Consider the following 115,343-nt stretch of genomic DNA (forward strand, 5'->3'; position numbering starts at 1 on the left):
GATGAAACCGCGGGGAGGTGTCTGTCACCCGCTGAAAATTACGAATGATAATATAAAGAATAAAAGGATTCAGTTCACCAGAACACCTAAGTTATTCCTAATCATTCCTAGAAATACATGGTCAAAACTGCCGTGCAATTATATACCTTGCGCGATTTCGACGTGTCGGACCCCAAGAAGATACAAATAGCCGCAGAAACTGACGTTGATGGAGTCGAAATCGAGTTCAACGGACCGCCGTCGGAAGCGACGCTAGAGGCACTCGAAGAGACCGGTCTCGAGGTTGCTGGCTTGACCACCGGCCTTGATGTCCTTCGAGAGAAGATGACCGAAGTCGTGGAGGCATGCGAGATCCTCGATACCAAGACGGTCATCCTCGGCCATCTAAATGAAACTTATTTCGAGTCCACGGATGCGACCCGACAGACGGCCACTCTCCTCTCCACGTTAGCGGAACAGTATCAGAACCACGGCCTTCGTTTCCTCTATCACACCCACCGTCACGAGTTCGCCACCGACGAGCAGACGGCTTTCGATCTCCTGTTTGATAATACGGACGACGCAGTCGAGTTCGAACTCGATTGCGGGTGGATCGGCGTCACCGGGAAAGACCCCAATACCGTCATCGAGAAGGTCGGAAACCGCACGGCTTCCGTCCATCTCAAAGATATGGATTTCGACGACGAGGAGTTCACCAATCTCGGTGAGGGGGACCTCGACGTTGAGCGGGCGGCTCGAACAGCAGTCGAAACGGACGTTGATTGGCTCGTCTACGAACACGAAAACCCCGCTGACCCGGTCGAGTCGGTCGTCACTGGCGCATCTAAACTGCGGCAGTTCAAACAAATGGACTAAACGTATTAACGAGAGGCTATTCTATCGACCGGGCTGTTCGATATCGAAAGCGACGACTTTCTAGCCGTGGTTCCGGCCAGCGCCTATTTATCCTCTAGAATCCGATGGAAATTTGCCTGTATTCGGCGATACTGTGCGTTTTCGGTTATCCTTGTAGGAAAGTCACGTGGTAACGAGCGCGCTTCCGACGATAGTGGATAGGTAAATGTTGATGACTTGAAACGAGTACTCCGGGTATGGTAAACACATACCGGGGGAGAGCGACAATTCGGACGAACACGTTTCTTATGTCCTTCACGATACTTTTCACCATCGTCGGAAGCCCCGCGAATGTGGATTCCTGCTAAACGGGCAGTTTCAGAAAATTGAGTACTGGAGGTGCGAGGCTAGTTCCGATGAAGAAAGTTTATATCAGTTGAGTTCCATCCGCTTGACTATGCCAAACGGAGAAGGGATAAAAGCAGTTCAGACCACCTTCCGCATACTGCACGCCGTCCGAGACACGGACGGGAGTGCTGGTGTCTCTGAGCTTGCGAACCATCTCGACCTCCCTGTCAGTACGGTTCACAGCCATTTGAGTACACTCCACGATTGTAAATACCTCGTGAAGCGGGGGGAAGAGTACGACCTCAGTCATCGATTTCTCGAGGACGGTGGTTTTCACCGGGATCAGACTCGCCTCTACCAGTTCGCAAAGCCCAAGATCGACCAACTCGCCGAAGAACTCGGTGACAAAGTCAACTTGGTCGTCCCTGACCACGGGCTCGCGGCTCACATCTATATCTCAAAGGGAGCTGAAGCTATCGAGACGGACACCCACATCGGGATTCGCCTCCACATCCATTCGACGGCCGGTGGCAAGGCCATCCTCGCACATATGCCCGAGGAACGTGTTCACGAAATTATCGACAATCGCGGCCTCCCCCAACATGGGCCGAACACCATCACGTCGCGTGACGAATTTATGGCGGAACTCGAGCGGGTTCGTCAGGAGGGAATCGCGTTTGACCGACAAGAACGCGTCGAAGGACTCCGCTGTGTTGCAGCACCGCTTCCTCGCGACGGAGAGAAACCGGACGCAGCCATCAGCGTTTCGGGCCCGGTTGGCCGAATGAACGGCGAACGCTTCGAGGAGACGATTCCCGAACGCATTCGGAATATTACTGAGACTGTTCGAATCAAACTTCGGTATGCGTAACGCCGGAACCCGTACCACCGCACGAATACCGTAACATTAGTACCATTGTGAAGGGTGGCTGAGTCACCGTTCTCCTAGCTGACCCCGAATCTTGAACTTTGCCACCACCGTTGCAATTGTGAATAGAATATTATCATCGTCCGATTACCCCGTCGAAATTGTTTTACCAACTGGCTCCGAAGGTGGGGGCAACATGAGGCAGTCGAAAGTGGAAAAAGCTCTAGAGGAGTACGACCTGTCGGGTGTTGGCGACCAGCTCGAAGACTACTGGCTTGGAACGGGAAACGAACAATATAGCCTCAGGGAACTCGAATCATGGTTTAACGAACAGATCCTTCGTGCGGCACTTGAAGAGGCGAGCACGAATCCTCTGGACGGCGAGGTTGAGAACATTTATCGTTTGCTTTCGGAAGATGAAGTGAGCAGTGGAATGCGTTCTCAAGCGCGAAACCGACTCGAACGTAGCGGTATCGAGGTTGAGAAACTCGAAGACGATTTCGTATCTTATCAGTCGATACGGACGTATCTGACTAACCATCGTAACGTCTCTGCTCCCACGGACGATACGTCGAATCTCCCCGAACGGGAAGTGGAGAACATTCAACGGCTGAAGAGCCGACTTTCGACTGTTACCGAAAGCAAATTACGCCGTTTGCAGGATGCTGGCGAGATACAAATCGATTCCCTTCAAGTATTGGCTGATCTTCGCGTCTTCTGTGAAACGTGCGGTTCTCGATACTCAGTTGAGGAACTCTTGAAGCACGGCCACTGCAATTGCGAAAGTTCGTGACCCGGCTATCGTATGGACGAACCTTGAACGCCACTGGTGGGAACGGTCTCAGCATTTCAAATCGGCACACCCTATCTGTCTGAGGTGGCGGATTCGACATCAATTATTGACTGGCGGGAGAAGTAAAAATGGTTAAGTAAAAGGGGCACTTCCTTCCGAATTGTGTATGGCTAACGAAGATATGTCTCAGCAACCCGTTACGGTTCACGCTGCTAACGTCGGTGGCATTGATGAGACAAGCGTTGACTTCACGCCCGGTGTGACGATCTTGACGGGGCGAAACGCGACCAACCGGACGTCGCTCCTCCAAGCGATCATGGCGGCCCTCGGTAGCGACGACGTCTCGCTCAAAGCAGACGCGGAAGAAGGACACGTAGAGCTATCCCTCGGCGATGAAACCTATACTCGCACGCTCCAGCGACGAGATCACTCCGTTTCGTTCGACGGGGAACCGTATCTAGAGGAGACGGACCTCGCGGATTTGTTTGCCTTTCTGCTCGAAGCGAACGAGACTAGGCGTGCTGTCTCCCGGGAAGAAGACCTCCGCGAGTTGATCATGCGTCCCGTCGACACGGACGCTATCGAGGCAGAAATAGAGGAACGGCAGGCGGAAAAGCGTGCTATCGCCGACGAACTCGAAGAAATCGAGTCGCTAAAGGAGAACCTCCCTCCGCTCGAACAGCAAAAACGGAACCTCGAAAACCAGATCGAGGAAAAACGGAGTGAACTCGAAGAGAAGGAAGCGGAACTCGAAGCCGCCGACGCGAACGTCGAGGAACGCCGCCAAGAGAAAGACGCCCTCGAAGAGAAATTAGACGAACTGCGAGACACTCGGTCTGACCTCGAAAGCGTCCGGCGTGATATCGACATGGAGCGTAAGAGCATCGAATCTCTGCAGAACGAGCAGACCGACCTTGAGAAGACACTCGAGGAGCTTCCAAAAACTCCTGCGGGCCAGAAGGACGAACTCGACGCCAAAGTAGAGACGCTTCGATCCCGGAAACAGGAACTTGAGGCCGAGGTTAGCGACCTTCAGAGCACCATTCAGTTCAACGAAGAAATGGTAAGTGGCTCCGACCAAATCGCGTTCGCCGAACGTCACGACGACAACGCCTCGTCGTATTCGATCACCGATCAAATCGTTGAGGATACAGAGACAGTGGTCTGCTGGACCTGCGGTACCGAGGTCGGAAAACACCAGATCGAGACCACGTTGGACGAACTCCGGGAACTCCGGAAAGAGAAGCTTGCAGAGTCCAACGACATCGACCGTGACCTAGACGAGCTGACGTCGGAACGCCGGGAACTTGAGGACCAGCAACAGGAGCGAGACCGCGTCGAACGCAAACTCGATCAAGTCGAAGCCGAATTGGATGACCGCAAGGAACGACGACGAAACCTCAAAGATCGGCGTGACAGTCTCACTGACGAAGTCGAGACGCTGGAGACCGAGGTTGAAGCGCTTCAGGAAGAGGACTTCGATGAGATACTTGACCTTCACCGCGAGGCTAATCAACTTGAGTTCGAGATTGGACGCCTCGAGAGCGACCTTGACGACGCCGAGAGCGAAATCGAAACAATCGAGAGCCGCTTATCAGAACAGGAACAAATCGAAGAACGGCGAGCGGAGGTTCAGACGGAACTCGAGGAATACCGTACCAGAATCGACCGACTAGAGCAGGAGGTAATCGAGCAGTTTAACGACCACATGGATACTGTCCTCGAAATCCTGGATTACGCCAACCTCGAGCGCATTTGGATCGAGCGCGTCGAACGCACAGCTCGTGAGGGTCGTCGAAAGGTCACCAAGTCCGCATTCGAACTGCACATCGTCCGGCGTACCGACGCCGGGGTTACCTACGAGGACACGATCGATCATCTCAGCGAAAGTGAACGGGAGGTTATGGGTCTAATCTTCGCCTTGGCAGGCTATTTGGTTCACAACGTCCACGAGACGGTTCCCTTCATGTTGCTCGACTCGCTCGAAGCTATAGATGCCCAGCGGATTTCGCTACTGATGGAGTACTTGGAAGGGTATACGGACTATCTCGTCGTGGCGCTACTCCCGGAAGACGCTAACGCGCTCAACGAGCGGTATCAGCGAGTGACAGAGATTTAATCCGCCGGTCTCCGGCGATGGAAATCTCTTCCACGTAACGACTCTTCGCGGATTTGACGGCCAGGCTCAGCACTTCCATAACAACGGTACTTTTGTTAGGGTATGGTGTCTCCACGAATTCAGTAACTACTCATTCATTCTCCTCGAATCAACAGTGAATACTGGCGTCACAGTCCAAGGCCTAAATATACCCATAATCGGAATGGGTAACAGCAAACCGTTTTCCGCCAATGGTGGACGGAGTTCCCTCGAATCTCTTTCCGTTGGTTGCGATCACTAACGCTAAAACGCTAGCTGACAGGGAATACGCACAAACGGCGCACTTCATCGATGGCGGTATCGAAATCGAGGGTAATTCACCATCGCTGAAAGTCATGGTAGGCATCGGCTTGCTAGGAGACTTCTAACCGGAAGGAACCTTGATGGCGGAACGGCTCTCGAACTCGGCGAAGTGCTAAACGTTTATGTACTCCTTGGCAGATTAACCTATGATGGAAATCCGTTCGCTTGAGGTCGTCCCAGTTGCACATCGGGAGCCACCACTACGGAATTCATGGGGAGCGCACAGTGAACTCGCCGCGCGTACGCTCGTCCGCGTGGAAACTGCGGATGGACTCGTCGGCGTCGGTGAGACGTACGGCGATGACCAAGTCATTACCGCGCTCGAGGGTGCGACCGATCTGGTCGAAGGGATGAACGCATACGAGCGGACACCCCTACGCCTCCGACTCCAAGACGAGATGGCTTACGGAGCCATCGAAACGGCGCTTCTCGACGTCGTCGGTAAGGCAACGGGACAACCGGTTCACGCTCTACTCGGTGGGAAAGTGCGTGACGAGGTCGAGTTCTCGGCGTACCTCTTCTACAAGTACGCCGATTCCGACCCAGAGACCGCAGCTATCTGCCCACGAGAGGTACTGTCGCCTGACGCGATGGTCGAGCAGGCGCGGCAGTTCGTCGATAAACACGGATTTGAAGTGCTCAAACTCAAAGGAGGCGTTCTCGACCCCGACACCGAGTTACGAACGCTCGAACGATTGGCGGAGGAGTTCGGCCGACGGTGTCCGCTCCGCATCGACCCGAACGGAGCGTGGAGCGTTGAGACGGCCACTCGCATCGCCAAGCGCCTCCGCAAGATGGACGTGACTGTCGAGTTCTTAGAAGATCCCGTCCCCTCAATGCACGCCCACGCCCGCCTCAAGCGGAACGTGGACTACCCTATTGCGACCAATATGTTCGTCACCGAGTTCGACGACATCGCGACCGCCGTCGAACTGAATTCGATTGATGTCATCCTCTCAGACCACCACTACTGGGGCGGACCCTCGGGCAACATGGACCTCGATCACACCGTTCGAACCTTCGACCTCGGGGTGGGGATGCACTCGAACTCCCACCTCGGTGTGTCGATGGCCACGATGAGTCACGTCGCGGCCGCGATGCCCACACTACGGTACGCCTGTGATACGCACTATCCGTGGATATCCGACGACGTTATCGAAGGCTCACCTATCGAAATCTCCGACGGGTTCGTCGATGTTCCCGACGAACCGGGGCTCGGCGTCGATTTGGACGACGAACGGGTGGAAGAGATGCACGAAACGTGGAAAGAGTCCGAGACGCTCGGCTATTCCTCGGTCGGGTCGATGGCCGCGGAGTACGCCGACGCGATGGCCGACCGGGGCGACTGGCTCCCGAACAAACCCCGCTGGTAGCGAGACGGTAGCAGTACGAGATTCCGCTCTTATACGCTCTCAGTCTCGAACGACTCGACCTTTCGGTAGAGTGCTTCGACCTGCTCTTTCTCTTCTTCTGTGAGTTCGACAATTGGTTCGCGAACTCGGCCGCCCGTCATGCCCGCGAGTTCCATCCCGTGCTTGACGGCTGGAACGCTCACCGCACCGGGAAGGGTATTTCCGGTCCCGGTTCCGCTCCGGAAATTCTGGAACGGAAGACAAACTGCACGGATTTCACGGGCGCGTTCCCAGTCGCCGTGTTTGAGAGCATCGAACAGCGCGAGTCCGATTCGCGGTTCGAAGTTGCTCACACCCGCCGTGAATCCTTCGGCACCTTCCGCCCACAGCGCGAGCGCGTACGGTTCCGCCATCCCGTCCACCCAGACCACATCGTCGCTTGAGGCCACGGCTTCGGCGAATTTCGGAACGTCCTCGAGAGCGTACTTCACTCCGACTACGTCGTCGAGTTCGGTCAGGTTCGAGAGGAACTCGACGGATGGGTCGAATCCGCGAACGTACGGCACGAGCGGCGCATCAGTCGCGTCCCCAAGCTTTCGATAGTAGTCGAGGAGACCATGTTCGTGGACGTACGTGTGCGTCGGTGGCATAACCATCATCGCATCGACACCAATCTCATCGAACTTCGACGCGAGGTCTATCGCCGTCGGCGTTGCACCCCCAACGCCTGCGAGGACGGTGGCGTCATCTGGCAGCGTCTCGACGCTGGTCGCCGTGACTTCGATTCGTTCCTCGTGAGAGAGCGAGTGGTACTCGCTGATGTTCGCACAGGCGAGAAACGTCCGGATACCTTCGTCGTAGACGATGCGTGCGTTTTCTCGAAGTGCGTCGTGGTCGACTTCGAGATGGTCGTCGAACGGCGTGAGCAGTCCCGCCGCGACACTCCGAAGACCCTCTTTGACAGCAGCATGTGCCATGTATCTTCGACGCATATCCAGACTAATAAAGCTGTACTCCTCGCCGACAGGTCGCGTTCAAACGATCGAGTTTCGTCCGATCCTTCGCGCTATATCTACGGCCCCGTGTCCGGTCGGTTACAAGCGGAAGTGCAGAGGAGAGGGTAGTTCACTTCAGTCGAACGGAGTCGCCGGTCTCGGCGGACTCGTAGATGGATTCGATGATTTCGACGGCATTGCGCGCTTCCGCTCCGTCGAGCATGTACGGCTCGTCGTTCTCGACCGACTCGAGGAAGTCCCGGATGTTCCGAGTATGGTTGGAGTAGTCGATGTCCATCGGGTCTGCAGCGCCACCGCCCGTCTCGGTCTCGGTGAACCGTTCGCGGATTTCCTCGTCGTCGGGGCGACTCTCGCGGAACTCCCACGTGACGAGTTCGTCTTCGAGGATTTCGGCGGTCCCTCCGTGTCCCCCAAGCTGGACCCGCTTGAGTGAACCAGGGTACATCGAGGTCGCCCCTAGCACTTGCCCGATCGCTCCGTTCCGGAATTTCAGCACTGCTACGGCGGTGTCCTCGACCTCGATTTTATCGCCCTCGTGAGCCCTGGTGGCCGTGTACGCGAACACTTCTTCGACGGGGTTCACCCCACTGTCGTGGTCGTGAGATGCGCCAGCGAGCCACTGGATTGCGTCGATACCGTGAATCGACTGGTTCATCAGCGCACCGCCCCCGTCGAGCGCCTGCGTCCCCTGCCACGCCCCCTCGTAGTAATCGTCGTCGCGCCACCACGGTACGTACGCGTTGATGACCGAGAGATCGCCGAACCGTCCCTCCCGAGCGGCATCGTAGCACGTTCGGACGACGGGATTGTACCGTTGCGGGAAGACGCCACCGAGACGGACATCGTTCGCTTCTGCGGCTGCGATCATCTGGTCGATTCGGTCGGTCGTAATTTCGAGTGGTTTCTCGCAAAGCACGTCGACCCCCCGTTCGACAGCGGCCAGCGTCGGGTCGAGGTGTGCGCCACTTGGGGTACACACCGAGAGCACGTCCGGTTCCTTCGCGTCCAACATCGCTTCGGTGTCGTCGTACCAAGTGCAATCGAACTCGGCGGCGAACTTTCGGCCCTTCGATTCGGTTCGACAGGACCCGGCGACGACTTCGGCATCGTCGATATCGCCGACAGCGAGGGCGTGAAGTTCGGCGACGGCACCGATACCAGCGATAGCAATGCGATTGGCACTCATAGTATGTTTGTGGATTCAGACATGGCGATGAAAAACGTTCCGACACTGGCCGACAAATTCCCTTTCGAGTCCCCGATACACATCATCACGTAATCTAGTACAGATTACTCCCGAGCGTGTTCAGGCGGGGAATCCCACTCCCCACCATCGTCTCGTGGGTCGTACCCGAGCACCTCGCGAGCATGGTCGATGTCGAACCATCGGCGCTCGTTGTCGCTCACGCCGTAGAAGACATCGAACTCGACCGATGTATCCTCCAGACAACACTCCACCATGTGTGCGAAGTCCCTGCGCGACTGCCACATCGCCTTCATCCGGGCAACGGCCTCCCGATACTCGGGAGTACCGCGTTCGTACTCGCCAGTTTCGACGGCTTTCTCGGCGTCACCGTATGGATGGTCGTACTCCTCGTGGCGAACGCTACAGATGCGGAGCGCGTAGAATCGCTTGGGATACTCGTGCGTTTCGACGAAGTATCGGCCCAAATCCTCGCCGAACGCTTTTGAGGTACCGTAGTAGGAGTCAGGGCGAACCGGGTCCGTGTGGTCCACGGTGAAATCGACGTTCGCGTCGTAGATGTCGGGGGCGTTCTCGAGTTCGTACCTGCCCACGACGTGGTTGGACGACCCGAAAACGACCGTCTCGACTTCTGCTTCGCGGGCCGCCTCGAGGACGTTGTTCATCCCGATTATATTCGGTCTGAGAATATCTCCCCAATTCCCGTCTGTATACGGGTAGGCGGCCAGATGGACGACCGCATCCTGCCCGTCGAACGCCGGGCGGATAGCCTCGTAGTTAGCGATATCTGCGACGACCGTATCGTATCTACCGTAAGGGTGGTCCTCAGAGCGGTCCGAGCGGTTCAAATACGTGAACTCGTAGTCGTCACGATCGTGTAGGTGGTCGATAATCGCCGTGCCGCAGCGACCGTACGGCCCGGTCAGCAACACGTTCTGGCTCATGCGAGGTCGTACCGCACCCCCGTACATAAGGATACGGTGATCGGATTCGGCGTTCGGTGAGTTGGCTTCGGTTCGCGCTCGAACTCAATCGATTCGGTACCGTTCGACCGCATTCTCGTCGATTTCGATTCCGAGTCCCGGTTTCTGCGGAATTTCCAGTTCGCCGCCAGTCGGGTCGAACGGTGTCTCGATGAGGCCGTGGCGCAGTGGGTTCTCGCTCCGGTCGAACTCGAACAGAAGCGGTTCACGGACGTTTCCAGCGTGCGGGTAGTCGGAGATGCTGATTGCGAACTGGAGCGCCGCGGCGACCCCCACCGCGCTGTTCCAGACGTGCGGATAGATAGCGACGTTCTCGGCTTTCGCCATGTCGGCGACGAGACGCGCCTCTGAGAGTCCGCCGACCCGACCGAGATTGGGTTGGACGATATCGACCGCGCGCTCGTCGATTAGTCGTTTAAACTCGAAGCGCCCGTAGTGTGCTTCCCCCGCAGCGAGGGGTACGTCGATCGACTTCTGGACTCGTTTGTATCCCGAGAGATTCTCCGGTGGCACGGGCTCTTCGATCCACGTCAGGTCAAACTCGGCGAGTTCCTTCGCGGCCCGAATCGCCTGTTTGGGCCGGAGGTTCCCGTTGAAATCGACCATCAAGTCGGCGTCGTCGCCGAGAATATCGCGGGCGGCAGCGACCCGGTGTACGTCGTCCTCGACGCCTCGCCCGATTTTGATCTTCGCCGCGTCGAACCCTTCCTCGGCCGCTTGTTCGAGTGGCTCGCGGATGTCCTGTTCCCATTCGGTAACGTAGCCCGTCGACGCGTACGGGACGACCGAGTGGGTGCCGCTACTGCCGAGAAGTCGGTGGATGGGCTCACCGCTGGCTTTGCCTTTCAGGTCCCACAGCGCCATATCGATGCCACTTATGGCGGACTGGACGAACGCGCTCCCGCCGAAGTGATACCCAACGAGATCGCCGGTGTAGGAGCGCTCGGCCAGCGACTCGACCTCGTAGGCGCTCGTTCCGACGATGGCATCTGCAAGGAGTTCGTCGACGAGGGTGGCGACCGTCTGCGGTGGGGCGAACGCTTCCCCCCAACCGACGAGGCCATCCTTGGTCTCGGCTCGAATCAACGCTGCGAACCGAGTTCCCGTCTTCCCGCGAACGCTGCCCATGGAGCGTCCATCGGGTAATTCGTGCGAGAGCGGAATCGCTTCGAGGTTGGCGATTTCCATGGATGAGTATTCCGGAGGTCTCGGTTATAGTTTTCCCAGCTTAGTTGATGACGCAGACAAATATTTTATTAGGGTGCAGGCGAACGAACGGACGAACGAATGACTGAGTTTGATGTCGCAGTTATAGGTACCGGTCCAGAACCCGACAATCCCGTCTGGGGCGAGAGTGCGGCGATGGCCTATCGGCACGGCAAGGCCTATCGCCGCCTCGACACGAGCCAAATCGTGGCGTGTGCGGACATCGTCCGGGAGAACGCCGAGGCATTCGCTGACGAGTTCGACGTTTCCAACTGGAACGTCTTCGAGGACTACGAGGAAATGCTCCACACGGTCGAACCCGACGTGGTCTCCGTTTGTACGCCGGTCCCGACGCACGCCGACATCGTCGTGGACGTTATCGAGACGGGTATTCCCGGAGCTATTCATTGCGAGAAACCGATGGCGGACACGTGGAGCGATAGTCTACGCATGTTCGAGGTCGCCGAAGAATACGACGTACAGTTGACGTTCAACCACCAGCGTCGGTTCGGTCCGCCGTGGCGACGTGCGAAAGAGTTGCTCGACGCGGGCACCGTCGGCGACCTCAAGCGCGTCGAAATGGGACGTAAGAACCTCTTCGACTACGGTACTCACCTCATCGACCTCTGTCACTATTTCAACGACGAACGCAGCGCTGAATGGGTTCTCTCGCAGGTCCACTACACCGAAGAGGACGTTCGATACGGCACGCATAACGAGAATCAGGCGGTCGCCATCTGGGAGTACGACAACGGCGTCAAGGGCTTTGCCGCCACCGGGAAGGACATCGGGTCGCAGTTCGTCCCATGCGAGAACCGCGTCGTCGGTGACGAGGGCGTCATCGAGGTCCACCCCGACGAGGCAGATGCCGACCTCCGGTACCGCGGCCCTAACACGGACGGCTGGGTTGAGGAGAACTTCGAGGTCGAAGAGACGCTCATCACCCTCACCATCGAACACGTCCTACAAGCGTACGCCAACGGCGAAGACCCCGAGATCGACGCGACCGCCGCGCTCCGCGCCACGGAACTCATCTTCGCCGCGTGGGAATCCGCGCGACAGCGGGAACGGATCGAACTTCCGATCGACATCGACGGGAACGCTCTCAAAGAGATGGTCGAGAGCGGAAAACTGACGCCGGAATCGGACGAGAAGTAAGACTGGCGGCGACTTCGGCACCTGTCACACTCGTTCTTCCGACTGCCGGGGTGCCTCACTCTGGGATTTCACTCGTAAGTCGCCTCTACTCGGTCCAGGCAATCGATTAAGCCGTCAGCCGCTAACTGATACCCTTCGGGACCGCTCCGTCCGGTCATGGGCCCGGCGTAGTCGAGGTGGGGTTCCAGAGAGGTCGGGCCGACGAACCCCCGTTCCGCCAGCGCGTCCAGTATCGCCGGGAAGTCACCGTCACCGTCGCCCGCGGGCCTGATTTCTCCCCGTTCTCCTTTGATGGCGTCCTTTACGTGGAGTTGCTCGACGTACTCGACGAGTTGCACGAACGCGTCGGGATAGGGTTCAATGCCGATTTCGAGGAAGTTCGCCGGGTCGAACGCGGCCCGGAGATGGGGCGAGTCGATAGTCGTGAGGATATCCCGGCAGCGCTCCGGCGTGTCGCCGTAGATGTCCTTCTCGTTCTCGTGGACTAAGGTCACGCCCGCCTCTGCGGCACGTTCGGTCTTAACCTTCATCCGGCGCATGACCTCCTCGCGGTGCTCCGAGGGATCGTCGTTCTCCGGAATGTAATAGGAGAACAACCGGATGTACTCGGCATCGAACTGCTTGGCGCGCTCGATTGCCGTATCGAACCGCTCTAGGTGCGGTTCGAAGTCGTCGGTCACGTCTATTTTCCCGATCGGTGAACCGATGGACGTAACGCCGACGTCTTGTACGTCAAGTGCCCGCTGGATACGTTCGACCTGGTCCGACGAGAGGTCGAGGACATTCGTCTCTTCGATACCGCGGAGGTCGAGATGAGAGACACCCACTTCTTCGAGGACATCGAGTTGCGTCTTGAGGTCAGGACCGATTTCGTCTGCGAAACCGCTGAGCGTGAATCCGTGATTCTCCCTGGGAGATACCATACAAGGGGCTTGTCCATGCGGTCAATCAAGGTTCCGGTCTGGTCGGCGTGACAGGGTGAGCCATCCCACCGAATGATTTTTCTTCGCTCCTCGAAACGTGCATACTATGCATCTGACGTCCAGATTGAGCCAGTTGACCGAAGTTCGTTCGGAGAAGAGTCGCTCGTTGACCGCGGAAAATCCCGACGGCGAGGTCGGTGCCGGCGGTCGGGCGGCGAGCGACCTCGGGACAGGTCGAAAAGGCCGACCGAACGTCCCGCTCCCGGACGGCGAGGAAACGGTCATCGGCGAGATCGACGGGCCGGGAGAGATCCGACATATCTGGATTACCGTCCCGGAGACGACCGACCACGTCCTTCGAGACCTCGTCTTCCGTGCGTACTGGGACGGCGAAGACGACCCCTCGGTCGAGGTTCCGCTCGGCGATTTCTTCTGTAACGGCCACGCTACGCGGTGTAACGTCTTTTCCCATCCCATCGTGGTAGCGCCGAACGGCGGATTCAACTGTTACTTCTCGATGCCGTTCCGGGAACACGCCCGCATCACCGTCGAGAACCAGTGCGGCGAAGAAGTCCCGACTTTCTTCTACCAGATCGACTACGCGCTCGACCCCGACATCGCCGAGGACACGGCCTACTTCCACGCGCAGTGGCGGCGGACGAACCCGAACGCTCTCGGCGAGGACCACGTCATCGCCGACGGTATCGAGGGTACCGGTCACTACGTGGGCACGTATCTCGCGTGGACCGCGCTCTCGGAACACTGGTGGGGTGAAGGGGAGGTGAAGTTCTACATCGATGGCGACGACGAGTGGCCGACCATTTGCGGGACAGGAGCAGAGGACTACGTCGGCGGAGCGTGGTGTTTCGGCGACGACGAGACGTACTCAACTCCGTTTCTCGGATACCCACTTCACGACGACTCGGGCGCGGTAACCCAACACGGCCTGTACCGATGGCACATCCCGGACCCGATCAGGTTCGACGACGATCTGCGGGTAACCGTCCAGGCTATCGGCTACGATGACGGTCTCTTCGAGCGTTCGGACGACATCTCCTCGACCGCCTACTGGTACCAGAAAGAGCCGCACAACCCTTTTCCGGACCTCCCCGACCGCAGAGCGCGGCGTCCGCGATAGGGCGCGACGTTCCCGGGGGAGTCGTCGGTATCGGGTCGAAAGACGGGCCTGCCGTGTAAAAGAAACCCCGACTAGTCAGAGCCGGGCAGTCGGCGAATCTCACCGGGTACGACCGGCTCGTTTCGCACGGAACTGGCGACAGCTGCGAAACACAGTTCCAGACTCCGGAGGTTGTTTCGGGCGCTGTTCGATGGTTCGCGGTCGTCCTCGATCGCTCGGAGGAGTTCGCCCATCGTCCCGTGGAAGCCGTCCGTGAACCACTGGCCCTCCAGTTCGGGGGAGACGGTTCCCTCGGACGTTTCGAGGGTCACCGACTGATCGTTCTCGTTGTTTCCAGTACTGACGAGCGTCCCTTCGGTTCCCGCCACGTAGGTTCGGTCCTCGTGACTGTACTGCGTATTTCCGCCGAACGTCAGCGACACCTGCGCCTGCTCGTACTCGACCTGCGCTTGGGCGAGCAGGGGTTGAGACGAAGTTTGGGCGGGCGAGCGCGCGTCCGAGGCGTACACCCGAGTCGGTTCGCGGTCGCCCATGAAGCACGAGACGATGTCGAACCAGTGGATGGCGAAGTCATAGAGGATGACGTGTTCAACGTCGTCGAAGGGAGTGTCGACGATCCAGTCGTGATCGAAATGCACTGAGAGATCCACGTCGATCACGTCGCCAATCAATCCCTCGTCTACTGCGTGTCGGACGTAGCTGAAGTGCGGTGCCCATCGACCGTTCTGGTTGACGGCAAGGTGCACCCCCTGCTGGTCGGCGAGTTCGACGAGTCGCTCCCCGACATCGAGGTCGAGGGCGAAGGGTTTCTGGCTCAAAACATGCTTCCCGGCGTCGATAGCGTCCTCGATCAACGGTGCGCGGGTCGTGGGGTGGGTCGCGATGTCGACGACATCGATGTCCTCGCGAGCGAGGAGGTCGTAGTGGTCGGTGTAGATGTCGGCGTCGGGATAGAACTCCTGCTGACGCTCGATAGCGGCGTCCTCGTCGATGTCACACAGCGCCTGGACGTTATAGCCCGCGTTTCGGTAGGCTTCCAAGTGGCTCCCGGTGATGCCGCCGCAACCGATCAGCCCGATGCCCGGATTGTACGACTTCGGGTCACGAGGCTGGTACGGCAAGTCCGGCGCGTCGTGTGTGGTTAGCTCCGGCATCGTATTCACACTCCACTCCGATTTCGGTCGGCGACGGTGACCGTCGTCTGTGTATCGATACTCCTGCGCGCGGCGTCTACGATTCGTTGTCCTTTTCGGCTCATTGTTGGTGATAGCGGTCCTTCGATGGGTCGGTCGTGTTCTATGCAATGGATCACGTACTCGATCGGATTCCGGTTCGGCGGTTCGAGTTCGTCGACGGGAATCTCCCGTCCGCCGGGGTCGGCCTCGGTTTGGACGCGGACCGTCTCGGCGTAATCGTAGCTGCTGATGGTGCCCTCTGTGCCGACGACCACGAACCCGCACTTCGGCTGTGGCTGGTGTTCCCACGGGTCAGTGAACGTTCCTAACCGCGTCTGGAACGTCGATAGGCCGTCCCGGTAACGCGCCACGGTGACGCTCTGTTCGTCCACGTCTGCCTCCGTCGACGAGTGTGCCGTAGTGGTCACTTCGGACGGCATCTCGCCGTCTCTGAACCACGTCCCGAGCGTCGCTCCGTAACCGAGATAATCGAGTAGCGACCCGCCGCCGGCCTCGGAGTCGTAGAACCAACTGTCCCGCGCCGGGCCGCTGTTACCGTCGTAGTAATGTATCTCGGTGACTTCGCCGACGGTTCCCTCGTCGACGAGCCGCTTCGTCGTCCTGTGAGGTGGGTACCAGGCGAGCGGCCAGTTGATAGCCAACCGATTGCCCGTTGCCTCCACGGCGCGGATGATGCGGTCGGCCTCCGACAGCGTCGTCGCAAACGGCTTTTCCAATACGACGTGTACGTCGTGTTCAGCGACACGCTCGACCCAGTCGGCGTGGGCCGTAGTCGCTGGACAGAGGACTGCGATATCCGGTCTGGTCTCCGCGAGACATGTCTCGCACGAGTCGAACACTCGCTGAGGGTCGACATCGAACTCGTCTGCGGCACGTTCGATATCCCCCGTCGAGCGGTCGCGATTCTCGTCGCACAGTCCGACGACCGTCGCGTCGGGGTGGTCGTCTACGTGCCCGAGCAAATCGTGTACGTGCATGTGGTCGAAATTGATTCCGACGACGTTCCAGGACACACCTACTTCGACTGAACAATGGTTTAAGTAAGTACGGATTTCAATAGAAGACGAGACGCGAACGGAGGTCTCGGTCGGCAGTCAATCTAGAAGTTCGAAGGAGGCCGACGAACGGATGTCGTCGGCCGACCGACCGACCATCACCTCGAATTCTCCGGGTTCAGCGGCGACCTCTTCGTCCGCAGTCCAGAACGCGAGGTCGTCGCTCGCGATCTCGAACGTTACCTCCCGACGTTCATTCGGTTCCAGTTCGACTCGTCGGAACCCGGTTAGCTCCTTGACGGGGCGAGTCCGACTACCCACGAGATCGCGGGTGTACAGCTGTACGACTTCCGCGCCAGCAGTGTCGCCGACGTTCTCGACGGTCACGCTCACCTGTATCTGTTCGTCCATCTCGAATGCGGCGGCGCTGAGGTCGAGATCCGAGTACTCGAAAGTCGTGTAACTGAGACCGTGGCCGAACGTGTACAGCGGGTCGTTGGGAACGTCGATATACGAGGTTCCCCACCCGGGTTCGGCCTTTTCGGCCGGTCGCCCGGTGGGAAGGTGATTGTAGTTGATCGGAACCTGTCCGACCGTCTGGGGGAAACTCATCGGCAACTTCCCCGACGGATTGTGTTCGCCGAACAGGACATCGGCGATCGCGTGACCTGCTTCCGTTCCGAGGAACCACGTCTCCAGAATCGCGGGAACGTTCTCGTCCAACCACGGTATCGCGAGCGGGCGGCCGTTCGTGAGCACGGCGACGACGGGCGTGTCAGTTTCCCGTAGCGCTTCAAGCAGTTCGCGCTGCTCACCCGGCAGGTCGATGTTCGCCCTACTCGAACACTCGCCTGAAAGCTCCCAGGTTTCGCCGACCGCCACGACGGCGACGTCAGCGTCTGCCGTGACCTCGACGGCCTGCTCTCGAAGCGGCTCAGGAGCCTCGCCCGAGCGTTCGTAGCCTTTCGTGTACTCGACGTTCGTTCCGGCGTTCGTCGCAGTTTCTATCCCTTCCAGCACCGTCACGGCGTCGTCCGGGTTACCCTGCGCGCGCCAGTCTCCGAGAACGTCGTCCCCGCTGTCGGCGAGCGCACCGACGACGGCGACCGTGTCGGGGTCGGTCAGCGGGAGGACATCGTCGTCGTTCTTCAGCATCACGATGGATTTGCGAGCGATCTCTCGGGCCGTCTCGCGGTGGTCGTCGGCGAGGATAGTCGAATCTCGGCGCTGGTCGTCGAAGTATCGATACGGATCGTCGAAGAGATCGAGGAGGAACTTCGCCCGGAGGATGCGACGGACCGCATCGTCGACCATCGCCTCGTCGACGACGCCGTCCTCGACCAGTTCGACGAGTTCGTTCACGAAGACATGGCCGACCATGTCCATGTCGGAACCCGCTTCCAGGGCGAGTTGGGCCGCTTCGCGTTCGTCTTCCGCGACGCGGTGGTAGATGAGTTCGCGGAAGGAGTTCCAGTCGGAGACGACGAACCCCTCGAATCCCCACTCGTCCTTCAGGATGTCTCTGACGAGGTGATCGCTCGCACCAGCGGGAACCCGATCGTGGTCGGTGAACGCGTTCATCACCGTTCCCACGCCAGCGTCCACTGCGGCCTTGAACGGGGGAAGGTGGAGGTCGCGGAGCGTGGATTCGGAGATGTCGACCGTGTTGTACTCACGGCCGGCCTTGACTTCCCCGTAGGCGGCGAAGTGTTTCGCACACGCGAGGACGGTATCGTCCGCCCCAAGGTCATCACCTTGGAATCCCCGGACGCGCGCCGCAGCCAGTTCGCTTCCGAGGTGCGGGTCCTCGCCGCTGGTCTCCATCGCACGTCCCCAGCGGGCGTCCCTCGTCAGGTCGACCGGCGGTCCGAACGTCCAGTGGATTCCCGCGGCGGACGTTTCCGCGGCAGCGACAGCGGACATCTCTTCGACCGCCACGGGATCCCAACTCGCTGCTTCACCGAGGGGTATCGGAGATAGCGTTCGGTAGCCGTGAACTACGTCGTACCCGAACAGCAGGGGGATACCGAGTTCCGATTCCTCGACGGCGAGTCGCTGGAAGTGTTTTCGTTTCTCGTACCCGTCGACGTTCAGTATGGAGCCGACGTTTCCAGCGCGGATTTCAGCCTCCTTGTCCACTTCGCTGACGGCGGGCCCCGTGTGCTCTGACCCGTTGAGTTGGTTCAACTGACCGACCTTCTCCTCAAGTGTCATTTCGTCCAACAGCGATTCCACTTTGTCTTCGATAGCCTCTCCACTCTCGTGGGGGGCATACGTATTCATCACGGGCATGGTCCGCTAGTATAAATTGCAAGTTGCAGGAGGGGTTGTTCAAGGTTTCGATTCCACACCACTGCTTGCCCTCGAAATTAGGTCAGGAATCTCGAGCCGTTTGGAGATTCCATCCAGGAGGCCTTCGGTGGACGGCGATTGGCGAACGGCTCAGAGCGGAGTAGAGGCATCGCCGTACCAAAAATTCAGTCCAAGCCGCATCGATGTCAACCGACGCCATCGTCGGGTAGCCTGCCTACGCTATTTCAGACCGGAACTCCGCTTTCCCGGACACGCCTACGTCGGGTACTCGAAACAGGGCACCGGCACCGTCACCCTCCGCGTCCCGTCCTTCGACGTTGGCCGTCGTCACGTACAGGTCTCGGAGCTCTTCACCGCCGAAGGTAACGCTCGACACCTTCCGTGCGGGAAACTCGATTTCACGGTCAACCGTGCCGGACGGAGTGTAACGTACGAGTCGGTTTCCGTCCCATCGGGCCGACCAAACGTATCCTTCCGAGTCGACCGTCAACCCGTCGGGCACGCCATCGCCTTCGGGGACTTCGACGAACGTCCGCCGATTCGACAGGCCACCGGTCGCTCGTTCGTAGTCGAAGGCGTAGATTCGGCGCGCTTCCGACTCGGTAAAGTAGAACGTCGTCCGGTCGAGAGTGAACCCCATTCCGTTCGGAATGTCCACTTCCTCGACGACGGGCGTGACCGTCCGGTCAGTATCAAGTCGGTAGAGCGTGCCGAGGTGGTCGTCGGTCGGCATTGTCCCGGCAAACACTCGTCCTTCGGGGTCCGCGACGATGTCGTTGAACCGTGAGCCAGCTTCGCCCGCGACGCTGTCGACGACGGTTTCGGCGGCCTCGGCTTCGTTTCGGGGGTCCCATCGACTGATGCGACCTCCTCCGCCGAATAGCAGGAGAGATCCGTTGGCTTCGATGGTAAATCCGCCGATTGGAGAGCCATCGGGCGTCTCGTATACGAGTTCATGTTCGTCGGTACCGGGATTGTAACGGTGCAATTTCCCCGGCGGGATGTCGACCCAGTAGAGGCAGTGTTCGTCGGGATGCCAGAGCGGTCCTTCGCCTGTTTCGCAACTCGTGTCGGCAACGCGTTCGACCTGCATGGGCCGAATTTTCCGAGACTGGTTTTAAAATCCTCCGAAAGCGGGTGTCCGCCACCGGCGAATGACCATCGAACGTAGATCGAAGTCGAACATCCATCTCGAATATAAGTAATTAGAATTATGGGGCGTACAGAAGGACATGGGCAAACTCGCGACCGTAACCGTCGACGAACTCCAAGACGTGCCCACCCCCGTCTTAACGGCAAAGGGTGCAAAACGGCCGATAATCGTCCTCGCATACGATGATTGCATTGCAATGGAAACACCGAGTGAACGCTCAGACATCCACCGATTGACGATACACTGCTGGCCAGACCGCTTCAAGGGCGTGCCGATTGAAGAGGTCTTGCGAAACAAAGACAGACTGGGGCGACCGACTGCTCTTCGGAGCGAAGAGCGGGTCGAACTTCGAGCCGACTTGATCGATTCCTGCAGACGGCACCGTCTAGTTTTCCTCTTCGACTGGCGTGCGTTCATCGAGCGCTTGGTGGGGTCGCTGAACGTTGTAGTAATGGACAAACGACGCAAGCCACTGGCGGACGCTCCGCCGACTGCCCACCCACGACGAATGGAAGCGGTCAACTCTCATTTTGAGGGTGTGAAACCAATTTTCGATGTGGTTTCGGTCAGCGTAGTCGAGCCGACCGCTCAGCCCTAATCGAGAGAGGGCAGTCAGATAGCCGAAGCCATCAACCAGAAACACAGCCTGTGAACAATCGTGTTTCTGGGTGAGGCCATGGAGGAACGCAGCTGCTGGATCGGTGCCACGCCGACCAAACACGGCGGCGTCAGGCAGCACCTTTGTTTCGAGTTCGATTGCGGCGTACGCCCAAGACCACTCACCGTTAATTCGGACAGCGGTCTCGTCAACCGCGACCCGCGACGGCTGCGCCGTCGGCGGGTCGGGTACGCTGTCAGCCAGCCGATGCACCCAGTTCCAAACCGCTCCATGCGTCCGCTCAACGCCTAATAGCCCGAGAATCGCTGCTGTTTCTCTCAAAGAACAGCCGGCAGCGTGGAGGCGGACGGCAAACGCCCTGCCGGGCGTCGCCGTCCGCTCCCGCTGCCAACATTCAAGAGCAGCGGTGTCTAACGCCTCTCTGAGCAGGTCTGCGACATGCATTCCAACCAACTGCACGACCTGCTCACTTCTCAAACCGCGCTAACTAGACGGTGCGCTGCAGACGTTCAACTGCGACGATGCGACATGGACGACGCACACCGTCCGAAGGCATATCTCGGAAAATACCGCGTCACGTACCCACGTCCGGTGACCGCTCTACTCGTTCGATTCAGATTCCACACTATATTCGAAGCTTCGTGTGGTACTACGCCGATACAGAAATACAATCATTTATATCTGAAAGTAGGGTGCGTTGGCGGAGCCGTCGTCGCTTAGCAGTCGAGAATCGGGTCTTTGAGAGCAGCGACCTCGGACATGATTGCGTCGACGTTTTCCTCGTCGCTCCCGTGGAGGTCGTCTTCTGATCCTTTATACTGGCCTTCGACGCCGAAATCGAGGTCCTCTGAGAACCGCCACCTGGGGAAGTACAGTTTGCTCAGCGCCGTTCCACCGTTGAACATGAGGTTCTCGCCAAAGCCACTCGTGAAGATACCCCAGAGAATCCAGGAATTGACGTAGTTCTTCTCAACATAGCCCTGGCGGACACCTAGCTCACGGGCAAGGACACGGAGTCGGTTTTAACTGATCATTAGAACCAGGACTCCGTCGGATCGAGCGTGCCCGGGTCGACATTGATTCGGAGGCGGTACTCGCTGTCGTAGGTCCCTTGCTCGCTCCGCGTTGGGTCGAGCAGCGAGTACCCACTCGTGAATGACTCAACGAGCGTCTCACGCGTCGGAAGGTCGATACCTAGCTCATCGGTAAGGTAGACGATTCGCTTGGTCGCTGCGCCGTTGTCGAGCCGCCGGAGGTACTCACCAACCGTCGCCCACGAACAGTTCTGGTCGTCCGCAGCGACCATCGCTTTGGCGAGTTCCCGGATGCCACCGCAGTACTCGGGATGGTCGGCACAGTCAACGAGTGTCTTCTCCAAGTCAGCGACGTTCACGGCGGTTCCCTCAATGGACGTCGGCTCGTCGCCGAAGAACTTCCGCTCGGTGACGGTCGCAACGCGAGAGGGGACGCCGTGAATCTCGCGACTCTGGGCTCGCGTCGGGGTGACGACGTACACCGTCCGCGGGACCTGCTCGCTTCTCAAACCGCGCTAACTAGACAGTGCCACCAGTTACATCTGGTATGTTTGAAGGGAATATTCAAATATTTGTTACTCCTGAAGCAGAAAACCTATAAGAAGAGGGTGAACACTATTTGGTGTTCGCCGGCGTGCTCAACCATTATCACCGGCGAACCATTCTCCCCCCTCCCCCCAAATCCCCATTTGCTGAGTGAGAAGCAATGGGAGAAACACAGTTTCTTGTTTTAGCATAGTTCAAGGAAGAGCTTCCGGCCTCTCGGAGTAAGCGAAGCAAGCGAGGAATATGAGGCAGCTGAGATTCTTTCGAATCTCTGTAATACTGAGTTCTACGCCCACGGTGGGCCGAATTTACCGTAGAGATTCCGGGCTGCCTCCGCCGATATTATCACGTTTTGGCCGGACACAGAGATCGTGCCGCCACTTATCTGGCGGAAGAGTGCCGCTAGTTCCTCGAGATACTCGGAACTGCGTTCCTCATGCACCGTTATTGTGTCCGTCTCATCGCGAGTCTGCCCACGGTTCAACAGATACACGTCGACGAACTCATCCCGTACGCTTGGCGGTGCAGCCCCAAGATACGACGGCAACTCCAAGTCACGTATTTTCTTGCCGTGTGGTGCACCCAAGGCCGTCAAGATGCGACCGAGAATGGAGGCATCCGAGGCAGGGACGAGCTCTGTCGCTCGACTGTGGTCGCCCTCTCGGACGGTCCGAGCGTCGAGGCCAAGGTCGGCAAGTGTTTTCGTCACGCGTGCTTTGGCGGCTTCGTTATCGACAACGAACGACGGGACGACACGGTCTTCGTCGATACTGCCGCTCGAGAAGATCCATGCGACAAGCGTGTTGAACGCGGGGAAGACTGACGCGTCAACTGTGAGTGGAAGCCATCCATACTCTTCTGCAGTCTGAATCCCACGTAGACAGTCTGGCCGTGCGTCATCCTCCATCCACGGCCGAATTCGACTTCGGGGCAGGTCAAGTGCGTTTGCGACCGCGGTTGAGCCCTTGTTCGGATGGTCCGCGGTGTACGCTTTGACGCGATGGTACTGTTCGACGGCCGTCCACGGATCATCGTAGGACTGGTTGTTGTACGTGCGCGCGAACGCCTCCGGTGTGACGACCTCATTCATGGCTCCCGTACTGTGTTCGCCATCGCTGGTCGTTGGTTCGTTCGTTCTATCGTGGTGAGTCCGATTTTCAGAAAGAGATGGATTAGAGCCATGCTGTTGATTCTCGCGAGGGTTGAGGTCTGCCTCCTCGAGTGCGGCCGTCCACGAATTGAATCGGCGATAATACGTGACAGGAGCATACTTGCCGTGTTCGGCCATGTCTTTCTGCCGTGGTGTCTGGTCGAGGTCAGTAGCGAGCTGCCGGAGTTCCTGTAAGAGCTCTCGGTCAGAGTACGTCCGGGTATCCAGCATAGCTTCCTGCAGTGCATTATTCCAAGATCCAAATCGCTCCTTGTAGGTCGTCCCGGAGTACTTGCTGTGGTCGGCCATTTCTGACTTTTTCGGTGGACGTCCGAATTCCTCGGCGAGACGTTGGAGTTCAGAGAGAAGTTCGAGATCGGGGATTTTCTTGCCAATGTCGTCAGGGTCAAGACCAGCTGCTTGGAGGGCACCGTCCCAGCTACCGAAGGAATCCACGTAGGTCTGGGGATGGTAATCGCCGTGCTCATGCATGTCCACGACAGTCGGTGGTTTCCCAAGATCAACTGCCAGTGTCTGAAGGTGGACACGAAGAGCGTGTTTGTCAGGTTCAGAGGAGGCAGCATCACTCATTACACAAATATTTCACAAAGGACTCTCTTAAAGGCTACTATTGAATTCTGGCGTTTCAACGTCTGAGGAGGGTTCATTACCATGGACGTTGTTGATTTTATAATTGCAATCTCATGATGAGGTATATTTATATACCAAGGCTGTAAACCCCAAACTAAGCACGTATCATCGACAGAGAAGTGCCGGGCAGGGGCGGCAGTGACAGGCGGTCCCGCCGACATCACCATGTAGCGTGGGTGTCGGTATAAAACGCGTGGCCACTTCTCAAAAATGATACTGTGCAATACGAGAAATACAAACCATGCAACTAAAAGCACTATTCAACGACGACGATGCCGTCTCACCCGTCATCGGAGTGATCCTGATGGTCGCAATCACTGTCATCCTCGCGGCCGTCATCGGCACCTTCGTCCTCGGCCTCGGCGATAGAGTCAGCCAAGCAAGCCCAAACAGTCAATTCACGTTTGAATACAGTGAAGCAGAAGACAATAAGTGGGCAAACATTACGCATGACGGTGGAGATGGAGTCGAATCTGAACAGTTAAATGTTCAGGTTGACGGCGTTGGCCTTTGGAACGTTTCTGATGGTTTCCACGATGAACTTGATAACGGTAATCAGGAATGGAGCGACAAAATCACAGCCGGTTCGACCCTTGAGTTAGAAGATACTGATGGTAGTTACATCGAAGATGGTGACTCCGTAAAAGTCATCTGGACGGCTTCCGGCAGTGACAAGACGGCAGTCATCGGCGAATCTGAGGTGTCCCTATAAATGAATCTGAAGCAACTCTTTCAGGACGACGATGCCGTCTCACCCGTCATCGGAGTGATCCTGATGGTCGCAATCACCGTCATCCTCGCGGCCGTCATCGGTACCTTCGTCCTCGGCCTCGGCGACCGAGTGAGTCAGGCCAGTCCAAACGCGAACTTTGCGTTCGACTACACTACCGTCGGCAATAACGATGCCGTCAACATCACGCACGACGGCGGTGACGGTGTCCCGTCATCGCAGGTGAACGTCAGTGTCGATGGCGCTAATGCATGGGGCCCCGGAACCGGGGCAATTAGCGGCAACAACTTCCAAAGTGGTGGAAGTAGTTGGAGCGATAAAATTACTGCAGGTGACACTTTGAGCATCAAAGAACAGAGCGGCACCGACCCCGTCCAAGACGGAATGACGGTCAAAGTCATCTGGAGCGCCGACGGTAGCGACAAGACCGCAGTCATCGGCGAATCCGAAGTCAGCCTCTAACTACAACACGGTCTTTCTACTTTCCTTGTGAAGTCCAGCACGTCAACCAAGTACTGTACCCCATGGGTTAGCACTACGTGTTAACTCATAGCAAAAGAAAAGCAGGCTATACGCTCCGTTGACGCCGAACAGTGAATGGCAGAACTACCACCGTAACACCGCCGGCTGTGGTGCGTTCAATCACATCTGAAACCTCAACATCGGGTGGCCGTTCCAACTCGTTGGTGTCTTGAACCCCCTAAGGTCGTAGACAGATAGCAGAGAAACGTCTCCTCAAACGCGTTCGATTAGCGTCGCAACTCCCTGCCCAAATCCAATGCACATCGTACAGAGACCGTATCGGCCATTACACTCCTCAAGTTGGTGGGCGAGTTTCCCTAGCAAGATACTTCCAGTTGCGCCAAGCGGATGGCCATGAGCGATTGCGCCACCCCAGACGTTCGTCTTCTCCCACTCAGCACCTGTTTCCTCAAGCCACGCGAGAATCACCGAAGCAAAGGCTTCGTTCACCTCAAACCGGTCAATCTCATCTATCGCCAGATCATTCTGGGCAAGCAGTTCATTCGTGGCGGGGATGGGTCCGGTGAGCATCGTTTTCGGATCGACGCCAACAACATGCGTATCGACAATTTTAGCCATCGGATCCCACCCGTGGTCTTCGCATGCCGTTTCCGATGCCGTGAGAACAGCTGCAGAGCCATCCACAATCCCCGAGGAGTTTCCTGCATGAATCACGCCGTCCCCCTCTTGGCGGAATACAAGCGGGAGCTCTCGGAGTGTCTCCTTTTCTGTGCCGGGTCGTGGATGTTCGTCCTGGTCGACCGTGACTACTTCCCCGTCAACTTCGGTCTCAACTGGGATGATCTGGTCGTCGTATTTACCCGTCTCCGCTGCTTCTCCCCACCGACGTTGTGAATCGACTGCAATTGCATCTAGGTCGTCGCGAGTGAATCCCCACTTGTCGGCGATGCGTTCTGCTCCCTCTCCCTGTGAGGTCAGCTCATCAAAGTACTCGAAATACGAGTCTGTTACAATCGCATCATCTGCATAGCTATTTTGCTCAGATGCACCATCACTCGCCATCGGAACCCGAGTCATATGCTCGACACCGCCCGCGACGAGGACGTCATGCATTCCTCCACGGATTTGGCCGGCTGCAAAGTTGACCGCTTGCTGGCCAGACCCACACATCCGGTTTAATTGAACGCCAGGCACTTCCTCACCCCAGCCAGCAACCATCGGAGCCAACCGGCCAATGTTCATTCCCTGTTCGTCGATCGGCGTTACACACCCGTAGATCACGTCTTCGATGTCTTCACTCCCCGTGAATCTATTGCGCTCTGCTAAGGCCTCAAGTGGTTTGGCGGCGAGGTCTTGAGGATGCAGTTCTCGGAACGATCCGTTATGCTTCCCAAGTGGGGTTCGAACAGCATCCACGAGATACGCTTCTTGCATGCTCAAGGGGTTTTCGCGGGCTGACCTTGAGTTTTTGGTAGGTAGCAATCAGTATACGCCGAAATTTCGCGATCCTTTCGGAGTTCTTTAAGAAGGGCAGACACTACGTTGTAGCAGTTCGTTTTGCAGTCGCGATTAGACCAGCCCCACCGATAGCGAGAACTCCACTCAGGAGGAACGGAACGGTGTACGTCCCGGTGAGATCGTAGATATTCCCTGCGAGGTAGGGAGTGAACAGACCAGAAATAGCGAAACTCATCGAGATCAGGCCAAACACGGTATTGATGTTCGCAGTCCCATAGAAATCCGCCATTAGTGGTGAAAGTAGTGCACCGTTGCCACCGTAGCCGAGCCCATAGCACATTGCGATTAGGTAGAAGACGCCTGCGGTCTCCACAAAGGGGAAGAAAAGCGTGGAGACACCCATCAGAGCTGAAGAGAGTGTAAACATCGTCGTCCGGCCGAGATGATCGGCGGCAAACCCGACCGTGAGTCGCGAGAGAACGCTTGTTGCGCCAATAACCCCGAGGGCAACGGCACCGACTTGCGTCGTGAGGCCGAGATCTGCAGTATATACTGGCAGGTTTAGAAAGACCACGTAAAGAGTGGTGTAGATGAGAATCCATCTGAGGAACAGGAGTTGAAACGAGAGGCTGGATGCCAACGTGGTAATCGCTTCGCCGGTACTGGGGGAACTTGATGTGTGCGTTGGATGGCCGGTGTTGGTTTCGTGAGTGGGTGGGTCGCGGATAAGCAACGTTGCAACAAGCAGCGCGCTGACAAGGAAGACACAGATGACACCGTAGGCTGTCTGCCAATCTGTTTGGGTGATTAAATACTCTGCCCCGGGGGAGATGATTGACATCCTCCCCGCGCTAAAGCGCGAGGATTCCTCACGTTGGGGGTTCGGCTACCGACCCACGGAGGCAACTTGCGGGTTTGTGCGCACTTCTTTGGGACGTTCGTGAGGGTGTGGTGTCCCCGACCAGTCGTGGTCGTCCCACTCGAATCGCACGGGCCGTGCCATCGGCCTGACTTCGCAATCGCTGTTTTCTCGAAGGAACGTCTCTGACGCCGTGAGGTCGGCGTGCCCCTCGAAACCACACGGACACGTCAGCGTATCCCCGTAGCGAACCGTCTCCTCGTGGTCGCCACACTCGGAGCACATCTGACTCGTCCACGCTTCCGACTCGGCTTCGAGAGAGATGCCGTACTCCTCACAGACGCACGCGAGACGGTGAATGAACTTCTTGAACGCCCAGAAGTTGTGCGTCTTTTCGTTCACCCTGACCGACCAGTGTGTTTCCAGCACGTCGGTCAAATCGCCCACATACACCGTCGCCACGCCCTCGTCGTACAGTCGTTCAACGAGGTCGCGTACCAGCGCGTTCTGTGCGTGGTCACGGCGCTTCGTCCGCTGTCGGTACAGCCGTCGAATCCGCTTGGAACTGTAGCGTCCTTCTCGGAGTTTCGATTGAAGGCGGGCGATTTCGTCTGTCGTCTCGCGGAACCGTCCGAACAACTCCCGACCGTCGTAGAGGTACTGGTTTCCAGTAGTCGTGGAACAGGCGACGAGATTGTTTGCGCCAACGTCGAGGGCGGCTTCGTGAGAAGCCAGTGGTGAATCCAGTCGAGAATCAGGGACGGTGACTGGTTGAAAAGCCCTGAACGTGTCGCTAACCTCGTCGTATTCGAGTTCCAGACGACCCTGTTTGCCGTCCCACTTCGGGTTGCCTCGGACTTCGAGGCGGAGCCGTTCGTGGTAGCCGAGTCCGTAGTCGTCTTTCAGTTCTTGCCCAACGGGGATTTCGAGACGCGACCGCTTGCCCCACTGAATCGTGTACTGGTTGCACCGAATGTAGGTTCGGAGTTCGCGTCCGTCCTCCTCGTTGCCCCAGTACGACGGTGGGTTGGCGTCCTCGCCGTTCTCCTTGAGGGCGAAGAACGACCGCCACGCTTCGCTGTTCTTGCGCGTAACCTGTTGGACAGTCGCGCTTCCGACGACACCGTTGTACTGTCCACGGTACTCGGAAGTGTCCCACACGTCGCCGTCACCGAAGTAGTTGTGACGACGTTCGTAGGTCAGTTCGTTCCACAGCGAGGCGGAGGCGTCGAGTAGCCGTAGGAGGCACTCTTTGTCGTTCTTGGTCTGTGGGACCACCTCGAAGGTGTTGACGCGCTTCATTCGTCGCCACCTTTCTGTTCAGCGATGTAGCGGTCGACAGCGTCCTTCGAGGTGCTTCCCGCTGTTCCGACGTAGTACGAACGAGTCCACTTCACGCGGTCGTCATACCGCTGGTTGTATTTCCGCGCCGAGATGCCCTTGACCCAGTTGACGATGAGTGACGGGGCGTTCTTCGGTGGACTCCCGATGAACAGGTGTACGTGGTCGGGCATGACCTCGGACTCGGCTAGTTCGAGGTCTTTGTCGTCACAGATTTCCTCGAAGATGGCTTCGAGACGTTCCTTCGTCTTCCCCGTCAGGTGCGAACGCCGATACTTCGGCACGAACACTATGTGGTAGTAGAGTTCGTATTTCGCGTGACGGGTACTCTTTACCATCTATGCATACTATCATAGTCGGATGGCTTAAAGATTGCGTTGGAACCCCGTCAGTGCCATCGTCGGCGGTTGAATACTGTTGGTCGGCTTCATCCCCGCCCTGAAGGGCGAGGCTTTCGCCTCGAATTTTCCGTAAATGGAGGTATCTCTCGCGCATAGTCACCACGAGTCGTATCCTCGACTTTCACGACATCTGCGCCTGCATCCGCTAAGAGTTGAGTTGCGTACGGACCTGGCAGAAGACGCGTCAAATCCAGAATCCGTACGCCATCTAGTTGCATATCTCCATTTCTCGCATCCTCACCGTAAATAACTGCTCTCGGTTTCACCGGCTAGTTTTAGTGGAAGCGGGTCCTTGCCAGGGAAATATATAGGATTCCTCTGCTATGAAGGAAATAGTAAGTCCCAGTCAGCATTTGACACCATCCGTCTCGACCAGGAGGACAACGTAGCCACCCTCACACTCGATCGACCACCACACTTGAACTCGCTCACCCAGCAGATGACAGATGAGTTGCTTGAGGCGGTGACGCAACTTCGCGACGATAATAACGTCCGATGTATCGTCCTTACGGGCGAGGGCGATGCCTTCGGTGCGGATGCTGACTTGAGCCAGCTTGATGGTGATGCAGGTGACGAACCTGTTATCCGACAACTAGCCTCAACACTCCACGAAGTGATCCTCCAACTTTATTACGCGGACAAACCGGTGGTCACAGGAGTCAATGGTACTGCTGCAGGTGCAGGGTTTAGTCTTGCAGGCTCTGTTGGAATACTTCTCAATTGATATTTGGTAGAGTCGGTCTATTGCCTGTTCTTGGCCGTAGCGGCAGAAACCTACTGCCATACGAAACCGCATGACGGCACGAGGGTTTCAACAAGGCCAAATTCCCATTGAACCGTTCAGGCGCCTATTGGTTATCTGCTTCTTTCAGGGCCTGCTGGAGTTGGCCCTTTGCAATTCGTGCGACACCAGGACGAGTGAAAGACCACGCAGAAGCAAACGACCTCTCACTCGATAAAGCGTATGTCAAAGTATCAGAAATGGGACGAGACACATTGGCGACTCAAAATTAGCAGTAACGTGGTGGTTTCTCACGGGTGCTTACGCGATTCACGCCCGCCCTGTTCGGCGCTCGGTTCCGACAGCAAGTGTCGGAACACCCGCCTCACGGAAGGGCGAGACTCTCTCCCTGTCAAAGGTAGTTTCAGGAACAGGGGTGCTACTTGTTACCATTCGACAATAATAATCGTATTCCGTCTAGACTCTATTTATCTTGCGAGCCACCTGTTCGTGAGAACTATGTTTATATTGATATAGATATTCTTTAGCTCCATGCCGGGAGAGGGAAATCAGAAATCTGACAGGATAAGCCGTCGTAAATACCTTCTTGCGTCCAGCGGGGTCCTTGCCGGGATGACCGGGTACACCGAGTCGCAAAACGGTGACCGACGGGCCAGTAGCCAGTCAAGCCAGAAGGACCCACTCGATTTGAACCAATCGACCCAAATCACGTACTACGACCGGTACGAGTGGTGTCAAGATTATTCTACGGCCTTTAATGAAAGTCACGACGACATCAACGTGGATACGCGAGTGAGTCCGACGACAGCAAGTGGGGCCTATCAAGCAGCAATCGCACAAATTAGTGCTGGGAACGCTCCGGAAGTCATTGGCCTCGACGTCGTCCAGATAGCTAAGTTCGCCGAACTCGGCGCGCTCCGGGACATTGGGTCGTTCGCCTCGGACCTTGAGTATCGGGGTGACATTTTTGACCCGCTTCGAGAGGACTTCGTGACATACGACGGGAAGACCTACGCGATGCCGTTCTGGATCGACCTGTCGATGTACTATTACAATAAAGAGCACTTCGAGGAAGCGGGTCTTGATCCGGAGAATCCCCCAACCACCTGGGACGAGTATCTCGACGCAAACGAGCAACTGGGGCAGAACGGAAACCTGGGAACTGCCAGTTCGTACGGCGGGTTCTTCTACTTCCCCACCGCGTGGTCGAACGGCGCAAGTCTGTTCAACGAAGACGGGACGGAGTGTGTGATCAACTCGGAAGAAGGCGCTGAAGCGCTCGACTTCTGGGTCGAACTCAACCAGAGTGACTACACCACGGACTTGGTCTCTACTGGCTGGCAGACTGCACACGACACGTTCGTCAGCGGCGACGCGTCGATGGTTCATAGTGGTGGGTTCGCACTCGGGTACGTGAACGAGCAGCGACCAGAGATGGTCGAAAACGGCAATCTCGGTGTCGCGATGTTACCCGCTCCGGATTCGGAGACTGACCGGACTTCGTTCCTCGGTGGGAACTCGATTGTCATCACGAAGCAAGCGGCCCAGAACGAAACCAACCTCAGCGCCGCTGAAGAGTTCGTCCGCTGGGCAAACACCGACGAGGGCATGAGGGTCACAGTCGACAACGGATACTTCCCCGCTCGCAGCGCCGGGTTCAACGTTCCGGCGGCGCAAGAACGCCAAGAGATCTTCGACCCGTTCCAAACTGCCCTAGAGCAAGGGACGGCACCACCGATCAATCCGGACTTCCGTGAAGTCTCGACGGCGCTCTTCTCGGGCATGGAACCTGCGCTCAATGGGGAGAAATCTTCCCAAGCCGCCCTCGACGATGTGGTATCGCGAATCAACTCCAACATCCTCTAAGCGGAGGGGTTGAAGAACGCACCATCGACTCCTCGGAGTTCGATCTGCGAGCTCCACTCCAGATAACGGGACGATGACATCAATACGGAAAAAAACGAAAGCAGTACTGACTGACTCGGGTCGCATCGACCTCCGGTTATACCTGTACGTCCTCCCGGCACTTCTCCTCTATGCGGTTCTGATGTTATACCCACTCGTCAAGGTATTCCTCTTGAGTTTCCAGGAATACTCCCTGTTGGGGTCCAACCAGTGGGTTGGGCTGACTAACTATAGCCGAGTCCTGTCGGACCCCGTGTTCTGGCAAGCCGCACAGAACACCCTCGTGTACGGGGTTGTCGGCATCACGCTTCCGGTCGTCTTCGGCTTGGTCATCGCCGCCCTTCTGAACGTCGACATCCCCGGCAGTACCTCGATGCGATCGATCATCTTCACGCCCGTAGTCGTCCCGATTGTAGTTGCCGGGATCCTCTTCGTCTGGATCTTTGACACGAACGGCATCCTCAATTCGGTCCTCCTGAGTTCGGGTCTCGTCGACGCCAAAATCTCGTGGCTGAGTTCTCCGGTGCTGGCGCTCCCGGTGGTACTGATCATGGTCGTCTGGAAGCGGACGGGATACTATATGGTGATCGTCCTTGCCGGACTTCAGGCAATTCCTGACGAGGTGTACGAGGCGGCGAAGGTCCAGGGCAAGTCGCGATGGCAGACGTTCCGGCATATTACGGTCCCGATGGCTCGGTCCGCGCTCGTCGTGGTGATCGTCCTCGGGATGATTAACGCAGTCAAGGCATTTGCGGAAGTGTTCGTGATGACCGAGGGTGGCCCGGGCCACGCCACAGAGATCTTGGGGACCTACTTCTACAAGCAGACGTTTGCGTTCTTCAATCTCGGCAAGGGTGCCGCGATCGGGTTTATCCAGTTCGTCGTCGTGTTGGTGTTGACGATGACGTTCTTCTACTGGGAGGGTGAGTAAGATGGCAATCCGCTCACGGCTACCCATCCTTCGTGATACCGACGAGGAGCACTCCGACCTCTCTGTCACGGAACGGGGTCTCCTGTACGTCGTGTTGCTTTCCATCACGCTCCTCGTGGTGTTCCCGTTCTACTGGATGGTCACGACCTCGCTCAAGACGGGGCGAGCCGTCACCCGGTTCCCCCCGAATCTCATTCCCGTCGATCCGTCGATACTCCCGTACGTGGAGGCACTTACGAACGGCCTGTGGGTTCGCTGGTTTCTGAACACCATCCTTATTTCCGCAGGAGCAACGGTGTTCGTCCTCGTCATCGCGACCCCTGCGGCCTATGCACTGTCACGCCGTGACCTCCCCGGTGCGCGAATTCTCCTACTACTCTTTCTCAGCACGCTGATGGTGCCCACGCAGGCACTCATCCTTCCGCTGTTCGTCATGTTCTCCGACTGGGGGCTCGTTAACACGCATGTTGGGCTTGCGCTGTGCTACGTCATGCTCTTCACTGGCTTTGCGGTGTTCCTGCTCTATGGGTTCTTCAACTCGCTTCCCAGTAACCTTGAAGACGCGGCTCGCGTCGGCGGTATCAGCGAGTGGAAGGTGTTCCTTCGCGTGATTCTCCCCCTCGCAAAACCAGGGGTTGCGACGGCTGGCGTCTTCGTGTTCGTCTTCTCGTGGAACGAGTTCCTGTTCGCGCTCGTCTTTATGCAAGACACGCCGATGTACACCATCAGCGTTGGACTGGCGACATTCTTCGGGAACCGTGGGAGCGTCGTCCTCAACCAACTCATGGCTGTCAGTTCATTGGCCGTGATCCCGGTGATCGTCCTCTTTGCGTTCACCCAAGAGAAGTTCATCAAAGGCATTGCCGGTGGATTCGAGGATTAACAGCGACCAGAATCAACAAACACGAAAATCATGAACGTCGAAATCAGAAACCTCACGAAACAGTTCGGTGATCTCACCGCAGTAGACGATATCTCGCTTACGATCGAGGCCGGTGAGTTTCTCACGCTCGTCGGCCCGAGTGGGTGTGGGAAAAGCACGATGCTCCGGTGCATTACGGGGCTCGAAATTCCGACAAGTGGCTCCATCCTCTTCGACGGTGTCGACGTGACGGACAAGTCCCCACAGGAACGGCGTGTCGCGATGGTCTTCCAAAACTATGCGCTGTACCCTCATATGACCGGGCACCGGAACATGACCTTCGCTCTTGAGGACGAAGGCATCGCACAAGAAGAGATCGACACCCGGATTAGCGAGACCGCTGAGATGCTGGGGATCGAAGACCATCTGGATAAGAAACCTGAAGAACTCAGCGGTGGACAGAAACAACGTGTTGCCTTGGGGCGAAGCCTCGTGCGGAATCCAGATGTCATTTTAATGGACGAGCCGCTGTCGAATCTCGACGCGAAACTCCGAATCGAACTGCGTGCAGAGCTTCAAAAAATTCACCAGGACCTCGGGACGACGACAGTCTACGTGACCCACGATCAAGAAGAAGCAATGACCATGAGCGACCGAATCGCCGTCCTGAACGACGGCGTTATTCAACAGCTCAGCTCTCCGGAAGACGCGTACAATCGGCCGGTCAATCGATTTGTCGCCGAATTCATCGGTAGTCCTTCGATGAACTTCTTCCATTGTGAACAGCAATCCGGAACGCTTACTGCAGGGCCGTTTACATTCGACGTTCCGGGGACATTGGAGGGAACGCCGATCGAACTCGGTGTTCGGCCCGAAGATATACTGCTGACCTCGAACCCGCAACAGGACCGTGCACACGGGACGGTCAACGTCTTCGAACACATCGGCCCCTACAATATCGTGTACGTCAATGTCAGCGGCGTTGGCGAGGTCGCTGCGCAGGTTCCGGCTGGTCAGTACTTCGAAGTCGGTGACGAAGTGGCGCTCTCGGTCCGCAACAACAGGGTTCATCTCTTCGGTGGTGACGGGATTGCCCTCTACAATCCACCCCTTCCAAGTGGTCGCGAGGAAACACAGTCCGCCCAAACAAGAACCGATAACTACTGAACCGACCGCTTCTGTTCGGCGACTCCGATTGGTGCACGGTGGAGTTTCTCGCGCTGCTCTCGACCAGTGATTTGGAAAGTGAGGTGGCGCTGTCGCAGACGGGATAGGGTCAATCCGTTATGTGAGCTCACAGACGAAAGACACACAACGGCCCGCCGAAAACGGGGCGGTAATGTGGCCCTGGGGACATCTAGCGGTCGGCTATCTCTGTTACGTCGCCTTACTCGAAGTACGTGACGCGGGCAAGCAGACACTGCTTACGCTGTTCGCCGTTGGATTCGGTAGCCAGTTCCCCGATCTGATCGACAAGCCGCTTGCGTGGAGTATGGCTGTGCTGCCTTCTGGTCGATCGTTCGCTCACTCGCTCATCACCGCCACGCTCATCATCGGGATTGCGTATCAGATTGGCCGGCGACTGCGTCGCGAAGAAGCCGCCATTGCGTTTGGGGTCGGCTATCTCTCGCACAGTCTCGTCGACCTCGGCCCCACAGTCGTGTTCGGGCTTCTGAAGGGTGACGTGAGCCAGATGGAGTGGACGACGTATCTCCTCTGGCCGCTGCTTCCATCACCACCCTACCCTAACGACAGTTCCTTCTACGAACATTTCGTGGAATTAACGCTCGACCCCTACATGGTAGCTCAGTTCGTCCTACTTGGCGTGGCCATTGCCGTCTGGATAGCGACCGGGATGCCCGGTGTTACGGAGGTTCGACAAGGTGTGCGCAATCGGCTTAAGCAGGTTGTCTAAGGTTAAAACGAGGCCAACCAACTCACCTGCACTCTCAAACTGGTCGTATCGCACGTACGTAGTTCATCGCGATTCCCACCAATACGGCTGTTCCCCCGTATTGTGGCGTCTAAGACCGGGTATGGCAAGACTGAGTTCTAGACGACATGGCCGGGCCACGGATCACGTCTTCCCATTCCTGGTCTGTTTTTGACTGTCCACAAAGTCGTAGACAGTCACTTGCTCTAACCGTGTTATACTGTATATATCGATAAGCAAATTATTTAGCCAACAGTAGAACAAAGTGAATCTAGGTCATTGTAGCGACTAATATCATGGACTGTAAATAGGAAGATGACCGAATCGTTGTGCGTCTCGACCCTGGTGATGACGTTCTTGAATCGCTCACAACGGTGCGTGACGAATACGATATCGAACAGGTATTCCTCACGGGCATCGGCGCGGTTGACCGAGTCGTACTCGGCCATTACGATGTCGACGCCCAGGAGTACAACGAGGAGGAGTTCAGAGGCCAGTTCGAGGTGACGAGTTTTCTCGGGAATATCGGACCGGATAAGATTCATACCCATATCCAATTGGCGACCGATTCGTTCGAGTCACTCGGCGGTCACTGCTCGGGTGCAACCGTCTCCGGGACCTTCGAAGTCCTCATTACCGAAGGTGAGACGCCACTCACCCATCACCTTGATGAGCGAACCGGACTTGATGTGTTTGACCTCTAGCCGTGACTCGGCTACCTATTTCAATCGTCGGACGCGTGCGACGAGTATGGACGATCGAAGACAAGCTACGTTCGGGTCGGACGGCGAGTTGCGGACGAACGACGATGTAGACGAGGAGCGTGACAGCGAGGATGGTCCGGCGTACAACGACTTCGGCGAGCAACTTGGCGAAAACGAGACGAAGTCTGGTGTAAGCAGATACGTCGTCTCCAGTCTCCTTCAGAAAGCGGTGCGGCGTTCAGACAAGCAAACCGCCGCATGGGCCGCTTGGGAACTCGTACGCTCTGGCTATGCCTGGAATTTCTGGGACCGAGTCAACCTCTACGTCGTTGAGGATCTCCGGGCTGGCCACGAAGTAGCACTTACCATTAGTCGTTATGAGGAGCTAGCGCACGAGCGCTGGTCAGTAGACTCTTGGCGTGGGCGACTGTGTGCGGTCCACGCCGCACTTGCAGCCGCGAGAGCACCCTCTTCACGCGAGTCAGCTCACGCCGACGAGTACTTCGGAGAACTCGCGGACGAACAGGTCGCCGCACGCGAGGACGGAAGGGAACCGCGATACAAATCCCCAGTTGATGAACTGGAGCCCAATGGAAAGTACGACGCCGTATTCGACCAGCACACGTACGAAGGGAAAAAGCGGGGCCGCGACGGGGCTTTCTTCAGGACCCATGGCGCTAGGGTTGGCCCTGAAGGCGAACCGGAACTCAGTCGCCAGTGGCGGCTTCGAAGCATGAAATTGGATGACCGCGAATACACGGACGAGCAACTGGCCCGTGCCGTCACACCTGTCGAGGCCGACAATAAATGGGCAGATGGTATCGATCAGGACCGTTGATTACTGACCACGCTTCAGTCCATCACGCAGCGAAGCCGGGAATCTGCCAGTGTGTCTCTAATTCCCGCTGAGTGGGGATTGAAACCTCAAAGCGCGAGGCGAACGAGATTGCCGACTTCGCGGGTGTCGACTCCAATACGCTCGGGCCATACCTCTCGAAGCTCCGCCGGCTCCGACTAGTCGAACGGGACATTTTACTCTCGCTTGGAGGCTCGAAGACTAACAACTTTCCAGTTACTATTTTCTGGAGAATCCGCGGAGGGCGGTCGTGTTCAGCTCATCACACTCGCCTGTGAACAAGTAGGTCGATCAAACAGACTTAGATAACTTGATATCTTATAGGCTATCCTCGACCGAATCGTTCGTCGGGAAGATACGTTCGCTCTTCAGCAAGCAACGTAACTAGGAGGAGAACGCCAAGCATGACCGCGGCAAGTCGTTGTGAATCCATCGGGTCTGCGACATCGAACAGTTGATGGAACCAGAAGAGGTTGGCGAGGACGGAGCTATGGGCAGCCCGGAACTTTGCCTCGAAAATTGGAACTACCCAATGAAAGTCCGGAAGCATCGCCCAGATACCGCTGGCGATGATTAGTGTCCGAGAATATTTCTGGGCGGGCAATCCGTATGAGATGATAAGCGTGGCACAAATCGCGCCAAACGCAAAATGAGTAAGTGCCAGTGACATGAATATTAAGGCCGTATCAGTTGAGAGTCTACCGGCGGATACCCTCCTATTCCGATACAGGTTATGAATGCTTTGTGGGGGATTCGAAAGACCTGCTATTACAGAAAGCATTGCTTTTCTTAGCGTCTAAGACCGGATTTTAGGCGTAGAGGAGGATGTTCTTTAGGAATACGGTTGACTAGCTACACGGTATTGATTGCTTGGCGATATACTGATTCTGCTTGATCGGCGATCTGGTCCCAGTCAAACTTTTGAGCCCGTTCTTGTGGTGATACGGGGAGTGTCTCACCAGCCAACGCACGGTGGAGCGCCTCTGTGACACCATCAACAGTGGGTTGTACGAGATACCCTGCATCTCCAATTACCTCACTAGCAGCAGACTCGGGATGGTTAGCGGCGATAACAGTACAACCTGCGGCCATCGCCTCGGCGTACGTAATACCGAATCCCTCACGGGTCGAGGGTGAAGCGAATATGTCTGCGGCTTGCATGTGTCCGAGGACGTCCTCGTACTCGTCAAGGAACCCAAGGAAAGTAACACGGTCTGCATGCTCGAGGTTCTGGGCCTTCTGTTGGAGTCGATCAGCTTCTGGGCCATCACCGATGATACCCAGCGTTGCGTCGCAGTGATTGGCGGCTCGATCAAATGCATCAAGGAGAATGTCGACCCGTTTGTCGGCAATGAGTCGCCCGGCAAAGAGTACATCAAATCCTGTTCCCCCGTCAGCACGGAGTGCTATCTCGGGAACTGAAGCTGACTGAATCTGGTCAATGTTGATGCCGTTCGGGACTACTTCGATCTCGTCGCGGGATGGTCCAAGCTCGGTGAGGCGATCGGCAGTGACACTCGAGACGGCGATTGGATGTTGTGGGGTACGTGCGGTGAGAAACTCGACGAGTTTTCCGCAAGGGCCGAGGTATCCAAGGTAATCGTTCCAATAGTCCTGCCAGACTTCATGCCATGTTGTTACCACAGGGATGTCTGTACCGAGACTAGCGAGTTTCGATGAGAGAACGGGAAAGTAGGGAAAGACAGAGGCAACGACGAGGTCGTGGTCGGCAATTCGGCGGCGAAGTTTCGGTATAAGGCGTGCGGCGAAGTCGATGGCTTCCGTGATAGACCGTCGACCCTCATCCTCGTAGAGTTCAGCAGCAGGAGCTACTGCACGGAGTGTAAGGCCCTCGTAGGTAGTCTCAGTTGGTCCGTCCCAGAACTGGCGCCCGTAGACTGTGACATCATGGCCACGGTCAACAAGACGTGTACCAATTTCGTGAACTCTTTTCTCGGCGCCACCTTTCACAAAGGGGTAGACAACATTTGAGACAAAGGCGATATCCATCACTTGAGCCACTAATACTACTCGTTTAATGTTCTTTCGATTATTAGTGATGGTAGATGAGTCAGCTCCCTATTCGATTCTAAAATTATAAGTATTCCTGGTAGAGCGTTGGACACAATGACTGACGACTGGAACAATGTGGTCCTCCTTACTGCAGATGCCCTTAGAGCGGACCACCTCTCCTGTTATGGTTATGAGCGGGAGACCTCTCCTGTCCTCGATGAACTCGCCGAGGAGAGCCTCCGATTCACGAACGCTTACAGCGCGAGCTCGCACACACGTGAGGCGGTGCCGGCACTGTTGACCGGGGAGTACCCTGATGTCGCTGTTGATTCGGGGTATCATTTAGCGACAGACACGATCGCATCGACGCTCTCCAAGGAGGGCTTTGCGACGGCAGGCTTTCACTCGAACCCGTTTGTCTCGCGAGCATATGGGTTTGGTCAAGGATTCGACCACTTTGATGACGACCTCCATTTAGGCCAACACAAGGTTATCGCGCTCGCTCAACGGGCCCTCGATAAAATCCGGAATCGACACTACGCTCGCGCTGATGAGATTAACGAGCGCTCGCTGGACTGGCTTGATTCCCTAGACGTCGAGGAGTCGTTCTTCCTCTGGAACCACTACATGGACACACACGGGCCCTACGAGCCGCCCGGCGAGTATGCAACGCTATATGCAGATCACGGCTTGTCCGGCCGAGACGCGCAGTCGCTGTACCAGCGTGCCATCGACGACCCTGAGTCGATTACCGACGACGAACGGCAGCTGCTGGTGGACCTCTACGATGCCGAGATTCGGTACAACGACAAGTACCTCGGGGAGTTCATAGACGCGCTTCGGGAGCGTGGATTGCTGGAGGAGTCGCTGGTAGTCGTGACGGCCGACCACGGGGACGCGTTCGGCGAACACGGCTACTACGAGCATCCACGATACTTGCACGACGAAATCACGCACGTGCCGCTATTCGTGCGGCCGCCTGGCGGCGCAAGCGATACCGTGGACACGCCCGTGAGTACGCTGGACGTCGCAGCGACGATAAAGACAGGACTGGGTGACGAAGACGGAATCTCGCTTCTTGACTCGATTGCGGACGACAGACGTATTTTCTCGCAAGCGCGCGGCGAGGACGAACATAGCCACTTCCGGCGGTATGCAGTCCGGACGCGGGAGGAGGCGTGTTTCTGTGAACGCAACTGTGAAGGTGGAGCGCTGAAGTTCGATGGGGTGTCGGATCAGTCGCTCCGATCGGAGTTGGAAGCACATATCGAGGCGCGAGTTTGTGCCGAGAATGGTGATGATGTTACGGCAGACGAGAAAGTCGACGAAGAGATTGAGCGGCGACTAAGTGCGCTGGGGTACACGGAGTAATCCCGATGCGCATCGCGATGATTCAAGACGACTGGTGGCCGCGTACTGGGGGTGGACCCGTCCACGTGAAGGAACTCGCAATTGCCCTCGCAAAGCACCACGACTGTACCGTCGACATCTACACCAGGGCGTTAGAGAAAGATGGTGAGCAGTACACAGACACCGAGCAGTATCAATCAGGGCAAGTGACCGTCAACAGATTGGGTCCATGTACAGAATACTGGGATGCGATCGGGCGTATGTCGACGATGATTACGTTGATTCCACAGTTACTCCATGGGGATTACGATGTAATTCATGGGCATACGTTTCTACCTGCCGTTCCGACTCGTGTCTCCGGACTTCTCTCTGGAGTCCCGACCGTATTTACGGTGCATGGGACTGCGCTAACGTCCGGAGTTGGGCGCGACGAATCCGTGCTCGCGAGCGTGAAAAGACGGATAGAGAAGCAGTTCGTACTCGGCTTTGATTACGATACGGTCATTTCAGTGAACCACGAACACGTTGATCTCCTAGAGACTGATCATGAGGATGTACGGGCGATTCCAAACGGTGTCGATCTCGATCGGTTTGCCGTAGAAGCCGGGCGAACCCAAGACGTGCTGTTTCTCGGTCGCCTCGCCCCGAAAAAACGCGTTACTGACCTCATTACTGCCTTTGCACGAGTTGCGGACGAGTTTCCGGATTCGACGCTTCGGATAGTTGGTACGGGCCCGAAGCGAGAAGCACTGGAAAAACAAGTTGGAAATCTCGGCCTCTCCGATCGTATTTCGTTCGAGGGGCGTGTTTCCGACGAAATGATTCCGCAGTACTATGCGTCTGCTGGTGTGTTCGTCCTCCCTTCAGTTTGGGAGGGACATCCGCTCACGCTCCTCGAGGCGTGGGCTGCAAGTACACCCGTAATTGCATCGTCCGTAGAGGGTATCGAAGAGTTCGTGGACCATGACGAAACAGGCTATCTCGTTCCCCCAAAATCCCCCGACGAGCTTGCGAGTGCAATACGACTTGCGCTAGAGGATGTCGACCGTGCACGAGAATGGGGGCAGAATGCTCGCGAACTGGTCGAGGAGCAGTACTCCTGGGAAGGCATGGCTGATCGGACGTACGACCTATATCAGGACCTTGACTGACTACTCCATATAGCCGAGGTCGGCCAGACGGTCCTCAACACTTGACGTATCTTGTTGGGATTGTGTACAGATATAGTCCCCAGCCAAGGTATCCCAGTCTTCGCGTTCAACTTCCTCGTCGGTATTCGTGAGAACCCGCCCATCCGTATTGCTATCAACGGGAATCCCTAATTCTGCCGCAACAGTCGGCGCGATGTCGTATATTTTGGGGTGAGTGACTTCATCGAGCGGGCGATTCGAGATTAAAATCCCGTTCGGCTTGTGGTTCTTGTGAGGGTACTTGCGGAACGTATCGAGGATTGACCCGCTAACGTCGTAACGGTACTCCCGAGGGAACAAGACAATATCGGGAGCGTCTTCAAGGTGTTTACCCTCGTAAACCTCCTCCCGTGGTTTCACCGCGTCAAAGACGAGGTTGCCGTCCGGGTCACGGACATCTTTGAGTCGCTCATGAAACAGCTGGGTCTCATCGATGGTAGTAGCTCACCGGTTGGTAGATGGTCCAGCAACGGTAGTGCGCTCCCCGTCCGAGAAGGGTGACGTCTATGAGGTAGTTTAGAGTCGTCCAGCGGTTACTGCTGGGAGCGACCAGTGTATGTTAGGATTGCCGATAATGGACGGAATATTTGGGTGTGATTGTTTCACTCTTCCAATTTAATTTATGACATCTTGCGGCGGCGAATGCATGTCAATAGCCAGATTCCCATTGCCACGATTAAAGTAACGATGGTTGGACCAGGTTGGGTACTAAGGTACCAGCCCGGTGTTGGCGGATGATAGCGGGTCAACGGCCAGAACATCGCATATGAGTGTCCAGATGGGGTGAGAAGCAATCCGTCAACAAGCAAGTGCGAGGCTGCACCGATACTCAAGAGGGCGAAGATACGTTGCCGTTTATTGGGATCGACAATGACGACACCAATAAGAATAGCAACGAGCGTGCCGCCAGCCGTATGGAATACACTCCAAGAAAACGGCAAACCAAGGAGGTGTTCGACAGTACCGCTTCTGATAAGTAGTCTCATCTTCATTAGGTCCGGAATGAATGCGCCCGCCATGACGACCGTCACAGAGGCAGACGATAGCCAGTCGTAGCGCCACGACAGCAGGCGGGCGATCGTGTACGCAATGAGGGCGTGGGCAAGGAGATCGGGCATTGTTAGTCGCGGATATAGGGGATGTGTGTTCGAATACGGGTCAGGTAATGTGACAGTATAGGCGTATGTCGTGTTGTGAGCGTCCAGTCGGTTGGGTCGAACTGCCAATACCTGATAAGTCGCGCTAGCACCCAGAGGCCCGCGAGGAACGAGACGGTCCACGTATACCCGAGGCCTCGTTGGGGGACAGTGAAGGCATTGATTGCACGGATACTCTGGTCCGGTTTGACGATCCCGTAGACCCGGAGCTTATCTCCGACGGACGGAGAGACAGCCAAGTCGACGATGGTCAGTTGAATTGTATCGTCAGCGCCGTATTCTGCGACAATTGTGACGGGGTCGGTGGTGACAATACGACCGCTGACTGTCACTTGGCTATCGAGATAGTAATTGTAGTCGGTGGCAAGATGCTCTTGGTCGGGATAGTCGCCTAGTGCGGGCGCGGGGCCGAGCGACCCATACCAGACGGCGAGGCCAAACAGGAGCGCTAACAGCCCAAAAATAGCCAGAGTACGACTGTGAAGCGTCCGGAACATGGTATGTTATCGCTATCTCGGATACAGTGTCTTTTTAGTTACTGTTTGGGCTGCAATCGAGGGTCTTGTTCTCCCCTGTGGTTGGTTCGAAGCTGGCACAAGCATTAACTACCCGCCATAGACACTCGTGTTTCCGCTGGAGTCGATTTGTCAAGCTTCATGACACGGTACGATGACCTCTTCGACGCGACGTCGCCGGGCGACAGCGTGTTCGCCGACAAAGGGGCGCTTGACCAGTTAGCAGAGCCAGACGAGATGGTGGCATGCGACGCCCAGGAACAGCAACTGGCACGCCTGTTGAACGGCCTCCATGAGGGCTACCTTCCGACGTCAGTCTTGATTCACGGGCCGCCAGGGACCGGGTAGACGCTGACCACCCGGCGGCTCTGTCGGGAGTTCGCTGACCGGACGGAGCCGTTCGGGTTCGAGTACGTGAACCTCAAGGAGTATCGGACGCTGTTCAGTGCCGCCAACGAGATCCTACTGGCGCTCACCGGCGAGCAGAAGAAGGCCTACGAAGGTCTCGACGGCGTCTTTACGGCGATCTGGAACGTATTAGAGTCGTATCCCGAGTGGACGGTGTTGATTCTGGACGAAATCGACCATATCCAGCACGACTCCCACTACGACCTGAACGACTTCTTCTATCGGCTGTTGCGCGGCGAAGGGAAACTCGCACGGGGGCTGAACCTCTCGGTGTTTCTCGTAAGCAATGAGTTGCTGGAGGTGGATTTGCGGCTCGATAGCCGGGTGCAGCGCGCGATGGGCGGCGAGGAGGTGTTCCTCCCGCCCTACGATGCGGATACGCTGGCGGCGGTCGTAGGGCCGCGGTTGGAGCGTGTCTTCCAGGATGGGGCACTGCCGTCGGATGTCCGGACATACGAGATTCAGCGGGCCGCCAATCAATGGGCGATGCGCGCAAGACGTTGACGCTGTTCCGGCACGCGGGCGAAACCGCGACAGAGCGCGAGCTGGAGACGGTCACGCGCGAGTGTCTTGACGAGAACCTCGGTGCGACCGAGAAGGCGGCGACGATCGAGAAGCTCACTCAGCTCCCATTCAATCACCTCCATGTCCTTGCTGCCGTGACGGGATGAGACGACACCTCCACTGGCGAAATCACCCAGCCTGTGACGACAGCAAAGATCGCCGACGTCGTCCAGAGTGAGGAAGTCCCCGAGGACTATCGGCTCGGCGAACGGGCGATTCGCTAGATTCTAACTGACCTCGAAACGATGGGGCTGGTCGAGACGTGGATCGATTCGCGGGGAAGCGACGGACGGGTGAAACAGATTCAGAACACGTTCGACCTACAATGGGTCCGGGACGCCCAGTCACAGTTCGTGGAGCAAGTTACCAGTGACGATGCGGAGACGGGGGAATAAGGCCAGTACCAGACACGGTTGTACACGCGGAGGCTACGTCCTGTCTGTCCGACCCCGTGTCACCGGGATGTTAGTATCGGCGTCGTAGTCGTCCTCAGCACCGACGAACAACACCCCGTCGACTTGGGCTGCGGTCTCACGGGCGAACGACGTACCAAGCGCTGGCGCACCGCCGCTTCGCTAACGTTGTCCTAGTCGTGTTCTGCTCGGAGGTGTTCAACTGCCGAGCGGCCCCGGTCGTCGGTCTTCCCCTCCAAGACCCTATGGAGATCGGTGACCGAGCGGCTGGGCCGGACCATAATCTCACCCTCGGTCGTCCGGACGAACTTCACTCACCCGGGGGGTGTCGATGCCCAACTGCTTTCGGAACTCCGTCGGGATTGTCGCCTGGCTGTGCGACGACACTGCTATCAATTGTTCGGACTCTGCGTTGCGCATGGTTCTCGTGGTCATTTCCTTTGCGAGCCTCGTATATACGAGTGTCCGAGGTGGCGCTCACCCCTTAGCTGGCGGTCGCGGTGCCTACCGCGGGGAAGAGGGAAAAGTAATGGCAACACGGCGGCGGACGTTGACCCTGGGCCGCTGGTGTTCTACGTTCTCTTTCACTACGGTTAGCCGAGATTTATTGTCCGGCCAGCATAATACGTCTTGTATGACCACCCACGGCCCCACGTGTCACGTGACGCGTTCGTGCGGGCCATCAGTCCGTCGCCCCGATCGTATATGATTCGCCAGCCCTCGACTCCCATGGATGCCCCTGAACTGCTGCGTAGTCGCTCGGTCGTCCGTATCGCTCCGGTGGTGAACGATCATGCGTGAGGACCCTCCATCGCAGACCGAGCGCGAACAGGACCTCTCGACGCTGTCCGCCCAGATCTAGGCCGTGGCCGACCCTATCGACGACTACGACGTTGCGGACCACGACGACGAGCGCATGCTGATTCGGTGGATCAGGATGCTCGGCTATCTGGGCGGCCAGTATCACAAACTGCTTAAGAACGAGGACCTCAACGAGATGGCGGACGACTTCGAACTGGTCAAGGCCGCACAGGAGGCGCGAAGCAGAGGTGGTGGCGTACGAGCCGGCTGCGACCGAGAACATGCATGGCTCACTTCCCGGAGATTGAGTATACGTCATCGGCAGCCGACGCCCTTGACGGAGTGTATGCAGCGCTTGTCGTAACTGGTTGGGACGAGTTTGCGATGTTAGATTCGGAATCTAATACGATGGCTGAACCAATTGTTATCGATGGCCGACGGACTATCGAGTCCCGGTCGGGACTCATCTACGAAGGCTTGACGTGGTGATGCTGAACTAATTCTTTGGCTCGTGATTTCTACACAGAAAATGGTATGGTCCGAAGAGGGGGCCTTAAAATTCATACTACGAATAATTTAAAAATACTGTGATCAATGATGAATCGATATCAAGGGTTACTTCTCTTCAAAACTATTTTATCCTATAAGGGGTTCTTTCCAGCGAGAACGATGAGTGTAGATGATATCTCAATTTTCATTCCGTCATTCAGTGTAGGTGGTGCTGAACAAATGGCGATAAATCTCTCAAGCGAATTTGCTGATATGAGTGTCAACGTAGAGTTAGTAGTGGCAAGAAATAAGGGTGGATTGGCAAAGAAGGTAGGGAGTAACGTCAGTGTAGAAGAATTGGAATTTGATATTGACAAATTCCCGTTGCCATTCTGCGTACGGAGACTATCTCAATACATTGATGATCACCGTCCTGATATTGTTCTTTCACTGATGAAGCATACGAATATTACAGCAATTTCCGCAAAACTTCTGGCTAGTCATTCACCAACTATGATTGTAAGTGAGCGTAACCATATTTCAAGGTCGTTGAATCAGCACCCTATACACAAGAGAAAAACCCTTAAGAATTTAATGCGTATTCTTTATCCGTATGCTGACCATATTATCGCTATCTCTGAAGGGGTTTCTAAAAGTCTGCAAGATGAGATTAGGGTACAAGAAAAAAAGATATCTGTGATTTACAATCCCGTAGTAACTAACAAACTTCTCAAAAAAGCGACGGAACCTATTGATCATCACTGGTTCCAAAACGAACAAACTCCGGTCGTTTTGGGCGTTGGACGACTACATCCTCAAAAGAATTTTGAAACACTTCTAAAGGCGTTTGCCCTTGTACGTTCTAACATCGATGCCAAATTACTAATATTAGGTGAAGGAAAAGAACGAGAAAAGCTAAAAACATTAGCTGAAGATCTAGGGATAGAGGAATATTTATGCATGCCTGGTAATGTTGATAACCCTTACAAATATATGAGTCAATCTTCAGTTTTCGTACTTTCATCCGCTTGGGAGGGTTTTGGGAACGTCATAGTAGAAGCTCTTGCGTGTGAATGTCCTGTAGTTTCCACAGATTGTCACAGTGGACCAAGTGAGATACTAGCAAGAGGGGAATATGGAAGACTAGTACCTGTGAGAGACGAAGGAAGAATGGCTGAAGCTATTACTCAAACAATCAACGGTGATAAAATACCAGACAATAAGTTGAAAAATAGATCGATGGATTTCCAGTCAGATAATATTGCTAAAAAATACTTGGATATAATATCGGATAGCCGAAGTATTTATGATGAGTGTTGAGAGAGTTAAATTTAAGTATTAAAACAATACGGTTTCGAAAGTATAGCCATAATCAAAACTTGGACAGAAGATATTTATATTTAGTAAAATATAAATAATAGTGGGAATGTTGGAATACCATGACTGACTTCCATCGTTGCTTGTTAGGTGCTCGAAATTTGATTCTACAGTACAAAACCATTACTCAAGCCATCGAAGTTCCGATCTCGGTGTATCGGCGAGGACTATACTATTTCGGACCAGATAAGAAGGAAATTAGAGCAGGAGATGGAATCTCCGCTCAGTTTTATACAGAAACATCGGAAGAAATACGGCATTTTTATCCAATTTACGGTGAGTTAGACAACTTAAACCAATTCGTATCCGATTTAGAACCAGATGATATCGTCTATGATATTGGCGCACATGTTGGAATTTATTCTTGTATAGCAGCAGCAGCTTTGAATGATTCTCAAATTTTTGCATTTGAACCCCACCCTGAAAACGTCGATCGACTAAATGAGAATGCAGCCCTAAACGGCTATAATCTCCAAGTTTATCAATGTGCGCTATCCTCAAATGGAGGGAAAAGGAAGTTTGGAATAGATAATAATAAAGCTGGTGCGGTAGGACATTCTGATGCTTCAGTTCGTAATGATGAAATTAAAGTTCAGTTCATTAGAGGGTCTGATTTAGTTGAGAATCAGGGTCTACCGCTCCCAAATGTTATTAAAATTGATATTGAGGGTGCTGAATTAGATGCTCTTTACAGTTTGGATGGTGTCCTAAAGGAATGCAGGTTAGTCTATTGCGAAATCTCTGACCAATTAGAAAGATACGGAAATTGTAAGGATGAACTGGTCAATTTCTTTTTAGACAGAGGTTTCGAAGTGGAATCGTTAGGTATTGGTGGCTCTTCTCATGAAAATATTCGAGCAGTTAGATAAATTAAGCAGCTCTAGCTCTACTTACTTCCTCCATTTTATTACTTCACTACGATATTCACAATTTTATCTTTCAAATATTATCACCCCATTTGCGCCTTCCCTGTATTCTTCAACAAGTTTATAACCCAGTGTTTTCAAATCTCTTTTTAGCGGTGATAATAATTGCTCTGTAGTCCCTCGAGCATCGAATAAGATTACACGGTTTTTTCCTTCAGTTAATCGTTGTATTCGCCTAAAGTCATTTGGGTGAGTGTCTGGATGGTAGTCTCCTCTAACTCGAACTGCTTTCTCCTCCTTAATTGAATCTTCAGGAACACCATGGATTGGAGCCTCAACTCCATAAGCCCGCAGAATCATTTCTCCTTTTGGATGAGATGAAAGTATTACGCTATTAGCCGTATACGAGTTTTGAACTACATCAGCAGCGCGATTCACATCTGTCTCTATTTCCGTCGTTTCGTTAATCGTTGCTAAAGCAGGTACTGCTGAAATACTAATGATGAGAATGATTCCAATTACCTGTATTGCTGAATAACGGTCTAGAATGATTGGGGATTTCCAGGCTTTAGTAGCTATGACTTCCATGCCGAGACCCAAAATGATTGGTGCGATCGCCGCCATCCACAGGCCATGCCGCGGACTATAGAACCGACCAGTCATAAGTAGAATACCTGCTCCAATGAAAGCCCCTCCTATAATAGTTGTTCGTACCTGGTTTGGATTTCGAAATGAATTCACTAGCCCAATGAACCCTATTGGGACAGTGAATACAACAACTATTCCTATACCAAGTGAAAAACGGATTTCATCTATAGGAGCAAAGGTTGGGAGTTGTCTTCCTATGAACAATATTGCAGTAATTACTAATTCAGTTAAGGACGAGTAAGCAGATGAGAATCTCTCATGATAATGGATAATTTGTTTATAGAATCTGGGCATCCACAGAAGATACAAAAAACATGAGGGGAACAAATGGCTCGCTAATGGCACGACCGATGGCGATTTGAACCATCCATAAAGACCGAACCTTCGTTGTTGGGCATCGTTATAAGTTGTCTGCATAACTTTCTGCCAGCCGTGTACGCGAACCTTTAAAGCCACTGCTGCAAAAACAGTTCCGGCAATATAAGTGAGCGCATAGTAATGCGTAAAGGCGAAAGCTGCTGTTGTAAGTGCAAACAACAGCGATTTAGTTCTTGTGTGATTCGATATAAGGGACGCCAATATTGCCGTATATATGACAGCTAAAGAAGCATATAAGATATAATGGTCAGTTCGTGTAATGAAACTTATCAAATATGTAGACCATGGTAAGATCAGTGCAGTTCCCCACCCTGCCTTTTGACTACCTAACATTCGTCCTGCATAATAACCTGTTGGAATCATAATAAGGAACAACAGCAGATTCATAATTCTCAATGTGAGTATCGGGGATAAAGGAGAGAGAGTAATACCAAACTTTCCGAAAATATGCCATAGAGGAGGGGCTAGCTCAATTACAGTAATATTCGATAAAAGAACTGCCCACTGTTGTGTTAATAACCAGATTCGAATGCCATTATCATAATTTTGTGGAGTTTGCCAGTTAATTACTGACGCGAAAATTACACCGACAATTACAGTATATCCTGAAATAACCTTTATCTCTCGGCTTAGCATAGTCATAGCAGTCTACGGCTATTCTATAAATGTTCCCTTCTTAATCCACCCAACAGCGGAAAGGGTTAGATATATTGAAACTTACCCCGTATATATTGTTGCGTACCCAGTGGAATATACTTTATTTGTGTCGGGTGGGACAATACTGTATGCATTCTTATAATATGAAAAGAATAGTGTGGTTTCACCATTATGACTTCGGGTTCGGAACTCCCGGTGACTTGAAGGACTCTCAGGATATAATACTCTTTCAAAAACAGTATTTGGTGAACCATCTCCTCGTCTTACTTTAAACATCTCTTCATGGCCTGCCGCATCGTAATCTGCGATTATTTTATCTGTATGACTTGATGCGAATTCAATTGAAGAGACCTGATTTGACCTTAGATACGGCTGAAATTCGTCCTGTGTTAATTCTGCTTTGGCCACGATTGGAGTAAGCATTCCTGATAGAGCAACCAAAATCGCCAACAATATTATAAAGTAATTGACTATTGGGTGGCTATTAGATTGTACATTAATCACTAGCCACCCAAAAATAGGAGAAATAAGTAAGAAAATGTATGGTAGTGCGCGAGTACTCCCGTTAGTATTACTAGCAAATGTTATTGAAAATATTATAAAAAAGAGGATAGAAAATCCTAAATATACTAGTGGAATAAATTTATCTCTATTTGAGATATAATAGAATAGGATAGTATAGAGGGAAAAGCATATAATTCCTCCTGTGATTAGCAAAGGAGCAGCCCACATTATAAAACCGGGAAGCTCTTGGCCGAATAACTCAATTGTTGGTACCCCAGCAGATCCTGATCCACTAAGAGTCTCTTGATTAACTCCTTCCCTATTATTCTGGAGAAATAGAATAACTGATATAACCCTTTTTACTTGGTAGATTAAGTAATCAGAAATAATATAATAGTACAATCCACAGATGGCAACTAACCCGACGATACTTGTTGGGATCGACCAACGCCCTTCTAACCGAGTCCGGTTACCAGAATACGGAATAAAACGAGAGACCTTTGCTAACACCATAAATAATAAGAAAGATAGGCTGAGTATTAAGGGGGCGATATTCTGAATCGTCGCGCTAAATAGGGATAAGAACATTAACAATCCTATCTTTCTCTTCCCTACATTTGCAATCAAGAATAAGTAAAGTATGAAGGGTACCAACGCAGTAAATAAGGCTTGGGCGAACGGTTCCCCCCCTGATCTAATATGATATGCTGCCACAGAAATGAAAAATGCAGAAAGGAGACCCCCTCGTTTGCTTTGTAGCACATATCTTCCTACTAAATACACGCCTAGAATGCTTAATGCGATAGCGATACCAAGGGAGAAATACCCTGCTTTAAATCCGTTTCCTGTTATTATAGTATATACAGCTGCAAAGGTATGAGCGTGGGGAAAATTCGCATAATAAGTTATTGTCTCAGGAACGAATTTACCCTTTGAGACAATGTATCCCGTTGCTGCATGATGGAAGGTATCTCGGCCGTAAACAGGAAAACTGAACCAAACTGTTGCTCGCAATGTCAATGAAAATAGGACTATTTGAGCTAATTGGATTGGTATACTTATGTATTCTGATATTATTCGAAAAAGGAGTATTCCCGCTGTACCAGCTGCAAACAAATAATACCAGTCAACGATTCCATTCTCTCCTATTCTACCGGTTATCAGGGTCGAGATAATTAACAAAAAGACCATTGTGTCGACTAATTTGGGCCGACGCAATGTTATCCTGGATGGTTTATATCCATATATAATTAAGAATAATAGAAATAGTATACTTGTGATTACCACCGTAAAAAGCGGAAACAGAAGAATTTTCGCCTTCACGTATTTGATAATCAAATATAATATAATAGCAATAGAGATAGGAAAAAACGCAAATCTTATTCGTTGACTCAAGACCATACTTCATGCTATTTCTAACCCGTTATAACCGTTTTCTTCTGTAAAGAGTTATTGTTGACTGGAATGATAAGGGCCGTGGTTTCAATATATTGGGGTTTCTTGTTGATTAGGCTATCTCCTTGTAGAACTCAAATGTAGAGTCAGTAATGCCTCCTATGAGAACTCTGCCTCAATGAGTTCGCGCGCATTCTTTCCCCACTGCTGAGCAGTCTGTGGGTTCGCGAGGGCAAATCGGAGTGCATCTGCTAGTTCGTCGGGGGACTTGGGAGGAACCAAAAATCCGGCCCGACCGTGCTCCACAAACTCTTCGATGCCTTCCACCGACGATGCGATGACTGGCATACTCGCTGCCCACGCTTCAAGCAACGTCAGGGAATGGCCTTCCCACACCGACGGCAGGACAAACAGCTCGGCCGAAGCATAGTATCGGAAGCGCCTCGTCGGGCACCCACCCCGCGAATTCGATCCGATTACTTACTCCAAGCGAGGCGGCTTGTGCTTCGAGAGCGTCGCGTTTAGGCCCGCGCCCACAATTCGCAGCCTTGATTCCGGAAATTTACCCTCGATTTGTGCAAACGCAGTAATCGGGTCTGACACACGTTTCTGGGGAGTTAGTCGACCGAGAAAGAGGATATCCCGGTGCGTTCGACGACGACGGCGAATCGATTAAGATCAACACCGTTCGGGATCGCGCGAACGTCGTCGTGGTGTGCCTCGAGCAGGTCAACGTGCTCGGTGTTCACAGAAATGACAGTATCGTACTCGAATGTTAGAACGAACTTTTTCACTATCCGGCGCTTGACGCTAGCGAAGACTGATTCGTCCCGGCAGACTCCCGATGTCAACGCTGTCCCGTGGACGGTGAAAACAGTGGCAGCCCCCGATAGTGCATCCGATACGCGTGTCGGCACGGCAGGGAGGAATGTGTGCCCATGAACGACATCGTACTCGCCGCGGAGCACGTGGGGAAGGGGTGTGGCCATCGACATCCCGCGGCCAACAGAATGCCAGTAGTCCGTACAGGGACCGAGCCGATGGACGGTAACCTGCCCGGACTGGAACTGTTCGTTCGTTGCGTGACGTTCGCCGTTTACTCTAATACACGGGTATAGATGTCCACTGTACAGCCGTGGTGTTCCGCCAATGCGAGAGCGAGTTCCTTGACGTGAACCGGTCCACCACCAGTGCGGGGCCACTAGTCGTCTGGTAGCATCACGATTCTCATCTTTATTCTTTGTATCCAAGCGCATCCAATCGACGCCCGACCTCATCATCAACGTCACTGTCATCGGACATCGACGTCCTGACTTCCCATTGGAGACGCTCCACGACATGTGACTCTAGAACGGTCCGAAGTGATGACTCCGTCCAGTCAGTGAACTAAATAGACTCTGTCTTTTGGTGCCAGTGGCAAAAACAGGCTCCTTGTCGAGTGCGGGGGGCGTGTCGCCGCAAGTGACTCTCCTCCGACTCGCCGCGTGCCTGCTGGAATACAGTCCGATTACAAACAGATAGGTCCAGTAACGACGGGTCCGCAGAATTCTCCTCAGAGGCGACGGCCTGTTGAATAGTCGATGCAATATCCCGTGTACTCACAGGTGTCGCTACTGTGGTGTTGGCCCCACCGGACGGCTGAACTATGAGGGGAACGTGCGTGATTTCGTCGTGCAGATACCGGGGATGTTCATTATAGCCATGTTCGCCGGAAGCGACGCCGTGTTCCGCCGTAAACCCGAGACGTCATACTGTACGGACGGCGGAACAGGCTTGATGTTGTGTTTGCTGGGAGACTGATTCCCGTCAAGCGCGTCGACGCCCTCGTCAATGCCTCTAATCAAGCAATTGCCCGGTACGACGTGGCTCTTAGTATTAGGGATCTGAAGTGGACCAGCTTCGAAAACAGGACCAGAAGTTGGATTATAGGGAATCAGGTTACCTTCCTTGGATTCCTCGGCATGTATGCGAATTTGTGTTACGTGGTCAGGTGACAGCAGGAGGAACCGGCCGACACAGTCTTCCTCACGGAAGCGGTTTCCTATGAGGAGGGAAGCCGGTACGGTGTCTGTAATACCAACGACTATGGTGAGATCTCTGACGTCGTTGAGATGTCCGAGAATCCACCATCGAATCTGGTGATAACCGGATTCTATGCCTTTACATCAGCTATCTTTTACGCCAATCCCCATATCTAACCCTCGAACCGCCGTGAGTATGAGATTAGTGAAGCCATTGATCTACTCAAACAAAGTGGACGGACTATCGATGCCATCAGGATGTACGGCTGGCGTATCGATGTTGGATTCCCGAGGACCGCGATGCAGTCGAGCAATTACTCCAAGGAGAAGAGTCGAAATTTGTCCCACTGTCTGTGGAACGCTTATAAAATTAAAATAAGAAGTTAGACAATTTATAATACTTCTTCTATTATAATTTCATAGTCTAGAATACCCGACAATACAGATAATATACCCCAAATTAGGATACCAGATGCAATCGTAACAAATAATGTCAGGAATCCAGTGACATGGTCAACAAACAAGTAGACCGTACCTGCCATGGCTATGGTGATAAGTGATATTATGAATATATTTTTCGCAACTTTTACTACATCTACGTTTAGCTCTGAACTTATTATATAGAAGTTGTATAGGGAGTATATTGAATAGGTGATTACAGTAGCATGTGCTGCACCTACAACGCCTATTGCAGGTATTAAGATGATGTTCAATATTACGTTCATTACCGCTGTTAGAAATTGCGCTATCGCTCTGTTCTTCGCTCGCCCCAGGAAGTCAAGTGCAAGACTAGTTACTTTATTAGATGAATAGAAGATTGCGTAAATTGCTAGTGATTGCACTACTGGTACTGCCCCGAGATACTCAGTGCCAAAAACTAGTTTGATCATGGGTTCTGCAACGAGTATAAGCCCTGCCGATCCGGGAATGTATAACAATAACCCCTGAGAAAGCGCTTTTTCATATAGTGCTGCCGCTTTTTTACGGTTTCCTGAGGAGTTTAAACCTTCAAACGTTGGAGCTAAAGTAAACCCGAGTGCTGAAATCGGAGTTTGTATATGTTCGACAATTTGCTTACTAATTGTATAATAACCAACAGCGGTTGGGGAAAGAAAAAACGCAACGAGAAGAGTGTCAACTCGCTTATCAAGAACGCCTCCCATATTTGCAACAGTTACTGGAATAGAGTAACTAGCTATTTTTTTGCGGATACCTACTTCTCGTTCAGTGTAATTCACATTATAATAATATTTATCATATAGATATATAATACCGATTAAAGAAGAAATGCCAAAAGCAAGAACATAACCAAAGAATGCACCTAAAGCTCCATACCCCAACAAGACGAAACCAAGTGCAAAAGCTAACCTTGCTACGCTATTGACGGCTTTTAGAAATGAGCTCGCCGCTATTGCCTCGTAACCTTGGAGTACCACACGGGCGTAGAAATGAAATGTTCCAAGGGCAATAAAAAGGACTCCGGTTAAGAGAAAGGGTTCAAGGCTAGGTTCTCCGATTAGAACGGCTATGTGTTCTCTGCTATAGAAGAACAATAAGCTCATTAGCAACACAGCGATAGTGTTCAATAAAAAGGAAAATGATAGGATGTGTTTGAGTTGTCCTGGGTCGGTTTCTTTATATTGTGCTATATGCCGAGCAGCAGATTTTGCAATGCCAACCTTACAAAACAGTTGTGCGGTTCCAGCGACAGAAATAGCTAAGAATAGGAGGCCATATCCTGTGGGATCAAGCATGCGTGCCAAAAGGACTACTAAAGTTGTACCTGAGGCAAGAGCGATAATTCGGGCCCCGAATTCACTCTTAAACCGTGTACCCAATTTAGACATGAATCGTTCTCTGCAGTAACTTCAGAATGGGTGTATAATAGAATGTTGGTCTCTAATAGAGCAGACGGTAAGTGGTTTAATTCCAATTGAGAAAAGTAATGAAATATGTTCATCCGATTTTGACTTTCAAAAACGAAGGGGCATTGACTCCGCGGCCTCAAAACAATCTACGAACTGAGTGAATGGTATGTAGCATTACACTCATAAATGCAACTTAAATAAACAACCAGTGAGAGATAGATTCCTATTGCCAAAACGATCCAAGTTTGAAATCATATTCAACAGGGCTAAAACGTTCCCGTCCTGAACCCGGCGCGATAGTTAGTTCTCCGAAAATGACTTCTTCTTCATTGGGTTGATAAAGATCAACTCGCATGAAGTCGAAATCCTCCCCTAAAGTCTCAGCAACGCTTATCATCTCGGATAATTTATTTGGCTTCTCGATTTTTGGTCCTAACGGAAATTCTAGGGTAAATTCCTGAGGGTCCCACTCTCGATCGAAGAAGCGTCTTGTATGACCAGAAAACCTGTCAACGTCGACCTGTATAAATTTCACCCTGCCATTAAAGACAAAGAATTTGAAATCTAGCGGCACGCCATACTCATCATCGTGAAGTCGCTCCTCAACTATGATTTTTGGATTTATTTGCCAATACCAATATTCTTGTTTTAGAACACCATGTTTTTCAGAGAGCCAATCATTACACTGAGCTTGAATGGATTCCCAATCTGCATCCTTTTTGTCATCTATAATGATTATTGGGCCACTCGAGTGTGTTGGTTTTACTACAAATTCCTCGGGAAGTGTCTCAAAGGGTATTGTATCTGGATCGTCGGTAACGTGGTAGACTTCTTTTAATACTTGGTCGCCGACCTTCTTTTCGACGTATTCTCTCACGCGCCATTTATCTTCAAGGTTAGAAAAAGTTTCATTATCGGTGAACAATTTCCTATACATTACTTTCTCGTTAAACGAACGGGGGTTGCGAAGCTGGGGCCAATATCCTACCTTTTTATACATTAGGAGCTTTTGAGGTAATGGTTTTCCAAAAACCCATTTTATTATAGGGGAGAGGGGGCTATTACTAACGCGAGATATGGCGTCATGCTTCGTTTCTGGGCTCAATCGTGGCGCTGAGTATACCTGCGATAGCAGATTTGCTATGTTCATGCACTACCTCCTATCGTCTCTTCCTATAATTATTTCGTTCATTTGCAGGCTTCAAGGGTAGGAAGAGACGCAGTCGGTAGAATAATAACACTATAGTAGTCAAGCCTTTTTATGAACGTAAGACGAGAAACAACCTCATGCGGTTCTAATTCAATTCTTATCGCTGGTGATAGTGTTTTATCCCCTGGCTTCAATAATGGTTCTTTTTCTGACTGCATTCAAACGCTAATTAGGGATGCTGATAAAGCAATCGCGAATATAGAGGCTCCAATAGATACGCAAACTCCTACTCCAAAACATGGACCCGTTAGGGGCCAAACGCAAGAGGATATCATTACCCTCTCCAATATTGGTTTCGATATTGGTACCCTTGCTAATAATCATATGATGGATCATGGGGTCACCGGTTTGGACTCAACAATTAGAGCTTGTTCCTCCACCGGCCTATCTACAGTTGGGGCCGGAGAATCCGCAAGTGACGCAATAAAACCAATAATTGAGAAAGTTGGAGATGTAAGTGTAGCTATTTTTAACGTTTGCGGTAGAGAGTTTGGGATTGCTGATAAGAAGACACCTGGGGTAGCTTGGATTGGTCAACCTGGATTGGAACGAACAATCCAAAAGTATACATCTAAAGCAGACTTCGTTATTGTAGTGGCACACGGTGGGCTTGAATATATTCCCATTCCTCCACGTTCGTGGCAAAGAACTCTTCGATCTCTCGTTGAAGCGGGTGCTGATGCAGTTGTATGTCACCATCCTCATGTTGCCCAGTCTTGGGAGATTTATCAGTCTTCACCAATAGTTTACAGTCTAGGTAATTTTGCGTTCCATTTGCCAAATAATCCCGCGACACGATGGAGTTACTTGTTCGAGATTGAATTTAACGAAAGCAACACCCTGCGCCCATTTGTACACTTGATTGAAACAAAAAAAGGGAATGTACAATTGCTTTCCCAAGACGAGTCAGAAGAGTTCTGGAACTATCTTTTAAAATCATCAGATATAATCAAAAAGCTGCCTACCGAGAGAGGTTACTGGCAAGAGGTTGCCACAAATTTATACACTGACCACTATAAAAATAGCTTGGAAGCTTATGGAAATGGCCGTTTCCTATCTCTTTTACGTTATCCTGTTCGAGAATTGGACCTCCTAACACAGGGTATAATAGGGAGAAAAGAGTATAAGGATTTTGAAAAATTGGATATCTTAAATTATATTCAATACGAATCACATCGAGATGTTGTTGAAACATCTCTAAGGGTTCAAACAGGGGTTATTGACGATGAACGAACTCCCGAAATCGAACAGGAGGTAGAGGATCTTCTTTCTTGGACTGATCCTGAAAAAGAGGAAAGAAGACTTGAGGTATTCAAAAGACGGATGAAGACTGTATTCAACCGTGCCTCTTCGATGCTATGGTAGTTTTTGATCTTCACCATCGAATTCAGCTAAATCTGGGTGGTTTATCCACTTCTTATCAGAAACGCTCAACTCATTTTGGCGAAGATTATCTCGGATTCTTTGCCACCTGTGATGCCGAATTGCTACTAAAACAGCGACTTCGTCGATATCAAGTACTTTTGCTATGGCAAGTCTGTGAAGTCCGCGACGACACATATACATTTCTCCGTCCCGCCCGATCGCTACCCTGATTTCGTTGAATCGAGGATGTACAGCGTCATTGTTCATTTCTTTTGTATGACTGGGATTCTTTTCGAGTAGCTGTTTTTGAGAGTAATAACCATTTTCCTTGATTTTTGATATAATTTTGTCGATATGTTGGAGGCGCTCATCGACCTCTACTTCCGTTTTATACTCACGCTCCCAGATTGCATCTTTTGGTAAATCTAGTAAGGCATCATAGAGTGGAGTGTTATCCCAGGCGGCATCTTTTACTATTCTATCATAGATTGATTGATAAACCCTCGTTTCTTGAAACCTCCTACAAGTTTGGTCCCAGTTTCCACTACATACACTTCCCAATTCATTTGGACAAGCTGACCGATCCACTAAATAGTTTATTACATCCGGATTCGCCCATATAATTTTGAGAGGGTCTGCATCGGTATATGATGCGGGGGCTAATTTTCGAAGGAAATAATGTCTCCACCGATATATTGTTGGTCTGCGTGAAAGTACTGGTCTTGTTGACCGACGTACAGCGGCGATTATTAGGTTTTGGAGCCCATGCTCTTGATAATATTTATATGATTTATTTACTACCGTCGATATTCCCATATTTGGAGTCGGTGTTACTATCCCTTATTTTGTTCCATATATATGAGTGCTAGCAGTCCATTTAGGTAACCAGAAGAGGTCAACAGCTAGTACTGAATCTGGATAACCAAATAACCCTGCTCGCGCCACTATTCGAGTAGATAAAATGCATATATTTTAATAGTCCTCGTTTAGGGCTACCAAGTATGGGACTTGACCTAAAGGATGAGATTGGAGGGGCTAATCTCTTCGTACAACCACTTGAAGAGGTAACGTTAGAGACCAAATCCGATTACTATCCAACCAGGCTAATTATCGAAGATAATGTTGGGGAATCTATTCACCTACATTATCGGAATTTCCGCCTAGAATTCACGGTCGACGATTTTCTTGAATTGTCTGAAAACTTGCGATCAGCCATGGAGGAGTTAGAAAATGGGGATAGTTAAGAAGGTACTCTCAGAGTTTACACTATCCGATGGGACTTACTTCCGAATCGAGCTTAATAAAGGCCAGCAAATCCACATACATATGGATAATCTGAAGATCCAGATGTCTATAGAAGAATTTGCTGAGCTTGTAAACGCTACCGCGAATGCCGAACATAAATTGAAATCTCTCAAAAACATTCATGAGTAGTAAGACGTATTTTGACGAGCAAAGCCAGGAGAAACTGCGGGAAATCATAGAACAATTCAATAGCCAAGGCGTTGAATACATGTTTTTGAAGGGTTGGGAGGGGTTGCCTCAATTCACAACGGGGAATGATATCGATATGTTCATTAAAGCCGAGGACTTTGACCAGGCCTTATCCATTTGTGATTCCCATGGTCTCGATCGCGGTATCACCACCCATGGCCGACTAAAAGGAATTGCTGAGTTAGGTTTTAAAGCAGTGACCACACATCGGGATCAAGCTAAACAACTAGTTGGAGAGCAAAATCCATCAGAAATCATGAAAAAATTGCTCTATCCGTCTTACAACATAAAAAAGGAGAATCCAGAATATAAAGCGAAAGCTGGGCTGCATTACCGCGAGTTGAAGCTTGATATAACCAACCACCTTATTTATAGGCAGGCAATGGGGGAGAATAAGCAAAGGGTCAATCCCGATGTGGAACAGATATTTCTAGAAAATAAGATGAAAATAAATGGTTTTTCTGTCCCTAATCCTCCCTGCGAATTAGCTCATTTAATTTGTCGAGGTGTCTTCGATTACAACTACAAAGATGAAGGTACTTTTCCCGATTACTACATTGACCGCTGTGATGAACTAACTGAAAAAATATTCAAATCCGAAAAATATACTGTCATGCTTAAAACGATATTAAATTATTTATTCTTCCAAGCTAGCGACCTGGTCTATGAACTAGTGGAGAATGGAGAATACCGGCAGATTAGAACAGAACTAAAACAGTTTTCGGACTATTGACAGATTATATTTCCAACTTGTATCCAATACTGTAATCAATTGCGGTTGCACTCAATGCCGCGTGAGAGTCTATACACCGTCGATGGTGAAAGCGATGCCGAAGCGGAGACTGCTCAGGCCGTGTTGTCAGCGATGATGCTCAAGAAGAACGAATAAAACACCGTTTGGAGTCCGAGGACAAACGCCGTAAACACGACGAGATTGGTCGCAACCACGGGCAACACGGTGAACCCACTCGCGATCCAGGTATAGACGAGATAGCTAGTGTGGACTGCTCCCGCGCCGAACACGGCAAGCCCAAGCGTCGAGCCGTGTTCAAGCTGGAAGTGGTCCAGCACCCACGTCGTTAATGGATTATCCGGTTTACGGATGGGGTCGGCGGCAACCGCACTGAAGATAGCGAGACTACCCAGCTGATAGCTCGCAATCGTGAAGAGACTGCCAGCAATCATTGTATAGCCCCCGAAGGTGACACCACCGAGACTGACGCCCGACAGTGACAGTCCCATCGTCAGTAGTCCAATTGCAAACATCGCCACGGCAGACACCGAGAACAGATACCCCGGCGCGTTCTCGAGCATGAACCGGACGTGGCGCCAGCCATCCCGGAAACTCTCCAATGTGGCCTCACGCCGCGCTCGTGGTACGTGATTGGCACCTCTTCGATGGTCAGATTTTTGGCGCCAGCCTCCATGATCATCTCGCTGGCGAACTCCATGCCCGTCGTGGTACAGTCTAACGTCTCGAGGGCCTCGCGGCTCATCACACGGAACCCACTATGGGCGTCCGACACCCCAGCCCCGTAGAAGTCGTTTGCAGCCATGTCGTATTGTCGGCTGCCAGTTTCTGTTTGACCGGTGCCGTACTGCACTTCACACAGACGTACCGGTCATCAAGGATCGAGTGACCGGCACATTGCAGGAGATACATTTGAGAAATCCACTGGCAATACATCAGTCAGGGCGAGGCAGCTCGGCGACGTATCCCGGTGGACTGACGAAGACAGCACCGTGAACATTTGTGTCGATTAGAGCGGCGCATAGCACACCTGGAGCAACCGTTTTGGAAACGGGGTACAGTCAGCGCGAAGAGAACAGGCACTCAACTCTACGCTTGCTCAACCAGAGCGTCTGTATAATTGTTGCATTCCCCATAGTTACAAATAGGAACTAACATCCTAGTGTGGAGTAGTCCATATTTGGGACTTGCAGCAGTGGCCCGCCACTGAGTTGAAATTGGCAGTCCGACCACACCCTGGAACCAGTCGCCCCAACGGATTTGCAGTACAGACGCCGTAGTCGCTGTCATCTTTCAGCCGCTCCATACGGGGTAACAGTATCATCCCGATGACGATCACTGATAGCGGGCTCCAGCCGCCCTCTGGGGGTTGTAATCCGCGGTCCGGGCCAATCTCACAGGTTTTCCTCGTCAGAAGCTAGACAGTGGCTGCACACGACGTCGGAAAATGGTGTAGAATCTCAACCTCGACCGCGCCAATCACCGAGGGGGCCGACACCCTTCTTGACCCACGACACGACGGGCTACTTAAACCAACTCGGCTTTAGTCGCTTGAAAACACGGACCTCATGAGGTGTGCAACAAGTCCCATCGCGCATCGCATAGTGGATGGAATCTCCCCATAGGGCGCAACACGTAAGCACAACGTTCCGGCACACCTCAACGATGGTTAATCACTCACCGGTTGAGAAACCCCCCCACTTCACCGACTGAAACGCCCATCCATTGACCTCTAATTGGTTAACCAGTACCCGAGCAGAATGTACCGGTTCTCAACAGCGTTTCCCAAGTTCGGACGGTGTTGTTTGAGAGACAGAGTCTCTCATAACCACGATACAGCGAAGCTGTTTCGGACGACAGCGGGCATGTGGGGCGTGGACGTCCGTGACTCACAACACCGTTTTGAGGTTAACCGAAAGTGACGTAGGAGTATCCGACCGCCCCACAGGAAGCCTCGGGGTCGCCGAAAGGCCGGGTCTTTCAGGGTGACGAGAAACCTTCGGTCTCTCGAACCACGTGACCCCGAGACGGCTCACTCACTCCGACTGGCGATAATGCTCAGGAAGAACGAGTAGGAGACCGTCTGAATTCCAAGCACCAGCGCTGTAAAGGGAACTAGGTTAGTGGCAATCACCGGCAGTTGCGTGAACCCACTCGTGACCCAATTATACATGAGATAGCCAGTGTGGAGCGCCCCAGCACCAAATACGAGGAGGCCAAGTAATGCACCATGTTCAAGCTTAAATCTATCGAGCACCCACGTCGTGAGCGGATCCTGTGGCTCTCGAATCGGGTCGGCTGCAACCGCGCTGAAGATGGCGAGACTTCCTAATTGATAGCTAGCAATTGTGCAGAGACTACCAGCAATCATGGTGTAGCTCCCAAACGTCACCCCACCTACACTGATATTAGTGAGCGAGAGACCCATCGTGAGGAGTCCGATGGTGAACAGGCCCATTGCAGGCACTGAGAACAAGTATCCCGGTGCGTTCTCAAGCATGAATCGAACGTGGCGCCATCCATCGCGGAAACTCTCTAACGTCGCGTCACCCTCACGTTCATGGTACGTAATCGGGACTTCTTCGATGGTCAAATTCTTGGCGCCAGCTTCCATAATCATCTCGCTGGCGAACTCCATGCCTGTCGTTGTGCAGTCCAACGTCTCAAGTGCCTCTTTGCTCAACACACGGAATCCACTGTGGGCGTCCGACACCCCAGCCCCGTAGAAGACGTTCAAAAACTTCGTCAACAACGGGTTGCCGATGTACTGGTGGAGTTTCGGCATAGCACCGGGCATGATTTCACCGTCAAGGCGACTGCCCATCACCATATCCACCTCACCGTGGACGACGGGCTTGAGCAATCGCGGAAGGTCTTCAAAGTCATATGTGGTGTCGGCATCCCCAATCGCAATATAGTCCCCACGCGTCCGCTCAAACGCATACTGGTAGGCATACCCGTAGCCGGGCTCATCCGGTTCGACGACTCGTGCACCCATCTCTCGAGCAATCTCTGGGGTGCGATCCGTTGAGCTGTCGCTGATAATGATTTCGGTAGTGATGCCGATTTCCTCAATGCCGTTTTCGATTCGCTCGATACATTCAGCGATTCCCTCTTCTTCATTGAGGGTCGGCATCACGACGCTCAGCGCCGGTTCGATGTCGCTTTCCCGGTCGACAAGTAACCCATCGGATGGCGCTGGGCGTTGTTCAGTTTTCGATGCTGTCGATTGGTGGTCCGTTGTTCGTTGCGTGCCTTTAGTTGCCATGCGTGCCAGCGTACTCCTGATTAGTCGCTCTGCGCTGCAGTTGTGTTATTGGTCTGTATCTTCTGTTGGAGTGGTGCTTCTCCGCATTTCACACAGACATACCGTTCATCAACAGTCTGGATTACCGGTGCATTGCAAGAAATGCATTTGAGTGCTGCATCACGAGCGGTGCGTGGGTAACGTGCCATTGTGCTTTCACGCGCACTACCCCGTAAAAGTTCTTACTGTTATGAAACGTCTTTTATAGATTTCATTCTTTTCTATTAACAGTCTAAAAGACAGAATATTGTAAATTCGGCCTTAGATGGGATTGTTGTGATTCGATGAGACTGGTCCCACGGACTCTTTTGAAGAGAACCCCCAGAAAGCCAAGAAAACGGGCAATCCTATTATGCGCAGACCCGTTTGATGCCCTCTTCTAAACTAATCCCGGTTCCCCGCCAGTCATAGCATCCGTTTTGCTCCCATCAGCCAGCGTATCGTGACGTACACATCGTCTGGAATTGGGCTCTCAACGAGCTCAGGTTCAATGTTCGTTCCCAACTCATTGTTGAGCATGTCGACCGCTAGATATTCACATAGAATCCAACACGTAACCGAGGACGAGTAACCAACTCGGAGGAGCATTCCCGGACTCAATCCGTCAGTACTGATATCCCACAACGTTTTATTGTCCACTGACAAGCGATGAGCGTATGTGGCCATAGGGACACCTCGCCGTCGGCTATCTCGTCTACACGCTCGTCACCCAGATCCGTAATCACCACTTCCTACAGGTCTATCCAATTATTGCTCTTGCAGTCGGCACCCAGTTTCCTGATCTCATCGATAAACCACTCGCGTGGACGTTTGGTATCCTTCCAAACAGCCGCTCACTTACTCATTCAGTGTTGACTGCAATCATTGTCATTACCGCGCTTCGATTCCTCATCCAACACAGACACCATCTCCGCCATGTAACTGCATTTAGCATCAGGTATCTCTCGCATCTCGGTGCCGATGCACTCCACCCCTTCATAACAGGCGAGTATTACTACTCGCCTTCCTCGCCTGGCCAGTTGTCCCACCAATTAAATATCCCACCGGAAAGAGCTTCCTCTCACATTTCCAAGGAATCGAGATTACGTCGTTCTTCGCCTTCGAACTCGCTCTTGTTGTACTTGCAGTCGGCTTCTGGGTCCAGGACGGCATGCCGGGACTCTCCCCCGTAAATACTATTTTACGAAAGGTATACCGAAAGCTGACCGTAGACCAATACACTACGTCTTCCCTACACTATACATGACCACCCAAAATCGAGGAGAGAACTATTAACGATTATTTTTCCTCCTCGCAAACCGCTTCTTGAAGGTCTCCTAATAAATCAGGATAGTTTTCTGCAAGTATTGTTACATCCTCGGGGACTTCTTCATTGATACGTTTGCGTACTCGTGAGACGGCTTGATAGCGCTTTTCTGTACCTTCATACTCATCTTCACTTAAGTATTCCCGGTCAGTGTCTGTCATGAGAGCGCGATATCTGCTCACAGTAACTCCGCTTTTGGTTTGCATCTATGTGAATATATCTGCCTCTACGACTTAAACATTTGCACTAGTGCAATCATGTGCACTAATGCAAAGTTATAAACTGCGGGGACTACAATAGATTAATAGAAGCGCGATATGCCGCAGGAATCTGTGGCCCGCTGTTGGAGCAGCGGACCGCGCTTCAGGAGCAACTGAAGCATGTCAACGAATGCAACCGCGAGTGAAGAGTGTTCCGACGAATCGTCGTCAACTGCCTTCGACCCCTCGGCAAATATCACAGGCCCTCACACGGGATACGACGCCTACGGGAATGTCGATTATACGTTCTATCGGTGTGAGACGTGTGGGCGTGAGTCTGCTAACGACGTGGCTGAAATCCTGCACGCCAAGGACTGCCCTGGAAACTAACCACCGTAATCCTTCACACTCATGTCTGAACTCGTTTCTGAGACGGCGGTGGAACAGGCACTTCTTGGACTGCAGGTCGGCCAGCAGCAGTCCTGTGACTGGTGCTGTGAATGCGGTCGGGAACTCCATAGCGGAACTCAAGTAACTGCATACGCGTACAAACCAGCGGACGAACCACGATGGGAGGTCCTACGCGTGTACTGCCAGGCGTGCACGCACACTGAGATTGAGACGCCGACGCTTGGGACAGCGGAAGTGTTGGTGTCGGCGTGTCTGGCGCTGACGCAACTCGCTGCTCGCCAGACCACACGGCTCGTCCTCTCCGACGTTGAACTGCACACCCATAGTGCACTGACCGACGGCACAAGCCCCTAACCAACCTTTTCTCACTCCCCCATGTCTCTCACAATTCATCCACATCGACAGTCCCACAAGCACGAACAACTCCCTGCAACCCATCAACAGCCACGGACTCCCCGATACACAATCGATGCACCAATACAGCGATCGTCCACGGCAACCGACCTCATCCGAATAGAGCGAGGGCAGCGATGAGTACTCAGCGTAGCCCGCAAGCGACAACCGTCGAGAAACTTGCAGCTCACGTCCAACAACTCACCGAGCGCGTCAGCGACCTCGAAGCAGAACTCAAAGAGAAAACCGCCCAAATTGAGACACTGGAGGCCGGCCTTCAAGAGGAACGCCAGAAGCGACACGCCGTTGAAGACCGACTAGCGGACGCCGAACAGAAGCTCGACCAAATCGAGTTCAAAGGCGTCGACTGCCCAGACGAAGCGGACGCGCCCAACCTCTTCATTGCGGGCATCCCAATCGGCCAGATGGTCACCAGCCACGGCGACGCTATCGACCGGCTTGAACACAACCTCGAGGACCACCAAGAGACCATACAAGACGAGATCACCAGCGAGGAGAACACTCGCGTCAAAGAGGACAGCAAGATTCGACGTCGGCTCTCACACGTCGAAGACACGGTCGGCATCGACGTGCCCGAAGCCATCCACACCGCCGAAGCCGGCACCGACACCCAGCATCTCTCGAAACTCGAACGGTTCATCCGCCATGGCCCAGAGGCCGTGACTGATGGTCGCGTCTACCCCGTGCATGAACGTGCTCGCGAAATCGCGCTCAACCTCGCCGACTGGGGCACCAAGATCAACGACGCCTACGGCAAACGCGTTCGGTTGCGCTCGGTCAAGGACAACCTCAAAACGCATCTCGAAGCCGCGTTCGACCGGTCGTTCCAATGGGGTGAAGTCTACCGCGCCATGGAGAAACTCGACGACTTAGCAGAGGGAAGCCAACTCTCCCTCAAACACGGCACCAAGGACGAAGGCAAGTACGTCCTCGAGTTGAAGTTCAGCGATGGTCGCGGCTCCTCGTTCGCAACGGAGTGATCGACGATGGTGCTGTCGCCTACACATGATGTAAGCCCGGTAAACCCACGGCGGTGTAACCACCGTACGACCAATCATCAAACCAACTCACGATAGGCCACCAACGAACTCCCGTACCGAGATTGCAGTGCTGTTAGCATGGGTTGGGTAGCTGTATGTGTATTTCTCTATCGGCAGTCTACGGCAGTACTGCGGACAGTCGCAGCGGAGTACCGTCTTACAGCAGGTGTAATCTACCGGCGAGCACTAATTGAGCGAGCCACTACTGGAGTTCTCCAACGAGCGCCGTGACCGCTTCATCGACGAGGTCGGTCTCTAGACGACCCTGCCAGAAATCGATATCTTCGTGGCTGATCGATTGGACACTCCAGGGTGCAATCCGGCTCTCATCCGGCGTCCCACCACGAAGCCAACTTTGCTCGGGGATGTCGATAAGGCCGTCCATCCAGGATTTCGATGTCAACGTCAGTACGATGTACTGGTCACCGTGGAACGGACGCCCCTTGTGGTTCGAAAGAACGAGCCAAGGCCGAGCGGCTCCTTCATCTTTGAACGGGTCATCACCGTAGACGACGTCGCCTTGCTCGAAAATCGGGGAGGTCCTTTGTCGGTCACTGATTGTTCTCTACGCTTGGATGGGGGTCGCTTGGGGCGTGTTCACGCCATGTTTCTTTGTCCTCTGCACCGAGTTGTTCGTTGAACAGAGCTGTTGCCCGTTCGTAGCCGGTGTAGCTTTTGAGTCGATCTGGGTCGTCGATTACCGCCCAGTACGTTGCCTTGTGTTCGACCAAGCCGCGGTCTTTCAACCGTGAGAGTGCGGTGCTCACTGCGCCCTCGTCTAAGCCGACTTGAGAGGCGATTTCGCGTGCTTTGAATGCACGGTCTTCGTGGGTAGCGAGAAACCCGAGTACTTGGTCTGGGACAGAGAGTTCCGCAAGTTCGTCCTCACTTGTGTTCTCGAAGGTTTCTCGATCGATAGACATCGTTAAATGGAGGTATGACGTCCATCGTGAAGAGTGTTAGGAGTGAAACCTGCGAAAACATTGAAGGCTACATTCGGATTGTACAACGGTTAACGAGAGCTCACTGCAATGGTCCAGAGGCCGTGACTGATGGCCGCGTCTACCCCGTCGTTGTTTCTATGGTCTGATATCAAGGCGCTGGTGGAGTTCCACAGGTTTGTTTGTCTCTGCGTGAGGCCGTTTATCGGAGGCACGTATTCTATATCTCAGGTCTTTTGTCTTCGTGCGACTCTTCGAAGAGTTCGTGTGGAAGTTTGGTGTTCGCTCGCTCCGGAGAGTGTATCCCAATTGGGAGCATAGCTGCTTTGCTTGTATCCTAATTGTATCCCATGGGGGTTTTCTAAAGCAGCGGAATTGCATTCCGTTGGTTTTCAGTTGGGCTTGACAAGGCCGATCGTCCAATGAGAATCTTCTAATGCAGGTTTCTTGCTCCTCGTAGTGGTCGAGATTATGTGAGTGATTAATGATATGTGGGGGGGTGCCTCTTCAGCACCGATGTCAACTGAATATCCACTCGAGGAACTTGCAAGCCTCCCGAGTTTCTACCACCCTGCCGCATCACCTGACGGCGATGCAATCGCAGTATACTACGATGGTACTGGCCGAAACGAACTCTACATAGTTGATCCCGAGACGGGCGAGAAAACCCAAGTCAGCGATGGGAATATCCCACGAGACGCTAGATATCCATTCCGCTGGGCGCCCTCTAGAGAGCAGTTTTATCTAAAGTGCAGGCGGGCAACACCCCTTCCTCAAGAAGCAACGCAGGCCGAAGGCCGAGTAGCGCAGTAGGGAGGGGATACGCCCGCCGTCATCAGCCAGCAAACAGCCCGAATCCAAACATTTACCATTGGTTCTAAAAATAGCGTAATAGAATGGTTCAGACGCTCCAGCAAAATCTCGACGGTTTGACTGCCGACGAGTACGAGGTACTGCGGAGCCTGAGCCATCTCTCGAAAAACCTCTACAACAAAACGCTCTACGAAGTCCGACAGTACTACTTCGACAACAGCGAGTACCTCAACTACTACGACGCCTACGATCAGTTGAAAACCAACTGGAACTACGAGGTACTCCCGAGTCAGGTCGCTCAACAGACGATGAAGCAGGTCGATAGGGGATTCAAGTCGTTCTTCAATCTCATGGAGAAAAAGCGCGAGAACAAGTACGACACCGACGTAAGTCCGCCATCGTATCTGCCGAAAGATGGGTTCTATACGCTCGAATACCCATCGCAGTCGTTTCAGGTCAAAGACGACCACATTCGACTCGGTATCCCGCGAGCGTATCGCGACGAGTTCGACTGCGACCTGACTGAGATTCAAATCCCGTTCACCTACGACGAGGTACGGGACGCGAACATCAAGCGCGTCCAGATTCTCCCGAAGGCCGACGCGCAATACTTCGAGTACCGCGTGCTGTACGAGCAGGACGTAGCGGACGTAGAGACGATTGATGGGTCGTGGCTCGGTATCGACCTTGGCGTAGACAATCTGGCGACGTGCGTTGACCATCGAGGCCACTCGTTCATCGTGGACGGTCGGCACCTCAAATCTCAAAATCGGTGGTTCAACAAACGACTCGCCCACTACCAGTCCATCAAGGACAAGCAAGGTATCGAGGGTACGACCCGTCGTATCGAACGACTGCACCAGAAGCGTCGGTATGTGGTCAATGACTACCTCAACAAGACGGTTCGTACCATCACCGACTACTGTATCGAGAATCGTATCGAGACGGTGTACGTTGGTGACGGAAAAGGCTGGAAGCAGAACGTGAACCTCGGGGATAGGACGAACCAGAATTTCGTCCAGATTCCGTTTGACACATTGAAACAGAAGTTGAAGCACAAACTCGACGCCCGCGGTATCGCGTTCGAGTTAGTACCCGAAGCCCACACGTCGAAATGCTCGTTCTACGACGAGGAGGCTGTCGAACACCACGACGAGTACGTTGGTGAGCGTGTCGAGCGTGGCTTGTTTGAGGCGTCGGATGGGACGTGCTATAATGCCGACGTGAACGGTGCGGTGAACATGGCTCGGAAGGCCACAGGCAAGCCCAATTCGGACATGTTCGAGTCCGAGGAGGGTGTAGAGCGGGCTGTGGACGCCCCACGTCGAATAAGCCTCTTGGATATGGAGGAACCTTCGACGGAAGCCCCTGCCTCAAGGAGCGAGCGCGTTAGCGCGAGCGAGTAGGCAGGGGTAGTTCACTTCCATCAGGACGACGATGGCGACGAGCAGAACGACATCATGGCCGTCGACCACGAGGGCGAAGTCGAAGCTATCGTCGAAAACGATAGCCAGTGCATGATAACCGACGTCAGTCAAGACGGCAGTCGACTGCTGTTCATGAGTGACGCAGGCGACCAATTGAACCTCTACGAACATGACCGTGAATCCGGCAAGACAACCCAACTCCCAGAGTACCGTTTACCAGTTCGGCACGGTCACTACTCTCCTGACGCCGACCAGATAGCGTACACGGCGAACGAAACAGACGATCTCGATAACCGGGACGTCTACGTGGCGGACGCTGACAGGTCGAACGCCCGAAATCTCGAAATCGGTGAGGTTGGTGCTGAAGCTAGTGTAGTCGACTGGCACCCCGACGGTGACCGCTTACTCGTTTCGGACAACTCGACCGACAAGCCCCGGTGTGGCGTCTATCATCTCGAACAAGATGACGTGACTTGGTACACGGACGAGGAGGACGTTGAGTCTCCGACGACGTTCCTTCCGGACGGACGTGGGTTCTTAGCGACTCGGACACAGGAGTGTGCAGTCGTTCCGGTTGTCTACGACCTTGAGTCAGGCCGAGCCCGAGAACTCGATCTGCCCGAGGGTGTTGCCTCCGTCCCGGGGTACGGTGATGCCGCTCTTCTCTCGGAGTCGGAAATACTGCTTACCCAAGAAACCCCGACGCAGCGTTCGGCATTACTCATTCATGACCTCGAAACCGGCGAAACCCGAACGGTACTTGAGCCGGAGTATGGCGACCTCGACCCAGAGGGTTTCGTCGATTGCGACTACCATACCTTTGAATCCCATGACGGGGTGGAGATAGAACTCCTCGTCTATGATTCGGGCGAACGGCCGTCGCCAGCAGTCGTGAAAGTACACGGCGGTCCGCCGACACAGGACCTCCGAGATTTTGATTTGTACGCACAGTTCCTCGCGACACGTGGCTACAGCGTGCTGGAGGTCAACTACCGCGGGTCCACCGGGCGTGGTCGTGAATTCAAAAACATGATCAACGATGACTGGGGTGGTGCCGAACAGGGCGACATCGCTGAGGGCGTCCGCTGGCTCGCTCAAAAAGACTGGGTCGACGAGGACCGAATCGCGGTCTTCGGCGGCTCCTATGGTGGATACTCAGCATACATGCAGATGCTTCAATACCCAGAGCTGTATGCCGCAGGCATTGCTTGGATCGGCATTACCGACCTACTGGCGCTCTACGAGGAGTCGATGCCTCACTTCAAATCCATGCTCGAAAAGTATCTCGGTGATTCCGAAGAAAATCGAGCACTCTACCGCGAGCGTTCGCCCATCGAACACGTTACGAATCTCGATTCGCCGCTCTGTATCGTCCACGGCGTCAACGACCCGCGATGCCCAATTAGCCAGGCACGGCTTTTCCGAGACGCACTAGAGGACGCCGGCTACGAAGCGGGCACCAACGGAGACTTCGAATACAACGAACTCGGCGAGGAAGGCCACGGCTCCACAGACATCGATCAGAAAATCCGCGCGTTCAACATCCTTGCAGACTTCCTCAATCGACGAGTCCCCATCGAGAAAACCACCGAACAGACCCATTGACATCCTCCCCCTCCCTGAAGGGCGAGGATTTCCGCGTCTTCAGGCGCGAGAGGAGGTCAATACGTTGTCGTGATTTTGATGTTTGCACGTTGCATGTGTATCCCAAGTGGGAGCATGTCTTCTTCACTGTTATCCCAGTTGTATCCTATGAGTTATCTGTGGCTGAAGCCGTGAGATTAAGCGTGGACTCCAATTCTGGCCGATTTTTATTTACAATGGTTTGTTTTTTGTATCGTCGCTTCTTTATACCTCGTTGCATAATATCAGACAGTGTCTGATATGGCGAAACAAGGTATAAGGGTGTGCATCGACGCGTACCCCGGTGACGATAGGAACGTCTTTCGCATCGGGGCAGCCGACGACATTCTCCGCCTGCTAGCTGACGCCCACAGGACGGAGTTCACAATACCAGAGCTGGTAGACGCGACGGAAGTAACTCGTTCAACAGTCTGGCGAGCAGTCGACTTACTCGACAGTATTGGGGCAATTCGGATTCGGGAAACGCCACAGCGAAACTACGTCTCAATCGACCCGAACCGTTTACAGAAAGCCGATTCGATTCTTGGCATCGAACAAACCGAATTTCACAAACCGATACGCGCATTCGTTGAAAAGGTACGTGAAGCTATTACTGAGGTCGATGATGTTGATAATCTCCTTGGAATTGTTGTCTTTGGGAGTGTCGCTCGTGGCAACGCTGATAGACAGAGTGATATCGACCTGTTCATCGTCGTCGACGGGGATCGGACCAGCGCACGGCGTCTCGTAACAGACGTGGTTGGCGACCTCAGTGAACGACGGTTCAACGGGGATCGATTCGACTTTGAACCATACGTGGAATCTGAGGAGAGTGCACAACGAGCAGGGGCAAAACTCCAAGAGATACTAGAGGAAGGGATTACAGTATACAGTGACGACCGTTTCGAGTCGGTCCGCAAGGCGGTGTTCAACGATGGGTAGTATGCGTATTGAGCAACTCATTGACGAGGTGCAAGCGGCGTTCGATCGTCGACCAGCCGACATCGAACACGGACTTGATGTCGATGATGCTGCCTTGCTTCAGTTGCAGAAAGCGTGTCGGTTACTCGCTGGCGCTGAATCGCTCCAAGAAGCAGGCTACTATACTCTCGTAATTGAAGCATCGTTTGTCGCAATCGAACGAACTGTCGAATTCCGACTATTGGAACGTGGGACGATGCAGCCCGACGATTTACCGGGTACCATCCCGGTGTGTATAGAGAGGCAGCCTCAGCTGGCATCTTCGCTGAAGCCATAGCAGAGGACCTCGCAGACCTTTGGCGCGATCACAGAGCGAAAACCTACTATCAGGATGGACTTGCCACAGCGGACCGCGCCAAAAAAATGTACGAACTCGCCCGCGAGAACCACACCTTCATCGTCGGTCGCTCCTCACAGGGCTATGAATATCTTTGTAACATATAGTAATAGCATGTATTGATTTAATTTAGGCTACTCACAAATGCATTCGCGGAAACCGCACTTTGGTTAGTAAGAGTTGCAGGTGTATCTTCTTCGTTTATTATCTCTGATAGTAGTGCTGGCAGCTACGGGAGATCCCTCCCTATACCACGTATGGGAACATCGAGGTCCTTTTGTCCTCGATTCGTCCGTGTTTTCTGTGGAGCAAGGTAAACCGATATATCGGATGATTAGCGTTGGTTTTATTACCAACGCTTTTATTGTGTTGGCCGTAGAACCAACATGTGTGGATGGTACCGACGGTTGACAATTTAGATGAGTACGAACGCTCTCATGTTTACGACGATGGGACGTTGGTTCGGATATCGATTCGCCGAACTCAAGACGATGCCTATCCGTCAGGGTGGCGGTATACCCTCCACTATGGGAAACTGACACCGGACCCAGAAACGCTAGATGATGGGACGATTCGGCGCTACGATAATGCACACGAGGATACAAAGGGACACGAACGGCATGTCGCACCCGACCCAGAACCGGAGTACATCGACTTCCCAGGAATGGAAAAGTTGTACGAACAGTTCTGGAACGAAATTCCAAAACAACGGTTCACACCATCCAGCGACAACGATACTAGGTGATAGAGATGACTGATAAACAGAACGTGCTCATCGTCACGATCGGTAATGGCCAAGAAATGCATGAAGAAGGGCGCAAAGCAATCCAGCAACTTACCCACGGTGAACCAGTCGATACGCCACCGACGGTGACGTTCGCGAACGAAAAACAGCTCGACAAGGTCTTTAACGAACGCACATACACTCTGCTGCGGGTCATTCGAGATCAGCAGCCCCAGAGTATCCGAGAGACTGCTCGTCTCGTCGACCGGGATGTAAAAAACGTCCACGAGGAGTTAACGAAACTTGAAGCCCTCGGCATCATTCAATTCGACGAGAACGGCCAATCCAAACGCCCCATCTTCCCCTACGACGATCTCATTATCAGTCCCTTTGCACACGATCAAGGCGACACCCAAGCAATGGCCTGATCTTATCCAATCCGTTGAATGAAGCGATGAACGGCCAAGTGGACTCAGCTGGGGGTGACGTGGTGCGCTTTGCCGTCAGAATACTCCAAAATCTATGGAAAAGGTTGAAATTCCAGGGATGCGACGAACTACTACACGTTATAGATTCATCATGTCACGTTTTGTCGGAATCGATTTTGGTACTGCAACAAGCACCGTAGCCATCCTTGAAGAAGGGATTCCGAGGGTCATTCGGACGCCCTCGGGTTTTCGCACGACTCCCTCGACTGTTTCGTTCCCTGGTGAAATCACCGTCGGTCGGACGGCTTCAGATAGAGCTGTCAGTCGAATCAAGACGTACATGGGTGAGAAGGGCGTGGCAATTGCTGGGGAGACCTATCGTCCGGAGGCCGTGGCGGCACTCGTTTTTCGGAAGCTGAAACAGGATGCCGAAACATACCTCAAGTCTGCTGTTACTGGCGCAGCAATCGGTGTTCCGACACAGTTCTCTCTCCGACAGCGCCGAGCGGTAACGCAGGCCGCGCAGATAGCAGGCTTCGACACTGTGCGGCTTCTTACTGCCCCTGCTGCGGTATCTCTCGCGGAGACGCATGACGAGACGAATCGCACTCTCTTAGTAGTGGACGTCGGGGCTGCTACGACCAGCGTCGGAATCATAGATGTTGGCGGTGGCGTCTTTGAGGTGGTTTCGACGACTGGCGATACTGAACTCGGGGGTCATCACTGGATTAACGAGGTTGTGACGTGGTTCTGTGAAGAGACCAAGGCCGAGTCTGGCGTCCGCATCGCTGCTGATGGACCCTACTCGCAACAACTCCAAGACGCCGCAACCGAGGCTGTCTGTACCCTTGCAAGCCATGATTCTACCCAGATGTCGTGTACAATTTCGACTCAGTCTGGGCCGACGAGACTGCTACAATCGTTGAGTCGGACGCAACTCGTACAGATAACAGAGCAACTCGGCAACCAACTTGTCGAGCCAATACAGCAAGCGATAGCTATGGCTGGGTATACCGGCGAAGATATTGACGATGTTATCGCCGTGGGAGGAGTGACTCGCTTGCCGCACATTCAGTCTCGGATTCGTGACTCAAGTGGGCAACCACCCCGGAGACCGGCCGATGCAGTTGGGTCCGTAGCACGGGGGGCTGCCGTTGAGGCTGGCGTCCTGTCCGGCAGGGTTGACGATGTCGTTGTTCTGGATACACTACCCCGGTCGCTCGGTCTTGAAGTCCAGGACGGGTTTGAGCAGCTAATCGAAGCGGACACTACCATCCCGACGCAAGCGCCAGAAAAATTCACAACTACGACTGACGAGCAGACCGCAGTCGAACTCCGTGTCTTCGAAGGCGAAAACGAAACGGTGACCGACAATGAGTTCCTTGGGGCCCTCAACCTCGATGATATTCAGGTAGGGCCAACAGGAACCCCCGAAATAGAAGTCTGCTTCAATATCGACGAAAATGGGAATCTGATGGTCGATGCAGTCGACACAGAGACCAACGTTCAGGAGCAACTCGACATTCATCACGCAGTCGGCCTTTCCAGTGACCGAGTTGACCGTCTCCGCGACTCGTTCGCCGACGTCAACTGCAACGCCCGGTCATCTTCGATAGATCACTCTATATTCGATAGTGCAGCAGTAGGACGAATATCGACAGTAGACACCCCAGAAAAGTCTGCGAGAGTCCCACAGCCGGCCGTCGAGGAGGGTTCTGATACAGATAGTGAATCAGATGGAAGTCCCGAAGACGCACGTGGCTCAGGGGGTACTCCAATTGAACAGGTAGACTTCGATTCTGCAGCGTCCGCTGAGAGTTTCCTCGAAGATGTGCTTTCGATACGTAACGACCTGTCACAAGCCGTCGACGCTGATGGAAGTGACCCGTCGCAAGTTGAGCACGGTGTAGAATTAATTGTTAAACGGTTCGGACAATGCCTCTCGGAGTCCTCTGACGTAGAAGAAGTAAATCCGTCGCTCCAGTCGCTTCTGGAAGCACTCGAACGTATTCAAAATGGACTACAAATGGCACTCAAAGCCGAATCTGAGAACACGGCTAGACTTCAGACGAATATCGAGAACGCAGTCGGCAGTATCGATCAAACACTTGCTACCGCTGGCATTACCATCATTGATCCAGAACCAGGAACAGTAGTTGATTCAACCAGACATCAAGTGATCGATACGGTTTCAAGTGATCGGCCTGCAAACCAGGTTCTAATTGTCGTACGTGCAGGATATGAACACGAAAACGTCGTACGACAACCAGCGAAGGTCCTCGTTAGTGACAGTAATTGACATCCTCCTCGGGCTAAAGCCCGAGAAATCCCAAGCGTTGGGATAGTACGGTTTGCAGTCACCCTGTTCTTGTAGGTGGGACGCACCCGTGGATTTGTCGAACAGGAAGACTCTGGGTTATGCCAGCCGTTACTCACCAACACTATTGCAGGAGTTGGACGCCCTAATTCAAGCACTCTGGGACTAGTCTCCCCCTTGCTTTCCGTCTGTGCTCCCGAGACGACAAATCTGTGGCCCTTCTGCTCATTTATCGGAGTCGCTGTTCGATCTCCTCAGCGGTTTCCTGTGGCAAAGAATCAAGCCGTCGATGTAGCTCCTCGAACTCGCCTGTCTTTGACTCAAGGCAGTTTTCACGAAGATACGCACTCCAGGTCTCGGATTCCTTGTCGTCGCGTAGCTCTTCGAACAACTCACGTGGAACTTTGATGTTCGCCCGTTCCATCTTCCTACAAGGAGGGAATCCCGCCCTTTAGGCCGGGAGGGAATCCGACAACCCTCCCATTAACCACGTTCTGATGCTCGACCCGAATGCCGACCGCCATCTTTAACTTACGTAAGAACTTACGCTTAGACGGATGAGGGCCGACTTCGATATGGAGAGAGGCGGGCCACTTCACGAAGCCGTGAAGGAATACGCCCGCGACCACGGAATACGCCACTCCCGCGCGTACCCTGAACTCCTCCGCAAAGCACTCGAATCCGAAGGCTACGATGTCAACGACTCAGACGGCGAATAAGACACTGGAAGCCACGCTCGCACCACCAACGCGGTGCAAAGAGCAACGCCTCCAGCAAACCCTGTCTGAGTATCGTGACGCACTCCACGACGCCTTCGAGCAAGACTGTACGACGATGAGCGCCACGAACGACGTGGTGACGCCGTACAACCTGCCGTATCAAGCGAAAGATGCCCTCAAATCCTACGTCCCCAAACTCCACAACACGTACAACGCCAACGAGTTGGACGACGAACACCCGCTTCGATTCGTGAATCGAGCCGGGAAGTTCGACCGGGACTCTTCGCGTGAGTACGAAATCTGCTGGAACGTTCCACAGCCCGGTCGCGGAACCAACTTCTGGATTCCACTCCGACTGAATCCCGAACAAGAGGGGCTGTGGGACGACCTCCTCGATGAGGAGTCAAGTACGAAGGTGGGCGAACTTCGCTTGCAGAAACATCGGAAGACGTGGACGCTCCACGTCACCGTCGAATACGAGGTCGAAGATACGACCAATATGCCCGAGAACCCGACTCGGGTCGGCTTCGATATTGGGGAGTCTATGCTGGTCACGGGCTGTGCCCTCCAGCACGGCACTCCCACCAAACCGTTGCTCATCAACGGGAACGAAGCCAAGCGACTCCGCAAGGAGATGCACACCACGCTCACGCGTCTGCAAGAGCGAGACGCATCCGAGTGGCGCGTCGAAGAACGCTTCTCGTACTACCAGAACCGACTCACTGACATCATCGAGAAGGCGTCTCGTGAGTCCGTCGAGTACGCTCAACAGTTCGAGAACCCCGTCATCGTGATGGAAGACTTGGCGTACATCCGAGAGTCACTGGACTACGGGAAGTACATGAATCGACGCCTGCACTCATGGGCGTTCGCCCGCTTGCAGGGCCGTATCGAGGACAAAGCACGAGACGCGGGGATTCCGGTTCAGTATGTTCACCCACAATACACCTCGAAGACGTGCCACTCGTGCAAGCACATCGGGTATCGGCCTCGGCAAGCCGAGTTCACGTGCAAGAACCCAGACTGCCACGTATCGATGTTTCAAGCAGACATCAACGCGAGTGCGAACATCGCACGGCGCGTCAACCCGTGGGGAGAGAGTCTGCCGTGGAAACAGGCAGACGATGACTCGCCACAGGACGGGAGCCGTTGTGACACGGCCACGGCTCACCGTGAGACGAGCGAGACACCCTCGCAGATGACGCTCACGGCCTACGAAGAGTCGGAACCCACTGCCAGCGACGACTAACTGGCATTCCCACCGTGTGGGAAGCCCCGCCGTTCACGGCGGGGAGGATGTCACGTTGCGCCGTATCGGGCTCGCAACCCCATCGACAGACGTGCTTGCTGCCGTCCACGACGTTCAGGTGATCCAAGAAACAGAGGGGCTTGATGCAATTGTTGAAGACCACGACACCATCGTCGACACAATCGTAACGCCAACCCAGACAATCACGGTCGCAGATACGCCACCGAAACCGAAAGGGATTCACTGGTCACTTCTCGACGAAGACGAAATCAAATCGATTCCACCGCTGCAAGTACTCTGGGAACGCGACGACCAGCCCGTTCGTTGACCGTCTCCACGGCCTACAACCGTGAACCGCCTCGGAGTCAAGCCTCGAGACTTTTCGGGGATGCCGACATCGCTCCACTTGCGCCCACCGGCTGGACCGTGACTGATCGCGCAGAGGCTATCACTACTCCTGACCTCGGCGCGCTCGCACTTGATCAGCGTACCGTTGTCGTGCCTGCGAACGTTGCAGAGGAGGCCACGAACCAAGTAGCCTGCGTCAGGTGCGTGCTCAGTCATGTTCGGTTGCGAGAACCGACCGTGAGAGTTTAGGCGATCTCTTTTCTGAATCGCATGCCATGGACCTCCCCGCGGTCGGCTTAGGGACGATGGGCATCGAGGACCCCGCAGTCGTCGAACGCACCATCGAGCTCGGATACCGTCACCTCGACACCGCACGGATTTACGAGAACGAGGCCGTCGTCGGTGAAGGAATCACGGCCAGCGATGTCTCCCGCAAGGAATTGATTATCGCCACGAAGGTGTGAGCGACGAGTCTCGCGCCCGACGACGTGGTCGCCTCGACGGAGGCCAGCCTCGACCGCCTAGACCTCGACTACTTCGACCTCCTGTACGTCCATCGCCCTATCGAGATAGCCAGTCACCGCACCGTAGAAGGTCTCGGTCCCGAGTAACTTCGCCCCTGATCTCGGTGGATTCGCGTGATTTAAGACCGCATCTTACTGAGGTTCTATTAATGTCATCGATTGATTTGACGTCGAGCCAGCAGACGATTCTTACGGCGCTCGTCAACCTGCACCGCGAGTCAGAGAGCGCGGTCAAAGGCGAAGAGATTGCCGAAGAAGTAGACCGCAATTCCGGCACAATTCGCAATCAGATGCAGAGCCTGAAAGCGCTACAGCTCGTTGAAGGCGTTCCCGGCCCCAAAGGCGGCTACAAGCCAACTGCCAACGCTTTTGACGTACTTGGAGTGCAGGAGATGGATCAGGCAGCACAAATCCCTCTATTGCATGAAGGCGACCGTGTCGATAATGCCAATGTTGAAGAGATCGACCTTACGAGTATTTATCACCCTGAGCTCTGCCGGGCCGAGATCCATGTTCGCGGCTCAGTTCGTGAATTCCATGAGGGTGATACAGTGCAAGTCGGCCCGACACCGCTGTCGAAACTTGTCGTCAACGGCTCCGTCGACGGCAAGGACGACACCAGCAACATCCTCATCTTGAAAATCGAATCCATCAAAGCACCAGCTGAAGAACCTGAACACTAATTTAGCAGTGATATCGGGGTGCTAGCCCGCAGTACCAACGAAGGGAGCGACGCGGTTAACGCCGCTATCAATATGTTACTGTTACCCATAATAATTGTTGCCCTTCATTTGTGATTGTTCAAATATAGTTGGATACTGTGTTCCAGAAATAAGAATGCAACTTGCGTTTCGACTATCTAGTTGGGCACTTCCGAGAGTACAATTGTGAACCGACAGTATGGGTTTGAGAAGGAAGGCCTGCGTCTTTAGCTAATTACAGGCGGTAAGCCCCTTCCTCAAGGAGCAACACAGGGAGCGAAGCGACCGAGTAGCGTTAACGAGACGCTTCGCGTCTCGTTCGCACATCAGAAACCTTCGATTTCTGAGGACGCAGTAGGGAGGGGATACACCGCCGTCATCATCTCGCATACACTGTCTTGTTGCAGGCCCACGCACCGACACACTTATGTTGAAACTATATATAAACACTGGTGATGGATAGGCACGAAATCGAAGGCCACGAAGTCATCGAGGGCGAGGTGAAAGCCACCGGCAACGGCGCACACGTCCTTGTTCCAAAGCGGTGGCGTGGCGCAGACGTGAAAATTGTCCGAACGTCCGAACCCGACGAGTAGCCGATGAACTACAACTATAGGTATCGCCTTAAGCCGACAGAAAGCTAGCGGGAGACGCTGGACTATCACCGAGATACTTGTAGAAACTCTACAGATGAGCGAGGCGAGTGCCTCGGGGCTTGCCCCCGAGGTACTTCACCACAAAGGTGGTGGGTGATCTAGACTGTCAGGACACTACTCGGAGAGAGATCCGGGATTCCATGTTCCGTCAAAGTCTTCGTGAAGGAAGGGTTTCGCATCGGATCCGGCGTAGGTGCCGACGACCTGTCCGTCGCCTTCGAGATAGTACTGGTAGGTCGTTAGTCCCTCAAGGCCGACTGGGCCTCTGGCATGGGTTTTTCCGGTACTGATGCCGACTTCTGCACCGAGACCAAATCGGTAGCCGTCGCTGAATCGTGTCGAGGCGTTGTGAAACACGCTCGCCGAGTCGAGACTCCGCATGAAGATACTGGCTCGCTCGGAGTCATCAGTAACGATCGAGTCCGTGTGCTTCGACCCATACGTTGTGATGTGGTCGAGAGCCGACTCCATTGAGTCGACAACTTTGATTGAGACAACTAGATCACCGTACTCGGTCGACCAGTCCTCCTCAGTAGCAACGTCCGTATCGATGATGTCGCGAACGCGGTCGTCGCCCCGCATTTCGACACCGGCAGTCTCGTAGCGGTCGGCGATCATTGGCAGGAACTGTTCGGCGACAGTGTCATGAACGAGGAGGGTTTCGACGGCGTTACAGACGGCAGGGTACTGCACCTTCGCATCGTAGGCGATGTCGGTCGCCATCGAGAGATCTGCCGCGTCGTCGACGTAGACGTGGCAAACACCTTCGGTGTGGCCGAGCACGGGGATGCTCGTGTTGTCCTGGATGTAGCTCACGAACTCCGAACTCCCCCGCGGCATAACGAGGTCGATCGAATCATCCATTTCGAGTAGCGTATCAACGTCTGCCCGGGCTTCGATGAGTTGTGACCATCCGTTGGGCATGTCGGATGTCGCATCCTGAATTATGTCGAAGAGCACCCTGTTGGATTGGCTTGCTTCGCTGCCGCCTTTGAGTATCACCGCGTTGCCCGACTTGAGGCTGAGTGCGGCGATTTGGACGAGTGCGTCGGGACGGGATTCGAAAATAGTGCCGATGACGCCGATTGGAACTGTAGACTTGTAGAGTTCGAGATTCTCGTCGAGTTTCCGCGCTGTTTGGGTCTTTCCAAGGGGGTCTTCTTGGGTGGCGACGCTTCGAACCATCTCCGTGATGCTCTCGAGCTTTGCGTCCGAGAGTTTGAGGCGGTCGACAAGAGCCTGACTGTACTCGCCAGCCTCAAGGAGCTTTTCAGCCTCACGGACGTCAGTTTCGTTGGCCTTGAGGATTTCGTCGTGTCGTGCGTCGATGGCGTCAGCGATCGACTCTAGGGCCGCCGAGCGCTCGTCGTCAGATAGTTGTGCGATTTCTAGCGCGGCAGTCTGTGCCTCTTGAATCTTGGTTTCGGTGGATTTCTCGCTCATAGGTCACACGTCGTTTTGAGTGGTTTCTGCGTTGTTGCTCAGGCCGTTGGTGGGGACAAAGATTGTTCCAACCGCTTTGCTGGTTCCGATCTTTGCTAACACGTCCGGTTCAGTGAATTTCGCGATGACGGCAGGAATTCCGTGTTCGCTGACCGAGCGCGCGCCGGTCACCTTGGTTTGAATTCCGCCGAAGGATGCCGTCGAACTATCGTCGATGAGTTGCTGGACTTCTGCGTAGTTGCTGCCGACGGCCTCGATTCGCTCTGCCTCAAGATTCTCCTTGGGGTTGTCAGTGTAGACACCGCCAACGTCGGTGAGTGTAATCAACAAGTCCGCGTCAACACCAATGGCGACTGACGATGATAACATATCGTTATCGCCGATTCGGAGTTCTTCTGTGGCGACGGCGTCGTTTTCGTTGATGACCGGGATAACGCCCCACTCTAGAAGCGTTTCGATGGTATTCGTGAAATTAGTGAACCGGTCGGGATCCTCAAAGTCGTTCTCGGTTAAGAGGATTTGTGCGACCGTCTGATCGTACCGATCGAAACTCTCAGTATAACACCGCATGATCTGGGACTGTCCGATAGTGGACAACGCCTGGGACTCCTCGATAGTCTCGTTTGAGAAGCCCAACTGGCCCTTGCCCGCACCGACCGCCCCAGACGATACGAGTATTACCTGTTTATCCTGCTCTAAGAGCCCGACAACATCGCCGACCAGCTTGTCGATCCTTGAGGTATCGAGGTTGGATGCCCCGTCCGTCAGTGAGTTTGTTCCGGCCTTGACGACGACTCTTTGGGCATCAGCCGCAAGTTCCCGCGTTCGATTGACGATATCGCTGTCGACCGTCTCGATTTCGACGCTGTTGTTCTCGATTGACTCACTCATTGTCAACTTTGTCTGCGAGTTCTGTTGCTCGGTGTTCGGCCGCCGTAACTGCATTGCCGATCGTTTCCTCGACATCGCTGTCCCAGAGGACTTCCATCCCTTCGATGGTCGTTCCCTTTGGGGAACATACTGCGTCGACGAGCTCCTCGATTTCTCGGTCGGAGCGCAGCACCGTCTCCGCAGCCCCTTTAAACGTCTGGGCGGCAAGTATTCTCGCATCCTCCGGGGGTAACCCACTATCTACGCCCGCCGAGGCCATGGCCTTCAGCAGATAGAACACAAACGCTGGCCCACTCCCATTAACCGCGGTCGCGATGTCCATCTGCGCTTCATCAATCTCGACGAACACACCAACGTCATTAAGGAGTTCTCGCACATCGTCTCCAAGTTCTCCCGATACGGCCGCAGCCATATGTCCGTTCTCTGCGGCAAGATTCGGCATGACCCGGACGATGTTCGCGTCAGTTTGATTCTTGAGGACGTCCATCGATACACCCGCAGCGATAGAGACGAGAGTTTGCTCCGCCGAGAGATCGAGATCAGCGACAATCTCAGCGGTGAGATCAGGCTTCACAACAACGAAGACAACATCGGCTTCGGTTGTAGTTGCAAGATCAGTCGTCGTTCGCGTACAGTACTCCGACACATCTTCGAGCGCCTGTTCGTCGATATCACACGCCGTCACACTGTGACGACCAGTCTGGGAGAGCCCCTTCACCAGAGCACTCCCCATATGGCCACATCCGATAACGCTGGCATCAACCATTACTATCCCACTATACTCACACGCGGATGATACCCTCTACGATTTTCTACACAGGCAGAAAAAGCGGAGTACACAGACTGGCCTCCTACCATCCTTGAAGATGAAAGCCTTGGTCAGGTGGCGACCGATAGGGCAGAGTTATCTGTCGAATGGGAACGATTACAGCAATGGATTTCAGTATTAGTGTATATACCGAGTAGTATCGCGAGTGATGGCCGAGCCCGGTCGACCGACGAGGCGTTGTTTACCTGATCGGACGGTCCGGTACGCGTTGAACCAGCTAGAGGATGCCGATCTTGTACCACTGTCTAATGACGGTCCGTACTAGTACCCACTAGAGATTGCCTGCACCCGATTATTTATTCATCTGTGGGAGAGTATCACAGACGCACCGCCAGCGCGATACCTACGCCAAAACCCAAACTGGATTTATCGCGCTTATGCGGGCCATTGCGAGCACCTATGACAAAGCCACGGTTGTTCACCGACTGTCTTTGTCAGCCTGTCATCTGACGCGACACCGCCACCAGTGTGCTGGAAAATTAGCACACAACACCGGGCTACTTGCCCCGTCAACCGCAAGATAGCCCGGTTTTTTGACGGGAGAAAATATTAACTGTGACTCCAGAGATGCGATTACATTTGGGCTACGCGCTCGTGGCATCGGCACTAACCGTCCTCATGGGCTTCGCGGTTATTTTGTCCCTGCCAGGGATATCTCCTTGTTCTTGAATCCTCTTGGGAATCGGAATTAGTTCCCGCTCCTTAACCCATCTTTTTCCTGAAAAATCATACTAATCTCCTATCTATGAGCACACCGGTGGGCCCCGATCTCGGAAACAATCTCTTGGACAGATCTTCCTTTGGATCCATTTGAGTAACCGGTTATAGACAACGTAGTGGGAGTCTGCAGTAGAATACAGCAGAATCAGCAGTCAAATTTGACTGCTGAATTTCGACAGTCGAAATTCTGTAGTCTAATCTACAGTCGAATTTCTGCTGGAGATTTCTTTGGACTTTTCCCGTTGGGTTCAAGAGACAGAGTATGGACGTCGAGCAGCAGGATTTCGACTGGAAAGCAGAAGCCGTCCTTCGAACGCTGAGCCAATTAGATGGAAGCGCCACTACGTCAGAGATTCGGGACCACTCAGCAATTGAGGATAACAACGCGATTCTGTATCGAGTGAACGAGAAACTGGAACCCGCCGGCTACGTACAATCGTCTCGCGTCGATACGGAAGGGGCGATTATTCCGCCGAAACAAATCGAACTCACTGCCGAAGGCGAACAACTTGCTGAAAAACTCCCGGAAGAACAGGGGGATCTAACGCTGGAGAATCTCCCTAGCAAGGTCGAACAACTTACTAAACAACTTAACCACGTGCAGTCACGGATTGAGACGCTTGAAGCCCAGAACATAGCGTCAGATAGCTCCTCGGAGGCGACTTCCTCCTCTGATAGGGATGAGATTGCTGACCTTCAGGAGCAACTCGAAAGCCAGCAAGAACAGCTCTCGCAGATAGAACAGCGTCTCGGCGTAATTGAAGAGCAAGCAATGGGTGGGTGGGCGGACGATAAACAGGAGGAGTTTGAGACACTGTGGAACGCGATGCTCGCAATGCGGCAGTTCCTCGAGAACGAAGTCCAACCCAACACGACAGGGACACTTCACGACTATCAGTAGCCGGACGCAGTGCAAGACGTGGTCGATGTACTCCTAGAGGTTGTCTCCGTGCTCTTTTGCAATCTGCTCGTTCTCGCGCTGCTGGAGGTGGCGCATAGTCGTGACACATAGCGAGCAGAAGCCAACCTTTGAGAGGTGGGGATGAGCGACAGCACCGTTCCACACTACGACTTATCAGACCGATGGTGTCGCAGGTGTATCTGATTAATCTACGGGAAGAAGCCACGGGCCACCGCGCCCGTGGCTATTTACCGGAAGCTATGGAGTGCTAACTGGGGTTATCAGGCAGACTGATTGAGTTACCAAAACTCTCGAGCAGAGGACTTATTCTCAGCGTTTCCTGGCTTATCGCCTGCTTCTTGCGAGGTCCCTGCTGGGACGGGATGTAAATCACCCGTCTCGTATATCTGAGGTTCCGTTACAGTCTCGTTGTCGGCATCGGGGAAGACAATGAAGACGAAATCATCCTCGGTTGGCATCTGTTCGAACTCGTTTTCTGGAATAAACGGCTTGTATATTCGTGTCCAGTCGTCCTCCAACTCCTCACGCGACCCATACACGTACTTCTCGCCATTGGTACGAACGATGAACTCGTCGTTGAGTCGTTCGTAGTATGCATCAACCGATTCCATTGACGGACTCGCCACATCAGCAGGACTGGCGAACCGAGCGTGTTCCCTCCCATCGCTATCTTGGAACACAATCTCTTCACCGTCTTCTTCCCAGACACCGCTACCTGCAGTCTGTGGCCGTAGAGGATAGACACTATCGTCGATACTGAGATGCGATCCGGTATTGTAGAACCGCCGATTCCCCTTCGCGTCTGTTTCGTTCACGAAGGTTAGCGACGAGTCGTCAATCCGTGTCTGGTTTCCAGCACGGTAGGTATCGTAGAGGATTTGTTCACCTCGTCGTGCCCAATAGCCGAACTCATCATGATTGCCACTGCCGTCCTTGCACGCAAAGACGCACTTCCGCCCTGAATTGATCGCCTTCCGGAGGTTCGACAGCGTCTGCATTGGCTTTTTGATCGTCGAGGTCTCGGCCTCGATGCTGAGGTTCATTCCATCGCTCACGGTATACACGGCAGGATACTCCTTGCGCAACTGCTGTTCCTTCTCCCGTGACTCGACAAAGGTCTCTGCATCCATCGGGTCAACCGGCAACTCGGCCACTCCGTCAGGTTTGTCTGTCCCATCCTGGGTCGGCAACTCAACGTGGAAGCCGAGTTTGGTGAAGTACTCGAATGCTCGCCGGAGAATCAGGCGATGTTCATCCCGTCCACCACTGGCTGAGGAACCAGTATCGAACAGAGACGACATTCCCTTTGAGGTGAGTCGCACATGGACTTCTCCCTCAGTGCGTTGTAATTCGAGGATATCACCTGCCATCTGTTCGCGGAGGTTCGCTAACTCGCTCGTCGCCATCGATTCCATCCGCGTGTGAAACTCTGCATCTACTTGGTCAACAGAAACCCACCTTCCATCCCCGTCTTCCTTACAGCTTGCAGCAAAGACGGCCTGTGCCATCACCGACTGCAAATCAGTCGAGGACCTCTCCCCGTTTTCACTCTGGTCATCTCTCGGTGTATCGAATCGGAGTGCGTCTTTGATCTCGGTATCGTCAAGCCGGGACTGACCATACGTGACCAAGCTCTGGTCGACAACACGTTCAGCCTCTGCGTCTGAACGGAGCGGTGGATACGGTGCGAACGTCTTGATGCGAACTGGGTCGGACAGCGCATCGTTTTCACCGAGGGTTAATCGCAGCCACGCGTGATAGGATGGTGTCTCATTAAGTTCGCTTCCCGAGAGGTCGCCAAATCGCTTTGCGATCGCCGTCGCGTCACTCGGATTACCAGGACGGAAACTCAATAACGTGTTGCAGTTGCCGAAAATAGCGTTCTGGACGGATTTTGGGAGCTGTGATGGCTGCTGGCAACAGAGCGTGACGCCCATGTTCATCGCACGAGCCTTCGAGAGCATCGCCTCAACGTCGGTTTCCTCGTTTACGACCGCGTCGAACTCGTCCACCACGAGGAAGTACGGATCACGATCACTCTCAGGACGTGCTTTCCGAGCCTTGATTGCTGTCCAGACACGCCGCATCACGGCAGTCGCAATCATGTTCGCAATCGTCGTGCTTTCCGTACCATTCCGGACGACAACGAGTTCCCCCTCTTCGACGGCTTCACTGATGTTTAGCGGTGAGTCACGGTGTGCAATCAGCCGCCGAGTAATCGGGTTCTCAACCCAGGGCTGGAACCGGCCAAGCAACGGTTCAAGCGAACTATCGCTTAGTTCGGCGATCTTCTGAGTGTACTCCTGAATGAACTCAATCCGTTCTTCAGAGACGTGGTCGGCGAACTGCTGGCGGTTGTCCTCCGTCAGCAGCGCGTAGTACATGTCCAGCAATGTATAGTCGTAGCTGGACCGGTGCATCGCCCGAATCATGTTCTGGGCGACACGGTCCATTCGCGCACCCCAGTATCGTTCAGCACGCAACAGCGAGACTAAATCGTCGACGAGCGCCTCGACTGCCGCGTCATACTGGGGATGATTCGGCTCAAGCCCGATATTAAGGAAATTGAACCCCACCTCTCGATTCCTCTCGGACCCTGGCTCAATCCAAACAACGTCGTCTAACCGTTCTGCTGGCAATAACTGGAGTAGCTCACTGGCACCATCTCCTTTTGGATCGATGAAACACCAGCCGTGATCACCGTACGCCCACTGTTGGAGCATGTTCTGCAGGACGGTACTCTTCCCATACCCGGTTGTCCCGAACACCCCGATGTGTTGAGTGAGATTCTCGAACGAAATCCCGGCTTCTTGAACGCCAGCCTTTCCATAGCCAATCCACGTCGCCTGTTCGGGGTTCTCCTGAGCGTGTTCGATCATTCGGCGTGGCCATTCCCCAGCGAACGTCTCCTCCTCATTGGCTACCGTGCCGGTCGCGGTAAGTTCCTTGCCACGCCGAGACGTACTATCGTCTTGCTCGAATGCATACGGCCACGCCTCTACACTCTCGTCTTGATTTGAGTCCGACTGAGCACCCACCGATTCGGCCATCGATGACTCCTCGTCGTCGCTTGTTCCGGCCGACCGATTCAGGAAAGGGAGCGAGAATCTCACGGCGATTCGTCCTCCTGGGCGAACGTTTCTGCGTTCGACGGTAGTTGGTCATATGGCGTCATATCGGTCCAGTCCAATGGGGGAGTCATCAGGGATGCAGCTGGGATATGTGCAACGCCAGCTAATTCATCAACAGTAAGCACCATTTCAGCGTCCATCAACTGGCGAGCGACTGCTGATTCAATAGCGTGTTCGATATCAGACCCACGGTGCTGTGTAATCTGGAAGCCTTGCCCGATCATAGAATCGAAGTACTGTTCGAATACTCGCGCGATCTCCCAGACCCGGTTCGTTGCAGCAAACCGTGATTCAGCACTCACGAGAACACGGATGTCTGTATGGAACGCATCGCTTCCACGCTGGGATTGCACAACTTCTGCCGCCCGACGCTCCGTCTTTGACGGGTCTACCTCGTACGTACTCAACCAGCCTTTCACTTCGGGCGTCCGTAGGTACTCAGCGGCATCAGCGACGTTTCCCCCGAACCAGCCGCCGGTAGTCCAATTCCCCTTAGCGGGTTTGAACACGACTTGGACAAGTGCATCTACTTGACTAGCCGTATCAGGGCCGAGTATCTCCGTGATTAGTGGCCTAAATGGATCTATTTCAAATCCTTCGACGTCATGGCGCCGAATTGGGTAGAACAATTCACGTCCTAGCGACAGCGAAATCGCTGCGATATGCTGGCCGGACTCCAGCACAGGCAGTCGTGGTCTACTACGGGTAACTTCTGCATCCCGGTACTGGCTTGTCAGTTGTCCCTCAACCCGGTCGGCCATGTGTTGTTCACCGGGAACATAGGCACATTCGACGGCACCATCGTTCCCCCAGAGTTCGAACGCATGGGTTTGGCTTTGGTTGCGTTTGAGGAGGTCTGTCTGTACCACATGGAATGCAGGAAGTACCTCACGGCCATCGATAATCTCATTCTCATCGCTCCGTGGCCGTACCCGAATAACCGAACCTGCCGAATCCGCAGTGCCTTGCAGGAACTCAACTTCGTCCTCTGTAGGCACCCATGTCTCGGGGCCACCAGCAAGCCATTGCCGAACACCACCTGCTGTCTCACGCACTTGACTACCAACCTGCCGTACCCGAGGGAAGCGACCAGTCATGATTCACGACCTCCATTCTCGTCCTCAACGCTCTCACGAGCGGAACCCGAGTCGGACGAAGTGCTGTCTTGGCCTTGTCCTTCGGAGTCCTCTATATCGATACCGCCGTCAGTTTCGGCAGGCGATGCTCCCCCAGGGAATGCTTGTCCACTAGGGCTCGTAGACTGATTCAGCTGTTCTTTGAACGCCTTGAGTTCTTCTTGACTTCCGTTAGTGCCGGGCAGGTCTGTGGATGACTGTTCTCGTGGGTTGAAGTCGATAACTTGCTGTTCTTTGTCCATCGCTTGGACTTCGATGCCACGCCATTCTCCGTCGACACCGACCAATGCTTCTGAGAAGCCTGCTTGTTCGCTCCCGGGAACAGCGTCCTGTACGTACCGCATTTGTGCGTAGTTCAGGCCGAACTCCTCAGCCCAGTCCTCGTCCATGCCGTCGAGTCGGTGGAACTGCTTGATTGCACACTGGTCGAGAATCGCCTCTGACTCCGCGTGCTGGAAGAACTCGTCGACAGTCTGGGTTACCAATCGAATGCTGAGGTCGTGATGGCGATGATGGCGGAACACCGTCTCGAGGAATGACAGATTCGACGCGTCCTGCATGATATACCGCGCCTCGTCAATGACGAAGACGACCTCTTTGTCGGTCTCCTTTGCCCGCTCATACACTAGCGAAATTAACAACTGCATGAGGAGACTCGTGCTGCCACCGACACTGCCTTCCTGTTGTCCGAGGTCGAGATAGATTGTCTTCTCGTCTCGGATATCGAATTCGGTGGGTTTGCCGAGGTTCGCATACCGACCGCCTTCCTCGAATGGCCGTAACTGGTCAATCAGCCACTTCGCGTCTTCACGGATCTTCTCGGCCTCTGCGGTCGAACGCACAACAAACGTCTCCGGATCATCGATCATGTCCTGCAGGACATCCATCACGTCGCGGATGGTCGGACTGTCGTTGCTATGTGTCCCGATATCCTCTGTGATGCCATTCCGTTCGTAGGCGTTCTCGAGTGCGACTTCCAATGTCGTCCGGCGATCACCCAACTCGACACCGCGCAACGCGAAATAGTTGGTCAAGAAACTCATCGCGTCATCGAGTTTCTCTTTGAACGGACTGGCGTCTTCACCCATTGACCGCTGAACCCGATCAGACGTCGGCTTGATTTCCAACGGATTGAGCCCCAGCGTCCCACCGATGGTAATTCGTTCAGCGCCGAGTGCCTCTGAGACACCAGTCCAATTATTCAATGGTTCAAGAACAATTCCGATGCGATCTTGACTCTGTTCAATCGACCGGATGAAGTTTTGTTTCGCGCCAAAGGACTTGCCAGACCCTGGATCGCCGACTGTGAACATCGCGTAGCCGTTCTCGCGAGCGAATGGGTCGATGACGACCGGACTTCGAGTATCCTTGTGAATTCCAAATTCGACGCCACCCTCTTCGATGATATTCGGAGTGTTCGGTGATGCGAGCAACGCACCGACTGCACCCCCGAGTGCGATCGATTCACGCCCGAACACATTCGGGCCAATTGGTGCCGCCGACTGTAGCGCAAGATCTTGCTTACAGATGGCCGTCTTTGGTGTGAGGTTTGCTGGATCGTCGCGAAGTGCTCGGCGGACCTTACGGGCAGACTCCCTCAACTCAGCTTTCGTGTCCGCTCGAACCGTGACAAACATCCCCTGGTCGAACACGTTCTGCCCGCCTTCGACGGCTTTGTACGTCGCAGATACTTCGTCCGCCCGCTCCTGTAGATAGGCACCTCGGACGCTTTGTTCAAGGTCAGCGTCAACTTGCAGATCGTCAGCAGCATCCTGTAGTTCACGTCGAGCCTTCTGGCGGTTCTTCGGGTTAAGATGAACTGTTAAGTCGAACTCGACGTCAGTCATCTCGAAGAGGTCGCTTAGATACCCATCACTTGGATAGTCCGGATAGTCGACGATAGACATCGTTGTAGTCCATTGTTCGCCGACCAGAGCACTCCGGGTTTCCCACTTGATAGCTGTTGGAGCAACTGTATTTTGCTGTAACTCTCCGAGGTCATCCGGCACTGGTTGCTCACGGCCACGTTCCTCTTGGGCGGGTTCGTCGATGAATCTGGAGAAGTTAACCTGGTGTTCGCTATCGACAGTGGAACTGTACCAATTCCAGGCTTTTTTGAGACCGATGCTTACCGCGAGTACACCCGGTCCGTACAGCATCAAGCCCGCTGGCGAAACAACACGTGGCAGCGCTCGGGATAGCTCTGCCACTATCGAGAGGCCTACAACCAGGATAGTGAACCCAACACTCATTCTACATCACCTCCGCGTTGGGAGTGTCCTACTGCATGTTGCTGTCGGACAACCTCCTGGTTATCTCCGTAGTCGTGCTCCTCACCATTCCAGAAGTCCATCATCAGAACAAACAGTTCGACTGTACTGAGTCGACGAGCCGACCACCCCGGAATATTCTGAATAAGTTCACTCCGGACAGTCATCACTCGGTCGTCCAACTTCTCGAACATCTTCGCTCGGAATTCCGTCTCTGAAAGGGATTCACGTCTGGTGACGAACGGATTGAATAGAAATCCGATTACGGGAAGGGTGGTCAGTTTTTCCGCTGGCGTGTGCTCGTCAGTATATCGATTGAACACCTCGAGTCGATTGACCTCAACGCCGATGAAATACCGGACCTGTTGGGTCCCGCGATCGCGCATCTCCGCTGGCCGTTTTGCCCGGTATTCCTCTAACAACTCAGTGAATACTGGGTTTTGCTGTACGTCCTCGTCGGTAAGTCGGTCATCAATTTGACCTACCAATTTCTCTACTGGAAATGAATGGGTGGTAGCGTGGAATTTCAGTTTGAAATCTAGTTCCTTGTTTGCGAACTCTTGGGCTGTCTCCTGTACGTGCGCCCAATTATCAGACATCGAAAAATCCATGTTTGCAGGCTCGATCTCGACGAATGCCTCCATCGCACCGTCGGGCCGCTGGATTGCACCTACGCCAGACCACGCCCGCTTGATATTCGTCAAATCCTGTGTTCGTTCATCAGGCTGGAACGCTGTAGAACTACGAATCCGGTTCTGCCGTTCAGCCTCCTGATACTGTGAAGACTCAACGCCAGACACTCCGTTGTCTGTTACTTGGGGGCGTTTCAGGTATCGGCAGGCATCTTTCAGCCATCCCCATGCCGTGAGGTGAGTTGGCGTTGTGTATACAATCCCAACACCAACACCGAGGCCCACTGCAACGAGTGGAAGGACAAACGAGTTAAGTCCGAGAAATCCAGCTATCAGTAATCCTCCAATTGGAAATCCGATGAGGACGCCAATATCGCCCTCCTCAATATTGAGGAAGGGAATCCGATTCTCCTCGCCAAACTGGTCCATAATCCGTCGTGAAGCAGATTCTCTATCGATTGTCATCTTAATAGTATCCTGGATCGTTCTCCGTGCGTCGATACTTCGGGGCGCCATGGTCCTGTTCACCATCGCTAGATTCAGTTTCAAACCGCGACTGTACTCGTGAGAAACCAACCTGGCGTGCCGCTGCTTTCGGGCCATGGTGGGCAGCCGTCCGGGCGACTGCCGGGCCAGCAGCATACGCTCCCGCCACAACTGTTCCTGCAGTCAACGCAGCCCCAGATGTAGTCTGCATGATTTTGGCAGCAGCTGGGTTCGCATATTTGAACAGTCGCCACGTGATGAACAACGCTAACAGTGGCAACGATACTGCAACGAGATACTGCAGAAAGGCACTGCCCGGCGCCAGCGCCGATTCACCGGTATAGAGCAAATCGTATCCCTTAAACAGTATTGCTGCTGGAAGCGGCATCACTGCCAACGGTACAAATCTCTTGCAGACTGCTTTGGCGATATCCGAGACAACTGGGAGATTCCCGAACGCGATTGCAACGCCAAGTGGCATCCCGTACATGTAGATGTAGAGGAGAACACGGCGAATGTAGAAGAGGGCCTCAAGCAGCCACATACTGAGCCCACCGAGTGTGGACATTGCGAGTGTCAACCCGGGGTTCTCAAGGCTAGCTTGGAGAAATATCTGCATTGCATCAACCAGCCCCCCAAACTGTGGCATCAACGCAAGCGTGACTCCATCAATCAAGTATAAACACAACGTTCCGACCCAATACCACGTGACAATTAGGAACGCGCCAGTCCAGGCATTCTTCCGTGTTTTCCGTGCCTGATACCCACTACTGAAATTGAAGATACGGAGTGTATGGCGGCCCTGCACGCAGATTAGCAGGAGGGACAACGCAAACAGCATAATCTCACCACCAACAAGACTGTGATAGATTTGAACCCAAGGCTGATTCTCTGGCATACCGAACACCACATTCCCGTTTTCAGGATGCGGTGTCGGTGTCCCAAACATTGCTTCAGTAAAGGCAGCGTATCCGTCTCGGAGCCCAGCTTCAAACCAGCCGATAACCTCGTTGATGATATCTCTGAACCACTTCTTCCCAGCATCAACAATTGGTATGTCAGGCATTTCTCAGCGTCCTCCCGTATCGTTGAACGTGAATAGTGAACCGAGTTGCAATCCGAGATATATCGCTACCAGAAACGGCGTGAACTGCCAGCCAACCTCAACCAGCAACGCGAGCCATCCATCGAACGAGAGCAACGGGTGATACTGAACTGTCGCACGATCGCCGACGTAGGCTGGATCCTGACTCAACCACGACTCTGGATGATACTGTGCCGTATACGACCCATATTCGGTAACGGTCGTAATCGCTACGCCAGAGTGATTCGTCCGAACACGCTCACCAGCAACGCTAATATAGCCATTGCGCTCGTTATCGACGATAGCTGCCCTCCGTGAATCGCTATCAAGTCCAATCGGTTCGCCAGTCTTCTCATCTCGTAGCTCAATTCGTACAGTCGCCTGTGAACCGTTCGTTGCTAAAACAGTCATTGTGAGATTGCTTCGCCGGATCTGTCGCTTCGATTCCGTATCCGGCTCCCTAATCGTCGAATTCACTCCGCGAACGATACCTCGGACTGTGACATTATGATTCTCGATTGTGTGGTGGCGAACTGCTACTCCGTGTGAAGGGGTATACGGCTGATCGACAACACCGACATGGACGTTCTCGCCGATTGTTTCCGCTGGTGATGGCCGTTCGCTGCCCCAGACAGTGGAGATATCTGGACCGGTCCGAACGGGTCTCGCCTGCGGACCAAGAACAGACGGGAACGCGTGTACGTAGACCGGAATTGCGTCCGATTCCACGACGTCTGTTCCGTGTTCAGTCGATTGAATGAGTGACTCCCATCGAGTATCTCTTGCCGTGTAGAATCGCCACACGCCTCGAACGTTCGCTGTCCCATCCGACGATAACTGATATGACTGCCAAGGGCGGTTCTGGTAGATTGCGACACCGACATCCCCATTCGGGTACGTGGAATGGCTGGCAAACACTTGCAGGTCATAGACGTTGACTGGGACACTATCCGAGACAACAACTGTATCAGTCACAGACTCTCGGAGACCAGTTTGGGTTCCAGACGGAGGTCGCTGGAACGTCACTTCGATTTCTGCCTCAATCGTCACCGTCGATGTTGAACTCTCGAGCCCAGCATAGTCGAAGGCCGGCATTTGCGTGCCGTCTGTTCGAGCTATGACCTCCCCGTCCTGTTTAAGACGGACCTCAGTCACCTGATCGTCTATCTTCGTCCAGTTCTGACCAGCAGGTTCAGAAACACGATAGTCCACAACTCCCAGTACACGACCATCTGGAGCGATATAGAGGGGTGTTTCTCCAGATTGGAGATGCCCTCGTGTAGAGGGCTGCACCACGAAGATGGTGCTGTGGGCATCTTTGATCAGCGTAGAGTTCGTGAGGTCGGCATATCCGGGATGAACAGAGGTGTTGTCTCCTCCCGGTTCGAAGTCTCTGTAGTCGTTCCGTGTCCAAGTTCCAGCAGTCGAAGGCGGCCGTTTGTACGTGATATCGGTGTGCGCTGCAAGCTGCTGTATAGCTGTTTTATCCGTGGCGTTGACGCCGGTGTTTCCGTTGTCCGTATCTCGCGACCAAAGGGCTGCAGATTCGTTCTCAGAGAGCCCGTTGTCCTCGGGTTCTAACGGCGGGCGTACTGCAATTCCCCCACCGACGAGTAGACCCACGATCAAGAGTACAACCGCTAAACCCGATAGAGGGTGACGCATACTATGTTGTTCTCTATTGGTCGTCTACCAGGGGCTGAGGTTGACACAGTCGGCAAGTGGAAGTCCCATTAACGGGCCAGCGACACTGTAGAGCGGTCCGAGGACGATGAGAATGACTCCGGATTTGAGTGCACTGCGTTTGTGCTGTTTCAGTCCCTTCTTTTGGTCTGGGTTTGGCATAAACATCTCACCGAGGGAGTCCGCCTGCCAGATAACGACAAGACCCATGATACCGAGTCCAGTCGTGATTTGGAAGAATCCCTCAATCATCCCAGGGAGTTTCTCAGATTGACAGATTGCGCTTTGCTCGCTACTCTGCTGAGCGAGCGCCGGATCAACGAGTAATATACTCACTAGGACAACTGCTAACCCAGCACCTCGACTAGCGCGTTGCCAATCTAATTGGTGGACTGTTTTACGTAGAGTACGATACTGTGTCTGGATTCTCGAAGTGAGAGCACTAACTGTGAACATCTTCTGTAAGCGTTGTTTTGCAGATTTGTTTCGTGTTGGTTGCTCGTATTGTGTCGAAATACAGGTCCAAGACTACCAGATTCCTCTACAAAGCTGTCTACCATTGAGTCGTTCAGACTCTCTTTCATGGGCTCTACTTTGTGGAGGGCCGATGGAGGGACCTGCACGCACCTCACCAACGCCAGAGCCATCAAATAAATCTATTCAATCACATTGAAAAACATTTCAAGAGCTAACATCTTGGTTGCAAAACTATGATTGAGACCAGTTAAACCAACAAAAAGAGTGAGCATGAAGTGGCAAGCCAGCCATTCTATCTCATAGAGGAAAATACAGGCGGGACAGGCCGAATACCTCGGGACTTGACCCCGAGGTGGCTCAACGAAGATTAGCAGTCAAACGGTGAATAAGTTGAACTAGAGTAACTTGGTTCAGATACCCAGACTCTAATTCAAAATACTAAGATGCTTTTTTAGTCGTCGCTTGCCACTTCAGTTGGGGTGTCGGTGGACGTCCAAACCGTTTTTGCGCGGTCGATTCGGTCGTTCCAGTCGGCAACGAGTGTCGTGACTGCGAGGTCGCCGGTCACGTTGTTCATGGTACGGAGTCGGTCGAGGATGGGGTCAACGCCTGCTACCATACCGACGACCTCGAGCGGTAGTCCAAGTTGGGTGAGGACGAGCGTTAGCATGATCAGTCCGCTTCCCGGAACACCGGCAGTGCCGACACTTGCGAGGAGCGCAGTCACGATGACGGTCACCTGTTCTCCGAGCGTGAGCGTCTGCCCGACGAGGTTGGCCGCGAATATCGCGGCAACGCCTTGGTACATCGCGGTCCCGTCCATGTTGATCGTCGCTCCGAGCGGGAGTGAGAAGCTGTACACTTCCTCGTCAACCCCGAAGTTCTCCTCGGCGTCGTTCATCGTGACCGGCAGCGTTCCGCTGCTAGAGCGGATGCTCAGTGCCGTTATCATCGCTTCTTTGGCCCCTTTCAGGAAGTCGATTGGGGATTCACGGAGGAGTCCCCACTGGATGACGAGAAGGTAGGTGAAGCCGATGTGGAGGCCGACCGCGAGCGCAACCGCACCGATGAGTTTTGCGAACGGCACGATCGCGTCGACGCCTGCCTCCCCGAACGTCGCCGCCATCAATGCGAACACGCCAATCACGCCGTACTCCATTACGCCCCAGACGATTTTGAACATCGCCTCTGCACCGGTTTCGGCGATTTCAAACATTGTCTGGACCCCTTCGTGGATAGTCGTCCCAGGCTCGTACTCGTCTTGCAACAGAGCCAGCGAAAGTCCGAATGCGATGGTGAAGAAAATCGTCGGAAGTACGTTCCCCTCAGCCATCGCCCCGACCGGATTCGTCGGGACGATGTTCATGAAGACCTCAAGCATGTCCGGTGCTTGCTTGGTCTGAACGCTGGTGTCGGCTAACTCGAGACCGATACCAGGGTTGATTAGATTCCCGACGAGTAGCCCGATGGAGATGGCTACTGCGGTTGTAGCAAGATAAAGCAGTATTACTTGGCCACCGATTTTCCCGATACTCGACGGAGAGAGCCGTCGGGCGCCCATGAGCAGGGTAAAGAAGACGATGGGGATGATGATCATCTTGAGAAGACGAACGAAGAGCGTACCGAGAGGCTCAAGCCGTGTCGCTGGTTCTCCGATTGCAAGTCCCAGAAGCGATCCAAGGACAAAAGCAATCCCGATGCGATAGATTATCGCTACTGAGCGATATCGATTCCATAGTTGGCGCGTAGCACTCGCCATGAGATGCCATTCCAAATCGCGAGCTATAAATATAACGCTACAACATAATTCTTTGATTAATTATTACGTTTAATAATTGCCAGGGGTGACTGACCATTTCCTATCCTGAAAACAAAATAGCAGCCTCAGTCGTCCGAAGTTGCTCGTCCGTATGTCAATATCCCTCATGTGTGAAGCTATGGAATTCTTCGCGTTGGAGTGTTGGCTATGTCGCACCGACGGAGACGAGTTCCCCCTTGTGGGTACTCCAGTCTGTGCGCTTCTCGTTGGTGTCTGTCTGCCGTAGCGGAGCGGTGCGGTAGGCCGCCGTTCGTATTTGAGACGTACTGACCGTACCCTAGACCCTACCTCGAGATCTGTACCAGCCTACTGTTCAAGAAACGTCCGCGAGGTACCGAGATCGGTGTGCTTCTTGTGCTTACAGACACACTGGAACAGGTTGCCATTCTGACCTGTATTCCCACTCGCCGTACACTGGATACGCGTGCGTTTTCCACACTTCTAACTGCACCTCAAGGGTGATGTCGTACTCCTCGGCTGTATGGGCGAGGCAGTCAATAAACGAGCGAAAAGTAAAAAGTATGTTATGAACAAGTAGCTATTTGACCCAATAATCTGTAGACGTATTTCATATGTAAATAAACCAATAGTAGCCTGGTTACTGCATCGACTTACCTATTATATAATGGAGAGCCACATACGATCAGAGGGGAAGAAATGCCATATGTGGCTGTTCAGGACGACAATTAGCGCAACGGGACGGTTGTCTTGTCCTCAAGTGACCGTGGGATAGTAATGTGAATTAATTGTGTTGTCCCAGATTGGAGAGTTATTTTGAGCTTTACGGCTGTGTTGGGGGTAAGTGGGCTGGTGGTAATGACGACACCAAAGCGGTCTGCAGACTGGGCCAGGACTGGGACCGTCGTCTTAGGGTCACGCAATGGTTCCACTCCGAATGTAGCCGCTTCGGTCGGGGAGCCGTTGGTATACGTGAGCGTGTACGTCTCGTTTGGCTGAGAGATGCGTACGATAGCCTCACTAAGATCAACCGCATCTGAAGTTGAACCCCGCTTGGTAACTATCTCAATCGAATTAACGGTAGCAGTACCTGAGCTATCGTTGACAATCCCGGTCACAGCGACTACAGAGACGCGGTTTGTCATCTGTTGGTTGACGTCATCGCTGGTGTCACCGGACTGTGTTTCGAGAACTCCTGTTATTTGAACTAGAACACCAACAGTCGTTGCAGCGACAAGTAATGCTGCAATAAAGAGAACGAGAGTCCCAATCCCGACCTGGCCTCGTGCAGTCGAACTAGAGGATCCGATAACCTCAAAGAACGTACGACACCGTAGAATAAATGTCCTAAATGACATTTAAGAACCAGACTCAGAGAGATTGAGGTTCATTTGTTGGAGTTACACCGATTTGGATAACCGTAGACTAGTCTTTGACCGATGACCGTCGCGTCGTCATAAAGCCCATATTCGTAGTCCAATCGGAAGGTCAAGTATCGTTGATTCCTCCCGATTGCGCGGATAGCTCCGGTATTTGATTCCGATGGACGTTGTATTAATAAGTGAGCTGCTCGCCAATTTCCCACGCATAGGCGTATAATCAAACTACGTGAACGTGAAACTATTGGTTCATTCCGTCATCCGCCAGCGTTACCGATTGCACTCCCGTCAAAATTGTAGTCTCTCATATTAGTCCTATCTATGTCGTCTAACAAGCAGTATAACAGTAAGGATAGCAAGCAGCGTACTTCGGAACGTAAATCCAGGCACAGGACTGCTAGATTGTTCGGTCTGCTGTGTTATTGGCTGTTGAGTTAGTGCCTTCCGAGTTGTTTCCGAAGCTGAGTGTGATTTGGTGGTTTGGGTGGTTGTCAGAGTAGTCGTAGTGGTTGTCGACGTTGATTCCGTAGTTGATGCTGTCGTCGTGGGGGTTGTCGACGTGATAACGGCCGGGACCGTTTTGTTATATGCTGGAACTGAAACTGATAGGTTTCCCCCGGGTGATGCTTCGCTAAGATCGAAATCGACGCTAAAATCGCCCGATTGAGTGACAATGACGGTTTTGCTCTTTGAGAAGCTTGAGTGATCACCGTCGTAGTTTGCTTGCACTTCGAATTGTGATCCGGGCTCTAGTTTAGCCTCGCCGGTAATAGTTGCGTCCTCACTAAGTTTAATTTTCTCACCAGTATGATTAATCCGCACCTCCCATGCCCGCACGGCCTGATACGACTTGTCTTGATCGGGGAGTGTAATTATAAATGTATCGCCACGCGTGACGTCACTAAAGTCAAAAGACGTCTTGAACGTCTGGTTCGACTGAACCGTCGCTTCTTTTGGCTTGATGAAAGGCGGAACTCCATTGTATTTCGCGGTTATATTGATTGTCTCGCCTGGTAAGAACGTCGTTGACCCACGAATGGTTTCGGTGGAGTTAACAATAATAGGTGTTTTTGAGCGTTGAAGACCTACCTGTGGTTTGACTACAGTGAAATTTGTTATAACTGACTCCGGACGATCAACGAAGGGAGTGTCACCAATCACCGTCACATTAACGCGATAGGTAGAGTTAGCGTTAATTCCGTGCCGGCCAGTATTCACGAAGAAATACAAAGCATCGTCCTTTGGAACGCTTACGAACTTCTCAATGTCGGTTCCACTAAACGTAGTGGGCTCAGTATTCATATCCGGGTTCTGCTCAACGAACGAAGCTGAGAACTTATCTGTCGCATTGCCAGATGCTCGAAGGAATCCTTCGCTGAACTTCGACGTGTTAACGCGGAACGCGACCCATCTACCCTTCGGAACCACCGTCTCGTTCTCCGGCGAGATGGGAATTGCATTCGAGAGCTCACTCGGGTGCTGGACCTCGTCGATTCCAGCAGCAGGAGAGGCCCACCGTTCAATATCACCGGTGAACCCAGTCTCACCACGGGGTTCAATAATGAACTTCCCGCGGGCGACCTCACGCCCATCTATTGTAATATTCATATCATATGTCGCTGGTACGAGAGGTTGGGCTAGTTCCTCTCTCCCTTTTATATCCAAGGTGCTACTACCACTCACGATTTCCTCGACATCTGTCTCGTATGTATTGAGAGTTACCTCGGTTGAGCCGCTGATATTCATCTGGACCCAAAAACCCATCTCGGGGCCCCCGAGATTTAGAGTTGCTTGTGAGCCCGTAGAGGCGGAGATATTGATTGTATTCCCTCGTGTACCACGGACGACAGTCTGTGAAAAACTACTACTCTCGGCGTTGAGAGCCACCTCATTGGTCGTTTCTAGAGAAGAGACAGCCAGAACGGACGGTGATATCGTCGCAGAAATCACGAATAGAATGACAGTAAATATGAAAGTCCGTGAGTTGGTTGGTAAGTTCATTTCTAACTATGTGTGGTTGGAAAGTGGAGATACATAAAACTGAGTATAACTATATTTTCCAACCCTTTTCTGAACCCCTGAAGGGTAGAGACGTTGTATGCAAATTCCATGCTTTTTGTGCAATGGTTCATAGTCCTAATTCGTGAATTGATGATATCCGAGCCCCACGATCCCGGCAATTGAGAGGACGAGGGCTACAAGTGCGACTTCAGTACGGTCGATGGGACCACCAAGTCGCGTAGGCGGGTCTGTCCGGACTTCGATGGTTGCTATCTCCGAAGTATCGAACCGTTTATCTGTATCTGCTTCTGTGACCAATACCCGAAAGCCGTGCGTCCCCGGACTCGACCCATTTAGTGTCTGGGTGATTGTTTTGTTCTCGCCGGGTAGGAGTGTGTGCTCTCCGATTGGGAAGACGCCGGTCGTGTTGTTCGGTCCGGCTGTATTGAGTGTGACTAAAACCGTCGCCGGTTCGGAACCGGAGTTCTCAACCGTAACCAAGAGTTTCGCCTGCTCACCAGTAAGAAGCGTATTTTTCGTGACGGAAAAACCCTTAACGCAGACTTTCGCACTGTCGACGGTGCTACACGAGTCGTTAGCAGTAATCGCGGTTCCGGGGGCGACAAGAGTCGTAATACAGAGTAGAACGACGGCAATTGCATGCGAGACGTCCATACGAACTCTATCAGAATTGCCAGTACTAAAACTTATCCTTTCAGCATGTTATACTCACCCTATAATAATATATGAAAAACAAAATAAACAGCGTCGAAAGAGAGGAAAGCTGTCTACAGGTTGACCGCTTCCTTGTTCGCCAGCGAGTCCGGCACACGGAGCTGGACAACCTTCGTCGCGCCAGCCTGTGTCGTGATTTTCACTGTTGCCGTTGCACCTGCATCCAGCGTCCCGGGGTCGATAATGATTTTAAATCGATCGCCCGAGGAAAGGACAGGTTCCGTTCCGTCTTCGTCTTGAACTGCCTCAATGGTGAACTTACTATCTTCTTCTGGAGCATTACTACTGTACGTGAGACTATGACTTCCATCCGGGGCAGTCATCGAAATGACCGTCCCGCTAAGATCAATGTCTTCAGCACCTGCACCACGCATGACGAGTAGTTCAAGATTGTCGACCTTTCCGGAGGTTCCAGCGGTTTCAGCATCAACCAGGCCAAGAGTCTCCGTAGCGAACGTGTTACCGGATCCAATCTGGACTTCAGTACCGCCGTTCTTCAGAACGACATCTTCGTCAAACTGTAGGGCGTCAGTACCGCCTAAATCAACTTCGACAGAGTTCCCGTCAGGACCTGTAACCCGGTATGTGTTGTCGGTAAGATCACTGTCGTCATTGAGGACTTCGACAGTAAGCGTAGCTGACTCACCGTCAGTATCGACGGTAAAGGTATCACCATTACCGTCTTGGACCGTCACCGACGACACCTGAGTTTCAAGTGTAACATCGCCCTCGTCAAGGACCCCGATTGTGCTGGTCCCGTCTCCGAGAGTGAGTTCGGACGTCTTCTCTTCCACAGTCTCGGTGTCAAGAGTCGAAGCGAGATGGACCGTCACATCAGTACCCTGCCCATCAGGAATGGCGAGATCGAACCCATCGGTGCCAGCGGTAAGAGCTTCGCCACCATCTAGATCCACGGTGATAGTGGTTGATCCATCGGACACCGTATATGCGGATTCATTAATGGGGGTGAAGGTAAGGTCCTTAGATTCGCCGTCAGTAAAGGTGAATTGATTACCATTACCGTCACCGAGAGTGTTGTCCGACGAGTCAGCAGTCGTGTCAGTAACTGTAATGACCGTCTCGTCCAAGAAGTCCTCCGTGGTACCGCCACTTGAACCTTGGAAGGTAGCCAACAGGTGGGTCTCCTTTGTACTAGTCAGTCCACTTGTCACCTGTCCGGTCTTACTCACCACTTGCAGTTGGTTAGTGACCTGTGAACTTGCTTCTTCGCCAGTCTGTTGGGATTTGGACTGGAGGAATCCTGCCGTGTTGATGAGGACGCCCGCGGCGATAGCTGCCACGAGAACCATAGCGATGAACACGATCAGGGTGCCGATACCCACTTGACCGCGGTCCCAGGTGTCTGGGATGCGGTCGCCGATCCGCTTGAACGGTTTTTTGAGTGTTTGCCGTATCATTGTTCTCACAAGCATCCCCGTCGGATGCTTGACTATCTCGCCCTTCAGACAGGAGGATTAAATAACCATCGGGCTAATATCAGACATGATAATCCGAACCCTTGATCATTTTATATATTATAGAAGTAGCGCTAAAATAGGGGTTCTGGAGCCATTACGACCATCAATCCCGACATGATCTGTTTTGGGTTTAGTAGTCTAATATGTTATAAGATGGCGGCTACTGATGGTTCTGAATAATGTTGGTAGCGGCTGGTACTTCCGCCATTCCGGATTCCACACCTGTTTCGCTGAAATAGTAGAATACGGAGATGAGAGATTAAAGTCGAACTGCTGGTAGCAGTCCTGTTCTGCTGCTGGTTTTTGTGACTGTACTGTAATCAAGTATTCTGTTTGTGGTAACTGTCGCCGCGCGTGTGGCCGCGATCGAGAGTTCGATACGTCAATTTTCGGTTCTAGTTTAGACTGAAGCCAGGAGTACGTCTGTGGATTTAGGTGGTCCAGGCTCCCTGGTGGTCGTGTTCTAATCCCTCCGTCGGGAATTGACATCATACTCATCAGACCAAATTCTGTTATTTCCTCTTCAGCGTCAGGATTCAAGACCCGGGTTTGCGGAACGAAAGTTGTTGTGAGGTAGGTCTCGGCAATTGGAACTGATACCGACTGGCGGTCATCCTTGTGACCGGGAAGCAAAATACTTCCAGAAAAGGACTGATTGAGTTCTGATTGAGATGTTGGCTGTAGCATCACTTTCATTTCAAGTTGGCCAACCACTGGTTCATACTCAATTTGCAAACAATGTTTCAACACTGGTCGGACGAAGGCCTGCTTTGTTTCGTCTGGAAGTCGTGTCTGGGGCAATCGCTGGGGAACGACAGACCGTGTGAGTTTGATTGCGACGGAATCCCTAAGGGGGCGACCGTCTTCATTCGCGGCTTTCGAGAGAGGCGAGTTCCTTGTCTTTCTGCGCCTCTTCTTCGTCTGAGACTCCGCGCTGTCTGCGAATACGAATAGCACGATGAGCGTAATTGCGTACCCTCCAGCGAACCCGAGAGAATGCACTATAATGTTGGGAACGACACCTGCAGCAACGTTCGGTCGGGGGAACAAGAGTATGGTTAGCCCGGTAAGTGCAACCCAACTCCCGGCGATGAGACCGAGTGAACTGCCGTGACTCCGAAGCCAATTCCTTACCCCTAATGTCCGTCTATGGCTTCGGCTAGCCAAGTCGACGAGAAGCACAATACCGCCAAGCGCGATACTGGATCCAAGTAAGGATTTCACCCAAAGGAGCCCTGAAAGACCATGATACTCGAAGAGAGCTCCCAACAGGGACAGCACAACAATGACCGTCCCGATCAGCATTGACTGGACGCCATAGCGGTGTGCGAAGAATCCGGTCAAAAAACCGAACAGGAGGCCGGTGAACCCACCGACAACCCCGGAAAAGCCAAGTGAACTGCTCGCCGAAATTGTGGGCACGAAATACTTGAAGCCCAAATCGGTGGCGATCGCCAGCGGGATTGGAAAGGCGAATAGGACTACTACCACACAGAACCAAAAGCGCCGCCGGTCGCCCTGTGACACGGCCAGAAGCCATGCTGGGACAATGGCTATTATGTACCCGACGAGGTTTCCAAGAAGATGTGATGTCGTTCGATGAACAAAGGCGGACGTCCACATTGTTACGATAGAGGGGTGAGAGTGGTCTAGGATGTAGTTCGCACGTACGTGCGCGGGAATACCGAAATGAATCCCGGCTAAAGCGCCAGCAATACAGAGAAGACCAAAGAGATCACCGAGAAGTACAGATACCGAGCTACCACGGGGAGTCCGAAATTGCATCGTTGGTCGTTAGAATGAGCCTTAGGTTGCACCTATTTAGAATTTGGTTTCGTGGACAGGTCGGAGGTCTGAAACACGAGAAACTCCATTGACGTGCGTTGAGAGGCATAGATTTTAATGATTCGCCCACCAGTCAGATGGTAGATGCCGCACCTGTCGGAGGAAGAACTGAGAGAGGAACTTCGATTGCTTGCGTGGCGGCTCCAGCGGATTCCGCGAACAAAGGACATGCAGACTATTGGCCGGTATTCGGCAGAAACATACCTTGACCGGTTTGGTGATTGGGGAACAGCACTTGAAGCTGCAGGGGTTGCCGACCGTCGAGAACCTAACCTCTCGCGGCCACGTCTCCAACGCCATCTACAAGAGTTAGGCGACCGTCTTGGACGGACGCCAACTCGCACCGACCTTCGGGAGGAGGGCGACCTCTCTTCGTGGGTCTACATAGATAATTTCAAATCCTGGCGCGCAGTGCTTGAACGAGCGGGCTTCGATATTGTTCCGCGAACATCGCCCGCTGAAGCCACAGTAACACACAACCAACTTCGAACAATCCTCGCTGAGATTGCCGATGAAATTGGCCGTACACCGTCACAGGACGAACTCGATAGATATGGTGACTATGCAAGCGATATTTATTGCGCAGCGTTTGGTTCATGGGATGATGCTCTTCAACTCGCAGGCCTTACAGAGCACTCTCTCCACGGTGCCCCGACGTACTCAACCAGCGAGCTACTCAATCACCTCCGCGATCTAGCGACTCGTCTCGGGGAGACACCGACTGCCCGCGAAATGAACACCAACGGCGAACATGCAGTAGATACGTATCGCCATCGATTTGGAAGTTGGAATAATGCGTTGCAGAAAGCAGGGTTCACATCGACGACATCAGCGTCGCTACCACCGGCAGATGATTTGCTCACTGAAATCCGACGGCTCAAAACGGAGTTTGGTCAACCGCCAACTCCCGCAAAGATGCGCCAGCAGGGAAAATATACCCCGGAGTTGTATCTCAGTCGGTTCGATTCGTGGAACCGAGCTGTCGAGGAGGCGGGATACAATCCAGCTCACGCGTGGAATCGATAGTGGATTAGAATCCCGGAACTGCGTTCCCTACTGAGCTACAGATCTGTTGTGCCCGCTGCGTTACCTCTTCAGGAAGTGGTCTTGCCGTCTTCATGGATAAAATGAAGTACCTTCGGGGGTGAGTCTCAGTTAATCAAATGGCGTTTGTCGCTGGAAGGCATCTATCAACCGGTCATCTCAAGCTAGAATTTGCGATACCCGGGCGTCCACCACTTAAAATCACATTTCCAGGCGATGGTTCGAGTTTGGAGGAAACAATGGATAATGAAATTATGAATACTACTGGAGTAGAGTACTGATGGACAGAGACAACTTATTCCGGATTGCCAAGTGGGAAGTAACACGGAATAGTGGGCAATTCGATCGGCGGACGCTGGCGGTTGGTGGAGTTCTCCTCTTACTGTTAGCCATTTTATTGCCAATGGTTGCAGGGCAAGGAGTCACAGTTGATGAGGGGATTTATCGAGTCGGTGTATCAGAAGACAGCCCATACTATGAGGTGGCCTCACAGGACTCAACGTTTGTTGTTGTGGAACCGAGTGCACAGAAACTCCAAGCGGACGCTATTGACATCCTTATCATATCGGAAAAACAGGTGGTGGTCAGCGACACACCAAAAGGAAGGGCTGCACTGTCCGAGTTCCGGGATGCAGTTAAACAGTATAACAACCGGCAGATGAGAAATGAGTCGGATCAGGCCGCAGCATTCCCAGTGAAGGTGTCCCTCGAGTATGTTGAGCAGAATCCTCAAACCCAGACTGCAGAATCTCCTGAAGCTGACGGAGGGACACAGAGACCGGAGACCACTGCTAACCAGCGGACTGCACGGGAAGACGAATCAGAGACGCAAGGTCAGACGACGCAACTAGGGAAGAGTGACTCTGCAGAACGGACCACCGAAACGCCAGATGATGCAGCATCGAATCAAGATAGCGATAGCTCTTCAGTCCAACCGTCGAATGGTTCATTGCCTGCCTCAGGTGATAGCGGCGGCGCTTCATTGTTTACCGATAATGGCGAGCAAGGAACGCCCTCGGGCATTACACCACCATTCCCGTTCGAATCCCTAGTGTTGGCGTTCGCATTCATTCTCCCGATGAACTTCGTGATTCAAGCGTATGCCAGCAGCATCATGGACGAACGCATCAATAACCGGGGCGAACTACTCTTAGTGTCGCCTGCCTCCCCGGGTGACATCATCGCTGGCAAGACACTGCCGTATTTCTTCGGTATGATTATCATTGCAACGGTCACTGCCATTACAATCCTCTTAGTAACGCCTGCCGGAGCAGATGGATTCGTTACGGGTACGATTGCAGTCCTCATAGCAGTCTTGGCGGTAATCCCTATCGCACTCTTATATCTAGCGAGCGCATTCGTGAGCGCGATGTTTGCCCGGTCATTCAAAGAACTGACATTCGTTACCATCTCCCTGTCAGTCTTCTTGACCGCCTATGCATTCATTCCCGCCATCTTCACGAATATCCACCCGATTGCAGCAATTTCGCCCTTGACGCTAGTCGTGCATACCCTCCGGGAAACTAGTGTTTCGCTCGGCGACTATGCATTCTCGACGCTGCCGCTATTCCTGAGCTCTATCGTGTTATTCGCACTCGGTCGTGGCGTCTATCGCGAAGAAGATATGTTCACCCAGCGTCCGGTCCCACTCAAATTCCTTGATGCACTCAACAGCCAACTGACCGGGCCGCGAAGCGTAGCAAAATTGAGTGCACTCTCGATTCCGTTCGTGTTTGTCGGCGAACTCCTCGCTGTTGCTGTCTTGTTCGCATTACCAATTGAGCTGTCCCTGCCAGTACTCTTGGTCGTAATTGCAGGAATCGAAGAACTCGCGAAAAGCGTCCATATCTATGCTGGGTTCGCCCACGACCGTTTCGATCGGTCGCTATGGACGGTCGGCTTGCTTGGTAGTCTTTCGGGCTTGGGTTTCTTCATCGGTGAAAAGGCGACTGCGGTGGCTCAACTGGTGGGCTTACCGCAACTCGATCTTGGACGGGCAGCATTTGGCACAACGACTGGGCTTGGTGTTTCCCAATCACCCAGTGTCCTACTTGGACTCCTATTCGCTCCCCTCGCTCTTCATGTGATTACAGCCACAGTGACTGCCTATGGAGCCAGCCGAAAGCGCTACTGGTACGCTGCGACTCTCGTATGTGCTACGCTCCTCCACGCAGCATACAATTTCGTAGTCGTCACGCAACTTGGAACGGTTTGAGCATTCTCGGTGTCGAAACCTTTTCCCAACGGACCTACGAGAGGACAGCCAAGAACAATGCCGATACCCGTTACTCCGCCTGATTTAGCTCGGACATACAACTCCCAATCCTACGAGGACGCGTGGAAAGCCGTCGAAGATTACCAGCGCGTGCTGGAATACACAGGCCGCCATCCGAACAAGGGATCCTCAGCAGTTGCCTCCGCACTTAACCTCCCTCGTGGTCGCGTACATCCATGGATGAACGGAAGTCGGCCTGCTCCCATTCGGGCGATTCAGATCGCCGAAGAACACGAGTGGCTACCGCTTAATACTGATGATGCTTTGTTTCCGACGTTCAACAGGCTGGTAGCGTGGATTTTCTCTCGGGGATCAATCTCCGAGGCTGAATATGCGCCCATGTTCAGTTGTGACCAAGAGTCTGAACAAGACCGACTTGCGGAACTCTTTGAGACTATCGGGGTTGAGTACACAATTTATCGCGAGGAGTCGACAGAGAAGGCGACAGAAGCCCGGATTTCAGAACATCGGACAATCATCGGCCGGCTTCTGGTCCTCATAGGCGCGCCGCGAGGCCCGCGTACGGACGCTACAACGCTTCCAAACTATCTCACACCGCCAGCGGACACACCAACTACTGACACAACCCAAGACACTACTCCGACCACGAAAGACACTGCGTCAGCGGCGTCAGTATCGACCCCCCCAGCTACTGACGACACCGACAATACACAGACTCCTGAACGCACACACCCACGAGAACACGCATGGACATTTGCAAATACGTACTTGGCGAATACGGCCCGATACTGGCCATGGAAAGAAGGATTTGTAGTCCGCCACGAAGATCGCTCGCCTGAATACCTTCATTCGCTTGCGACCGTCTTAGAACATGCGGGCGAGAGTAATAGCATTGAGGTTAACCCTGACTCGTTGTTTCTTCCGACACCTCTCGCTGAAAAGCTCTGCCCTGAACTTACAAGCGGATTATAAAACCCGTCAGTAAAGCAACTATGTTACAACATTATAATATCCAACTTGACAGAAACGGTTAGTATGTTTCACGGAGATATCTGCCAATGAGCAAGTATGTCTAGATCGATTCCCGAGGTTGATCTCATAGCAGCTCTTAAATCGCTTGCGGGTGACCTTGGTCGACCGCCAACACGTGACGAAATGGAGGCCCAAGGTGCGTATTCTGCGACACCGTATTACCGCCAATTCGGATCGTGGCCTAGTGCCCTCAAGCGTGCAGGGTTAGAGCCACAGTATCGCCAAGAAATTCCAGACGAAGAGTTGCTCGCCGCGCTTCAGAATCTTGCGGACGAACTTACTCATCCACCACGACAACAGGAAATGGCGACACGGGGGCCATTCTCGCCGAGTACATATCGTCGCCGATTCGGCTCTTGGGCAACATCGCTTGAAAAAGCAGGCTTAGAACCAGACGCTCGACCGTCACCAAATCGGATCGAACAGGCCGAATTGATACGGGCACTACATCAGCTTACTCGTGAACTTGGACGCCCTCCAACTCAATCCGATGTAGAAACGCATGGTCCCTACTCCATCGACGTGTATCACGACCGATTTGGCTCTTGGAGTAATGCTCTCAAAAAAGCAAATCTCCAGCTTGAATAGTTCACACGCCGATAGAGTGTTGGAAATGTAAATAGACCGTTATTCCTATATTCGCAAGGAATTCGGAGGTACTTGCTCGGTTTACGGCGGCATCTCCGCGCGATTGCCGGTGGAGATACCGTCAGCGTATTAGACAGGACTTCCGAAATTATCCGATGATCCCGACACGGGCGCGGATCTATCGCGTCGGATATCACTCTGTTCGATAGGAAGAGATTTCAACTGTGCGGTAGCGCGGAGTCCCCGTCCTTAAGGAGCAACGCAGGCCGAAGGCCGAGTAACGCAGTAGGGCGGGGAGGAGTGCGTCACGCACACACCAACCAGACACCAACTATTAAGTAACCATAACCTTTCTTTGAAATCGTGGCGGACAACGACTACCTGAGACGCACCGCGATAACGCGCCTTTCCGTGTCCTCTGAGCAGGCCGACCTGCTCGAAGACACCATCGACGAATGGCGCACAGGTGCGAATATCGCCACGGACATCGGTTGGGAACACTACGAGACTCGAAAGCGAAAACTCCAGTCACTCGCCTACGACAATGTTCGTGACCAGACACGTCTCGGGAGTCAACACGCCATCCTCGCGTGCTTCCAAGCGGCACAAGCATTGAAAGGCGTCGATGAACGCAAACAACAGGGTCGCAACTACTCGAAACCCGAGTTCACCTCCCTCACGGTGAAGTACGACGCCAACACGATGACCCTGTTCGAGGACAACACCGTCTCACTCGCCACCACAGAAAGTCGAGTTCGGTGTGGATTGGTACTGCCCGACGACGAAGACGGCTACCAGCACCAGTATCTCGACAGCGATGAGTGGGAGGTCACGGAATCGACGCTGACAGCGCGTGACGGCGACTACTATTTGCATCTCGGCTTCCGCAAGCCAAACTCCAATACCGACGAGTCACCCGCCGAGGACAGGACAGTTCTCGGGGTTGACCTCGGTATCGAAAACCTCGCCGTCACCTCAACAGCGCACTTCGAGTCAGGGCAAGAACTCTTACACGAACACCGCGAGTTCGAACGCGTTCGCGGCGGCCTCCAAGAAACAGGTACAGAGTCCGCACACTGCACGCTCGTTCAGCGTGGCAACCGCGAGGAACGATACAACCGTGACTACCTGCACAGGGTGTCGAATCGGTTGCTCGCGGAGGCAGTCGCCTCCGACTGTACGCATATCGCGTTCGAGGACTTGACGCATATCCGCGATTCGATGCCGAGTAAGCGCAAGTTCCACCAGTGGGCGCACTACCAACTCGTCCAGTACGTTGAGTACAAGGCCGAGGAACTCGGCATCGAGGTCGTGTACGTTGACCCTGAAAACACGTCGAAGCGGTGTTGCGAGTGCGGCCATACGAGCGATGGCAACCGTACGGAGCGCGACTTCTTCGAGTGTGAGAAGTGCGGTGCGACGGCGAACGCGGACTATAACGCGGCGAAGAACGTTGGATGGCGGTTTGTCCGTCGTGGGCTACACGACTCACGACGGACGGGTGACAGTCAACTCGCCCTGAAGTCGGGGACTGTGAAGCCGAACCGAGGATTTGTCTCGTACTCCGAACAGGAGTCAGAGGCGGAGTCCACCGACAAGCCCCACCCTCAACGAAGCGAGCGCGTCAGCGCGAGCGAGTAGGGTGGGGTAGTTGACACCGTACTGATAGCGCCGATTCGTCCCTGCCGTATACGGCAGGGGTTTCTCGCCTACTCTGGCGTAACTATCGCGGTAAAGGCCTGAATTCTAGAAAGGGGGGAAGTCCCGATAGCGATGGACATTGGTCCGGTAGTGTCGCTAACGGTCTTGTCCGGGGTTGGGAACGCTGACTCGTCGGCGGGTACCAGGTGGAATGTTGGTAGCGTCGACTGTGGTTGCGTCTGGGTAGCAGGCGAGCAGCCTGCAACAACAGAATTAAATTCTATTTACAAATATGTTTCGTATATCCAAAATTACATAGTGGCGATTCATGTCGTTCTAACAATAATTTCGCCGTGGACCTTCCAGAATTAGAACGAATCTTGAACCGCTCCACATTCACCCATCAACCTATACTCCTCATGCAACAAATATGGAGAAAGAGCTGCGATGAAGAAGACAACGCCCACATCCACCGGGGGTTCGTCTCCAATGCCCAATGGTGTAATTCGACACTATTCTTAAGGTTTTCCGGAGTTCCGAGAAGCCATTATTGACCGCGATTAGCTCGTTTGATTTGGCCAAAGAGTGTTCAGGATTCGGTCTGATGAAATAAGGACTACGTAAGGCCCACATCGCCACTGACTGCGTACTCTGTCACCACTTACGTGAGAACGAGCGTCAGCGCTCCACCACAGTCAGGACATTTCGGAGGTAGGTTGCTATCAACTTCGACAGTGTATGCATAGTCATTTGCACTCGCAGCTCTCAGACTCACCATCTGCTGATGCAGTAGGGGCTTGGGATGGATTTACTGTTGGGTGAGTTAGCCCAATTGGGGTGAGTCGGTCGCGGCCATATGCAAAAAGAAGGTACGAAGCCAGAAATATATTCTATAGCGAATAGACCATATCTCCGTAGGAGCGTATTAGAACGAGTAATGACGCAGGTTAGCGGTAAAATCCCTTATAGTATGCATGTGGAGTATACGTCATCCTTGTTTAGGGAAGAGGACAAATTGTTATTTTGGTTCTTTTTCTACGGATTGCATATTTCAGCACAGAATATATCGCTAATCTTACTCTGCTCTCAGAATTAAAGGATTATTTTAGAATTATAGCAATAAGTATCACAAAACATAAGTTGTGGGCACGGAGATTCCAGATTGATGATGAAGTTATCCTATCGTGGTATAATGGCGGTCGTACTGACGGCTGTCGTAGTTAGCGGAAGTTTCACAGCAGGATTGGCACTCGGAAAAACTACTGAGGGCGGTACTGCTGACGTACCAGAGTCAACCGGTCTCAACGTCCCGGATACCACCATCGTTGGAAACTCTGACAGTACAATCGAAATAGCGTATAATGCAAGCAAGTACGTGGAAGATGGAACCGTAACACAATCCGATCTCGCAGTGAATATCGCGTGGCCCGGTGGTGGAGAGTTTCAGAACCTCGACTCAAAAAAGGGAACCCAAACAATCACCGTCCCTGCTGACACAATAACGGGCGGAACACACGTTCTAACCGGAGTGCTAATTAATGCCTCCTCAGGAAGGCTCGTTGGCTCAGACGGCTATCAAGACACGGGGACCTTGGTTGCGCAGACAGACCTCACTGTTGAGGGGTTCACACTCTCGAACTCAACAATTACGGAAGGAGACTCTGTCACAGTAACAACCACCGTAGACAATCCAACAACAAATACCGACTCGATAACCCTTTCAGTGTATAATGAACGAGGCAGATCGTTAGCCTCAGATTCTATATCAGTTAGTGGGACTACCCAGGAAGACGTTACTTTGACGCCTACCTTCAATTATTCCGGAACGTATAATATCCGGGTCAATGGACAGCCAGCGAAAACGCTTACCGTCGAATCTACTGATGATTCGACTGAACAACTTTTACTCACAGAGACGAACATCTCTTCGTCAATCGTTCGGACAGGTGAGAACCTCACTATCACGGGCACGGTCGAAAATCAGGGTGGATCGAGTGGTGAATACACGTTCGACGTTGATGTCTTCCCGCGAGATGGTAGCTCGAGCTGGGAGAAATCGACGACAGTGAGTGTTCCGGCAGATGGAACGGAAACGGTCTCGCTCAACGTCAGTTTCGCTGAGGCTGGTAGTTATGATGTGTCCGCAGGCGGTAATCTCTATACGGTTGATGCAGTTGCAGGTGAGAAAGTAGATCTCGAAATGAATGACGTCGCGCCGAACCAGACAGTCGTCGTCGGTCAGGGAACCTCGTTCTTCGCCACGGCTGAGAATCCATCGGATTCTCAGGGTTGGGAAAACGTCACTCTCACGTACAAGGATGGAACTGTAATTGACTCGAAAGGCGTTACGGTTCCTGCCAAGGGACAGGCAGACGTCAATTTCTACGACATAGTTTTCCCGTCAACCGGTGAATACACCGTTTTCCTTGATGGTGAGCAAATTAACGTCACTGTCCGTGAGCCGGTCATCGTCAATTCTTCTGCCCGAGTTATTGGTGGGCCGACACTGGATAGTGACGTTCAAGCAGACTTGTCGATGCAGTCCGGCATGCTTCAGGGTGATATTGAACCGACAAGCGGTTCAGATCTCTCATCCATTGGTGCAACAACTAACACTCGCGTTAGCGTCAGCTTAGTGGTGGAAAACTTCTCTGCTCCGGTTCTGATTGCGACCGGTCACAACGTAACGTGGAACCGAACCCAAATCAACGAGACACACACACGTTACGAGATAAATATCACTGCAGCAGAATGGCAGTATCTTAACGGTGCCCATCTAAACTCATGGCCGAACGGCTCGGCTGATCAGGCGACCTCAATGGATCCTGCAACTATCA

Annotated in this window: 96 protein-coding genes and 9 pseudogenes (1 of these 105 cut by a window edge); 51 read left to right on the forward strand and 54 right to left on the reverse strand. The window is 53.3% G+C overall.

Annotated elements, in window-relative coordinates; all coding sequences use genetic code 11:
- Positions 1-117: 117 nt before the first annotated feature.
- The 5 genes from E2484_RS07270 (at position 118) to E2484_RS07290 (ending at position 6,677) form a co-directional block, all read left to right on the forward strand.
- Positions 118-855 carry a sugar phosphate isomerase/epimerase family protein gene (locus E2484_RS07270; RefSeq protein ID WP_137284548.1) on the forward strand — a complete coding sequence of 246 codons (738 nt, stop codon included), beginning with the start codon at positions 118-120 and terminating at the stop codon, positions 853-855.
- A 436-nt stretch (positions 856-1,291) separates the two neighbouring features.
- Complete coding sequence (locus E2484_RS07275) at positions 1,292-2,053, forward strand: IclR family transcriptional regulator (protein WP_137284549.1); 762 nt, start codon at positions 1,292-1,294, stop codon at positions 2,051-2,053.
- Positions 2,054-2,246: 193 nt separating this feature from the next.
- Positions 2,247-2,843 carry a rod-determining factor RdfA gene (gene rdfA / locus E2484_RS07280; RefSeq protein ID WP_137284550.1) on the forward strand — a complete coding sequence of 199 codons (597 nt, stop codon included), beginning with the start codon at positions 2,247-2,249 and terminating at the stop codon, positions 2,841-2,843.
- A 166-nt stretch (positions 2,844-3,009) separates the two neighbouring features.
- A complete protein-coding gene (locus E2484_RS07285) occupies positions 3,010-4,962 on the forward strand; it encodes an archaea-specific SMC-related protein (RefSeq protein WP_137284551.1) in 1,953 nt (650 codons plus the stop codon).
- 491 nt (positions 4,963-5,453) lie between these two features.
- Positions 5,454-6,677: an enolase C-terminal domain-like protein gene (locus E2484_RS07290; protein ID WP_170977263.1), complete on the forward strand. Its 1,224-nt coding sequence runs from the start codon at positions 5,454-5,456 to the stop codon at positions 6,675-6,677.
- A 29-nt stretch (positions 6,678-6,706) separates the two neighbouring features.
- Here the strand turns inward: E2484_RS07290 and E2484_RS07295 are convergent, their stop codons facing one another.
- The 4 genes from E2484_RS07295 to E2484_RS07310 all read right to left on the reverse strand — a co-directional run bounded on the left by E2484_RS07295 (position 6,707) and on the right by E2484_RS07310 (position 11,047).
- On the reverse strand, positions 6,707-7,633 hold the full coding sequence (locus E2484_RS07295; protein WP_137284553.1) for a dihydrodipicolinate synthase family protein: 927 nt from the start codon (positions 7,631-7,633) through the stop codon (positions 6,707-6,709).
- Between the two features lie 148 nt (positions 7,634-7,781).
- Positions 7,782-8,858 (reverse strand): Gfo/Idh/MocA family protein, encoded by a 1,077-nt coding sequence (locus E2484_RS07300; RefSeq protein WP_137284554.1) that lies wholly within the window; start codon positions 8,856-8,858, stop codon positions 7,782-7,784.
- Positions 8,859-8,962: 104 nt separating this feature from the next.
- Positions 8,963-9,820, reverse strand: a complete 858-nt coding sequence (locus E2484_RS07305; protein ID WP_137284555.1) for an NAD-dependent epimerase/dehydratase family protein — start codon at positions 9,818-9,820, stop codon at positions 8,963-8,965.
- A gap of 84 nt (positions 9,821-9,904) precedes the next feature.
- Positions 9,905-11,047 (reverse strand): mandelate racemase/muconate lactonizing enzyme family protein, encoded by a 1,143-nt coding sequence (locus E2484_RS07310; protein ID WP_137284556.1) that lies wholly within the window; start codon positions 11,045-11,047, stop codon positions 9,905-9,907.
- 99 nt (positions 11,048-11,146) lie between these two features.
- Between E2484_RS07310 and E2484_RS07315 the strand changes: the two genes are divergently transcribed.
- Positions 11,147-12,223 (forward strand): Gfo/Idh/MocA family protein, encoded by a 1,077-nt coding sequence (locus E2484_RS07315; protein WP_137284557.1) that lies wholly within the window; start codon positions 11,147-11,149, stop codon positions 12,221-12,223.
- 68 nt (positions 12,224-12,291) lie between these two features.
- Here the strand turns inward: E2484_RS07315 and E2484_RS07320 are convergent, their stop codons facing one another.
- Positions 12,292-13,146 (reverse strand): sugar phosphate isomerase/epimerase family protein, encoded by an 855-nt coding sequence (locus tag E2484_RS07320; RefSeq protein ID WP_137284558.1) that lies wholly within the window; start codon positions 13,144-13,146, stop codon positions 12,292-12,294.
- Positions 13,147-13,252: 106 nt separating this feature from the next.
- Here E2484_RS07320 and E2484_RS07325 point away from each other — a divergent pair, with 106 nt between their 5' ends.
- The gene (locus E2484_RS07325; RefSeq protein WP_137284559.1) at positions 13,253-14,284 is read left to right on the forward strand and encodes a glycoside hydrolase family 172 protein; all 1,032 of its coding nucleotides are present in this window, start codon (positions 13,253-13,255) and stop codon (positions 14,282-14,284) included.
- Positions 14,285-14,355: 71 nt separating this feature from the next.
- Here E2484_RS07325 and E2484_RS07330 read toward each other — a convergent pair whose 3' ends face one another.
- From E2484_RS07330 to E2484_RS07365, 8 genes and pseudogenes are all read right to left on the reverse strand, one after another.
- A complete protein-coding gene (locus tag E2484_RS07330; protein WP_137284560.1) occupies positions 14,356-15,438 on the reverse strand; it encodes a Gfo/Idh/MocA family protein in 1,083 nt (360 codons plus the stop codon).
- Between the two features lie 5 nt (positions 15,439-15,443).
- Positions 15,444-16,493 carry a Gfo/Idh/MocA family protein gene (locus tag E2484_RS07335; protein WP_321112059.1) on the reverse strand — a complete coding sequence of 350 codons (1,050 nt, stop codon included), beginning with the start codon at positions 16,491-16,493 and terminating at the stop codon, positions 15,444-15,446.
- An 81-nt stretch (positions 16,494-16,574) separates the two neighbouring features.
- A complete protein-coding gene (bglX, locus tag E2484_RS07340) occupies positions 16,575-18,758 on the reverse strand; it encodes a beta-glucosidase BglX (protein ID WP_321112061.1) in 2,184 nt (727 codons plus the stop codon).
- Between the two features lie 244 nt (positions 18,759-19,002).
- Positions 19,003-19,881, reverse strand: coding sequence for an SMP-30/gluconolactonase/LRE family protein (locus tag E2484_RS07345; RefSeq protein ID WP_137284562.1), 879 nt, complete (start codon positions 19,879-19,881; stop codon positions 19,003-19,005).
- A gap of 445 nt (positions 19,882-20,326) precedes the next feature.
- Positions 20,327-21,004, reverse strand: coding sequence for an IS6 family transposase (locus E2484_RS07350; RefSeq protein ID WP_137284563.1), 678 nt, complete (start codon positions 21,002-21,004; stop codon positions 20,327-20,329).
- Positions 21,005-21,354: 350 nt separating this feature from the next.
- Positions 21,355-21,582, reverse strand: a pseudogene (locus E2484_RS25935) (nucleotidyl transferase AbiEii/AbiGii toxin family protein); the annotation flags it as partial.
- Positions 21,583-21,593: 11 nt separating this feature from the next.
- Positions 21,594-22,097, reverse strand: a pseudogene (locus E2484_RS07360) (type IV toxin-antitoxin system AbiEi family antitoxin domain-containing protein); the annotation flags it as partial.
- 329 nt (positions 22,098-22,426) lie between these two features.
- Complete coding sequence (locus E2484_RS07365; protein ID WP_137284564.1) at positions 22,427-23,881, reverse strand: homing endonuclease associated repeat-containing protein; 1,455 nt, start codon at positions 23,879-23,881, stop codon at positions 22,427-22,429.
- Between the two features lie 301 nt (positions 23,882-24,182).
- On the opposite strand from E2484_RS07365, the gene E2484_RS07370 reads away from it, so the two are divergent.
- Complete coding sequence (locus E2484_RS07370) at positions 24,183-24,653, forward strand: type IV pilin domain-containing protein (RefSeq protein ID WP_137284565.1); 471 nt, start codon at positions 24,183-24,185, stop codon at positions 24,651-24,653.
- Positions 24,654-25,133, forward strand: a complete 480-nt coding sequence (locus E2484_RS07375) for a type IV pilin domain-containing protein (RefSeq protein WP_137284566.1) — start codon at positions 24,654-24,656, stop codon at positions 25,131-25,133. It begins immediately after the preceding gene.
- Positions 25,134-25,406: 273 nt separating this feature from the next.
- Here E2484_RS07375 and E2484_RS07380 read toward each other — a convergent pair whose 3' ends face one another.
- From E2484_RS07380 to E2484_RS07400, 5 genes and pseudogenes are all read right to left on the reverse strand, one after another.
- Positions 25,407-26,588 carry a thiolase family protein gene (locus E2484_RS07380; protein ID WP_137284567.1) on the reverse strand — a complete coding sequence of 394 codons (1,182 nt, stop codon included), beginning with the start codon at positions 26,586-26,588 and terminating at the stop codon, positions 25,407-25,409.
- Between the two features lie 103 nt (positions 26,589-26,691).
- On the reverse strand, positions 26,692-27,453 hold the full coding sequence (locus tag E2484_RS07385) for an MFS transporter (protein WP_137284568.1): 762 nt from the start codon (positions 27,451-27,453) through the stop codon (positions 26,692-26,694).
- A gap of 45 nt (positions 27,454-27,498) precedes the next feature.
- Positions 27,499-28,773, reverse strand: coding sequence for an RNA-guided endonuclease InsQ/TnpB family protein (locus tag E2484_RS07390; RefSeq protein WP_137284569.1), 1,275 nt, complete (start codon positions 28,771-28,773; stop codon positions 27,499-27,501).
- Positions 28,770-29,150 carry an IS200/IS605 family transposase gene (gene tnpA / locus E2484_RS07395; protein WP_137284570.1) on the reverse strand — a complete coding sequence of 127 codons (381 nt, stop codon included), beginning with the start codon at positions 29,148-29,150 and terminating at the stop codon, positions 28,770-28,772. Before tnpA ends, E2484_RS07390 begins: the two co-directional genes overlap by 4 nt.
- 131 nt (positions 29,151-29,281) lie before the next feature.
- Positions 29,282-29,431 (reverse strand): annotated as a pseudogene (locus tag E2484_RS07400) (CoA transferase); the annotation flags it as partial.
- Positions 29,432-29,505: 74 nt separating this feature from the next.
- On the opposite strand from E2484_RS07400, the gene E2484_RS07405 reads away from it, so the two are divergent.
- From E2484_RS07405 to E2484_RS07440, 8 genes are all read left to right on the forward strand, one after another.
- Positions 29,506-29,937, forward strand: a complete 432-nt coding sequence (locus E2484_RS07405) for an enoyl-CoA hydratase/isomerase family protein (RefSeq protein ID WP_170977264.1) — start codon at positions 29,506-29,508, stop codon at positions 29,935-29,937.
- A gap of 549 nt (positions 29,938-30,486) precedes the next feature.
- Complete coding sequence (locus E2484_RS07410) at positions 30,487-31,821, forward strand: ABC transporter substrate-binding protein (RefSeq protein WP_137284572.1); 1,335 nt, start codon at positions 30,487-30,489, stop codon at positions 31,819-31,821.
- 73 nt (positions 31,822-31,894) lie between these two features.
- A complete protein-coding gene (locus E2484_RS07415; RefSeq protein ID WP_137284573.1) occupies positions 31,895-32,791 on the forward strand; it encodes a carbohydrate ABC transporter permease in 897 nt (298 codons plus the stop codon).
- Position 32,792: 1 nt separating this feature from the next.
- Positions 32,793-33,674 (forward strand): carbohydrate ABC transporter permease, encoded by an 882-nt coding sequence (locus tag E2484_RS07420; RefSeq protein WP_137284574.1) that lies wholly within the window; start codon positions 32,793-32,795, stop codon positions 33,672-33,674.
- 30 nt (positions 33,675-33,704) lie between these two features.
- Entirely contained in the window at positions 33,705-34,820 is a 1,116-nt protein-coding gene (locus tag E2484_RS07425) for an ABC transporter ATP-binding protein (protein WP_137284575.1), read from the forward strand.
- Between the two features lie 172 nt (positions 34,821-34,992).
- Positions 34,993-35,568 carry a metal-dependent hydrolase gene (locus E2484_RS07430; RefSeq protein ID WP_137284576.1) on the forward strand — a complete coding sequence of 192 codons (576 nt, stop codon included), beginning with the start codon at positions 34,993-34,995 and terminating at the stop codon, positions 35,566-35,568.
- Positions 35,569-35,915: 347 nt separating this feature from the next.
- On the forward strand, positions 35,916-36,290 hold the full coding sequence (locus E2484_RS07435) for a PPC domain-containing DNA-binding protein (protein ID WP_321112070.1): 375 nt from the start codon (positions 35,916-35,918) through the stop codon (positions 36,288-36,290).
- 46 nt (positions 36,291-36,336) lie between these two features.
- Positions 36,337-37,128 carry a hypothetical protein gene (locus tag E2484_RS07440; protein ID WP_137284577.1) on the forward strand — a complete coding sequence of 264 codons (792 nt, stop codon included), beginning with the start codon at positions 36,337-36,339 and terminating at the stop codon, positions 37,126-37,128.
- An 870-nt stretch (positions 37,129-37,998) separates the two neighbouring features.
- Here the strand turns inward: E2484_RS07440 and E2484_RS07450 are convergent.
- Entirely contained in the window at positions 37,999-39,156 is a 1,158-nt protein-coding gene (locus E2484_RS07450) for a glycosyltransferase family 4 protein (protein ID WP_137284579.1), read from the reverse strand.
- Positions 39,157-39,273: 117 nt separating this feature from the next.
- Between E2484_RS07450 and E2484_RS07455 the strand changes: the two genes are divergently transcribed.
- A complete protein-coding gene (locus E2484_RS07455; protein ID WP_137284580.1) occupies positions 39,274-40,530 on the forward strand; it encodes a sulfatase in 1,257 nt (418 codons plus the stop codon).
- Between the two features lie 17 nt (positions 40,531-40,547).
- Positions 40,548-41,660: a glycosyltransferase family 4 protein gene (locus tag E2484_RS07460; RefSeq protein WP_321112073.1), complete on the forward strand. Its 1,113-nt coding sequence runs from the start codon at positions 40,548-40,550 to the stop codon at positions 41,658-41,660.
- Here the strand turns inward: E2484_RS07460 and E2484_RS07465 are convergent, their stop codons facing one another.
- The 3 genes from E2484_RS07465 to E2484_RS07475 all read right to left on the reverse strand — a co-directional run bounded on the left by E2484_RS07465 (position 41,661) and on the right by E2484_RS07475 (position 43,353).
- Complete coding sequence (locus E2484_RS07465) at positions 41,661-42,059, reverse strand: hypothetical protein (RefSeq protein ID WP_321112075.1); 399 nt, start codon at positions 42,057-42,059, stop codon at positions 41,661-41,663. It lies immediately after the preceding gene.
- Positions 42,060-42,319: 260 nt separating this feature from the next.
- The gene (locus E2484_RS07470; protein WP_137284582.1) at positions 42,320-42,817 is read right to left on the reverse strand and encodes a metal-dependent hydrolase; all 498 of its coding nucleotides are present in this window, start codon (positions 42,815-42,817) and stop codon (positions 42,320-42,322) included.
- 2 nt (positions 42,818-42,819) lie between these two features.
- The gene (locus E2484_RS07475) at positions 42,820-43,353 is read right to left on the reverse strand and encodes a hypothetical protein (protein WP_137284583.1); all 534 of its coding nucleotides are present in this window, start codon (positions 43,351-43,353) and stop codon (positions 42,820-42,822) included.
- Positions 43,354-43,512: 159 nt separating this feature from the next.
- Here E2484_RS07475 and E2484_RS25410 point away from each other — a divergent pair, with 159 nt between their 5' ends.
- The 4 genes from E2484_RS25410 (at position 43,513) to E2484_RS25425 (ending at position 44,738) form a co-directional block, all read left to right on the forward strand.
- Positions 43,513-43,719 carry a hypothetical protein gene (locus E2484_RS25410; RefSeq protein WP_321112077.1) on the forward strand — a complete coding sequence of 69 codons (207 nt, stop codon included), beginning with the start codon at positions 43,513-43,515 and terminating at the stop codon, positions 43,717-43,719.
- A gap of 66 nt (positions 43,720-43,785) precedes the next feature.
- Positions 43,786-44,283, forward strand: a complete 498-nt coding sequence (locus tag E2484_RS25415) for a Cdc6/Cdc18 family protein (protein WP_321112079.1) — start codon at positions 43,786-43,788, stop codon at positions 44,281-44,283.
- Positions 44,259-44,450, forward strand: a complete 192-nt coding sequence (locus E2484_RS25420) for a hypothetical protein (protein ID WP_321112081.1) — start codon at positions 44,259-44,261, stop codon at positions 44,448-44,450. Before E2484_RS25415 ends, E2484_RS25420 begins: the two co-directional genes overlap by 25 nt.
- 138 nt (positions 44,451-44,588) lie before the next feature.
- Entirely contained in the window at positions 44,589-44,738 is a 150-nt protein-coding gene (locus E2484_RS25425; RefSeq protein WP_321112083.1) for a hypothetical protein, read from the forward strand.
- 700 nt (positions 44,739-45,438) lie between these two features.
- Here the strand turns inward: E2484_RS25425 and E2484_RS07490 are convergent.
- Positions 45,439-45,840 carry a hypothetical protein gene (locus E2484_RS07490; RefSeq protein WP_137284584.1) on the reverse strand — a complete coding sequence of 134 codons (402 nt, stop codon included), beginning with the start codon at positions 45,838-45,840 and terminating at the stop codon, positions 45,439-45,441.
- Positions 45,841-46,226: 386 nt separating this feature from the next.
- Between E2484_RS07490 and E2484_RS07495 the strand changes: the two genes are divergently transcribed.
- Together E2484_RS07495 and E2484_RS07500 are read left to right on the forward strand one after the other, a co-directional pair.
- On the forward strand, positions 46,227-47,366 hold the full coding sequence (locus tag E2484_RS07495; protein ID WP_170977265.1) for a glycosyltransferase: 1,140 nt from the start codon (positions 46,227-46,229) through the stop codon (positions 47,364-47,366).
- 119 nt (positions 47,367-47,485) lie between these two features.
- A complete protein-coding gene (locus tag E2484_RS07500) occupies positions 47,486-48,292 on the forward strand; it encodes an FkbM family methyltransferase (RefSeq protein WP_137284586.1) in 807 nt (268 codons plus the stop codon).
- A gap of 63 nt (positions 48,293-48,355) precedes the next feature.
- Here the strand turns inward: E2484_RS07500 and E2484_RS07505 are convergent, their stop codons facing one another.
- The 4 genes and pseudogenes from E2484_RS07505 to E2484_RS25435 form a co-directional block, all read right to left on the reverse strand.
- Positions 48,356-49,951, reverse strand: coding sequence for a hypothetical protein (locus E2484_RS07505; RefSeq protein ID WP_137284587.1), 1,596 nt, complete (start codon positions 49,949-49,951; stop codon positions 48,356-48,358).
- An 81-nt stretch (positions 49,952-50,032) separates the two neighbouring features.
- Positions 50,033-51,877, reverse strand: a complete 1,845-nt coding sequence (locus tag E2484_RS07510) for a hypothetical protein (protein WP_137284588.1) — start codon at positions 51,875-51,877, stop codon at positions 50,033-50,035.
- 153 nt (positions 51,878-52,030) lie between these two features.
- Positions 52,031-52,474 (reverse strand): annotated as a pseudogene (locus E2484_RS25430) (glycosyltransferase family 4 protein).
- Positions 52,475-52,488: 14 nt separating this feature from the next.
- Entirely contained in the window at positions 52,489-53,211 is a 723-nt protein-coding gene (locus E2484_RS25435; protein ID WP_321112087.1) for a glycosyltransferase, read from the reverse strand.
- Between the two features lie 654 nt (positions 53,212-53,865).
- Here E2484_RS25435 and E2484_RS25440 point away from each other — a divergent pair.
- Positions 53,866-54,260: pseudogene (locus E2484_RS25440) on the forward strand (sugar phosphate nucleotidyltransferase); the annotation flags it as partial.
- Between the two features lie 24 nt (positions 54,261-54,284).
- Here the strand turns inward: E2484_RS25440 and E2484_RS07525 are convergent.
- Both E2484_RS07525 and E2484_RS07530 read right to left on the reverse strand, forming a co-directional pair.
- Complete coding sequence (locus E2484_RS07525; RefSeq protein WP_137284589.1) at positions 54,285-55,739, reverse strand: flippase; 1,455 nt, start codon at positions 55,737-55,739, stop codon at positions 54,285-54,287.
- Positions 55,740-55,983: 244 nt separating this feature from the next.
- Positions 55,984-56,910, reverse strand: coding sequence for an ATP-grasp fold amidoligase family protein (locus E2484_RS07530; RefSeq protein WP_137284590.1), 927 nt, complete (start codon positions 56,908-56,910; stop codon positions 55,984-55,986).
- 111 nt (positions 56,911-57,021) lie between these two features.
- Here E2484_RS07530 and E2484_RS07535 point away from each other — a divergent pair, with 111 nt between their 5' ends.
- Positions 57,022-58,335 (forward strand): CapA family protein, encoded by a 1,314-nt coding sequence (locus E2484_RS07535; protein ID WP_137284591.1) that lies wholly within the window; start codon positions 57,022-57,024, stop codon positions 58,333-58,335.
- Here the strand turns inward: E2484_RS07535 and E2484_RS07540 are convergent.
- A complete protein-coding gene (locus E2484_RS07540) occupies positions 58,327-58,923 on the reverse strand; it encodes a hypothetical protein (RefSeq protein WP_137284592.1) in 597 nt (198 codons plus the stop codon). The two genes, E2484_RS07535 and E2484_RS07540, sit on opposite strands and share 9 nt — an antisense overlap.
- A gap of 413 nt (positions 58,924-59,336) precedes the next feature.
- Here E2484_RS07540 and E2484_RS07545 point away from each other — a divergent pair, with 413 nt between their 5' ends.
- Together E2484_RS07545 and E2484_RS07550 are read left to right on the forward strand one after the other, a co-directional pair.
- Entirely contained in the window at positions 59,337-59,579 is a 243-nt protein-coding gene (locus tag E2484_RS07545; RefSeq protein ID WP_137284593.1) for a hypothetical protein, read from the forward strand.
- A 182-nt stretch (positions 59,580-59,761) separates the two neighbouring features.
- Positions 59,762-60,562 carry a nucleotidyltransferase family protein gene (locus tag E2484_RS07550; RefSeq protein ID WP_137284594.1) on the forward strand — a complete coding sequence of 267 codons (801 nt, stop codon included), beginning with the start codon at positions 59,762-59,764 and terminating at the stop codon, positions 60,560-60,562.
- Between the two features lie 113 nt (positions 60,563-60,675).
- On the opposite strand, the gene E2484_RS07555 is transcribed toward E2484_RS07550, so the two are convergent.
- The 3 genes and pseudogenes from E2484_RS07555 to E2484_RS25445 form a co-directional block, all read right to left on the reverse strand.
- Positions 60,676-61,143, reverse strand: a complete 468-nt coding sequence (locus E2484_RS07555) for a hypothetical protein (RefSeq protein ID WP_137284595.1) — start codon at positions 61,141-61,143, stop codon at positions 60,676-60,678.
- 1,469 nt (positions 61,144-62,612) lie between these two features.
- Complete coding sequence (locus E2484_RS07560) at positions 62,613-63,848, reverse strand: glycosyltransferase family 2 protein (protein ID WP_137284596.1); 1,236 nt, start codon at positions 63,846-63,848, stop codon at positions 62,613-62,615.
- A 389-nt stretch (positions 63,849-64,237) separates the two neighbouring features.
- Positions 64,238-64,412: pseudogene (locus E2484_RS25445) on the reverse strand (NAD-dependent epimerase/dehydratase family protein); the annotation flags it as partial.
- Positions 64,413-64,600: 188 nt separating this feature from the next.
- On the opposite strand from E2484_RS25445, the gene E2484_RS07565 reads away from it, so the two are divergent.
- A complete protein-coding gene (locus tag E2484_RS07565; RefSeq protein WP_137285333.1) occupies positions 64,601-65,059 on the forward strand; it encodes a metal-dependent hydrolase in 459 nt (152 codons plus the stop codon).
- Positions 65,060-65,165: 106 nt separating this feature from the next.
- Here the strand turns inward: E2484_RS07565 and E2484_RS07570 are convergent, their stop codons facing one another.
- On the reverse strand, positions 65,166-65,399 hold the full coding sequence (locus E2484_RS07570) for a hypothetical protein (protein ID WP_321112092.1): 234 nt from the start codon (positions 65,397-65,399) through the stop codon (positions 65,166-65,168).
- Between the two features lie 935 nt (positions 65,400-66,334).
- Between E2484_RS07570 and E2484_RS07575 the strand changes: the two genes are divergently transcribed.
- Positions 66,335-67,198 (forward strand): hypothetical protein, encoded by an 864-nt coding sequence (locus E2484_RS07575; RefSeq protein WP_137284597.1) that lies wholly within the window; start codon positions 66,335-66,337, stop codon positions 67,196-67,198.
- A 262-nt stretch (positions 67,199-67,460) separates the two neighbouring features.
- Here the strand turns inward: E2484_RS07575 and E2484_RS25940 are convergent, their stop codons facing one another.
- Positions 67,461-67,817: a type II toxin-antitoxin system PemK/MazF family toxin gene (locus tag E2484_RS25940; RefSeq protein ID WP_137284598.1), complete on the reverse strand. Its 357-nt coding sequence runs from the start codon at positions 67,815-67,817 to the stop codon at positions 67,461-67,463.
- On the reverse strand, positions 67,810-68,181 hold the full coding sequence (locus tag E2484_RS07585) for a MarR family transcriptional regulator (RefSeq protein WP_137284599.1): 372 nt from the start codon (positions 68,179-68,181) through the stop codon (positions 67,810-67,812). Before E2484_RS07585 ends, E2484_RS25940 begins: the two co-directional genes overlap by 8 nt.
- 534 nt (positions 68,182-68,715) lie before the next feature.
- Between E2484_RS07585 and E2484_RS07590 the strand changes: the two genes are divergently transcribed.
- The 8 genes and pseudogenes from E2484_RS07590 to grpE all read left to right on the forward strand — a co-directional run bounded on the left by E2484_RS07590 (position 68,716) and on the right by grpE (position 76,831).
- Complete coding sequence (locus E2484_RS07590) at positions 68,716-69,012, forward strand: hypothetical protein (protein ID WP_321112096.1); 297 nt, start codon at positions 68,716-68,718, stop codon at positions 69,010-69,012.
- Between the two features lie 83 nt (positions 69,013-69,095).
- Positions 69,096-70,418: an RNA-guided endonuclease InsQ/TnpB family protein gene (locus tag E2484_RS07595; RefSeq protein ID WP_137284600.1), complete on the forward strand. Its 1,323-nt coding sequence runs from the start codon at positions 69,096-69,098 to the stop codon at positions 70,416-70,418.
- A gap of 54 nt (positions 70,419-70,472) precedes the next feature.
- Positions 70,473-72,044 (forward strand): S9 family peptidase, encoded by a 1,572-nt coding sequence (locus tag E2484_RS07600; protein WP_137284601.1) that lies wholly within the window; start codon positions 70,473-70,475, stop codon positions 72,042-72,044.
- A 279-nt stretch (positions 72,045-72,323) separates the two neighbouring features.
- Positions 72,324-73,004, forward strand: a complete 681-nt coding sequence (locus E2484_RS07605; protein ID WP_137284602.1) for a nucleotidyltransferase domain-containing protein — start codon at positions 72,324-72,326, stop codon at positions 73,002-73,004.
- A pseudogene (locus tag E2484_RS25945) lies at positions 72,997-73,487 on the forward strand (hypothetical protein). Before E2484_RS07605 ends, E2484_RS25945 begins: the two are co-directional and overlap by 8 nt.
- Positions 73,488-73,774: 287 nt before the next feature.
- Positions 73,775-74,125, forward strand: coding sequence for a toxin-antitoxin system TumE family protein (locus E2484_RS25455; protein WP_137284603.1), 351 nt, complete (start codon positions 73,775-73,777; stop codon positions 74,123-74,125).
- A gap of 5 nt (positions 74,126-74,130) precedes the next feature.
- On the forward strand, positions 74,131-74,532 hold the full coding sequence (locus E2484_RS07620) for an HVO_A0114 family putative DNA-binding protein (RefSeq protein WP_137284604.1): 402 nt from the start codon (positions 74,131-74,133) through the stop codon (positions 74,530-74,532).
- Between the two features lie 151 nt (positions 74,533-74,683).
- Positions 74,684-76,831 (forward strand): nucleotide exchange factor GrpE, encoded by a 2,148-nt coding sequence (gene grpE / locus E2484_RS07625; RefSeq protein ID WP_321112442.1) that lies wholly within the window; start codon positions 74,684-74,686, stop codon positions 76,829-76,831.
- A 247-nt stretch (positions 76,832-77,078) separates the two neighbouring features.
- Here the strand turns inward: grpE and E2484_RS07630 are convergent, their stop codons facing one another.
- Positions 77,079-77,273 (reverse strand): hypothetical protein, encoded by a 195-nt coding sequence (locus E2484_RS07630; protein ID WP_137284606.1) that lies wholly within the window; start codon positions 77,271-77,273, stop codon positions 77,079-77,081.
- 133 nt (positions 77,274-77,406) lie between these two features.
- Between E2484_RS07630 and E2484_RS24825 the strand changes: the two genes are divergently transcribed.
- The 6 genes and pseudogenes from E2484_RS24825 (at position 77,407) to E2484_RS07655 (ending at position 80,986) form a co-directional block, all read left to right on the forward strand.
- Positions 77,407-77,568, forward strand: coding sequence for a hypothetical protein (locus tag E2484_RS24825; RefSeq protein WP_170977267.1), 162 nt, complete (start codon positions 77,407-77,409; stop codon positions 77,566-77,568).
- Positions 77,543-78,817 carry an RNA-guided endonuclease TnpB family protein gene (locus E2484_RS07635; protein WP_137284607.1) on the forward strand — a complete coding sequence of 425 codons (1,275 nt, stop codon included), beginning with the start codon at positions 77,543-77,545 and terminating at the stop codon, positions 78,815-78,817. Before E2484_RS24825 ends, E2484_RS07635 begins: the two co-directional genes overlap by 26 nt.
- A 16-nt stretch (positions 78,818-78,833) precedes the next feature.
- Complete coding sequence (locus E2484_RS07640; protein ID WP_137284608.1) at positions 78,834-79,145, forward strand: hypothetical protein; 312 nt, start codon at positions 78,834-78,836, stop codon at positions 79,143-79,145.
- A 295-nt stretch (positions 79,146-79,440) separates the two neighbouring features.
- Positions 79,441-79,734: pseudogene (locus E2484_RS07645) on the forward strand (aldo/keto reductase); the annotation flags it as partial.
- Between the two features lie 104 nt (positions 79,735-79,838).
- A complete protein-coding gene (locus tag E2484_RS07650) occupies positions 79,839-80,372 on the forward strand; it encodes an Rrf2 family transcriptional regulator (RefSeq protein ID WP_137284609.1) in 534 nt (177 codons plus the stop codon).
- Positions 80,373-80,845: 473 nt separating this feature from the next.
- Positions 80,846-80,986, forward strand: coding sequence for a DUF2080 family transposase-associated protein (locus E2484_RS07655; protein WP_137284610.1), 141 nt, complete (start codon positions 80,846-80,848; stop codon positions 80,984-80,986).
- 174 nt (positions 80,987-81,160) lie between these two features.
- Here E2484_RS07655 and E2484_RS07660 read toward each other — a convergent pair whose 3' ends face one another.
- The 3 genes from E2484_RS07660 to proC are packed head-to-tail and all read right to left on the reverse strand — an operon-like array spanning position 81,161 to position 84,146.
- Entirely contained in the window at positions 81,161-82,489 is a 1,329-nt protein-coding gene (locus E2484_RS07660; protein WP_137284611.1) for a glutamate-5-semialdehyde dehydrogenase, read from the reverse strand.
- 3 nt (positions 82,490-82,492) lie between these two features.
- Positions 82,493-83,380, reverse strand: coding sequence for a glutamate 5-kinase (proB, locus tag E2484_RS07665; RefSeq protein ID WP_137284612.1), 888 nt, complete (start codon positions 83,378-83,380; stop codon positions 82,493-82,495).
- Positions 83,373-84,146, reverse strand: a complete 774-nt coding sequence (gene proC, locus E2484_RS07670; protein WP_137284613.1) for a pyrroline-5-carboxylate reductase — start codon at positions 84,144-84,146, stop codon at positions 83,373-83,375. The genes proB and proC overlap by 8 nt, the downstream gene beginning before the upstream one ends.
- 1,045 nt (positions 84,147-85,191) lie before the next feature.
- On the opposite strand from proC, the gene E2484_RS07675 reads away from it, so the two are divergent.
- A complete protein-coding gene (locus tag E2484_RS07675; protein ID WP_137284614.1) occupies positions 85,192-85,830 on the forward strand; it encodes a hypothetical protein in 639 nt (212 codons plus the stop codon).
- 299 nt (positions 85,831-86,129) lie between these two features.
- Here E2484_RS07675 and E2484_RS07680 read toward each other — a convergent pair whose 3' ends face one another.
- The 14 genes and pseudogenes from E2484_RS07680 to E2484_RS07740 form a co-directional block, all read right to left on the reverse strand.
- Positions 86,130-88,964 (reverse strand): type IV secretory system conjugative DNA transfer family protein, encoded by a 2,835-nt coding sequence (locus E2484_RS07680; RefSeq protein ID WP_137284615.1) that lies wholly within the window; start codon positions 88,962-88,964, stop codon positions 86,130-86,132.
- Entirely contained in the window at positions 88,961-90,079 is a 1,119-nt protein-coding gene (locus E2484_RS07685) for a hypothetical protein (RefSeq protein ID WP_137284616.1), read from the reverse strand. The genes E2484_RS07680 and E2484_RS07685 overlap by 4 nt, the downstream gene beginning before the upstream one ends.
- On the reverse strand, positions 90,076-92,370 hold the full coding sequence (locus tag E2484_RS07690; protein ID WP_321112108.1) for a VirB4 family type IV secretion system protein: 2,295 nt from the start codon (positions 92,368-92,370) through the stop codon (positions 90,076-90,078). The genes E2484_RS07685 and E2484_RS07690 overlap by 4 nt, the downstream gene beginning before the upstream one ends.
- Positions 92,367-93,485: a hypothetical protein gene (locus tag E2484_RS07695; RefSeq protein ID WP_137284617.1), complete on the reverse strand. Its 1,119-nt coding sequence runs from the start codon at positions 93,483-93,485 to the stop codon at positions 92,367-92,369. Before E2484_RS07695 ends, E2484_RS07690 begins: the two co-directional genes overlap by 4 nt.
- A 1-nt stretch (position 93,486) precedes the next feature.
- Positions 93,487-94,572, reverse strand: a complete 1,086-nt coding sequence (locus E2484_RS07700; RefSeq protein WP_137284618.1) for a hypothetical protein — start codon at positions 94,570-94,572, stop codon at positions 93,487-93,489.
- Positions 94,573-94,575: 3 nt separating this feature from the next.
- Positions 94,576-96,213, reverse strand: coding sequence for a hypothetical protein (locus E2484_RS07705; protein WP_321112112.1), 1,638 nt, complete (start codon positions 96,211-96,213; stop codon positions 94,576-94,578).
- 66 nt (positions 96,214-96,279) lie between these two features.
- Entirely contained in the window at positions 96,280-96,729 is a 450-nt protein-coding gene (locus E2484_RS25950) for a hypothetical protein (protein ID WP_394347900.1), read from the reverse strand.
- Between the two features lie 472 nt (positions 96,730-97,201).
- Positions 97,202-98,509: a dicarboxylate/amino acid:cation symporter gene (locus E2484_RS07715; RefSeq protein ID WP_137284621.1), complete on the reverse strand. Its 1,308-nt coding sequence runs from the start codon at positions 98,507-98,509 to the stop codon at positions 97,202-97,204.
- A 746-nt stretch (positions 98,510-99,255) separates the two neighbouring features.
- On the reverse strand, positions 99,256-99,885 hold the full coding sequence (locus tag E2484_RS25955; RefSeq protein ID WP_137284622.1) for a hypothetical protein: 630 nt from the start codon (positions 99,883-99,885) through the stop codon (positions 99,256-99,258).
- A 336-nt stretch (positions 99,886-100,221) separates the two neighbouring features.
- Positions 100,222-101,856: a BGTF surface domain-containing protein gene (locus tag E2484_RS07725; RefSeq protein WP_170977268.1), complete on the reverse strand. Its 1,635-nt coding sequence runs from the start codon at positions 101,854-101,856 to the stop codon at positions 100,222-100,224.
- A gap of 186 nt (positions 101,857-102,042) precedes the next feature.
- A complete protein-coding gene (locus E2484_RS07730; RefSeq protein WP_137284624.1) occupies positions 102,043-102,582 on the reverse strand; it encodes a COG1361 family protein in 540 nt (179 codons plus the stop codon).
- Positions 102,583-102,695: 113 nt separating this feature from the next.
- Complete coding sequence (locus E2484_RS25460) at positions 102,696-103,583, reverse strand: hypothetical protein (protein WP_394347903.1); 888 nt, start codon at positions 103,581-103,583, stop codon at positions 102,696-102,698.
- A gap of 33 nt (positions 103,584-103,616) precedes the next feature.
- A pseudogene (locus E2484_RS25465) lies at positions 103,617-104,012 on the reverse strand (archaellin/type IV pilin N-terminal domain-containing protein); the annotation flags it as partial.
- A gap of 246 nt (positions 104,013-104,258) precedes the next feature.
- On the reverse strand, positions 104,259-105,743 hold the full coding sequence (locus E2484_RS07740) for an MFS transporter (RefSeq protein WP_137284626.1): 1,485 nt from the start codon (positions 105,741-105,743) through the stop codon (positions 104,259-104,261).
- A gap of 306 nt (positions 105,744-106,049) precedes the next feature.
- Here E2484_RS07740 and E2484_RS07745 point away from each other — a divergent pair, with 306 nt between their 5' ends.
- The 5 genes from E2484_RS07745 to E2484_RS07760 all read left to right on the forward strand — a co-directional run.
- Positions 106,050-106,991, forward strand: a complete 942-nt coding sequence (locus E2484_RS07745; RefSeq protein WP_137284627.1) for a homing endonuclease associated repeat-containing protein — start codon at positions 106,050-106,052, stop codon at positions 106,989-106,991.
- Positions 106,992-107,289: 298 nt separating this feature from the next.
- A complete protein-coding gene (locus E2484_RS07750) occupies positions 107,290-109,224 on the forward strand; it encodes an ABC transporter permease subunit (RefSeq protein WP_137284628.1) in 1,935 nt (644 codons plus the stop codon).
- A gap of 1,089 nt (positions 109,225-110,313) precedes the next feature.
- Entirely contained in the window at positions 110,314-110,865 is a 552-nt protein-coding gene (locus E2484_RS25960; RefSeq protein WP_170977269.1) for a homing endonuclease associated repeat-containing protein, read from the forward strand.
- Positions 110,866-111,228: 363 nt separating this feature from the next.
- The gene (locus tag E2484_RS07755) at positions 111,229-112,506 is read left to right on the forward strand and encodes an RNA-guided endonuclease InsQ/TnpB family protein (protein WP_137284629.1); all 1,278 of its coding nucleotides are present in this window, start codon (positions 111,229-111,231) and stop codon (positions 112,504-112,506) included.
- A gap of 1,192 nt (positions 112,507-113,698) precedes the next feature.
- Positions 113,699-115,343: the 5' portion of a PGF-CTERM sorting domain-containing protein gene (locus tag E2484_RS07760; protein WP_137284630.1), read on the forward strand. The gene runs 530 nt beyond the window's last position; only the first 1,645 of its 2,175 coding nucleotides appear in the window; its start codon is at positions 113,699-113,701; its stop codon lies off the right edge, out of view.

Origin of the sequence: Halorussus salinisoli (assembly GCA_005239435.1) — an archaeon.
GTDB classification, from domain to species: Archaea; Halobacteriota; Halobacteria; order Halobacteriales; family Haladaptataceae; genus Halorussus; species Halorussus salinisoli.

Coding starts and splice junctions, on each gene's coding strand:
- E2484_RS07270 (WP_137284548.1), top strand. CDS start 118: ATGGTCAAAACTGCCGTGCAATTATATACCTTGCGCGATTTCGACGTG.
- E2484_RS07275 (WP_137284549.1), top strand. CDS start 1,292: ATGCCAAACGGAGAAGGGATAAAAGCAGTTCAGACCACCTTCCGCATA.
- rdfA (WP_137284550.1), top strand. CDS start 2,247: ATGAGGCAGTCGAAAGTGGAAAAAGCTCTAGAGGAGTACGACCTGTCG.
- E2484_RS07285 (WP_137284551.1), top strand. CDS start 3,010: ATGGCTAACGAAGATATGTCTCAGCAACCCGTTACGGTTCACGCTGCT.
- E2484_RS07290 (WP_170977263.1), top strand. CDS start 5,454: ATGGAAATCCGTTCGCTTGAGGTCGTCCCAGTTGCACATCGGGAGCCA.
- E2484_RS07295 (WP_137284553.1), bottom strand. CDS start 7,633: ATGGCACATGCTGCTGTCAAAGAGGGTCTTCGGAGTGTCGCGGCGGGA.
- E2484_RS07300 (WP_137284554.1), bottom strand. CDS start 8,858: ATGAGTGCCAATCGCATTGCTATCGCTGGTATCGGTGCCGTCGCCGAA.
- E2484_RS07305 (WP_137284555.1), bottom strand. CDS start 9,820: ATGAGCCAGAACGTGTTGCTGACCGGGCCGTACGGTCGCTGCGGCACG.
- E2484_RS07310 (WP_137284556.1), bottom strand. CDS start 11,047: ATGGAAATCGCCAACCTCGAAGCGATTCCGCTCTCGCACGAATTACCC.
- E2484_RS07315 (WP_137284557.1), top strand. CDS start 11,147: ATGACTGAGTTTGATGTCGCAGTTATAGGTACCGGTCCAGAACCCGAC.
- E2484_RS07320 (WP_137284558.1), bottom strand. CDS start 13,146: ATGGTATCTCCCAGGGAGAATCACGGATTCACGCTCAGCGGTTTCGCA.
- E2484_RS07325 (WP_137284559.1), top strand. CDS start 13,253: ATGCATCTGACGTCCAGATTGAGCCAGTTGACCGAAGTTCGTTCGGAG.
- E2484_RS07330 (WP_137284560.1), bottom strand. CDS start 15,438: ATGCCGGAGCTAACCACACACGACGCGCCGGACTTGCCGTACCAGCCT.
- bglX (WP_321112061.1), bottom strand. CDS start 18,758: ATGAATACGTATGCCCCCCACGAGAGTGGAGAGGCTATCGAAGACAAA.
- E2484_RS07345 (WP_137284562.1), bottom strand. CDS start 19,881: ATGCAGGTCGAACGCGTTGCCGACACGAGTTGCGAAACAGGCGAAGGA.
- E2484_RS07350 (WP_137284563.1), bottom strand. CDS start 21,004: ATGCATGTCGCAGACCTGCTCAGAGAGGCGTTAGACACCGCTGCTCTT.
- E2484_RS07365 (WP_137284564.1), bottom strand. CDS start 23,881: ATGAGTGATGCTGCCTCCTCTGAACCTGACAAACACGCTCTTCGTGTC.
- E2484_RS07370 (WP_137284565.1), top strand. CDS start 24,183: ATGCAACTAAAAGCACTATTCAACGACGACGATGCCGTCTCACCCGTC.
- E2484_RS07375 (WP_137284566.1), top strand. CDS start 24,654: ATGAATCTGAAGCAACTCTTTCAGGACGACGATGCCGTCTCACCCGTC.
- E2484_RS07380 (WP_137284567.1), bottom strand. CDS start 26,588: ATGCAAGAAGCGTATCTCGTGGATGCTGTTCGAACCCCACTTGGGAAG.
- E2484_RS07385 (WP_137284568.1), bottom strand. CDS start 27,453: ATGTCAATCATCTCCCCCGGGGCAGAGTATTTAATCACCCAAACAGAT.
- E2484_RS07390 (WP_137284569.1), bottom strand. CDS start 28,773: ATGAAGCGCGTCAACACCTTCGAGGTGGTCCCACAGACCAAGAACGAC.
- tnpA (WP_137284570.1), bottom strand. CDS start 29,150: ATGGTAAAGAGTACCCGTCACGCGAAATACGAACTCTACTACCACATA.
- E2484_RS07410 (WP_137284572.1), top strand. CDS start 30,487: ATGCCGGGAGAGGGAAATCAGAAATCTGACAGGATAAGCCGTCGTAAA.
- E2484_RS07415 (WP_137284573.1), top strand. CDS start 31,895: ATGACATCAATACGGAAAAAAACGAAAGCAGTACTGACTGACTCGGGT.
- E2484_RS07420 (WP_137284574.1), top strand. CDS start 32,793: ATGGCAATCCGCTCACGGCTACCCATCCTTCGTGATACCGACGAGGAG.
- E2484_RS07425 (WP_137284575.1), top strand. CDS start 33,705: ATGAACGTCGAAATCAGAAACCTCACGAAACAGTTCGGTGATCTCACC.
- E2484_RS07430 (WP_137284576.1), top strand. CDS start 34,993: ATGTGGCCCTGGGGACATCTAGCGGTCGGCTATCTCTGTTACGTCGCC.
- E2484_RS07440 (WP_137284577.1), top strand. CDS start 36,337: ATGGACGATCGAAGACAAGCTACGTTCGGGTCGGACGGCGAGTTGCGG.
- E2484_RS07450 (WP_137284579.1), bottom strand. CDS start 39,156: ATGGATATCGCCTTTGTCTCAAATGTTGTCTACCCCTTTGTGAAAGGT.
- E2484_RS07455 (WP_137284580.1), top strand. CDS start 39,274: ATGACTGACGACTGGAACAATGTGGTCCTCCTTACTGCAGATGCCCTT.
- E2484_RS07460 (WP_321112073.1), top strand. CDS start 40,548: ATGATTCAAGACGACTGGTGGCCGCGTACTGGGGGTGGACCCGTCCAC.
- E2484_RS07470 (WP_137284582.1), bottom strand. CDS start 42,817: ATGCCCGATCTCCTTGCCCACGCCCTCATTGCGTACACGATCGCCCGC.
- E2484_RS07475 (WP_137284583.1), bottom strand. CDS start 43,353: ATGTTCCGGACGCTTCACAGTCGTACTCTGGCTATTTTTGGGCTGTTA.
- E2484_RS25410 (WP_321112077.1), top strand. CDS start 43,513: ATGACACGGTACGATGACCTCTTCGACGCGACGTCGCCGGGCGACAGC.
- E2484_RS25420 (WP_321112081.1), top strand. CDS start 44,259: ATGGGCGATGCGCGCAAGACGTTGACGCTGTTCCGGCACGCGGGCGAA.
- E2484_RS25425 (WP_321112083.1), top strand. CDS start 44,589: ATGGGGCTGGTCGAGACGTGGATCGATTCGCGGGGAAGCGACGGACGG.
- E2484_RS07490 (WP_137284584.1), bottom strand. CDS start 45,840: ATGTTCTCGGTCGCAGCCGGCTCGTACGCCACCACCTCTGCTTCGCGC.
- E2484_RS07495 (WP_170977265.1), top strand. CDS start 46,227: ATGAGTGTAGATGATATCTCAATTTTCATTCCGTCATTCAGTGTAGGT.
- E2484_RS07500 (WP_137284586.1), top strand. CDS start 47,486: ATGACTGACTTCCATCGTTGCTTGTTAGGTGCTCGAAATTTGATTCTA.
- E2484_RS07505 (WP_137284587.1), bottom strand. CDS start 49,951: ATGCTAAGCCGAGAGATAAAGGTTATTTCAGGATATACTGTAATTGTC.
- E2484_RS07510 (WP_137284588.1), bottom strand. CDS start 51,877: ATGGTCTTGAGTCAACGAATAAGATTTGCGTTTTTTCCTATCTCTATT.
- E2484_RS25435 (WP_321112087.1), bottom strand. CDS start 53,211: ATGTCGTGGAGCGTCTCCAATGGGAAGTCAGGACGTCGATGTCCGATG.
- E2484_RS07525 (WP_137284589.1), bottom strand. CDS start 55,739: ATGTCTAAATTGGGTACACGGTTTAAGAGTGAATTCGGGGCCCGAATT.
- E2484_RS07530 (WP_137284590.1), bottom strand. CDS start 56,910: ATGAACATAGCAAATCTGCTATCGCAGGTATACTCAGCGCCACGATTG.
- E2484_RS07535 (WP_137284591.1), top strand. CDS start 57,022: ATGAACGTAAGACGAGAAACAACCTCATGCGGTTCTAATTCAATTCTT.
- E2484_RS07545 (WP_137284593.1), top strand. CDS start 59,337: ATGGGACTTGACCTAAAGGATGAGATTGGAGGGGCTAATCTCTTCGTA.
- E2484_RS07550 (WP_137284594.1), top strand. CDS start 59,762: ATGAGTAGTAAGACGTATTTTGACGAGCAAAGCCAGGAGAAACTGCGG.
- E2484_RS07555 (WP_137284595.1), bottom strand. CDS start 61,143: ATGCTCGAGAACGCGCCGGGGTATCTGTTCTCGGTGTCTGCCGTGGCG.
- E2484_RS07560 (WP_137284596.1), bottom strand. CDS start 63,848: ATGGCAACTAAAGGCACGCAACGAACAACGGACCACCAATCGACAGCA.
- E2484_RS07570 (WP_321112092.1), bottom strand. CDS start 65,399: ATGCAAACCAAAAGCGGAGTTACTGTGAGCAGATATCGCGCTCTCATG.
- E2484_RS07575 (WP_137284597.1), top strand. CDS start 66,335: ATGAGTACTCAGCGTAGCCCGCAAGCGACAACCGTCGAGAAACTTGCA.
- E2484_RS07585 (WP_137284599.1), bottom strand. CDS start 68,181: ATGTCTATCGATCGAGAAACCTTCGAGAACACAAGTGAGGACGAACTT.
- E2484_RS07590 (WP_321112096.1), top strand. CDS start 68,716: ATGTCAACTGAATATCCACTCGAGGAACTTGCAAGCCTCCCGAGTTTC.
- E2484_RS07595 (WP_137284600.1), top strand. CDS start 69,096: ATGGTTCAGACGCTCCAGCAAAATCTCGACGGTTTGACTGCCGACGAG.
- E2484_RS07600 (WP_137284601.1), top strand. CDS start 70,473: ATGGCCGTCGACCACGAGGGCGAAGTCGAAGCTATCGTCGAAAACGAT.
- E2484_RS07605 (WP_137284602.1), top strand. CDS start 72,324: ATGGCGAAACAAGGTATAAGGGTGTGCATCGACGCGTACCCCGGTGAC.
- E2484_RS25455 (WP_137284603.1), top strand. CDS start 73,775: ATGGTACCGACGGTTGACAATTTAGATGAGTACGAACGCTCTCATGTT.
- E2484_RS07620 (WP_137284604.1), top strand. CDS start 74,131: ATGACTGATAAACAGAACGTGCTCATCGTCACGATCGGTAATGGCCAA.
- grpE (WP_321112442.1), top strand. CDS start 74,684: ATGTCACGTTTTGTCGGAATCGATTTTGGTACTGCAACAAGCACCGTA.
- E2484_RS07630 (WP_137284606.1), bottom strand. CDS start 77,273: ATGGAACGGGCGAACATCAAAGTTCCACGTGAGTTGTTCGAAGAGCTA.
- E2484_RS24825 (WP_170977267.1), top strand. CDS start 77,407: ATGAGGGCCGACTTCGATATGGAGAGAGGCGGGCCACTTCACGAAGCC.
- E2484_RS07635 (WP_137284607.1), top strand. CDS start 77,543: ATGTCAACGACTCAGACGGCGAATAAGACACTGGAAGCCACGCTCGCA.
- E2484_RS07650 (WP_137284609.1), top strand. CDS start 79,839: ATGTCATCGATTGATTTGACGTCGAGCCAGCAGACGATTCTTACGGCG.
- E2484_RS07655 (WP_137284610.1), top strand. CDS start 80,846: ATGGATAGGCACGAAATCGAAGGCCACGAAGTCATCGAGGGCGAGGTG.
- E2484_RS07660 (WP_137284611.1), bottom strand. CDS start 82,489: ATGAGCGAGAAATCCACCGAAACCAAGATTCAAGAGGCACAGACTGCC.
- proB (WP_137284612.1), bottom strand. CDS start 83,380: ATGAGTGAGTCAATCGAGAACAACAGCGTCGAAATCGAGACGGTCGAC.
- proC (WP_137284613.1), bottom strand. CDS start 84,146: ATGGTTGATGCCAGCGTTATCGGATGTGGCCATATGGGGAGTGCTCTG.
- E2484_RS07675 (WP_137284614.1), top strand. CDS start 85,192: ATGGACGTCGAGCAGCAGGATTTCGACTGGAAAGCAGAAGCCGTCCTT.
- E2484_RS07685 (WP_137284616.1), bottom strand. CDS start 90,079: ATGACTGGTCGCTTCCCTCGGGTACGGCAGGTTGGTAGTCAAGTGCGT.
- E2484_RS07690 (WP_321112108.1), bottom strand. CDS start 92,370: ATGAGTGTTGGGTTCACTATCCTGGTTGTAGGCCTCTCGATAGTGGCA.
- E2484_RS07695 (WP_137284617.1), bottom strand. CDS start 93,485: ATGACAATCGATAGAGAATCTGCTTCACGACGGATTATGGACCAGTTT.
- E2484_RS07700 (WP_137284618.1), bottom strand. CDS start 94,572: ATGCCTGACATACCAATTGTTGATGCTGGGAAGAAGTGGTTCAGAGAT.
- E2484_RS25950 (WP_394347900.1), bottom strand. CDS start 96,729: ATGTTCACAGTTAGTGCTCTCACTTCGAGAATCCAGACACAGTATCGT.
- E2484_RS07715 (WP_137284621.1), bottom strand. CDS start 98,509: ATGGCGAGTGCTACGCGCCAACTATGGAATCGATATCGCTCAGTAGCG.
- E2484_RS25955 (WP_137284622.1), bottom strand. CDS start 99,885: ATGTCATTTAGGACATTTATTCTACGGTGTCGTACGTTCTTTGAGGTT.
- E2484_RS07730 (WP_137284624.1), bottom strand. CDS start 102,582: ATGGACGTCTCGCATGCAATTGCCGTCGTTCTACTCTGTATTACGACT.
- E2484_RS07740 (WP_137284626.1), bottom strand. CDS start 105,743: ATGTGGACGTCCGCCTTTGTTCATCGAACGACATCACATCTTCTTGGA.
- E2484_RS07745 (WP_137284627.1), top strand. CDS start 106,050: ATGCCGCACCTGTCGGAGGAAGAACTGAGAGAGGAACTTCGATTGCTT.
- E2484_RS07750 (WP_137284628.1), top strand. CDS start 107,290: ATGGACAGAGACAACTTATTCCGGATTGCCAAGTGGGAAGTAACACGG.
- E2484_RS25960 (WP_170977269.1), top strand. CDS start 110,314: ATGTCTAGATCGATTCCCGAGGTTGATCTCATAGCAGCTCTTAAATCG.